This window comes from Rhodothermus profundi, from assembly GCF_900142415.1.
Lineage (GTDB): Bacteria > Bacteroidota > Rhodothermia > Rhodothermales > Rhodothermaceae > Rhodothermus > Rhodothermus profundi.
In genome coordinates this window covers 57,249-171,771 of record NZ_FRAU01000007.1, presented here as the reverse complement: position 1 = coordinate 171,771, position 114,523 = coordinate 57,249, and the positions used below count along the sequence as shown (strand labels likewise).

Annotated in this window: 99 protein-coding genes and 4 tRNA genes (2 of these 103 only partly in view); 67 read left to right on the top strand and 36 right to left on the bottom strand. The window is 59.4% G+C overall.

From position 1 onward, the window contains the following. The 4 genes from BUA15_RS10980 to nusB all read right to left on the bottom strand — a co-directional run. Positions 1–1,775, bottom strand: partial view of a T9SS type A sorting domain-containing protein gene (locus BUA15_RS10980; RefSeq protein WP_072716038.1) — the 5' portion only. 781 nt of this gene lie to the left of the window's left edge; 1,775 of the gene's 2,556 nt are visible here — the first part of the coding sequence; its start codon is at positions 1,773–1,775; the stop codon falls past the left edge of the window. Between the two features lie 123 nt (positions 1,776–1,898). Next, positions 1,899–2,873: a PD40 domain-containing protein gene (locus BUA15_RS10975; RefSeq protein WP_178139414.1), complete on the bottom strand. Its 975-nt coding sequence runs from the start codon at positions 2,871–2,873 to the stop codon at positions 1,899–1,901. Between the two features lie 334 nt (positions 2,874–3,207). Then, on the bottom strand, positions 3,208–3,864 hold the full coding sequence (locus tag BUA15_RS10970; RefSeq protein WP_072716036.1) for a metallophosphoesterase family protein: 657 nt from the start codon (positions 3,862–3,864) through the stop codon (positions 3,208–3,210). A 6-nt stretch (positions 3,865–3,870) separates the two neighbouring features. After that, positions 3,871–4,368 (bottom strand): transcription antitermination factor NusB, encoded by a 498-nt coding sequence (gene nusB / locus BUA15_RS10965; RefSeq protein ID WP_072716035.1) that lies wholly within the window; start codon positions 4,366–4,368, stop codon positions 3,871–3,873. Between the two features lie 161 nt (positions 4,369–4,529). Here nusB and BUA15_RS10960 point away from each other — a divergent pair, with 161 nt between their 5' ends. Next, entirely contained in the window at positions 4,530–6,917 is a 2,388-nt protein-coding gene (locus BUA15_RS10960; RefSeq protein ID WP_072716034.1) for a DNA internalization-related competence protein ComEC/Rec2, read from the top strand. On the opposite strand, the gene BUA15_RS10955 is transcribed toward BUA15_RS10960, so the two are convergent. Next, positions 6,911–7,750, bottom strand: a complete 840-nt coding sequence (locus BUA15_RS10955) for a universal stress protein (RefSeq protein ID WP_072716033.1) — start codon at positions 7,748–7,750, stop codon at positions 6,911–6,913. The two genes, BUA15_RS10960 and BUA15_RS10955, sit on opposite strands and share 7 nt — an antisense overlap. Positions 7,751–8,242: 492 nt before the next feature. After that, entirely contained in the window at positions 8,243–9,538 is a 1,296-nt protein-coding gene (locus tag BUA15_RS10950; RefSeq protein ID WP_072716032.1) for a glucose-6-phosphate isomerase, read from the bottom strand. 74 nt (positions 9,539–9,612) lie between these two features. Here BUA15_RS10950 and BUA15_RS10945 point away from each other — a divergent pair, with 74 nt between their 5' ends. From BUA15_RS10945 to BUA15_RS10935, 3 genes are read left to right on the top strand one after another with little or no spacing between them, the layout of a single operon-like run. Beyond that, complete coding sequence (locus tag BUA15_RS10945) at positions 9,613–10,836, top strand: molybdopterin molybdotransferase MoeA (protein WP_072716031.1); 1,224 nt, start codon at positions 9,613–9,615, stop codon at positions 10,834–10,836. 42 nt (positions 10,837–10,878) lie between these two features. Further along, the gene (locus BUA15_RS10940; protein ID WP_072716030.1) at positions 10,879–11,496 is read left to right on the top strand and encodes a hypothetical protein; all 618 of its coding nucleotides are present in this window, start codon (positions 10,879–10,881) and stop codon (positions 11,494–11,496) included. A 35-nt stretch (positions 11,497–11,531) separates the two neighbouring features. Beyond that, on the top strand, positions 11,532–12,182 hold the full coding sequence (locus BUA15_RS10935; protein ID WP_245772018.1) for an NUDIX hydrolase: 651 nt from the start codon (positions 11,532–11,534) through the stop codon (positions 12,180–12,182). An 8-nt stretch (positions 12,183–12,190) separates the two neighbouring features. On the opposite strand, the gene BUA15_RS10930 is transcribed toward BUA15_RS10935, so the two are convergent. Further along, complete coding sequence (locus tag BUA15_RS10930) at positions 12,191–13,774, bottom strand: amidohydrolase family protein (RefSeq protein ID WP_072716028.1); 1,584 nt, start codon at positions 13,772–13,774, stop codon at positions 12,191–12,193. Positions 13,775–13,861: 87 nt separating this feature from the next. On the opposite strand from BUA15_RS10930, the gene BUA15_RS10925 reads away from it, so the two are divergent. The 6 genes from BUA15_RS10925 to BUA15_RS10900 all read left to right on the top strand — a co-directional run bounded on the left by BUA15_RS10925 (position 13,862) and on the right by BUA15_RS10900 (position 19,975). Further along, complete coding sequence (locus tag BUA15_RS10925; protein ID WP_072716027.1) at positions 13,862–15,040, top strand: ribosomal protein uL16 3-hydroxylase; 1,179 nt, start codon at positions 13,862–13,864, stop codon at positions 15,038–15,040. A 2-nt stretch (positions 15,041–15,042) separates the two neighbouring features. Continuing rightward, complete coding sequence (locus BUA15_RS10920; RefSeq protein WP_072716026.1) at positions 15,043–15,594, top strand: NUDIX hydrolase; 552 nt, start codon at positions 15,043–15,045, stop codon at positions 15,592–15,594. Then, a complete protein-coding gene (locus BUA15_RS10915) occupies positions 15,591–16,409 on the top strand; it encodes an ion transporter (RefSeq protein ID WP_072716025.1) in 819 nt (272 codons plus the stop codon). Before BUA15_RS10920 ends, BUA15_RS10915 begins: the two co-directional genes overlap by 4 nt. Continuing rightward, positions 16,406–17,062, top strand: coding sequence for a uracil-DNA glycosylase (locus BUA15_RS10910; RefSeq protein WP_072716024.1), 657 nt, complete (start codon positions 16,406–16,408; stop codon positions 17,060–17,062). Before BUA15_RS10915 ends, BUA15_RS10910 begins: the two co-directional genes overlap by 4 nt. A gap of 80 nt (positions 17,063–17,142) precedes the next feature. Then, positions 17,143–18,651, top strand: a complete 1,509-nt coding sequence (locus BUA15_RS10905; RefSeq protein ID WP_072716056.1) for an MmgE/PrpD family protein — start codon at positions 17,143–17,145, stop codon at positions 18,649–18,651. A gap of 106 nt (positions 18,652–18,757) precedes the next feature. Next, positions 18,758–19,975 (top strand): hypothetical protein, encoded by a 1,218-nt coding sequence (locus BUA15_RS10900; protein ID WP_084660583.1) that lies wholly within the window; start codon positions 18,758–18,760, stop codon positions 19,973–19,975. A 292-nt stretch (positions 19,976–20,267) separates the two neighbouring features. Here the strand turns inward: BUA15_RS10900 and BUA15_RS10895 are convergent, their stop codons facing one another. Both BUA15_RS10895 and BUA15_RS10890 read right to left on the bottom strand, forming a co-directional pair. Then, positions 20,268–21,920 carry a DUF2357 domain-containing protein gene (locus BUA15_RS10895; RefSeq protein ID WP_072716023.1) on the bottom strand — a complete coding sequence of 551 codons (1,653 nt, stop codon included), beginning with the start codon at positions 21,918–21,920 and terminating at the stop codon, positions 20,268–20,270. 3 nt (positions 21,921–21,923) lie between these two features. Then, the gene (locus tag BUA15_RS10890; protein ID WP_072716022.1) at positions 21,924–23,633 is read right to left on the bottom strand and encodes an AAA family ATPase; all 1,710 of its coding nucleotides are present in this window, start codon (positions 23,631–23,633) and stop codon (positions 21,924–21,926) included. 94 nt (positions 23,634–23,727) lie between these two features. On the opposite strand from BUA15_RS10890, the gene uvrB reads away from it, so the two are divergent. The 7 genes from uvrB to BUA15_RS10855 all read left to right on the top strand — a co-directional run bounded on the left by uvrB (position 23,728) and on the right by BUA15_RS10855 (position 31,981). Then, positions 23,728–25,794, top strand: coding sequence for an excinuclease ABC subunit UvrB (gene uvrB / locus BUA15_RS10885; protein WP_423815758.1), 2,067 nt, complete (start codon positions 23,728–23,730; stop codon positions 25,792–25,794). Positions 25,795–25,856: 62 nt separating this feature from the next. Next, a complete protein-coding gene (locus BUA15_RS10880) occupies positions 25,857–26,411 on the top strand; it encodes an RNA polymerase sigma factor (RefSeq protein WP_072716020.1) in 555 nt (184 codons plus the stop codon). Continuing rightward, a complete protein-coding gene (locus tag BUA15_RS10875; RefSeq protein WP_072716019.1) occupies positions 26,408–27,352 on the top strand; it encodes a FecR family protein in 945 nt (314 codons plus the stop codon). Before BUA15_RS10880 ends, BUA15_RS10875 begins: the two co-directional genes overlap by 4 nt. Continuing rightward, positions 27,289–30,072: a carboxypeptidase regulatory-like domain-containing protein gene (locus tag BUA15_RS10870; RefSeq protein ID WP_245772016.1), complete on the top strand. Its 2,784-nt coding sequence runs from the start codon at positions 27,289–27,291 to the stop codon at positions 30,070–30,072. Before BUA15_RS10875 ends, BUA15_RS10870 begins: the two co-directional genes overlap by 64 nt. 88 nt (positions 30,073–30,160) lie before the next feature. After that, positions 30,161–30,631 carry a QcrA and Rieske domain-containing protein gene (locus BUA15_RS10865; protein ID WP_072716053.1) on the top strand — a complete coding sequence of 157 codons (471 nt, stop codon included), beginning with the start codon at positions 30,161–30,163 and terminating at the stop codon, positions 30,629–30,631. A gap of 7 nt (positions 30,632–30,638) precedes the next feature. Next, positions 30,639–31,355 (top strand): hypothetical protein, encoded by a 717-nt coding sequence (locus BUA15_RS10860; RefSeq protein ID WP_072716018.1) that lies wholly within the window; start codon positions 30,639–30,641, stop codon positions 31,353–31,355. Positions 31,356–31,366: 11 nt separating this feature from the next. Then, positions 31,367–31,981 carry a YceI family protein gene (locus BUA15_RS10855; protein ID WP_072716017.1) on the top strand — a complete coding sequence of 205 codons (615 nt, stop codon included), beginning with the start codon at positions 31,367–31,369 and terminating at the stop codon, positions 31,979–31,981. Between the two features lie 119 nt (positions 31,982–32,100). On the opposite strand, the gene BUA15_RS10850 is transcribed toward BUA15_RS10855, so the two are convergent. Beyond that, the gene (locus BUA15_RS10850; protein WP_072716016.1) at positions 32,101–33,423 is read right to left on the bottom strand and encodes an NAD(P)/FAD-dependent oxidoreductase; all 1,323 of its coding nucleotides are present in this window, start codon (positions 33,421–33,423) and stop codon (positions 32,101–32,103) included. Positions 33,424–33,560: 137 nt separating this feature from the next. Between BUA15_RS10850 and rnc the strand changes: the two genes are divergently transcribed. Beyond that, complete coding sequence (rnc, locus tag BUA15_RS10845) at positions 33,561–34,340, top strand: ribonuclease III (RefSeq protein ID WP_072716015.1); 780 nt, start codon at positions 33,561–33,563, stop codon at positions 34,338–34,340. A gap of 2 nt (positions 34,341–34,342) precedes the next feature. Here the strand turns inward: rnc and BUA15_RS10840 are convergent, their stop codons facing one another. After that, positions 34,343–35,566, bottom strand: a complete 1,224-nt coding sequence (locus tag BUA15_RS10840) for a damage-control phosphatase ARMT1 family protein (protein WP_072716014.1) — start codon at positions 35,564–35,566, stop codon at positions 34,343–34,345. 160 nt (positions 35,567–35,726) lie between these two features. Here BUA15_RS10840 and gcvP point away from each other — a divergent pair, with 160 nt between their 5' ends. Further along, positions 35,727–38,597 carry an aminomethyl-transferring glycine dehydrogenase gene (gene gcvP, locus BUA15_RS10835; RefSeq protein WP_072716013.1) on the top strand — a complete coding sequence of 957 codons (2,871 nt, stop codon included), beginning with the start codon at positions 35,727–35,729 and terminating at the stop codon, positions 38,595–38,597. A 7-nt stretch (positions 38,598–38,604) separates the two neighbouring features. Here gcvP and BUA15_RS10830 read toward each other — a convergent pair whose 3' ends face one another. From BUA15_RS10830 to BUA15_RS10820, 3 genes are all read right to left on the bottom strand, one after another. Further along, positions 38,605–39,531: a hydroxymethylglutaryl-CoA lyase gene (locus BUA15_RS10830; protein ID WP_072716012.1), complete on the bottom strand. Its 927-nt coding sequence runs from the start codon at positions 39,529–39,531 to the stop codon at positions 38,605–38,607. 103 nt (positions 39,532–39,634) lie between these two features. Further along, positions 39,635–39,889, bottom strand: coding sequence for a hypothetical protein (locus tag BUA15_RS10825; protein WP_072716011.1), 255 nt, complete (start codon positions 39,887–39,889; stop codon positions 39,635–39,637). A gap of 105 nt (positions 39,890–39,994) precedes the next feature. Beyond that, positions 39,995–41,542, bottom strand: a complete 1,548-nt coding sequence (locus BUA15_RS10820) for an aminotransferase class V-fold PLP-dependent enzyme (protein WP_072716010.1) — start codon at positions 41,540–41,542, stop codon at positions 39,995–39,997. A gap of 92 nt (positions 41,543–41,634) precedes the next feature. On the opposite strand from BUA15_RS10820, the gene BUA15_RS10815 reads away from it, so the two are divergent. Beyond that, positions 41,635–42,939 (top strand): sensor histidine kinase, encoded by a 1,305-nt coding sequence (locus BUA15_RS10815; RefSeq protein WP_072716009.1) that lies wholly within the window; start codon positions 41,635–41,637, stop codon positions 42,937–42,939. Between the two features lie 34 nt (positions 42,940–42,973). On the opposite strand, the gene rpoN is transcribed toward BUA15_RS10815, so the two are convergent. Further along, positions 42,974–44,509, bottom strand: a complete 1,536-nt coding sequence (rpoN, locus tag BUA15_RS10810) for an RNA polymerase factor sigma-54 (protein WP_072716008.1) — start codon at positions 44,507–44,509, stop codon at positions 42,974–42,976. After that, complete coding sequence (locus tag BUA15_RS10805; protein ID WP_245772015.1) at positions 44,503–45,162, bottom strand: DUF3109 family protein; 660 nt, start codon at positions 45,160–45,162, stop codon at positions 44,503–44,505. The genes rpoN and BUA15_RS10805 overlap by 7 nt, the downstream gene beginning before the upstream one ends. Positions 45,163–45,260: 98 nt before the next feature. Between BUA15_RS10805 and ruvB the strand changes: the two genes are divergently transcribed. Then, positions 45,261–46,283, top strand: coding sequence for a Holliday junction branch migration DNA helicase RuvB (gene ruvB / locus BUA15_RS10800; RefSeq protein ID WP_072716007.1), 1,023 nt, complete (start codon positions 45,261–45,263; stop codon positions 46,281–46,283). Here ruvB and BUA15_RS10795 read toward each other — a convergent pair. Then, entirely contained in the window at positions 46,280–46,702 is a 423-nt protein-coding gene (locus BUA15_RS10795) for a methylglyoxal synthase (protein WP_072716006.1), read from the bottom strand. The two genes, ruvB and BUA15_RS10795, sit on opposite strands and share 4 nt — an antisense overlap. 181 nt (positions 46,703–46,883) lie before the next feature. On the opposite strand from BUA15_RS10795, the gene fdxA reads away from it, so the two are divergent. The 3 genes from fdxA (at position 46,884) to BUA15_RS10780 (ending at position 49,237) form a co-directional block, all read left to right on the top strand. Continuing rightward, entirely contained in the window at positions 46,884–47,240 is a 357-nt protein-coding gene (fdxA, locus tag BUA15_RS10790) for a ferredoxin FdxA (protein ID WP_072716005.1), read from the top strand. 123 nt (positions 47,241–47,363) lie between these two features. Beyond that, entirely contained in the window at positions 47,364–47,918 is a 555-nt protein-coding gene (locus BUA15_RS10785) for a TRAP transporter small permease subunit (protein ID WP_072716004.1), read from the top strand. Continuing rightward, a complete protein-coding gene (locus BUA15_RS10780; protein WP_072716003.1) occupies positions 47,915–49,237 on the top strand; it encodes a TRAP transporter large permease in 1,323 nt (440 codons plus the stop codon). Before BUA15_RS10785 ends, BUA15_RS10780 begins: the two co-directional genes overlap by 4 nt. Here the strand turns inward: BUA15_RS10780 and BUA15_RS10775 are convergent. Genes BUA15_RS10775 through BUA15_RS10765 form a run of 3 tightly spaced genes read right to left on the bottom strand, consistent with a single transcriptional unit; the run spans position 49,218 to position 51,644 of the window. Further along, positions 49,218–49,892: an alpha/beta hydrolase gene (locus BUA15_RS10775; RefSeq protein WP_072716002.1), complete on the bottom strand. Its 675-nt coding sequence runs from the start codon at positions 49,890–49,892 to the stop codon at positions 49,218–49,220. The genes BUA15_RS10780 and BUA15_RS10775 overlap by 20 nt on opposite strands. A 54-nt stretch (positions 49,893–49,946) precedes the next feature. Further along, on the bottom strand, positions 49,947–50,516 hold the full coding sequence (locus tag BUA15_RS10770; protein ID WP_072716001.1) for an LOG family protein: 570 nt from the start codon (positions 50,514–50,516) through the stop codon (positions 49,947–49,949). A 3-nt stretch (positions 50,517–50,519) separates the two neighbouring features. Next, positions 50,520–51,644 carry a TRAP transporter substrate-binding protein gene (locus BUA15_RS10765; protein WP_072716000.1) on the bottom strand — a complete coding sequence of 375 codons (1,125 nt, stop codon included), beginning with the start codon at positions 51,642–51,644 and terminating at the stop codon, positions 50,520–50,522. Positions 51,645–51,835: 191 nt separating this feature from the next. Between BUA15_RS10765 and BUA15_RS10760 the strand changes: the two genes are divergently transcribed. Both BUA15_RS10760 and BUA15_RS10755 read left to right on the top strand, forming a co-directional pair. Further along, positions 51,836–52,219, top strand: a complete 384-nt coding sequence (locus BUA15_RS10760) for a BlaI/MecI/CopY family transcriptional regulator (RefSeq protein ID WP_072715999.1) — start codon at positions 51,836–51,838, stop codon at positions 52,217–52,219. Next, entirely contained in the window at positions 52,206–53,570 is a 1,365-nt protein-coding gene (locus BUA15_RS10755; RefSeq protein WP_072715998.1) for a M56 family metallopeptidase, read from the top strand. The genes BUA15_RS10760 and BUA15_RS10755 overlap by 14 nt, the downstream gene beginning before the upstream one ends. A gap of 94 nt (positions 53,571–53,664) precedes the next feature. On the opposite strand, the gene BUA15_RS10750 is transcribed toward BUA15_RS10755, so the two are convergent. After that, positions 53,665–54,381 (bottom strand): SDR family oxidoreductase, encoded by a 717-nt coding sequence (locus tag BUA15_RS10750; protein ID WP_072715997.1) that lies wholly within the window; start codon positions 54,379–54,381, stop codon positions 53,665–53,667. Positions 54,382–54,508: 127 nt separating this feature from the next. Between BUA15_RS10750 and BUA15_RS10745 the strand changes: the two genes are divergently transcribed. Further along, positions 54,509–55,288: a TrmH family RNA methyltransferase gene (locus tag BUA15_RS10745; protein ID WP_072716051.1), complete on the top strand. Its 780-nt coding sequence runs from the start codon at positions 54,509–54,511 to the stop codon at positions 55,286–55,288. A 204-nt stretch (positions 55,289–55,492) separates the two neighbouring features. Here BUA15_RS10745 and BUA15_RS10740 read toward each other — a convergent pair whose 3' ends face one another. Further along, positions 55,493–55,975: an OsmC family protein gene (locus BUA15_RS10740; RefSeq protein WP_072715996.1), complete on the bottom strand. Its 483-nt coding sequence runs from the start codon at positions 55,973–55,975 to the stop codon at positions 55,493–55,495. 187 nt (positions 55,976–56,162) lie between these two features. Between BUA15_RS10740 and BUA15_RS10735 the strand changes: the two genes are divergently transcribed. The 17 genes from BUA15_RS10735 to BUA15_RS10655 all read left to right on the top strand — a co-directional run bounded on the left by BUA15_RS10735 (position 56,163) and on the right by BUA15_RS10655 (position 71,173). Then, on the top strand, positions 56,163–56,483 hold the full coding sequence (locus BUA15_RS10735) for a hypothetical protein (RefSeq protein WP_072715995.1): 321 nt from the start codon (positions 56,163–56,165) through the stop codon (positions 56,481–56,483). Between the two features lie 54 nt (positions 56,484–56,537). Further along, complete coding sequence (locus BUA15_RS10730) at positions 56,538–58,211, top strand: Rqc2 family fibronectin-binding protein (RefSeq protein WP_072715994.1); 1,674 nt, start codon at positions 56,538–56,540, stop codon at positions 58,209–58,211. 82 nt (positions 58,212–58,293) lie between these two features. Further along, the gene (locus tag BUA15_RS10725; RefSeq protein WP_072715993.1) at positions 58,294–59,103 is read left to right on the top strand and encodes an undecaprenyl-diphosphate phosphatase; all 810 of its coding nucleotides are present in this window, start codon (positions 58,294–58,296) and stop codon (positions 59,101–59,103) included. Positions 59,104–59,162: 59 nt separating this feature from the next. After that, a complete protein-coding gene (locus BUA15_RS10720) occupies positions 59,163–59,975 on the top strand; it encodes an EcsC family protein (protein WP_072715992.1) in 813 nt (270 codons plus the stop codon). A 65-nt stretch (positions 59,976–60,040) separates the two neighbouring features. Continuing rightward, positions 60,041–61,345: a ribosome biogenesis GTPase Der gene (der, locus tag BUA15_RS10715; protein WP_072715991.1), complete on the top strand. Its 1,305-nt coding sequence runs from the start codon at positions 60,041–60,043 to the stop codon at positions 61,343–61,345. 74 nt (positions 61,346–61,419) lie between these two features. Beyond that, entirely contained in the window at positions 61,420–62,112 is a 693-nt protein-coding gene (locus BUA15_RS10710; protein WP_072715990.1) for a NuoI/complex I 23 kDa subunit family protein, read from the top strand. 1 nt (position 62,113) lies between these two features. After that, complete coding sequence (locus BUA15_RS10705) at positions 62,114–62,644, top strand: DinB family protein (RefSeq protein WP_072715989.1); 531 nt, start codon at positions 62,114–62,116, stop codon at positions 62,642–62,644. Positions 62,645–62,764: 120 nt separating this feature from the next. Next, entirely contained in the window at positions 62,765–63,817 is a 1,053-nt protein-coding gene (gene holA / locus BUA15_RS10700; protein WP_072715988.1) for a DNA polymerase III subunit delta, read from the top strand. Between the two features lie 36 nt (positions 63,818–63,853). Beyond that, on the top strand, positions 63,854–64,531 hold the full coding sequence (locus BUA15_RS10695; RefSeq protein ID WP_072715987.1) for an RNA polymerase sigma factor: 678 nt from the start codon (positions 63,854–63,856) through the stop codon (positions 64,529–64,531). 96 nt (positions 64,532–64,627) lie between these two features. After that, complete coding sequence (locus tag BUA15_RS10690; RefSeq protein ID WP_072715986.1) at positions 64,628–65,257, top strand: anti-sigma factor family protein; 630 nt, start codon at positions 64,628–64,630, stop codon at positions 65,255–65,257. Positions 65,258–65,302: 45 nt separating this feature from the next. Beyond that, positions 65,303–65,376, top strand: a tRNA-Val gene (locus BUA15_RS10685). A 107-nt stretch (positions 65,377–65,483) separates the two neighbouring features. Then, complete coding sequence (locus BUA15_RS10680) at positions 65,484–66,404, top strand: Rossmann-like and DUF2520 domain-containing protein (protein ID WP_072715985.1); 921 nt, start codon at positions 65,484–65,486, stop codon at positions 66,402–66,404. Between the two features lie 76 nt (positions 66,405–66,480). Next, a complete protein-coding gene (locus BUA15_RS10675) occupies positions 66,481–67,035 on the top strand; it encodes a hypothetical protein (protein ID WP_072715984.1) in 555 nt (184 codons plus the stop codon). Then, a complete protein-coding gene (locus tag BUA15_RS10670) occupies positions 67,010–67,408 on the top strand; it encodes a hypothetical protein (protein WP_084660582.1) in 399 nt (132 codons plus the stop codon). The genes BUA15_RS10675 and BUA15_RS10670 overlap by 26 nt, the downstream gene beginning before the upstream one ends. Beyond that, positions 67,405–68,187, top strand: coding sequence for a peptidylprolyl isomerase (locus BUA15_RS10665; RefSeq protein ID WP_072715982.1), 783 nt, complete (start codon positions 67,405–67,407; stop codon positions 68,185–68,187). The genes BUA15_RS10670 and BUA15_RS10665 overlap by 4 nt, the downstream gene beginning before the upstream one ends. Positions 68,188–68,308: 121 nt before the next feature. Then, positions 68,309–69,883 carry a lysine--tRNA ligase gene (lysS, locus tag BUA15_RS10660; RefSeq protein WP_072715981.1) on the top strand — a complete coding sequence of 525 codons (1,575 nt, stop codon included), beginning with the start codon at positions 68,309–68,311 and terminating at the stop codon, positions 69,881–69,883. A gap of 6 nt (positions 69,884–69,889) precedes the next feature. Further along, the gene (locus tag BUA15_RS10655; protein WP_072715980.1) at positions 69,890–71,173 is read left to right on the top strand and encodes an MFS transporter; all 1,284 of its coding nucleotides are present in this window, start codon (positions 69,890–69,892) and stop codon (positions 71,171–71,173) included. Here BUA15_RS10655 and queG read toward each other — a convergent pair. The 3 genes from queG to rpsT form a co-directional block, all read right to left on the bottom strand. After that, positions 71,158–72,138: a tRNA epoxyqueuosine(34) reductase QueG gene (queG, locus tag BUA15_RS10650; RefSeq protein WP_072715979.1), complete on the bottom strand. Its 981-nt coding sequence runs from the start codon at positions 72,136–72,138 to the stop codon at positions 71,158–71,160. The two genes, BUA15_RS10655 and queG, sit on opposite strands and share 16 nt — an antisense overlap. A 116-nt stretch (positions 72,139–72,254) precedes the next feature. Continuing rightward, positions 72,255–73,208 carry a PKD domain-containing protein gene (locus tag BUA15_RS10645; RefSeq protein WP_072715978.1) on the bottom strand — a complete coding sequence of 318 codons (954 nt, stop codon included), beginning with the start codon at positions 73,206–73,208 and terminating at the stop codon, positions 72,255–72,257. A 288-nt stretch (positions 73,209–73,496) separates the two neighbouring features. After that, positions 73,497–73,751 carry a 30S ribosomal protein S20 gene (gene rpsT / locus BUA15_RS10640; RefSeq protein WP_072715977.1) on the bottom strand — a complete coding sequence of 85 codons (255 nt, stop codon included), beginning with the start codon at positions 73,749–73,751 and terminating at the stop codon, positions 73,497–73,499. A gap of 124 nt (positions 73,752–73,875) precedes the next feature. Here rpsT and BUA15_RS10635 point away from each other — a divergent pair, with 124 nt between their 5' ends. The 12 genes from BUA15_RS10635 (at position 73,876) to BUA15_RS10575 (ending at position 85,017) form a co-directional block, all read left to right on the top strand. After that, positions 73,876–74,772, top strand: a complete 897-nt coding sequence (locus BUA15_RS10635) for a M23 family metallopeptidase (RefSeq protein ID WP_072715976.1) — start codon at positions 73,876–73,878, stop codon at positions 74,770–74,772. A gap of 41 nt (positions 74,773–74,813) precedes the next feature. Then, the gene (locus tag BUA15_RS10630; RefSeq protein ID WP_072715975.1) at positions 74,814–75,272 is read left to right on the top strand and encodes a bactofilin family protein; all 459 of its coding nucleotides are present in this window, start codon (positions 74,814–74,816) and stop codon (positions 75,270–75,272) included. Further along, positions 75,269–75,550 carry an AtpZ/AtpI family protein gene (locus tag BUA15_RS10625; protein ID WP_072715974.1) on the top strand — a complete coding sequence of 94 codons (282 nt, stop codon included), beginning with the start codon at positions 75,269–75,271 and terminating at the stop codon, positions 75,548–75,550. The genes BUA15_RS10630 and BUA15_RS10625 overlap by 4 nt, the downstream gene beginning before the upstream one ends. 114 nt (positions 75,551–75,664) lie before the next feature. Then, positions 75,665–75,964 (top strand): hypothetical protein, encoded by a 300-nt coding sequence (locus BUA15_RS10620; protein WP_072715973.1) that lies wholly within the window; start codon positions 75,665–75,667, stop codon positions 75,962–75,964. Next, a complete protein-coding gene (gene atpB, locus BUA15_RS10615) occupies positions 75,957–77,156 on the top strand; it encodes a F0F1 ATP synthase subunit A (protein WP_072715972.1) in 1,200 nt (399 codons plus the stop codon). The genes BUA15_RS10620 and atpB overlap by 8 nt, the downstream gene beginning before the upstream one ends. 58 nt (positions 77,157–77,214) lie before the next feature. Beyond that, complete coding sequence (atpE, locus tag BUA15_RS10610; protein ID WP_072715971.1) at positions 77,215–77,442, top strand: ATP synthase F0 subunit C; 228 nt, start codon at positions 77,215–77,217, stop codon at positions 77,440–77,442. Positions 77,443–77,550: 108 nt separating this feature from the next. Then, entirely contained in the window at positions 77,551–78,066 is a 516-nt protein-coding gene (gene atpF / locus BUA15_RS10605; protein ID WP_072715970.1) for a F0F1 ATP synthase subunit B, read from the top strand. A 6-nt stretch (positions 78,067–78,072) separates the two neighbouring features. Beyond that, positions 78,073–78,648 carry an ATP synthase F1 subunit delta gene (atpH, locus tag BUA15_RS10600; protein WP_072715969.1) on the top strand — a complete coding sequence of 192 codons (576 nt, stop codon included), beginning with the start codon at positions 78,073–78,075 and terminating at the stop codon, positions 78,646–78,648. Positions 78,649–78,663: 15 nt separating this feature from the next. After that, positions 78,664–80,271, top strand: a complete 1,608-nt coding sequence (gene atpA, locus BUA15_RS10595; protein ID WP_072715968.1) for a F0F1 ATP synthase subunit alpha — start codon at positions 78,664–78,666, stop codon at positions 80,269–80,271. Between the two features lie 14 nt (positions 80,272–80,285). Further along, positions 80,286–81,215, top strand: a complete 930-nt coding sequence (gene atpG, locus BUA15_RS10590) for an ATP synthase F1 subunit gamma (RefSeq protein WP_072715967.1) — start codon at positions 80,286–80,288, stop codon at positions 81,213–81,215. Between the two features lie 63 nt (positions 81,216–81,278). Then, positions 81,279–81,371 (top strand) — tRNA-Ser (locus BUA15_RS10585). A gap of 544 nt (positions 81,372–81,915) precedes the next feature. Next, the gene (locus BUA15_RS10575; protein WP_072715965.1) at positions 81,916–85,017 is read left to right on the top strand and encodes a UvrD-helicase domain-containing protein; all 3,102 of its coding nucleotides are present in this window, start codon (positions 81,916–81,918) and stop codon (positions 85,015–85,017) included. Between the two features lie 40 nt (positions 85,018–85,057). Here BUA15_RS10575 and BUA15_RS10570 read toward each other — a convergent pair whose 3' ends face one another. Genes BUA15_RS10570 through BUA15_RS10560 form a run of 3 tightly spaced genes read right to left on the bottom strand, consistent with a single transcriptional unit; the run spans position 85,058 to position 86,909 of the window. Further along, the gene (locus tag BUA15_RS10570; protein WP_072715964.1) at positions 85,058–85,759 is read right to left on the bottom strand and encodes a 7-carboxy-7-deazaguanine synthase QueE; all 702 of its coding nucleotides are present in this window, start codon (positions 85,757–85,759) and stop codon (positions 85,058–85,060) included. 3 nt (positions 85,760–85,762) lie between these two features. Beyond that, entirely contained in the window at positions 85,763–86,479 is a 717-nt protein-coding gene (gene queC / locus BUA15_RS10565; RefSeq protein ID WP_072716050.1) for a 7-cyano-7-deazaguanine synthase QueC, read from the bottom strand. Further along, the gene (locus BUA15_RS10560) at positions 86,439–86,909 is read right to left on the bottom strand and encodes a 6-pyruvoyl trahydropterin synthase family protein (protein WP_072715963.1); all 471 of its coding nucleotides are present in this window, start codon (positions 86,907–86,909) and stop codon (positions 86,439–86,441) included. The genes queC and BUA15_RS10560 overlap by 41 nt, the downstream gene beginning before the upstream one ends. A 137-nt stretch (positions 86,910–87,046) precedes the next feature. Between BUA15_RS10560 and queF the strand changes: the two genes are divergently transcribed. Next, positions 87,047–87,553, top strand: a complete 507-nt coding sequence (queF, locus tag BUA15_RS10555; protein ID WP_072715962.1) for a preQ(1) synthase — start codon at positions 87,047–87,049, stop codon at positions 87,551–87,553. Here queF and BUA15_RS10550 read toward each other — a convergent pair. The 3 genes from BUA15_RS10550 to ilvD are packed head-to-tail and all read right to left on the bottom strand — an operon-like array spanning position 87,550 to position 92,493. Then, positions 87,550–89,307, bottom strand: a complete 1,758-nt coding sequence (locus BUA15_RS10550; protein ID WP_072715961.1) for a dynamin family protein — start codon at positions 89,305–89,307, stop codon at positions 87,550–87,552. The genes queF and BUA15_RS10550 overlap by 4 nt on opposite strands. A gap of 56 nt (positions 89,308–89,363) precedes the next feature. Beyond that, entirely contained in the window at positions 89,364–90,740 is a 1,377-nt protein-coding gene (locus tag BUA15_RS10545) for an AAA family ATPase (protein WP_072715960.1), read from the bottom strand. A 37-nt stretch (positions 90,741–90,777) separates the two neighbouring features. Next, positions 90,778–92,493: a dihydroxy-acid dehydratase gene (gene ilvD / locus BUA15_RS10540; protein ID WP_072715959.1), complete on the bottom strand. Its 1,716-nt coding sequence runs from the start codon at positions 92,491–92,493 to the stop codon at positions 90,778–90,780. On the opposite strand from ilvD, the gene BUA15_RS10535 reads away from it, so the two are divergent. From BUA15_RS10535 to BUA15_RS13755, 5 genes are all read left to right on the top strand, one after another. Further along, positions 92,492–93,232, top strand: coding sequence for a DUF2459 domain-containing protein (locus tag BUA15_RS10535; RefSeq protein WP_245772014.1), 741 nt, complete (start codon positions 92,492–92,494; stop codon positions 93,230–93,232). The genes ilvD and BUA15_RS10535 overlap by 2 nt on opposite strands. 158 nt (positions 93,233–93,390) lie before the next feature. Next, positions 93,391–94,620 carry a 6-bladed beta-propeller gene (locus BUA15_RS10530; RefSeq protein ID WP_072715957.1) on the top strand — a complete coding sequence of 410 codons (1,230 nt, stop codon included), beginning with the start codon at positions 93,391–93,393 and terminating at the stop codon, positions 94,618–94,620. Continuing rightward, positions 94,617–95,789: a 6-bladed beta-propeller gene (locus BUA15_RS10525; RefSeq protein ID WP_072715956.1), complete on the top strand. Its 1,173-nt coding sequence runs from the start codon at positions 94,617–94,619 to the stop codon at positions 95,787–95,789. Before BUA15_RS10530 ends, BUA15_RS10525 begins: the two co-directional genes overlap by 4 nt. 7 nt (positions 95,790–95,796) lie before the next feature. Continuing rightward, complete coding sequence (locus BUA15_RS10520; RefSeq protein WP_072715955.1) at positions 95,797–96,147, top strand: hypothetical protein; 351 nt, start codon at positions 95,797–95,799, stop codon at positions 96,145–96,147. 2 nt (positions 96,148–96,149) lie between these two features. Further along, entirely contained in the window at positions 96,150–96,314 is a 165-nt protein-coding gene (locus tag BUA15_RS13755; RefSeq protein WP_178139413.1) for a hypothetical protein, read from the top strand. A 20-nt stretch (positions 96,315–96,334) separates the two neighbouring features. Here the strand turns inward: BUA15_RS13755 and BUA15_RS10515 are convergent, their stop codons facing one another. From BUA15_RS10515 to BUA15_RS10500, 4 genes are all read right to left on the bottom strand, one after another. Next, positions 96,335–98,773 carry a heavy metal translocating P-type ATPase gene (locus BUA15_RS10515; protein WP_072715954.1) on the bottom strand — a complete coding sequence of 813 codons (2,439 nt, stop codon included), beginning with the start codon at positions 98,771–98,773 and terminating at the stop codon, positions 96,335–96,337. A gap of 279 nt (positions 98,774–99,052) precedes the next feature. Further along, positions 99,053–99,136: transfer RNA gene (locus BUA15_RS10510), tRNA-Leu, on the bottom strand. Positions 99,137–99,143: 7 nt separating this feature from the next. Beyond that, positions 99,144–99,216, bottom strand: a tRNA-Lys gene (locus BUA15_RS10505). A gap of 131 nt (positions 99,217–99,347) precedes the next feature. Continuing rightward, positions 99,348–100,196 carry a DUF2726 domain-containing protein gene (locus BUA15_RS10500; protein WP_072715953.1) on the bottom strand — a complete coding sequence of 283 codons (849 nt, stop codon included), beginning with the start codon at positions 100,194–100,196 and terminating at the stop codon, positions 99,348–99,350. Positions 100,197–100,256: 60 nt separating this feature from the next. On the opposite strand from BUA15_RS10500, the gene BUA15_RS10495 reads away from it, so the two are divergent. Next, the gene (locus BUA15_RS10495) at positions 100,257–102,659 is read left to right on the top strand and encodes an alpha/beta fold hydrolase (RefSeq protein ID WP_072715952.1); all 2,403 of its coding nucleotides are present in this window, start codon (positions 100,257–100,259) and stop codon (positions 102,657–102,659) included. A 124-nt stretch (positions 102,660–102,783) separates the two neighbouring features. On the opposite strand, the gene BUA15_RS10490 is transcribed toward BUA15_RS10495, so the two are convergent. Then, the gene (locus tag BUA15_RS10490) at positions 102,784–106,146 is read right to left on the bottom strand and encodes a TonB-dependent receptor (RefSeq protein ID WP_072715951.1); all 3,363 of its coding nucleotides are present in this window, start codon (positions 106,144–106,146) and stop codon (positions 102,784–102,786) included. Positions 106,147–106,332: 186 nt separating this feature from the next. Here BUA15_RS10490 and BUA15_RS10485 point away from each other — a divergent pair, with 186 nt between their 5' ends. From BUA15_RS10485 to BUA15_RS10470, 4 genes are all read left to right on the top strand, one after another. Further along, positions 106,333–108,576 carry a hypothetical protein gene (locus BUA15_RS10485; RefSeq protein WP_072715950.1) on the top strand — a complete coding sequence of 748 codons (2,244 nt, stop codon included), beginning with the start codon at positions 106,333–106,335 and terminating at the stop codon, positions 108,574–108,576. Between the two features lie 31 nt (positions 108,577–108,607). Beyond that, positions 108,608–110,800 carry a T9SS type A sorting domain-containing protein gene (locus tag BUA15_RS10480; RefSeq protein WP_072715949.1) on the top strand — a complete coding sequence of 731 codons (2,193 nt, stop codon included), beginning with the start codon at positions 108,608–108,610 and terminating at the stop codon, positions 110,798–110,800. A gap of 68 nt (positions 110,801–110,868) precedes the next feature. Beyond that, positions 110,869–112,485 carry a hypothetical protein gene (locus BUA15_RS10475; protein ID WP_178139412.1) on the top strand — a complete coding sequence of 539 codons (1,617 nt, stop codon included), beginning with the start codon at positions 110,869–110,871 and terminating at the stop codon, positions 112,483–112,485. Then, positions 112,482–114,523 carry the 5' portion of a TonB-dependent receptor gene (locus BUA15_RS10470; protein WP_072715947.1) on the top strand. It continues 877 nt past the right edge of the window, so the window shows 2,042 of its 2,919 coding nt (coding positions 1–2,042); the start codon lies at positions 112,482–112,484; its stop codon lies off the right edge, out of view. Before BUA15_RS10475 ends, BUA15_RS10470 begins: the two co-directional genes overlap by 4 nt.

Here is a 114,523-nt window from a genome sequence, read left to right as displayed (position 1 = left end):
TTCCCATAGAACCGTCCGGGAGGATAGCTCTGAGGTTGCCAGGCAAGTTGAAGCTGGGTTCCGTTTTTCTGAATGGTCACATTGCGGACCTGAGCTGAATACATCGGTGTGCCCGGTATGCTGACAAGATTGTCCATCATAAAATCAAAGACTTGCTGTACAGAATTCTGAAGGCTATAAGGTAGACTTTGCTTGAACTGTAAATGATAGCTACTTACAGAAGTAGGCTTCCCCATACGCATTACTTCGAAAACACGCAATGCATAGCCGCTCACGTCATCATTGTCGCCGGGATCATAAAGATCTGCTTCAAAAATACTCCCATTATAACTGTCGTACAGATTCCACAGATAACAGGCAAAGGCGGCAATATCAGGTTTTCCATAATCCGCATAGCGAATTCCTCTATATCTATAAATATACCCATCTTTAATTCCTATTCTAAAAGATGATTCTTCAGTATTATCATCGTAACTTATCAGATTATCACCATACATTTTATTTACATAGTTTCGTACAACAAATGAGAAAAATATAGCCCAACCTTCTACAAGTTGTCTTGATGCATTATTAAAGTCACAATCTGTATTCCACATACGGTACATAACATAATGGCCGTATTCGTGGGTAGTTGTGGTGATCTCTGTTGCATAAGGATCTATTTCTATGTGTGGAGAATTATTATGACAGAATTGTCCGGCAGCTTCTATATCTTTCTTATAAACCCGGACGACAGGTAACTCAAAAGGGATATTATTGTTGTAAAAAGATTCCAAGAAGTTACGTGCCAACATCATATTACGAAGAATCGCACCATCCTGTGAGTTTACTTCGATATCGGCATTCGAAATGGAAATGCTGGTCCCCATGTTGCTGATGTCATATACCACGCCCTGAGACGGGCCAAAGAATACTTCGATACCGTTGCCGGCGTCAACGATCCAGGCGCCCTGCGTTACATACAGCGAGGCCGCCTGGTTGGAGGTACTGACCAGAATCAGCAGCTCATCATAACCGCTGAGGTCGCCACTGAAGCTGAAATTGAAGTGATACTGACCGTCTTCTTCGATAATATCATAGTGAACATGCTCGTATTCTCCCAGCACCGGATGATAGAGCATGTACGGATTGCTGCTGTTGCGGAACCAGAGCTCCACTTTGTTGCCAAAAAGACCTTCTGATCGGAGTGGAACTTCGTGCTGGTCCCAGAATTTTACCGTTCCATTCACTGAAACGGTGTAGTAAGCCTGGGTCTGCGGTGTGCTTTTTCGGGCCATGCCTTTCGTCGCCCAAACCCGTTTTCGTAGGGTGTCGCCCGGAGCGAAAATCTGATAGGTATCGGTCCCGCTGAATACCTCCAGGTGGGCGGAGGCGCTGGCGTTATAGCCTTCCGGTGGATCTTCAGCTTGAATGATCACCTCTACCATGGCGGCCCCGGCGCTCTCGACCCGCAGCGGATACGTCCGCACATAGGTTCTACCGGCTTCCAGGGAAAGCGGCTGCGTGCGGAATTTTTCTTCCGGTCGACGGCCGGGCGGAGCCAGATGCCCAGGATACCGGAGCATGATGATACCCGAGCCTTTCACATGGCTTCGAAAACGAACCTGGAGCGTTACCGTGGCGCCTTTCGTGGGTGTGCCCAGAATGCGCAGGTCGGTGACCTCCACGGCTGGCTTGAGCTTGGGCAAGCCCGAAGTGATTGCCTCCTGCTTTTGTGCAAGCGCGGAATAAACCAGCGCGCCACACAGTGCGAAGAGCATCGTGATCGTCTTCATGGCCAGAGAGGGTTTTGACGGTGAACGGAATAGAAGCCTTCAGAACGAATCCTTTTGTTCTTCGAAATGAGCACCGCCTTCAACTCGGCACATGTTCAAGGAGGAGCACTCGCACCCTGCATCTCAGTTAACGTTTTTGAGAATGTAGAGGGAATAATACCCAATAGCTCCTTCGGGGCAGAGGACGGGGGCGCTGCTGTAGACTATATGCCGACCATCCGGACTCCACCGGGGAAACAAATCCATCGACGCACACGCAAAGTACGTCGTCGTCTCCAGCACCCGCCGCTCCCCCGTCCGCATATCTATCACGCCTATCTCCGTCCAACCCGCACTCGTGTAGTCAAACACACCAAACGGATAGGTCCCGTAAAGAAGCTGACGACCGTCAGGACTGAATCGCAACCAGAGAAAATCGTAACTAAAACGCCACGAAAGCGTATCGGCCCGACCCGTCTGAAGATCAAACGCTATGATCTGAGGAGCACGCGGGTAGCCAATGGGATAGTGGTTCAGCGGAATCAGGAGGGTTTGACCGTCGGGACTGATGTCAAAGCCGTTGAAAATCTCCTTCGGACCCGCCGGCGACACGTACGCAAACAGCAGTGAATCCTTCAGCGTCTGCAAATCCAGCACGTAGTAGCCCGCCACCGGACCACTCGGGTTCCAGGGCAAACGACCATAACTGTAAAACACCACCCAACGATCAGAACCCGGCAGATACCGGGCACTGGAAACCGCCCAGGTGCTGTCACGCAACAACCGCCGCTGCCCCGTCGCTACCTCCAGCTCGTACAGCGGCCCCCAGTAACCCGGCCGAGGATACAGCGGCGTTTCTACGTACAAAAGCTTGCCTCCATCATCGCTCGCCTCAATAAAAATCGGAGCCGGAGTGCCGTTGGGAATCAGCGTGGTGTCGCGCAAGGCGTTTAGCTGCGCATCAAGCAAAACCCGATCCAGCGGCGGGGTGGCATAAAGAAGGTGCGGTTGCGGCCAGACACCCATGCGATAATACTCGCCCACCTTGACAATATTCGGGTTGAGCGCAGGAGGCGGAGGCTCCGAAGGGCTTCGGCAACTCAGCACTCCCAGCACCACGCCCACCAACGTCCACCAACCAGCACACCAAAAAGCGCAATCTGTTATTCGACACAGCATCTCGCCCGAAACGAACGTCACCGACGAACAGCAACAGGTAATGATGGGCTCGCTTCAAGCTTCGTTGCCTGAACAGCCAACCGTTGAATTAATAAATGAATTCTTAGCGGATGTCAAGAATAGACGAACGAAAGCCGGATATTGGCAGAATATTCACCTCCAAGATCCGAATCGTGCCGTCGATGCTTCGAACATGCTGCCCCACATCGTAGCTTCAGCGAATCCCTTTACAAAATCCGAGCACGGTTGTTCTGGTCGCTGCCCCGGGCCGCAATCAGATCAGGTCCTGACGGGGAATCGAAATGAACGTGCGTTCTGGAAGTCGAACGGCCGTCAGGCGTCCCAGGCCTGGATGCGGATAGACGCAGCCCGTGTCAATCGCAATCAGCTTATCTCGGTTGATCGGTTCAGGAACAGGCGTGTGTCCGCACACTACCGTTTTTTCCCAGGCAAAGCGGGGAGCGTTCAGATGTTCTCGTTCCCAGAGGAACAGTTCAGTATGGGCAAAGCGACGCAGATTTTCGGCGATAGACAGGTGGGGTTTTAGCCCCCCGTGGACAAAAAAGAAGTCCGGCGTCTCGTAGTAGAGAAGCGTTTCACGAATGAATATTTCATGAGCTTCTGGAATATGGATGCCGTCCTCCCGGTAGCTATTGAGCGTAGTCAGCCCCCCATTGATAAACCAGAGGTCAGCTTCTCCATGGTCAAGGTAGTTGAGCATCAGGGCTTCATGATTCCCTCGGAGGAAGATGCAGGGGATTTCCTCCCGAAGCTGCAGAAGACGTTCAATGACACCTCGAGCGTTAGGCCCCCGGTCGACATAGTCTCCGATAAAGATGAGCTGATCATCGCGCGTAGGCGCCAGGCGGTCAAGCAAGGCGTCCAGCGTACGGGCGCAACCATGAATGTCGCCAATGGCAATCAGTGCCATGATGGGCTATGACTTCGACGATTGCTGTTCGGCCAGGCGTTGCAGCAGCGTCTCCATACCGATCAGCCCACGCCCTGATTTTTTTAATCGTCCCTGCCGTTGCAGGTCCAGCACCACCGCGTCAAGCACTCCGTTAATAAATTGACCGCTCTTCTCTGTACTGTACTTCTTGGCCACTTCTATCGCCTCATTGATTGACACCTTGGGAGGAATATCTTCAAAAGCAAGCAACTCACAGATGGCCATGCGCAGCAAGAGCCGGTCGATTAAAGCAATGCGCGTCAGATCCCAGTTTTTTACATGATCAGCAATCAGACGATCAGCCTCTTCGCTACAGTTCAGCGTTCGCAGAAAAAGCTGGGTAGCGAAGCGAAGCGCTTCCCGATCATCCTTCAATACAGGCCGCAGCACGGTCTCTATCACGTGCTCAGCCGTATTATGCCCTACTTCATAGGCATACAGTGCTTGCAGCACCCGTTCCCGTACTTCCCTTCGGCTGTGCATCGTCCAGGTATCAAAGGACTTTCGCTTTGCGTTACTGGCGCTGGTCCAATTCGCAAGGGGCCAGAAGGTTCTGCGCTCCGCCGGGATTCACTGCATGTTTGTTCTCGGTTACATTTTCACAGGTTTCGGTGTCTTGCCATTCAGCAAACGCTCCTGCTCTCATGGCGTCCCTATCAACAGCTCCGCTTTTCTGGACAGCACTGGCCCTGATTGCCGGTATTCTACTGGCCGATTCCCAGCACGTACCCGCTACCGGATGGTTGGTAGCCGCAGGTGCTCTTATAACATTGGCCTCTGGAGCACTGTTGATGGCTCAAAAAAAGCAATGTTCAAATTTACTGTGGCTTGTTCCTCTGCTGCTGAGTGTAGTATTCACCGGAGCTGCCCGCTATCAACTCCAGCTACCCGTTGCGCCTTCTATTCCACTTGACACACTAGCAATTGTCCTGGGCGACGTACAACAAACACCGACGTCTACTTCGTACGGTCAACGCTTTCTTGTGCGCACGCGACAGGTGCTTATTGGCTCAGATACGCTAGCTGCCCGCTTCTTGCTGGACGTGCGCCTGGTGGCCGATAGCTTTCCTGCACCCGCATGTGGTCATCGCGTCCTACTGGGAGGCCGCCTTGAGCCGCTACGTGCCCCTCGCAATCCCGGACTGCCCGATCGAACCGCTCAGTGGCGGCGGCAGGGCATTGGGGCTCGGCTTACGATCGACGATGCCCGGCTCGTACAGGTGCTGGCCTCTGACCAATGCTACGCTGCACGCCTTGCCCAATTCCGCACCACCATCGCCCAGGTATTAAAGCAGCATATCCCTCTACCGGAGGCCCGACCCGTAGTGCAGGCACTGCTGCTAGGGGATCGTTCTGGTCTCTCACCGGAAGTGCGTGACCGGCTGGGTCGCGCCGGACTGGCTCACCTACTGGCCATTTCGGGCTTACACGTAATGCTGGTCGGCCTGGTACTCCATGGCCTCCTTCGGTCCTTACTCCTCCGCATAGGATTGGGATGGCGGGCCATGGAATGGACACGCACGCTTCTCACGCTGCTTGTCTTAAGTGGCTACGTACTGCTGGCTGGCATGCCTCCCTCTGCCGTTCGCGCTCTTGTGATGACCGGACTTCTTCTCGGCGCTACGCTCTGCCAGGCTCCCCCGCATTCCCTGAATGCGCTGGGAGCTGCAGCCTTGCTGCTACTGTTGCAGGATCCGATGCAGCTTTTTGAACCAGGCTTCCAACTTTCTTTCGCTGCCGTGGCCGGACTGCTGCTGGGCTGGGCTCCGCTGCAAGCGCGTCTGCCGCTTTTCTTTCGACGGCCAATCTCACGCTATCTGGTCGGGACAGCGCTGGTTACGTTGATTGCTACGCTGGCCACTGCTCCTTTTATGCTCTACCACTTTGGATATGTATCGCTGGCCGGTCTGTTATTAAACTTTCCCGGCATTCCGCTGGCAGCCGGTGCGCTAGCAGCCGGTCTGCTTACCGTGCTGAGCGCTCCAGTAAGCGCAACGCTGGCCCATCTCTTTGGCCATGCGGCTTCTCTGTGCGCCTCCTTATTGCTGCAACTTGGTAATCTGGGAGTTCGTGTGCTTCCGCCTGTTGTATGGCGCCTGCCTGATCCCCCGTGGTGGCTTCTTGCACTCCCACTTGCCCTGCTAGGTCTCCTGAGCACCTCTGCACGCCTGCGCCGCTGGTCTGGTCTAACACTGCTCGGATGTCTAACGGCCGGTCTCTGGCTTATTCCGAACTCCTCTTACCTGGACGTTCTCTTCTTCGACGTAGGACATGGCGACGCCATATTAATTCGAACGCCTGGCGGCCGACACCTGCTGATCGACACAGGGGGCCGCTACGCACAAGACGTAGCAGCGCGCTGGAGCATTTTGCCTTTCCTTCGGCGATACGGAATCCATCGACTCGACGCTATTGTGCTTACGCATCCGGATGCCGACCATGCTGGAGGTCTTCCGCTGCTGTTACGTCAGCTTAAAGTAGGTCGCGTGCTGGACAGCGGCACCACCGATTCTTCTGCGCTTTCGCGAGAAATTACGCATCTGCTTGATAGCCTGCGGCTTCCGCACCAATCTCTTCAGGCTGGCGATACGATTGATCTGGACCCGACCCTGTCGCTACAGGTACTGGCCCCTGCTCCGGGTTCAGATAACGACTCCGACAACGAACGCTCCGTCGTGCTCCGGATGGTCTTTGGCCAGACGCGCTGGCTATTTCTGGGCGATGCCGAACGCAAGCTGGAACACCAGCTTGTCCAGGCCTACGGCACATTGCTTCAGAGCGACGTAGTCAAAGTTGCTCATCACGGCTCGCAAACCAGCAGTATTCCTGAGCTGGTACGCCTTGTGGCCGCGCCTGACCGCTCTGCCTGGGCTGTAATTAGCAGCGGCTGGCGAGGCGTCAGCGGCCTGGTTCGAAAGCGATGGGAGCAGCAGGGTGCCCAACTCTGGCTCACCAGTCAGTCGGGCGCCCTGTGGCTCCGAAGCGATGGATACCGGATCTGGCCGGTTACCTGGCACGCATCGCGTCAGTGATATAGAAATAGCGGTACGATCGTTTTCTCAATGAGCGCCGATGTGGATGATCCAAATAGTAGCTTTTTCAGGCCAGTTGTTGCGTAGGCACCGGCTACGATCAGATCCGCCTGGATTTCCTGAGCAAACTGCACAATAGCCTCTTCGGGACTATTCCCTTTTCGCGCCGTCGTGGTTACTCGAAATCCATGCTCCTGCAGATATTCCTGCACCAGCGAAAGCATCAGTCGGGCCTCGGCGTCCTCTCCGTCATAGACGGTAAGCACTTCGACGCCTACGTCCGTCCCAAAAGGTCTAAGCTGAGCAAAACGCTGCATCGTACGCGCTGCGGTATCGCTTCCATCATAAGCGATCAGCACGCGCGAAATGGGCCGATATTCGGCTCCTACAATGAAGGCGGGCCCAACACTTTCTCGGACAACGCGCACAAGTGTTTTGGTTTTTTCCTCTGGATGGCTGTAGAAGAAGTGTGGCTCTTTGCCTACTACGAGCAGATCATGCACTTTCATATCTTCAAGGATACGTCGAAAGGGGACGCCCTCAGCTACCGTATTCCGGTGGCGCAGCCCTTCTTTTTCGGCCATATCATCAAACTCCTCAATCAGCCGGCGCGCTACGGCACGCGCCTCTTCCGTCATTTGCTCGCGCAGCTTTTCGGCATAGTACATGCTTCCAATACCACCGCCACGAGCGCTGGCTTCGATGTGGCCGGTATCTACAACAGCCAGACCGGTGACACTGGCGTTGTGCTGGCGAGCTAGCTCCGCGGCATACTGAACAGCAGTGCGGGTATCTGTGTCCGGGTCAAGAGCTACGAGAATGCGCCGAATCATGGGTACCTGAACAACTTGGGTTCCGGTTGTGAAGCTAAAGGTACGAGTTTTCCTGATGCTGCACAAACGGACCTGGCCGCTGGTGGACAAATCATCCACAACAGGTTTGTTTAAAAAAGGTCGTCGTTCTGGTTAGTAGAAGGCTGTGGAAATGTGGATTTCGTCGTTTTGCACAGCAAAAGTGGTCGATGTGGATAAAGAGCCAGGGTATTCCACCGGGTTATGCACAGGGAGCAGGTCGCAAAAGCATCATTTACGCTGAAAGAGCGGCTGGTTAGCGGGCCTCTATTCACGTTTCCACACCAATCCACAGATAATGATTAGAGTTCAGCTACTGGTTGTCCACAACTATCCACAATGTGGAAGACAGGGGGAAAGCTGGGGAGAAGCGACCGGGTTATCCACGAGCATTCACAGCGTGGATTTTTTCCTCGAAATATCCCCCGGGTTATCCCCCGTAATCCACAGGCAATCCACAAGGAGGAGAAAAAATCAGATTTTTCTCAGTAAACGGTACATTTCCCGCTTGTAAGCCTCTACACCCGGCTGGTCGAAGGGGTTGACGCCAAGCAGATAGCCGCTGACCGCTACGGCATGCATGAAGAAGTAAAGGCAGGCGCCAAGTGGGCCCGGCGCCAATCGATCCATCCATATTGTTGAGACCGGAATACCCCCATCGGTATGAGCCCGGCGTGTTCCTTCGTAGGCGTTATGATTGACGGTTTGCAGGGAGCGTCCACTCAGGTAGGCCAGGCCGTCCAGATCGTCGCCTGTGTCCGGAATGGTTAGCGGTTCGGGTTCGCGCGCTACCATGAGAAATGTTTCGATCAGGTGTCGACGGCCTTCTTGTACGTACTGTCCCAGGGAGTGCAGATCGGTTGTGTACTGGACCGTATCGGGATAGAGTCCTTTGCCTGCCTTGCCTTCACTTTCACCAAAGAGTTGTTGCCACCAGGCGCCAATGCCACGTAGGCGTGGTTCAAAGACCGCCAGTAGTTCCAACGCGTAGCCGCGTTCATGGAAGAGATAACGCAGGGCAGCATAGTCGAGGGCTGGATTGTCTTGATGGTTTTTCAGACGCTCGCACATTTCGACCGCGCCATAGAAAAGCGTGCGGATGTCGACGCCTGCTACTGCGATAGGCAGCAAGCCGACCGGTGTCAGCACCGAGAAGCGGCCTCCGACATCAGGGGGGATGGCATAGCGCCGGTAGCCGCAGATGCTTGCCATCTCACGCAGGCGTCCGCGGGCTGGATCGGTCGTAACGATTATGCGGCGAGCAACATCCGGGAAGCGCGCTTCCAGCCAGGGCCGCAGTATGCGGAAGGTCAGCATAGTCTCCAGTGTGGTCCCACTCTTGGAAATGACGTTAACGTATACCGACTTGTCTTCTAAATAGGCCAGCAACGCTTTCAAGTAGCCGCCGCTCAGGTGATGGCCCGCAAACAGCACTTCTGGAGCGAGGGGACGGCCAGTTTCGGTATCGACAGGCGGACGGAACAGAGGGGCCAGCGCTTCAATGACGGCTTGTGCTCCCAGGTAAGAGCCACCGATTCCCAGACATAAGAAAACGTCTGCCTGCTCTCGAATCTCGGAAGCTGTGGCGTCAATATCTTCCAGGAGAGCATCGTCTGGTTCTCGCAGCAGATCTCGCCAGCCAAGCATTTCGCTGCCCGGGCCGGTGCGTTCCAGCAGCATTCGGTGGGCTGCTTCTACCCGGGGGCGGAGTGCGTCCAAATCGTGCGCTTCAAGAAAAGAGAGTGCAGGGGAGAAATCGTAGCGGATCATGGGGTGCAGGGGGTGGCCTGTTGGTTGTATCTTGCAGGAAAAGATCTGATTTTTTCCAAATTCCCACCAAAAAAATGCGCGAATTTATCTCGGTCGAAGAGGCCCGAAGCCTGATTCTGGCGCAGGTCGGCCGGTTGCCGGTCGAACGCGTACCTTTGGCCGAGGCACTGGGACGCTGGCTGGCAGAAGCGATTGTCAGCCAGGACGACATTCCACCGTTTCCCAACGCAGCTATGGATGGCTATGCGGTGCGGCTGGCTGACGTGCACGCTGCACCTGTTTCGTTGCGCGTAGTTGCGGAGGTAGGAGCGGGGCAGTTGCCCCCGGAGGAAATTCCTGCCGGCGCGTGCATCCGGATCATGACGGGGGCCCCGGTTCCGAATTGGGCTGAGGCGGTAGTACCTGTAGAGTGGACAGAGGCCAGCGAAGATGGGACGGTGCGTATCCTTCAGGCGCCGACCGCAGGTGAAAATATTCGTCCTGCCGGGCAGGACGTGCAGGCCGGTGAGCGATTTTTTGAAGTAGGTCAGCGCATTACGCCCCCTGTGGTTGCCATGCTGGCTACGCTAGGTGTGGCTGAAGTGCCTGTGTTTCGCCGGCCTCGGGTAGCGATTGTGGCGACCGGCAGTGAGCTGATTGATCCCGGACAGTCCCTCTTGCCCGGACACATTCGAGATTCAGCCGGACCCGGCCTGGCAGCGCAGGCGCAATGGGTGGGTGCAGAGGTCGTGGTGCGCCAGCGCGTACCTGACGAACACAGTGCTTTAGAACAGGCGATCGAGCAGGCGCTGGAGGCAGATGTGCTGGTGTTTTCGGGAGGAGTTTCGGTAGGAGCGTACGATCTGGTTCGGCAGGTACTTGACGCTCGGGGCACGCAGTGGCTTTTCTGGAAGATCCGGCAGCGACCGGGCAAGCCCATGGCTTTTGGTCTGCTGGAGGGGAAGCCCGTCTTTGGCCTGCCCGGCAACCCGGTCTCGTCGGCGCTCTGCTTCGATCAGTATGTGGTGCCGGCACTTCGCCGCATGCAAGGGCAACAGGAGGTATTGCGGCCGCGATTTCCAGCGATTCTGGAAGCACCGACTCCCAAGAAGGCTGGCCTGCATTTCTTCACGCGAGGCATAGTCCGCGCCGGCGCAGACGGACGTCTGCACGTGCGCGATACGGGTCCTCAGGGATCTAACCTGTACCACTCGATGGTCCGGGCCAACTGCCTGATTCATTTACCGGAGGCGCTGGAAGAAGCACCGGCGGGCCTTGAAGTCCAGATTGAATGGCTGCCGTGGACGATAGGACCGTGACCTGGCGTTTGGGTTAAACCACTTACCAGACTTATTCTTGCCATGAACCGTACTGTTATCGCGTTGACAGGCCTGGCACTGTGGCTCTCTGGCTGCATTTCGCTGGGTGTATTTCAAGGGCCTGACGTGTTGCCTGAAGGAAGAACTGAGGTAGGAATGGGGATTTTGGGAGGAGGGACATTGAAAGAGGGAGAGGGAAGTCTGGGAGTATTCGAGCTATACGGACGCAAAGGAGTTGCTCCACGGCTCGAGGTGGGCGCGCGCACGACCGGATTTATTGCAGTAAAAGGGATAGTTATTGGAGCCCTCATGGTAGAAGGAAAGTATCAGCTAATTCCCACCCGGCCGCTTGTGGCTGTCGGTATGGGAGTTTCCTATTATGCCCTGGAGTTCAATAGTCGATCTTTTACCACGGTTGGTCTTTATCCGGCTGTCTGGATTGGCTCGCCTCGGCTGTTTGTGGGCACCCGAATGATTCTGGTGACCATGGGAACGACCGACTCGGACAAAGTGGGCACTGGATCCCTGCTGGGAATAACAATTGGAGGACGGCTGGGAGAGCAGTTAAGCATTCGGCCGGAACTTACGCTTTATGCTCCTCTTGATGGGGAGGAATCCCCGTTGATAATAGGTGGCCTGGGGCTTTCCTTTCGTCTGTAAGGAAAAGTAACGTGGAAAGTAAAGGCGCTCTGCTTTTGTCGGATACTGCTCCTCAGGTATTTGTCGTATGCCTGGCATCGGCCAGCCTACCCGAGGTGTTGCCAGAAGGCATTCGGCTCTGGGAGACCCCGGAGCAGGCTTCAGCATGCTGCCTGGACGGTCAGTTGTGGGTCATTGAGGTACCACCGGGAGCAGCCAGCTTTGACGGAGAAGGCTGGCGTTTGCGACAACCCTTACCGGCTTCAGCAATTCGCAACAGGACACCCTATCGGCCCCCGGTCACGGTGCCGGCTGCCGGTGGTGTTGTGCAGCGCAGAAGAGAGACGCCAGAAGTGCTCCTCATTCACCGGCGAGGATGCTGGGATTTGCCTAAAGGGAAGTGTGAGCCGGGAGAGACGCCCGAAGCCTGTGCGCTTCGAGAAGTGAGTGAGGAATTAGGCGTTACGCCTGTGACGCTGCGGCTCCGGGCACCGTTAGGGCGCACGGTGCATGCTTATCCCCTTGATGGATATTACGCGGTCAAGCCTACCTGGTGGTTCTTGATGGAAACCACGGCTGTGACGTTCACGCCACAAGAAACGGAAGCCATTCAGGAAGTTCGCTGGTTTCCGCTGGAGGAAGCGCTCCGTCGGGTAACCTATCCCACCCTCCAGGCATTGCTGGAGCGCCTGCGCAGCTACACCTGAGGTCCTGGTCAGGGATTCTGGGAGGTAGCTTCCTGGCGTTTGGCTTCCTCTACCATGCGGGCGACATCGGCCAGCAGTTGTTTGGCATCGTAGATGATTCCATCTTTGATTGTGTAGAGGATGCCTCGGGTGCGTTCTACTTCATTCCGTTCATTTACCCGAATCCAGCCGGTGCCATAGAGCACCTTGAAGTTTTCCAGCGGGTTTTCGGCCACAATGATCAGATCGGCCAGTTTGCCAGGCGCTACCTGTCCGATTTCCGGATTGCCCAGCGCTTCGGCGCCGTAGAGCGTGGCCGATCGGATCACTTCCAGGGGATGAAATCCGGCTTCTTGCAGCAGTTCTAATTCTCGGATGTAGCCAAAGCCATAGAGCTTAAAGATGAAGCCAGAGTCCGAACCCGTGACGACACGTCCCCCACGGTTTTTGTATTCATTCAGCCACTGCATCCACCGCTGATAGTTGCGTTTCCAGGCGATTTCATCAGCAGTCGTCCAGTAGAACCAGTAGGATCCATGAGCTTTACGGTTAGGCTGGAAGAATTTCCAGAGCGAGGGCAGCGTGTAGCGATCGTGCCATTCGGCGCGCATGGCCCGCATCAGATCGCGGCTGGCTTCATAGATGGTTAGCGTGGGGCAGAAGGTGAAATCCAGCCGCAGAAACTCCTCCATGACTTCTTTCCATTTCGGGCTTCCTGGCGGAGCGGCCTGGAGCCAGAGTCGGCCAGCCTGTCCAAAGCGGTGTTGTTCGTTCTGGTAGTTATAGTCTACCGGAAAGTCCTGTACGGTCCGGTCGACAAAGAGAGCTTCGGGCAGGCCGTACCAGTGTTCCAGGGTGGTGAGGCCCAGCCGGGCGGCGTCTAGCGCATCCATGCGGGCTACGCCCATCTGATCCAGATGAGCGGCGGTGCGCAGGCCCAGCTTGCGGGCTTCGTCAATGGTAGCAGCCATGATTTCGGGGGGCAGGGCGGGTAGCTTGAGCCCGTCTGCGCCTTGTTGTGCTACCTGACGTACCCAGGCCCGGGCTGCTTCAGGGGTGGTCAGAGGAGTTTTGGCACCCTGACCAAAGCGGACGTACGCGTAAATGCGCGGAGCGACAATGCGATTTTCCGCGCTGCGCCGCTTGTGTTCCAGCGTCCATGCTAGTCCATTACCGGAGCCTGGATCTCGAATGGTGGTAATGCCGTGGGCCATCCAGAGCTTGAATACGTACTCCGCCGGCGTGCCCTGCGCAACGCCTCCGATGTGCGCATGCAAGTCGATAAATCCGGGGAGTACATACATGCCGTGAGCATCCAGCTCGTAGGTGGCATTGCCGGGGCGCCGTTCTTCCTCGATAGGCACGCCCGGATAGCCCACCCGCACAATTTCTTTGATGCGGTTCTTTTCGATCACGATATCTACCGGGCCAATAGGTGGGGCGCCCGTGCCATCGATCAGGATGGCGCCCCGGATAATCAGCCGTTCAAATGGTCCCATGCCCTCATCCGGACGACGGTCCGGAGCAGGAGGGATGGAGCGGGGTTGCGCCAGCGAAAACGATGCGTTGCTTCCCAGCAAAATCAGGAGCAGACCGGTCAGGAAGCGTTTCATGGCATGAAGCTTTAAAGGTGAACCAGAAATTTTTCCCATGCGCTCTTATGTTAGATCTTTCAGGAATTTCATGCAAACGGGAAAGCTATGCGTTTACCGGAGACCTTGCTGGGTACGCTTTCACCGGCCCAGTTTCTGGCAGATTACTGGCAGAAGCGGCCGCTTCTGATTCGGCAGGGATTGCCCGGGTTTCGGTCGCCTATTACCCCTGAAGAGCTGGCTGGCCTGGCCTGTGAGGAGGGAGTAACGGCTCGGCTTATTCTGGAAAAAGGAGGGGCGCATCCCTGGGAGGTGCGCTACGGTCCTTTTGAGCCCAAAGATTTTGCTGCGTTGCCGCCTACGCACTGGACCTTGCTGGTGCAGGAGGTTGACCGACTGGTGCCGGAGGTGGCTGCTCTGCTTGAGACGGTGCGTTTCATTCCCAACTGGCGGCTGGATGACGTCATGGTCAGCTATGCGCCCGATGGGGGAACGGTTGGGGCGCATATCGACAATTATGACGTATTCCTGGTGCAGGCCTGGGGGCGTCGGCGCTGGCAGATCAACCATCAGCCGGTAGATCGGGAGGAGCTGGTACCAGGAGTGGAAGTGCGTTTGCTGGCGCACTTTGAACCGGATGCGGAATGGATCTTGGAGCCCGGCGACGTGCTCTATCTGCCGCCCCGCATTCCCCATTATGGCGTCGCACTGGGGGATTGCATGACCTTTTCCATAGGGTTTCGGGCGCCTGATCAGGCCGAGCTGGCCGAGGCGATGCCGCGCCTGACTGCGTGGCTGGACAGAGGACTCCGATATGCCGACCCTGGCTTAACGCCTGCTGTTGACCCGGGGGAAATCACGGCCGAGGTCATTGATCAGGTTCATACCTTACTACGGAAGTTGATCGACGATCGCGCTCGCCTGGCTCGGTGGTTTGGATGCATCATAACCGAACCCCGGCGTGGGCTGGTCCCGGAGCCTCCTGCACGACCTGTCTCGATCCAACAGATTCGTCGGCGTCTGCAACAGGGGGCAGCCTTGCGGCGCAACGCAATCCCCGAGCTGGCTTATGTGCGTCATGAAGATGGTTCGGCTACCCTGTTTGCTTCGGGTGAAGCGTATGAACTACCCCCTGAATTAGCCGAGGCAGCCCCGCTGCTGACCGGCTGTCAGCCGCTAACGGCCAGGACGCTTCAGCCCTGGCTGGAGCGGACAGACTTTCTGGAACTCTTGCAGACGCTTATCCATTCCGGCATCCTGTCGTTCCTACCAGCTCGGAGGCACTGAGTATGCCTGGTCCGTGGAAGCGTCTGCATCGCGAGGTTCTGGCTGATTACAAGGTGTTTCGCATCTGGCGTGAACAGGTGCAATTGCCTCGCGCTCGCCGTCCCTACGATTTCTACTTGCTGGAGGCTGTTGACTGGGTCAATGTGATTCCGATCACGCCAGAAGGCCAGATTGTCTTTGTGCGGCAGTACCGCTATGGTACCGAAGCCGTCTCTCTGGAGATTCCCGGAGGAGCAGTAGATCCAGAGGATGCTTCGCCGCTGGAAGCTGCCCGGCGCGAGTTGCGCGAAGAGACTGGCTATGCGGCCGAACGCTTTGTCTATCTGGGAGCCGTGGCCCCCAATCCCGCCATTCTGACCAACCGTTGCCATACATTTCTGGCCGAGAATGCTCGGCCGGTCGGTCCTCAGCAGCTTGACGATGCCGAAGAAATTGATGTCGTGCTGCTCAGTCCTTCGGAAATTCCGGAACGTATCCGGCGAGGCGAAATCGACCATGCGTTGGTGGTAGCCGCTTTCTACCTGTACGAACATCGAACGGGCGGACCGTCATGAGGCGGCCAGTGCGGCGACGCCATCCGTTGCGCGATCGGTTGCATGAAATCATCTTTGAGTCGGATACGCCGGCGGGCAAAGCGTTCGACGTGGCGCTGATCGCGCTCATTTTATTGAGCGTGATGGCGGTGATGCTGGAAAGCGTCGAGTCGGTACGTATGCGTTGGGGCACTGCCCTGCGGGCGGCAGAATGGATTTTCACGGTACTGTTCACCGTCGAGTACGGATTGCGCCTGTACTGTGTGGATCGGCCGCTTCGCTATGCGCGAAGTTTTTTCGGCATGGTAGATCTTCTGGCAGTGCTACCAACCTACCTGAGCGTATTACTACCTGGGGCGCAGTACCTCTTGGTCATTCGCCTGCTCCGCGTGTTGCGCGTCTTTCGCGTGTTGAAGCTGGTGGCCTACCTCAACGAAGCGTCGCTGCTCATGCAGGCGTTGCGAGCCAGCCGTCGCAAAATCACGGTATTTGTGTTTACGGTGCTCACGTTGGTGGTTATTCTAGGGTCGCTCATGTATCTGATTGAAGGGCCCGCGCATGGCTTCACCAGCATTCCTCGTAGCGTATACTGGGCTATTGTGACGCTTACCACCGTTGGCTATGGCGATATTGCCCCTAAGACCACCCTGGGGCAGGCACTGGCAGCAATTATCATGGTGATTGGCTATGGGATCATTGCCGTGCCAACCGGTATCGTGACGGTAGAGCTGTCGCGTGTAGAGCGACGCGTGTCCGGGCAGGCCTGTCCGGGATGCGGCGCCGAAGGACACGATCCGGACGCGAAATTTTGCAAATACTGTGGGAGTGCCTTATGAGAAAAAACTTGATTTCTCCGCTACGGACGATCTGGTCTGCATTTGAGGCGCGGCTGTTTTCGGCATCATCGACGGATCGCTTGTTCAATCCGTATCGCGATCGCCATCCTGAGCTGGACTGCCCTGACGCGCCAGCGATCCGGCGGCGCAACCTGTGGCGATATCTTGCTGCTTACGAGGCTCCTCCACCGGTCTTTCTGCTGGCCGAGGCGCCCGGACCCTGGGGATGTCGGTTTTCCGGGGTGCCGCTTACGAGCGAGGCTCAGTTGCTGGACCCGGCTTTTCCGCTGCATGGAGAAGCATCGGGCCAGGCCGGACGTCCTCATCGCGAATACAGCGCGCGCATCTACTGGCGCGTAATGCATCCCTACTTTCCGCGTTTTTTCACCTGGAGCGCGGTACCGCTTCATCCACATCGGCCAGGGAAACCCCTTTCGATTCGCACGCCTACGCAGCGTGAGGTGCGCGACTGGCTACCGCTGGTAGCTGCTATTGTCGAGGCCCTCTGTCCCAGACAAGTGATCGCAGTTGGACGCAAGGCGGAGTTTGCGTTGCACCTTTTGGGTGTTCCCTGCACGTACGTGCGTCATCCATCGCAGGGAGGTGCCCGCCAGTTTGAAGTGGGGGTGCGAGCTCTGCTGGAGGCCCTGTGAAGTGTTCGCCCGGTCGTAGCATTTTGCACGGGCAGATTTTAGTTTGATTCCTCATGCAGCAAAACAACCTGGGGGTGCTCATGCAGAAGCATATCGTTCGCGTTTATCCATCAAAGGAGCGTTTGCCACGCGAAGAGCAACTGGCGTGGAAACTGGCCCGGGTGGCAACCGACGAAGCGCCCATCGACGAGGAAGCGGCCGAAATGGTCATCAATCGAATAATCGACAACGCGGCCGTTGCAGTGGCTGCGCTGAACCGACAGCCGGTCGCTAACGCCCGCACGCAGGCGCTGGCGCATCCGAATCCCGGCGGGGCTACGCTGTTTGGCCTGCCCTCAACGCAACGCTTCAGTTGTGAGTGGGCTGCCTGGGCCAATGGCGTGGCCGTGCGCGAGCTGGATTTTCACGACACGTTCCTGGCCGCCGACTATTCGCATCCTGCCGACAATATTCCGCCCATTCTGGCAGTGGCTCAGCAGACAGGACGGCGGGGCGTCGACGTACTGCGGGGGATCCTGGCTGCCTACGAGGTGCACATCAGCCTGGTGAAAGCTATCTGTCTGCACAAGCACAAGAAAGACCATATCGCGCACCTGGCTCCGGCCGCCACGGTAGGGATCGGGGCGTTGCTGGGACTTCCCACCGAGGTCATCTATCAGGCCGTGCAGCAGGCAGTGCACGTTTCGTTTCAGACGCGCCAGTCGCGCAAAGGGGAAATTTCAAGCTGGAAGGCCTATGCGCCCGCTTTTGCAGGAAAGCAGGCGGTGGAGGCGATCGACCGGGCGATGCGCGGCGAGACGTCGCCTTCACCCATCTACGAGGGAGAAGACAGCGTGATCGCCTGGATGCTCGACGGCCCCGAAGCGGTCTATGAGGTCTGGCTGCCTGAACCGGGTGAACCGCGCCGTCAGATCCTGGAATCCTACACCAAAGAACATTCAGCCGAATACCAGGCGCAGGCGCTGATCGACCTGGCCTTCCGCATGCGAGAGAAGATTGACGACTTTGAGCAGATCAAAGAAATCGTTATCCACACCAGCCACCACACGCACTACGTGATCGGTTCCGGCTCGGGCGATCCGCAGAAATACGACCCAGAGGCCAGTCGAGAGACGCTCGACCACAGCATCATGTACATTTTTGCGGTGGCATTGCAGGACGGCACCTGGCATCATGAACGCAGCTATGCGCCGGAGCGGGCGCGGCGACCCGACACGGTGCGGCTCTGGCGAAAAATTCGGACCGTGGAAGATCCGGAGTGGACGGCCCGCTACCACCATCCGGACCCCTCCCAGAAGGCGTTTGGAGGCCGCGTGGAGATCCTCTTTAACGATGGCCGCACGCTGGTCGACGAGATTGCCGTGGCCAATGCGCATCCGAACGGCGCGCGGCCGTTCCGTCGCCCAGACTACATCCGGAAGTTTGACACGCTTACGGAGTCGATTATTGAACGGGCGGAGCGCGACCGTTTCCTGAGGCTGGTAGAACGCCTGCCCGAACTGACGCCCGAGGAAGTGCTGGACCTTAACGTGGTGGTACCTCGTACCTGGCTTACCCACGCTGAGCGCGACCACCGGGGAATTTTCTAAGCAGGGACGAGCCCCATTGACTGGGGCCCAGAAGGCTTCCGGGAATCTGGCTCAAACCCTGGCCGTCTCAAGCAAGAGGCGGCCAGATTTTTAAACCAGAGCACTTATGCGGCTGACAGATGTGCAGTGGGGGTGGTCCAGCGCCTGGTGGTTGCTGCTGGGGCTGGCTTTAGGAGGGCCCGCCCAGGCCCAGTTGGTACCCCTGTGGCCGCTGCCGGTGCCTGATACGTTGGTAAACAATGCCTTTGGAGCGGCTGTGGCGCTGGGACCAGACCGCGCGGTGGTTGGAGCTGGAGGGGTGCATGGATGCGGTCCTGCGTCGGGTGCGGTATACGTCTATCATCGCCAGGAGGAGACGTGGCGCCTGGAGGCTGTGCTACAGCCCGACGACTGTGCGCCTGGCCGCTACTTTGGTCGAGTCGTGGCGCTGGACAGTAACCGGATTTTAGTGGCCGCAGCCGGACAACCCTACCGCACAGAGCAGACTGATGCCGCCTATGTATTTGTGCGGCGGCCCAATGGCATGTGGCAGCAGGTAGCGCGTCTGACTGCACCCGACACACGCACAGGAGCCTTTGGGGCTGCTGTAGCTCTCGAAGGACTACGCGCTGTGGTCAGCACCTGGGGCGATCCAGATCGAAAACGGCCAGGCGCTGCTTATGTGTTTGTGCAGCATACCGACGAACGCTGGGAACTGGAAGCTACCCTGACCATCACCCGCCGCCCGCAGGACCCCTGGCCGGGCGGGGCCGTCGCTCTTTCCGGAAACACGGTGGCGTTGGCCGCGCCCTCGTATCGCTACGATCGTCCAAGTGCCGTGCTCCTGTTTGTCCGCCGTAACGGCCGCTGGCAGCACGATACCACGCTGACAGGAATCCGGGACTTCAATCCGGCGCTGGCTCTGGCCGGGGGCGAGCTGCTGGTGGGCGAGCGGCTGGGTGGGCGCCACAATGGCGGACGCGTCCGGCACTATCGCCGCCGGCCGGATGGACGCTGGGAGCTTATCGGGACCCTTGATCCCCCCCAACCCTACCCGAACGGCGGCTTCGGGGCCGTGCTGGCCTTTGACGGCCGCCGGGCACTTGTCTCGGGTTTCGATGAGCAGCTCGGGCTCGACTTCAACGTAGATCGGGTGGTGTACGTGTTCGTACGGACAGCCGACCGCTGGTGCTTCTGGCGCCGCATTGATCCCGGCGAAAAGGCCTTCGGCGCGGCGCTCAGCCTGCACGGCGATCGGGCCCTCGTTGGCGTACCCCGCGAATCCGCACCGGGCGCAGCCTACCTGATGCCGCTGGATGCCGCTCGGTGTGTAAACAGGCCTTAGATCTCCGGAAGCCGATGCAGGGGACCGGGCCGCTCCATGCAAGTGATTCGAATGGGGAAATACCGAGCGGCGTATCGTGTCCTGACGTCGCTACTGTTGGAGCGTTATCTGGAATGAACGGGAAAGATGTTCTGCAGAAACTGATCTGATGGGCTAATCGGGGAGGGCTGGTGGGGCAAAATCTCCGAAGCGCTTCGATGGGGTTGATTCCGGTGCCTGCGAGATCAGATATGGCCTCTCTGGATGCCTGGCAGGCGGCAGAGGTGTTGGATGGGGACAGAGGCGGGGCGCGCTATGCTGTAATTTTTTGCAGCCAGGCTTCCAGGTGTTCCGTAGCGCCAGGCAGGAGCGGAAGCGCACCGACGCCGTCTTCGGAGAGGGCGCGGGCCAGGCGGCTTTCGGCAAAACAGCCGGCTGGGCCGTCGCGGTACGGATAGAGGGCCAGCGCCTGGGCCACGGTGCCCCCATCGTGGCGGGTAAAGTAGGAGGAAAGCGCGTCGCGGTAGCGGTGCAGGTCGTTCAGGGCATCCATTGGTGGACCGGGCACGCCATAGCGGCGCACATAGGCTGGCGAAGCGTCGAGCCGGTACTTCGCGTCAAGCACATAATGCACAGGGGGGTGGCCGGGCCGAAAGCGGGATAGCAGCAGGTCGGGTTGCTGGGGGACAAGCAGGGAGCGGGCGCCCCAGCGCGGGTTATAGATCAGGCGGAGGCGGCTGCCATCCGGCAGAGCAAACCACAGGGGACGGCTGCAAATCGGACGCACCTGTAGCCCATCCTCCGAGAGGGTAAACAATCGAAATAAGGGAAGAGGGCACCGGCTCTGCCGACTCAGCAGTCGGACCAGCGTCAGGTAACACCAGTATTCGTAGAGCGTATGGATCTGTCCGACTTCAAATGCCAGCAGTCCGTTCAGGAGCGACAGCCGAAGCTGTAGCCATCGGAAGATTCGATAGGCCTGGCGATAGCCTTCGGCGCGGAGCAGGCGGGGCGTTGGAGGCGGCGGAAGAAGGGGAAGCGTAGCCGGAGGCAGCTGTTGCTGAAGGGCCTCCAGCCGAGCGGTCAGGTCGCGGAGGATCTGCCGGCGTGTCCGGGCGAGAGCATGCGAGCGGGTCAGGCGGTCGGTCAGTTGTTGCACCTGGCGAAGCGCCTGGTTGAGCTGCCAGGCAAGCCATCGATGTTCCGGCGTGTCGGTGGTCACGACGGCTCGCGCTGCTTGCTGGATGCGATGGGCCGGTCGTCCCGCCAGGCGAACTTCTGGTCCCTGGCCGCTGCCGGTCTGCACCGCCCGCCGCAGCGCGGCATCCGGATGGCAGATTGCCTCCAGCGGTTGCCATTGGCGGAGCCACTGCACCTCCGTCAGCGGCCGCTGCGCAATGCGCCGGAAAGCGCGTTCTAACGCACGGAGCGTCGCCGCAAGGCGCGCTATCCAGCCTGGCGGATGGTCCGGTGGTCCGGTGCGCAGCCGACCATGCTGCCAGACGCCCGACCCGAAGCGCAGCGCTGGCTCGACGGTCCACGTTTCCAGATCGGCCAGCATGGCTTCGTAGTCGGACCGATAGCTCAGGCGGGTGGGAAAGATTTCCAGTTCCAGCCGGAGGTGCGGGCGGCCATCGTGCCACACGATGAAGGCGGTGCGGCCCGCATAGGTGCCAAAATGCAGCGAGCCATGCCAGAGACGGCCCTGCTCAAGCGCATGGAGGTCACGCAGAAAGGAGGGGTTGGCATGGCGTAAGGTGACCGGGTTTCCGTCCCGGCTTTCCAGCAGCAACCGATAGCGCGTCTGCTCGGTGATGCCCGGCGCCTCTGTGCCGCAATGCAGCGCAGGCGGTGCGTTGGCGTCAAGCGTCTGCGCTTCAACGACCAGAGGAGGGCGGGGGAATTGCGGTCGCGGGCCCTCCCAGGTCAGGCGTATTCGGCTGGTTTCAATCGTGAAGTAGCGCATGGGTTATTCCCAGAACGAAGCAAAACCTTCACTCTCGAGCCGGAGCCACATGTGCGCCAGGCGGGCGGCCGTCATGGGAAAAGGGGCCTCCGGCCAGCGATCCGGGTAGTCGGCCGTAATCCACGTCTCAAGCAATGTTCGGAGCTCTTCGTCGCGGGTGGTCGGCACGCCAGTGGCGGCCCAGCCCAGCAGGGCGCGGAGCGCCCGGCGCAGGGCAGGGGAGCTGCCCTGCAGCCGGGGGAGCACCTTCATCCAGAGTGCCAGGTCCAGCGGATCGACCGGCTGACCTGTGCGCGTCCGGAACATTTCGGGCGTTTCCGCAGCGTGCAGCACAAAGAGGGCCACTTCGTCACGCGTGCGGTAGGCGATAGGAAAACCGGCGGGCCGGAGCCAGCGGTTGAGCGTCTGAAGCGTTTCCAGCACGCGCTGCAAAAGTTTTTGCTCGGCATCCGATACTGTTGGCAGCTCAGCCAGCCGTAACGCCCGAGGCAGCCAGGCCGTCACTGGCCAGAGAGTGGGTTCAGCGGAGGCGTCTGAGGAAGGGATTGCCTTCAGATCAATCTCGGTCAGTTCCAGCGTGAAGGCGCGATCAATCACCTTGCGGCTGAAGCCGTGCGTGGTTTCGTCCACGTTCACGGTACCCACCAGGGCAACGTTGGCCGGCCAGGCCACGCGCGCCCATCCCTGATCAGCCGGGGCAAGTGATAGTTGTAAAAGGGGTGCCGTGGTCCATCCCCCTTCGGGTAGGGGCTGTCGGTCTTCGATACGGCTGAGCGCTTCCGCCAGGTACTGCTCCGGACGCGCCAGGTTGAGTTCGTCCAGCACCCCAACAAAGAACCGTTCGCGCTGCTGCTGGGCCTCTCGCATGAGGCGCAGCAGCGGGCCCGGACGAAAGCGTCCCTGCAGATCCACATAGCCCAGCAGTTCGGTGCTGTCGGCCCAGTCAGGACGCACAGGGATGAGCCGGGCTATTCCACCGGTTGCTTCAGCCACCAGCACGGGGAGCTTTGACTTGCCCGTGCCGGTTGGGCCTGCCAGAATGACCAGGGGCTTGGTGCGCAGCGCCGTCACGTAGGCAGCAACGATCCAGGGGGCATAGATAAAGCCACGCTGCTCCAGGTAAGCAAAAAGTGTTTCAAGGGCGGCAGCCCGATCAAACGGTGTGGCCTGGTAACGGACGCGCTTTTCGCGAACGCCCGGTGTCAGGCGCTCGGCCTGCAGACGGCGCAGTTCCTCCAGCGCCGACATGGCGCGTTCCAGATCGGCTGCTCGCGCCCGAATGAGAAACTCCAGCACCTTTTCATCCACCCGCGGCAGGGGATGCAACACCTGCTGCACAACCGACCGAAAGTCAGCGTAGTGGCGCACCACTTCCAGCTTGTCGGCAAAGGCCTCAAAAGGAATCCAGGCTTCTTCAGAGAGTACTACCAGCGGTCGCACCCGCACCCGGTGCGGATAGGCCACGCCCGGTACAAGGGGCGTGTGGTCTTCAAACGGCTCGCCTGTAACTTCGAACAACCCCACCAGGACTTTGGAGCCCGAGAGGTAGGCAAAGATCCGATCGCCCGGGCGGAGGCGATGCAGTGCGGCCCGTCCTACTCGGTGCACGGCGAACGTGCTCGTCTGCAAAAAAGCAGGATAATGCTGGGGGGGAATAGCCCAGAGCCAGGCGTGTCCGTTGCGAACGCGGTATGTAGCGACTGCTTCGGCCATCGCGCGCAATATACACGCTGATCGGGCCGAAAACGCAACTTCTGGCAGAACTTCCGGTTCTTGAGAAAATGCAGTAAATCAAGAGGGTAAGATGATGGGCAGAGGCGAAGATCAAAAATTCAAGCTGGTTGCGCCGTTTGAGCCGACAGGCGACCAGCCCCGGGCAATTGCAGAGTTGACCGAAGGCATTCTGCGCGGAGACAAATACCAGACGTTGCTGGGCGCTACCGGTACGGGCAAGACGTTCACGCTGGCGCACGTCATCCAGAATGTGCAGCGGCCTACGCTGGTAATGAGTCCCAATAAGACGCTTGCGGCTCAGCTCTATGGGGAGTTCAAGCAGTTTTTCCCCCACAATGCCGTCGAGTTTTTCATCTCGTACTACGACTACTATCAGCCCGAGGCGTACATTCCAGCCACCGACACCTATATCGAGAAGGACCTGGCCATTAACGAACGCATTGATCGGTTGCGGTTGCGAGCAACCAGTGCCCTTGTTTCAGGCCGGCGTGATGTGATCGTCGTAGCGTCGGTCTCCTGCATTTACGGAATCGGCTCGCCCGATGAGTACCGGGAGCAGATTGTTCCCCTGCATGTCGGCCAGCAGATTGAGCGCAACGAGTTGCTGCGGCGGCTGGTCAACATTTACTACACGCGCAACGATGTGGACTTCAAACCGGGTACGTTCCGCGTGCGGGGAGATGTAGTAGATATCTTTCCAGCCTATGCCGAAGAAAGTGCCTTTCGGATTGAATTCTGGGGAGACGAGATTGATCGCATTGCCCGTCTGGATCCTATAACCGGTGAGCTGGGCGCTGAAGAGGCGGCAATTACCATTTATCCGGCGAAGATCTTTGTAACGCCGAGAGATCGACTGGAGCGAGCAATTGCGTCAATCGAAGAGGAGCTGCGCTGGCGGCTGGCGGTGCTACGGGCTGAAGGGAAGTTGCTGGAAGCTCAGCGGCTGGAGCAGCGCACCCGTTTCGACATCGAAATGCTGCGGGAGGTTGGCTATTGCTCGGGCATTGAGAACTATAGCCGGCACCTGTCGGGACGGGCGCCCGGGGAGCGGCCTTACTGCCTGTTCGACTATTTCCCGGAAGATTACCTCCTCATCATTGATGAGAGCCATGTCACAATTCCACAGGTGCGCGCCATGTACAACGGCGACCGTGCCCGTAAGCTGACGCTTGTCGAACATGGCTTTCGGCTACCTTCGGCGCTCGATAACCGGCCGTTGACCTTCGAGGAGTTTGAAGCGCTGCATCATCAGGTAATCTTTGTGAGTGCTACGCCAGGCGATTACGAGCTGGAAAAATGTGGCGGTGTAGTGGTCGAGCAGATCATCCGGCCCACCGGTATTCCGGATCCAGAGGTTGAGGTGCGGCCTACCAAAGGCCAGATCGATGATCTGCTGGAAGAGATCCGCCAGGTTGTCGCGCGAGGTGAGCGGGCGCTGGTAACCACGTTGACCAAGCGCATGGCGGAAGATCTGGCCGAGTACCTGGACCGCTTCGGCGTGCGCGTGCGCTACCTGCACTCCGAGATTGACGCGCTCGAGCGGGTGGACCTGCTGCGTGGCCTTCGACTCGGTGACTTTGACGTGCTCGTGGGCGTCAACCTGTTGCGCGAAGGACTCGACCTTCCGGAAGTGTCGCTGGTGGCCATTCTGGACGCCGACAAAGAAGGCTTTCTGCGTTCAGAGCGCTCGCTGATTCAGACGGCTGGTCGGGCAGCCCGCAACGCCAACGGAAAGATCCTGCTGTATGCCGATCGAATCACGGAGGCCATGCAGCGCATGATTGATGAAACGAATCGTCGCCGCGCCATTCAGCTCGAATACAACCGCAAGCACGGGATTAAGCCGCGCACCGTGTACAAGTCGCGCGAAGAAATTTTGCGGAGTACCATTGTGGCGGAGGAAAAGTATCGACCGCTGGTTGACTCGCCACGCTACGAAGCGCCCGGGAAACCACCGCTTGTGGTCGATCCGGTGTTGAAAGACCTGACGCCTGCTCAAAAGCGCGAACTGATCGAGCAGCTTCGGCGAGAAATGCTTGAAGCCGCCGAAAATCTGGAGTTCGAACGGGCGGCCGAGCTGCGCGACACCATTCTGGCGCTTGAACGTGAACTGGAAGTGCACCCGTCCCGGGCCGAGTAGGCACGACGCGCGTTTCGGGTACTGTAGAAAGCAGCAATGCCTACTGCATTCAGAGGTCTTCGGTGATCGACGACCTGCAGACGCTTTGCCAGCGGTTGCGTGCTTCGGACCGTACGGCACTGGAAGGGCTGTTCCGCCGCATGCGGGATCCGCTCCTGCGCTACGTCTGCGCCATTGTGGAGGATGCTACGGTGGCGCACGACCTGGTACAAGATGTATTTCTGGACTTATGGTTGCGGCGGACCTCGCTCGATCCGAAGCAGCCGTTGCGGCCCTATCTCTATCGCATGGCCCGCAATCGGGCGTTACGCTATTTGCGCGACGAGCGCCGCCGCGCTCGTAAGCGTGCCGAGCATCTGCCAAAAGGGCTTTCTGTCGAGTCGTTGTCGCCGGATGCTCACCTGGAGTCGAGGCAACTGGAAGACCTGCTGGCCCGCTGGCTGAACGAGTTGCCTGAACGTCAGCGGGAGGCCCTGGTGCTCAGCCGGTGGCATGGGTTAAGTCATCGAGAGATCGCTCAGGTAATGGGTATTTCCCCCCGTACCGTTAACAACCATATGTTGCGGGCGCTGGAGACGCTTCGCCGGCGACTTCAGGCGCTTGCGCTAATGCCATGAACGAACGTTCCGCACACCGATTGCCCCGGGAGCTGGAGGAAGCCCTGCAGGAACGAAGCCCGGAGGTGCGTCAGCAGATTCAGGCGCTCTGGGATCGGTTGGGCATGCTGGAACCGCCCGTTGAAAAGGCTCCTTCCACCAACGCGGCCTGGGAGGAACTGGCTGTCCAGCTAGCCCGAACGCCGCGTCCGGCCCGACCCGCTTATCGGCAGCGCCGTCCTCGATGGCCGGTAGCTGTGGGAATCTTGCTAGGGCTAATCGGTGCGTATGTGCTGTTCCGAGAGCGCACGCTGACCGTGCCGCCAGGTACGATCCAGACCATCTCGTTAGGCGACAGAGCTACCATTACCCTGCGCGCTGGCTCACGCCTGCAATATACCCTGGCTTTGCCCTGGATGCCGCCGCGTCAGGTTCGGTTAACAGGCGAAGCGCTGTTTGAGGTGGCGCCGGGAGATCCTCTGGCTGTGGAGACAGCGCAGGCGCGCATAGAAGTGCTGGGCACGCGCTTCAACGTGCGAGCCTGGCCAGAAACCCGTGAAACCCGTGTTACCCTGCTGGAAGGACGGGTGCGCGTGCGTCCAACCCGAACCCCGGTCCGCTCGCTGGTGCTTGAGACGCCAGGTCAGAGCGTGCGCATTCGAACAGAAACAGCACCTGTACCAGAACATCTGCCCCCTGAGCAGGTGCTGGCGTGGCAACATGGCGGGTTTGTGGTGATCGACGAGCCCGTAAGCGCTGTGCTGCGCGAGTTGGAACGGACGTTCAATCTCCGCATCGAAATAGCAGGTCCGCTGCCGCTTGACCGGCGCGTGACCGTCCTGTATCAGCAGCAGGCTCGCCCGCAAGCTATCCTTCAAGATCTTTGCCTGACCCTGCCATGCCACTACCGACGCATCAGTCGCGGGTTTGTTGTCGAGGCCGAGCCGGCGTCCGCGCGTTAGTGATTGCGGGAAGCCTGTTGTTCGGAAGCGCCGGGATAACGGTGGCGCAGGAGGGTGGGCGATTTACGCTGGTCGTTCGCGACGCACCCCTGCAAGCAGCACTTGAGACGCTGGCGCGCACGGCGCGCATTAACCTGGTTTATCCAACCGAGCTGGTCCGGGGTCAGACGGTTTCCTGCGCGCTCCGAGAGGCGCCGGTCGAACAACTGTTGCGCTGCCTGCTGGCTGGAACAGGCCTCGACTTTGTTCGCTCCTCATCAGGTGCTTATGTGATACTGGCAGCGCGAGAATTGCCTCCCCGACTGGGGCTGCTGACCGGACAGGTTGTTGACGGCACTACAGGCGCACCGCTGCCCTTCGCTCACGTGTTGCTGGCGGATGCAGGTACGGGCACCGTTACGAACGAAGCCGGTCTGTTCACCTTGAGCGGCTTGTTGGCCGGTCCGCACCGACTGGTCGTTTCCTATGTAGGGTATCGTCCCCGCGTGGACAGCGTCCGGATAGAGCCCGGTAGGCCGGTGCATGTGCGCATTGCGTTGGAACCTACGCTGCTGGAAGCTCCACCCATTGTAATTGATGGACTGACCCGCCGGCCGCTTTCGGCAGATCTGGGGCAAGAGGATCTGAATGCCGGTCAGCTCCAGCACGACGCAGCCGGCGATTTGCTACAAATGATCGGGCGCTTGCCGGGCATCCAGGTACCGCACCCCCTGGCCGAGCTGCACCTGCAGGGTGGCGATAGCGGCGAGCACCTGACATTGCTTGACGGTATGCCCGTGCGCAACCCTGTCAGCCTGGGACGTTATCTGAGCGCCTTCAGCCCGCTGGCTATTGGACGCTTAACAGTTCATCGAGCAGGCTATGGGGTGGCGCTGGGCAGTCAGCTAGCAGGGCTCATCGAGCTGGAGCATGACCTGAGCGTGCCGGGGCCGCTTGACCTCGGAGTTCGCGTTGATCCGCTGGCAGCTAATGCTCGAATTCGAGGGCGCTATCAAAACGCAGCGGCTCTGGTAGCTGTGCGCCGCAGCATCTGGGGACTTTATCAGGAGCCTGGCCTGCGCATGTTGCTCCGCCAGTGGAATTCAATGGATCCCTTTATGGCGGCTCGCTGGCTGGGAGAGGCCATCACCCGCGAAGGATTGCAGGCCTATCACTGGGAGCCCCGAGCCGCATTTTCCGATCTGCACGCGGCCGGCCGCATGCAGATCGATCCGTTTCAGACCCTGCATGTTACCCTTTATCAGGGAACAAACCGTCTGGAAGCGGACCAGCAGACCCGCTATGCGGCTGCGCACGCTGATTCGGCGCGGCTGATCCTGACGCAGGATACCTATCGCTGGCTCAACCAGGCATTTCGGTTCCGCTATGATCGATTGCTGGGTGCTCGCGCTCTGCTAAGCCTGGGGCTTCGAGGAAGCTGGCACGCGTCCACGTACCGGTATCGCGCGCGTGAGGGCTCAGCTCCGAGCGACGATCCGGTTGCCTGGGAAGCACTTGAGGTGCGATTGCGGGCAGCGCTGGACGACGCGCCCGGCACGTCTGAGCGCAACGCTATCCGAGAGCTGGCGCTGGCTACTACGCTGCACTACAGCCTGTCGTCGCGCTGGCAACTGGAAGGAGGCGTTCTGCTGGAGCAGGTGCAGGCTCATTTTCGGCTGGGCAACGTGTTGGTCGCGCCGTTTCGTCATCGCATCACAGTCTGGCAGCCTGCTGCTTATCTGACGGCTACGTGGAGGCTCAAAGAGAGCTTGAGCGTTGAGCCGGGCATACGGCTGACCTGGCTACCTGCGCGGGCAACGGTCTACGCCGAGCCGCGGCTCACCATGCGTCGAGACGCGCAGCTCGGTCCTTTCTCCGTGGCTATGCGGCTGTCCGGTGGGCTGTACCGCCAGTTCGTTAACCAGTTCGAACTGACCAGCGTTGGCGCTACAGCCATTGTGCCGTCGGTGCTTTTCTGGCTACCCTCCGATGGTACGGTTGCCCCTTCCTGGGCCTACCATCTAACCGGTGAGCTTTTGCTAACGCAGAAGGACGTCTGGCGCATAGACGCTGTCCTTTATCACAAAGGACAACCCCACCTGCTGATTGTCGATTATCCAGGACTGCTGGTCCGTCTCCCCGTCTCTCGTCCGAATTCCCGGGCTCTCCCCCTCAAGCAGCGTGCTTTTCTGCGACATACTCAGGGGATGGCACGGGGGCTGAGTCTGCGGCTTCGGTATCAGAGAACGCGTGAGCGAATCGCCCTGAGTTACAGCTACGACCGCACCTGGCGGGCTTATCCCGACAGCCGCGGGACGCTTCGGCGGCATCCTGCACCCTGGAACGAACCGCACCGTCTTCGCCTGGACTTCTCCTTCCACCTTCCAGCCAGCCTGATCTTCTCTGGAAGCTGGCAGGCCAGTTGGGGCCGGCGCTGGGCTTTTCGCCGCCTGTACTATGATTACCTGCGCTACACCGGGAGCCCACTCATTGGCGGCTACAACCTGGACCAGCCCGAACGGCATCGGTTGCCCGGTCGCTATCGGCTGGATCTGGGACTGTCGTGGCGCGGGCGGTTCCGCAGAGCTCTCTTTCAAGTGCAACTCTTAGTCCGCAATGTGCTTGATCGCCGAGAGGTGTATGATCGAAGCCTGATGATGGCAGACCCGGTTGCGCCAGAACCTATTGATCGCTATCTGCCCGGTCGTCAGTGGCTGCTGACCATGCAGGTAGGGTACTGAGACCGGTCGGTAGGCATTCAATCGCTGTCAGGTGCTGTTATAAAAACCAAAAAGAAGCAGGACAGGAATGGGACAAATGATGAGCGCCATGAAGCCTGAGAAGTGTTCGCGTCGAGAGTTTCTGCGATGGGCGGGCAGCCTGTCGCTGGGCACGGTGGTTTTTTCGCTGGTCGGCTGCGATACCGGAGGTATGGAGAGCGATCCAGACCGAGGCAATCCGCCTGGCGAAGAAACCGGCATCACCATCGAAGGCAACGTGGTCACGCTTGACCTGACCGGTTCGGTGGCCAGACGGGTGGCTGAGCCAGGCGGGTTTCTTCACATCGATGCCGCCGATATGCTCGTAGTGAATGTGAACGGTACGATTCGGGCTTTTTCAGCCATCTGTACCCACCAGGGCTGTGAGATTCGGGATTTTCAGAACAACCTGTTTACCTGCTGGTGCCACGGTTCTCAGTTTGACACCGACGGCCAGGTAGTGCGCGGGCCGGCCTCTTCGCCATTGCCGGAGTACACCGTGGAACGGAACGGGAATATCGTCCGCATTACAAAAAGGTAGAAGCGGCATGCGATATGGCTGGATCGTAATTCTCTGGATTGTGCCGGCGATTCGAGCGCAGCCGGTACTGCAGGCACCCGTTGGCCTGATGCAACAGGCTCCCGGGGCCTTCTTGGCCCGCGCGCAGCCTTCAGCGTTTGAGCAGCTTGTGCAGATGTCTTCCGGGCGCGTGGTTGCCCCAAGCCCTACCGACAGCCTGCCCGAAGGCATGCCGCTGAACACGCGGTTGCTCTGGGGGCGGAAAGGACTGCTTCGAATCCTGGGGCTGGCGCCGGCTACGCGGCGGCGGGAATTGGAGATTCGCCGAACGATGCTTCAGTGGCACCAACGATTAGCGCTGGTAACGTTTGCAGCGCTGACGACTCAGGTCATTCTGGGAGAAGTGCTGGCCAGTGATCGGGCGCGTTACTATCAGAAGCTGCAGCCGATCCATCAGCCCCTGGGATACGTAACCTTTGGGCTGTATCTGACTACCGCCAGCCTGTCGCTCGGGGCACCTCCGGCCCGCCGCTACACGCCCGGTTTTAGCTCAATCAAGCTACACCGAGCCCTGGCGCTGATCCATTTCACCGGCATGATGCTTCAACCCTGGCTGGGCCGGCGACTTCGGCTGGCACCCTCGCCAGCAAGCTACGAACGTCGGCTTCGCACCCATCGCTGGGTTGGGCGCCTTACGTTCGGGGCCTACACGGCCGCTTTTCTGGTCATTTTGCTTCCCTACTGACGACGGTCGATATGCGACGCCTGACGCTACTTCTGGGACTTGCAGGATGGCTGGCAGGAGGCGCGCAGCTAATCGCGCAGCCTGTCACCGTAATGGTCGACAGCACAGAAAGTGTGCTGCAGTACCACGGTCATCATCCGTTGCATGGATGGACGGGCACCAGTCGCCTGGTCTATGGCACGCTTCGGCTTGATCTGGATGATCCTGCTCGTTCGTCGATCACGATCCGCGTGCCGGTAGCCAGCTTCGATAGCGGAAACAGCAACCGCGACTCCAACATGCTTGATGCGGTCGAAGCGGATCGCTACCCGGACGTGCGCTTTAAGTCGACCGCCATATCCGTGCAGCGCTGGGAACGCACCGATGCGGGCTATGAAGGTGTCTGGACCGTGGGCGGCAACCTGACCTTTCATGGCCAGACACATCCGGTTACTATTCCGGTTACGGTACGGATCGAAGGCAACCGCTTCGAGGCGACCGGCACGTTTTCGATTGCCCTGTCTCAATTCAAGGTGCGACGACCTAAACTCCTCCTCTGGTCCATCCGCGACACAATTGATCTTGAAGGGACAATCCGGGCCACATTGCCCGACAGCGCTGTGAGTCAACGCGGAGCGCTTCATTGAATAGGCAGCTCCGAGCTGTAACGCGAAGCAGCAGCCCTTGAGGAGGGGCGTTAGAAATAGCGGAGCCAGAGGTAGCCTGGGGCTGCGGGTGTCTTCCCGGGAGGATCTGCCGGTAAAGACTAAGACGTGTCATGCTCTGGGTTTTCCAGTTCTGCATATTTAATTTCCGGCAGCTCGTTGACAGAGATGGGCTGGATGTGGAAAATGAGCCGGGCACTTCGGTCGTAGGTGAAGTAGTTCCAGGCCCAGTTGATAAGCACTTGCAGTCGGTTGCGGAAGCCAATAAGCTGCACCAGGTGCAGCGCCAGCCAGGCAAACCAGGCTAGCGGACCCGTCAGGCGCACGCCGCCTTTCAGCTCAGCTACAGCCGCGTGGCGGCCAATCGTAGCCATGCTACCACGATGGCGATAGCGAAACGGTTCGGTCTCCTGGCCACGCAACAGGCGTTGGATTTGCCGGGCTACATGCCGGGCGCCCTGAATGGCTACCGGTGCCATCTGGGGATGCAGGCGACCCGTTTCGTCGCGGCTGGCGGCCAGATCGCCGATGACAAATACGTTGGGACGGCACGGTACCCGCAGGTCGGCAGCTACTTCAATGCGGCCGCCGCGCGTCTGCGGTAGACCCAGCCGGTCGGCCAGCGGACAGGCACGCACGCCCGCAGCCCAGATGACCGTACGGGTGGGGATGCGCTCGCCGCTCTGCAGATAAACGGCTTCCGGGGTAACGCGAGCGACCGGATCACCCAGGTGCAGCTCAACTCCACGCTGACGAAGCTGCTGACGAGCGTATTGCTGCAGGCGCTCGTCGTAAGGAGCCAGCACGGTATCAAGCGCCTCGACCAGCAGTACGCGCGCCCGGTTCATTGGAAGATGGGGATAGTCTTTGCGGAAGACCAGCTCAAACCATTCTACCAGCGCGCCGGCCATCTCAACGCCTGTCGGGCCACCCCCCACCACCACAATATTGAGCAATCCCTCTCGGATGCGCTCGGGATGGCGGTCGGCTTCCTCAAACTGTCGGATAATGTGGCTGCGCAGCGCAATAGCGTCCTCCAACGTTTTGAGCGGAAACGTGCATTCCGCAGCTCCTTCGATCCCGAAGTAGTTAGTAACAGCACCGGCGGCCAGCACCAGATAGTCAAACGCTATGCGGTCGCCGTCGTCCAACAGTACGGCTGACGCGTTCCAGTCAACCCCGACCACCGTCCCCATCACGAACCGGACGCTGCGACGTTTCTGGAAAATGCCCCGAACTGCATGGGCAATTTCTTCGGGTTCCAGACCTGCGGTAGCCACCTGATACAACAGGGGCTGAAACGTGTGGTAGTTCTGGCGATCGATCAGCACGACCTCGACGGGCGCGCGGCGCAGCGCGCGGGCCAGCGTCAGCCCCCCAAAACCTGCGCCCACAATCACAACCCGTGGACGGTCCTGAGCCATAAGCCGCCCTGTGTTTTTTTAGGGAAAGACTCTTAAGCAAAAGCTTACCGACCTGGAAGTTTCACGATGAAACAAAGCATTGTCGGATCTTTTCCAGCCCTCACGTATCTTTGAAAAGAGTCCTGAAACCGGCCGACATGTACGGGTTGCTGCATCGATTGCAACGCTGGTTGCGAGGTCCGGAAGAAGAGCCACCAGCCACAACAGAAACGCTGGAAGTGGTGCAGCGTCTAACCAAGCTTCCCGTCCGAAACGCTGCACTTTACGAGCAGGCGCTAACGCACCGCAGCCTGCTACGCGGACGCCCTGACAGCCACCTGCATTCCAATGAGCGGTTGGAGTTTCTGGGAGATGCTGTCCTGGGGTTCATCGTAGCAGCTTACCTGTACGAGCACTTTCCGGACCGAAACGAAGGCTTTCTGACCCGGCTCCGAGCCAAACTGGTTAACCGCGAAGCCCTGGCGCAGGCAGCCCGTCGCCTAAAGCTGGGCACCTATGTGCGGCTCAGCGAAAACATGGAACGTGTGGGAGGACGGGAGAACGATTCTATTCTGTCGGATGCATTTGAAGCATTGGTCGGCGCCCTGTATCTGGATCTGGGACTGGAGGCCACCCGGGCCTTTGTGGAGCGGGTGCTGCTGGAACCGCTTGATCTGGAAGCGCTGGCCCGGCGACCAGACAACTACAAAAGCCTGTTGCTGGAGTTTGCGCAGGCGCGGGGTTGGCCGCAACCTCGCTACCGGGTAGTGGCCGAGGAAGGTCCCAGTCATGCCCGCACATTTACCGTAGAGGCCTGGATTGGTAACCGGCGGCTGGGAAGGGGCACGGCGGGCAGTAAAAAGCAGGCAGAGCAACAGGCTGCCCGTGAAGCGCTTGCTCGATTGCAGGCAGCCGAGACCCTGGAAGGCGGCGCCTGACCTCACGGCGAAACCGGTCGCGGAGGACAATAGAACTGAATAACCCCCCAGTGGCCGTTTGTCAACCATTCCGGATCCCGGGAGGCAACTTCGCCGATACGTGTTTCCTCTAGGCCTACGACGACTTCGGCTTTGAGCGTGCGAAGCACCAGCAACGGAGCAGGGAAGTAGCTGACCACCTCGGCAAAAGGGGTCGTAAACGGCCAGTGGGCATCGTCCACCAGGCGACGATAGTTGGCGTCGCCTTTGGCAATGACCAGATCGGACCGGGCTAGCTCAGCGTGAGGCAAAGCCGGGAACGCTCGCATAGGTAGCGGACAATTCCAGATAAAGCTATCCGTCAGTTGCAGGTGGCCAGCAGCAATGTGGGAGCGCAGTCGCTTGGCCAGCAGACGCGGCGCAGAATCCGAAGCATTGGCCAGACGGCTGAGCAGTTCTAGCACGTCCGCAATCAGCGCATCCGAGACAAACGTTGGGTGGGCCTTCAGGTGCAAAACAACCGTGTGGGCGTAGCCAGCCGCTAGCAGTCCGTCAATGAGCACCAGATCACACAGTAGCTCAAAACCAGCATTGTCTGCCAACAGATCAACGCGGGCTGGTGCTATTGCCTCAAGGTGAGCATGGGCTGCTTCGGTTTCGTTAACCAGAAGATGGGCCGTTTCTCGGGTAGTGCCCAGGTGGCGGGGAGCTTTGTCCGCCGACCACATGCTCAGGTCGATCTGGTTGCCCCAGAGCGACGTCAGCAATAGCAGCGGTAAATGGGCGCGGGCTTGCTCCGGACAGGTGGCACGCTCATTAGCTGCGCGGGCAAGCATTGCAACGGCCTCTGCCGAGGGATCCAGCGCTGCCGTCTTTTGCTTCCGGAATGGGTCGAGCAGATGGGTCGGTCCTGGCTGAAAGTAGCCCGTCGCCTCAAGTATGCGGCGGTAGAGATAATGCTCGGCGAACAGCCAGGGCGCTGAAGCCCAGGTTTCGCCCAGGTAAGGGGCGATCCATTCGTTCCAGAGGCGCAGGTCGGGCGCGCCCGGGTCCTGAAGCGGACGGATTGGTCCATCCGGCAGCTCATCGTGCAGCGCCCGGAGTCGTTTGTTGATGGACGCTGGAAAATCATTCACCTGAATCGTCTGAGCCACAATGCGCGGCCAGCGCTCCCGAACCGTGCGCTCGGCAAATGAGCCTGGATCGGTCCCTCGAAGGGGAGGCGGAACGCAAAGCGGTTGTTCCATCGCAGCCGTTTGAAGCAGGGGCACTCAGGCGTATTCTTTACCCAGCGCCTTTCAATCTGGTGCCAGCGCTCCGTCTAAAGAATCCGCCAATCCTGAACTTAACAGGGAAATTGAGCATTTATGAGCCGCGGGATTTTACAAAAAAACGCGGGCAGTCATCATGGCCATCGATTTAGCGCTGACCGATCGATTTGAAGACCGGCACATCGGCCCTTCGTCGGCAGACATTCAGGAAATGCTCCAGACGCTGGGCCTCTCGTCGCTGGAAGAGCTGGTGGCGCAGACAATACCCGAGGCGATTCGTACCAGGCAACCGCTGGCGCTTCCGCCCGCCCGCAGCGAGGCTGAGCTGCTGGCACGACTGCAAGAACTGGCGGCGAAAAATGCGTCATACCGTTCTTTTATCGGCATGGGATATTACGACACGATTACGCCGCCGGTGATTCAGCGGAATGTGCTGGAAAATCCGGCCTGGTATACGGCCTACACGCCCTATCAGGCAGAGATTGCACAGGGTCGATTGGAAGCGCTTTTAAACTTCCAGACCATGGTCATTGATCTGACCGGACTGGAGCTGGCCAACGCCTCGCTGCTTGACGAAGCGACAGCCGCTGCCGAGGCCATGATGATGCTGCACCGCCTCGCACGAGACCCGAAGCGGAACACGTTCTTCATTTCAGAAGCCTGCCATCCGCAGACAATCGCTGTGGTTGAGACGCGTGCGGAGCCGCTGGGCATTCGGATCGTGGTGGGAGACCACCGCACGTTCGAGCCGGGACCCGAGCTGTTTGGCGCCCTGGTGCAGTATCCGGCCACTGACGGCGCTATCTATGACTACCGAGATTTCTGCGAACGCATCCACGCAGCAGGCGCTTATGTGGTGGTCGCAGCCGACCTGCTGAGCCTGACGCTGCTGGTTCCCCCGGGCGAGTTTGGCGCCGATGTGGCCGTAGGCAGCACGCAACGGTTCGGAATTCCGATGGGCTACGGAGGGCCGCATGCCGCCTATTTTGCTACGCGAGAGGCGTTTAAACGTCAGGTGCCCGGACGGATCATTGGCGTCTCGCGCGATGCCGATGGCAGCCCGGCCCTCCGCATGGCCCTGCAAACGCGGGAGCAGCATATCCGCCGGGAGAAGGCTACGTCGAACATCTGCACCGCACAGGTGCTGCTAGCGGTCATGGCCGGTTTCTATGCGGTCTATCATGGGCCGGAGGGCCTGCGCCGCATCGCCGAGCGGATTCACAACCTGACGCGCGTGCTGGCCGCCGGGCTGGAACGACTGGGATACCGACTGCGCCACCAGCACTTCTTCGACACCCTGCGCGTCGAAACCACCTCGGAGGAGGCAGCCCGTCTTCAGGAAGCCGCACTGGCCCGGCGCATCAACCTGCGCTACTATGAAGACGGCACGGTTGGCCTGTCGCTTGATGAGGCGACGACCGCTGAGGAATTGGAAACGCTGCTGGACATCTTTGCGCTCGGGCGGCCGCGAACGTTCTCTGTTGCCGAACTGGCCGCTGAGCTGACGCCAGGCTATCAGGGTCCGCTCGCCCGCACCTCGCCATATCTGACGCACCCGGTCTTTCATCGCTACCACTCTGAAACAGAACTGATGCGCTACATGCACCGGTTGGCCAGCCGGGATCTCTCGCTTGTGCACAGCATGATCCCGCTGGGCTCCTGTACGATGAAGCTGAACGCGGCTGTTGAGCTTATGCCGTTGAGCTGGCCGGCTTTTATGCGGGTGCATCCGTTCGCACCGCCCGAGCAGGTCAAAGGCTATCAGGAGCTCCTGAACGAGCTCGAAACCTGGCTTAAAGAGATTACAGGCTTTGCGGCCGTTACTTTCCAGCCCAACTCGGGCGCTGCTGGCGAGTACACCGGCTTGCTCATGATCCGAGCCTATCATCGAAGCCGGGGCGAAGGGCACCGCAACGTCTGTCTGATTCCTGCGTCGGCTCATGGCACCAATCCTGCCAGTGCCGTGATGGCCGGGATGAAGGTGGTTGTGGTGCAGTGCGACGAAAATGGGAATATTGACCTGGAGGATTTACGCGCCAAGGCCGAAGCGCATCGCGACCAACTGGCGGCACTTATGGTAACGTACCCCTCCACGCACGGCGTCTTTGAGCCGCACATCCGAGAAGTCTGCGACATTGTGCATGCGTGTGGGGGGCTGGTGTACCTGGACGGGGCCAACATGAACGCGCAGGTAGGTCTGTGCCGCCCTGCCGAGTATGGGGCCGATGTGTGCCATCTAAACCTGCACAAGACGTTTGCGATCCCGCACGGTGGAGGCGGTCCGGGCGCCGGACCCGTTTGCGTGGCCGAGCACCTGAAACCGTTCCTGCCCGGTCATCCCGTGGTACCAACAGGCGGAACGCAAGCGATTGGGCCGGTGGCGGCAGCTCCCTACGGTAGCGCCAGTATTCTGCTGATTTCCTGGGCCTACATTGCACTGATGGGGGGCGAAGGCCTGCGGCGCGCTTCCGAAGTGGCGATCTTGAACGCTAACTATCTGGCTCATCGCCTTGAGGCAGGGTACAAGATCCTTTACCGGGGGCCGAATGGCCGCGTAGCCCATGAGTTCATCGTGGATCTGCGGCCTTATCGACGACAGGGGGTTACCGAGATCGACGTAGCCAAGCGGTTGATGGACTATGGCTTTCATGCGCCAACAGTCTCGTTTCCGGTGGTGGGGACCATGATGATTGAGCCCACCGAGAGTGAGTCGAAGGAGGAGCTGGACCGCTTCTGTGAGGCGCTGCTCTCCATCCGGGAAGAAATTGAAGAGGTGCTGCAGGGCCAGGCCGATCCGGAACGCAACGTGCTCAAGCAAGCGCCGCATACGGCCACCATGGTCGCCTCAGATCACTGGGATATGCCGTATTCTCGCGAAAAAGCAGCATTTCCTGCGCCGTGGACGCGCACGCACAAGTTCTGGCCTGCTGTCCGGCGAGTAGATGAGGCTTTCGGCGACCGAAACCTGGTATGCGCCTGTCCGCCCCTGGAAGCTTACGCGGTCTGAACCGGGGTCAGGAGCAGGCAGAGGAGGAGAGGGTGCGCTGACGCGCCAGCAGGCGCGTCTGGCGGCCTGGTAGCTCTTTCCCCAGCAAGGCTTCCAGGTCGAGGGCCAGTTCGGCTACCTTGCGGTAGTCGATCCCCGTGCGCACGCCCATCGCTTCAAGCATGTAGACGGTGTCTTCGGTAGCAATGTTGCCCGTGGCGCCCGGAATGAACGGACAGCCACCCAGACCACCCAGGGAGGTGTCGAAGCGCGTAACGCCGCATTGCAGGGCGGCCAGTACGTTAGCCAGCCCCATGCCGCGCGTGTCGTGCAAGTGCAGCACCAGCGGTGTGTCGCCGATCTCTTCTTGTACGGCCTGCACGTACTCCTGAATTTGCACCGGGTGCGCCATGCCTGTTGTGTCGGCCAGCGAGAACGACTCAAGTCCCAGATCCACAAACCGCCGGGCCAGCTCACGGATGCGTTCCAGCGGCGTGTCGCCAGGTGTTCGGTAGCCAAATACGGTTTGCAGACCAAGCTGCGGTTGCATGTCATAGTGGTGAGCCAGGCGAATCATGGTTTCTGCCTGCCGCACGGCTTCGGCCACGCTCATGTTTGCGTTGGCCTGGCTGTGCTCCTCATGGGTAGCAATGGACAGATCTACATACCGCAGTCCGGCCGCGTGCGCGCGCTCGACCCCTTTAACGTTCAGGGCCAGACCGGAAAAGATGACATCGTCCCGCTCGGGCAGACGGCGGCATACTTCTTCAGCGTCGGCCATCTGGGGCACCCATCTGGGATGTACAAAGGAGGTTACCTGAATACGCCGCACGCCTGCTTCAATGAGCTGCCGAATAAGGGCGACTTTACGTTCGGTAGGAATGAACGTCGATTCGTACTGGAGGCCGTCTCGCGGACCTACTTCGCAGATGACAGCGCGTTGAGGCAGTTGCATCGGGGTAGCCCGGTTTTTCCTGGAGGGCGATCATTCGTCAAAAATAATAAAGCCGAACCCTGCGACAGGGTTCGGCGGAAAAATAGACCTTCTCGCGGAAAATCTATACAGCCATGCGCGCGGTCGCAAGCAATTCCCGGAACTCTTTCATGCGGGGGATTCGCAGTTCTGCTTTGCGCTCCTGAAGCAAGTCGCTGAAGAAGGTGGCCAGAGCTTCCCGTTCTTCAGGGGTAGTCGAACGAGCGTCCAGCAGGCGCGAGAGCTGCTTCCACTGGGTTTCGGCAATGCGGCCGCTCAGGTAGTAGGCAAACAGGCGGACCAGCGCCGAACCGGTAGGACGATGGGTTGTCGTGCGCATGGCTCGTAGCAGGTTGGATTTTCGAGGATGCTTTTCATAAAGTCTGAACAAAATCTGAGCCAAAAATGCACAGTTTGCTTGCTTAATGCCGATGTCTATCAGGGCCTACGGTTGGGTGTCGGTAGCGGTTGCACCGTTACGGAAGTCGTTGATGATTTGCTGAACGGCTTCTTGCAGAGAGAACACCGTCTCGGGACGGAAGCGAAAGCGTCGGTGGCGCCAGTCGCCGCGGCTGCCGGGTACGGGTTCGTACTGTTGCCGGTAGAAATGGGGGCGTTGGACCAGGTCGGTGAGCGCTTCAGCGACCGCATCGATGTCCTCGGTGGTGTTGTAGAGGCCCAGCGAGATGCGCACCATGCCGGGTTGCGCGCGGGGCGCGCAGGTATCAAGGCAACTGTCGGGGGCGCGTCCTTCGGCATCGGCAATACCGAGGAGCTGGCGCACGAACGGCTGGGCGCAGAAGCATTCGTTTCGTACGGCGATGCCGAAGTAGTCGTTCAGGGCAGCCGTAACCAGTCCGTGAGGCAGGTCATACAGGTTAAAGGTAATGACGCCAATTCGCTCGGCGACTTCCAACCGGTGAGAACCGTAAAGGTGCAGGCGGGGGATTCGACTCAATCGGTCGAGCGCATACTGGGTCAGCCGTCGCTCTTCTTCGGCGATCAGATCCATGCCAATCTGCTGCAGCAGTTGAAGCGTGGCGCCGAGTGCAATCGCGCCGGGCAGGTTAGGCGTGCCGGCCTCTTCGCGCTCCGGTAAGTGGGGAAGAATTTCGTAGCGCGTGGTATCCACAAAGGACACGATGCCGCCCCCTACTTCTTCGGGCTCCTGTCCTTGAAACAGCTCCTTGCGCGCCACCAGCACGCCCGGACTGCCCGGGGTGTAGATTTTGTGGCCGCTGAGCACAACGACATCAAGAGCAGCCGCTGGCTCACCCGGATCAACAGCCAGGGGTAGGTGCGCCGCCGATTGGGCAGCATCGACCACGATATAGGCGCCGACGGCGTGGGCCATGCGGGCGATTTCGTGGACCGGGTTGACTATGCCGGTCACATTTGAAGCGGCTGTAATGGCTACATAGTTCAGTCGATCGGCGTAGCGGGCGATGGCTTCCTGAAGTTGGCTCATGTCCACTTTGCCGGCCTCACCGTCCGGGTCTTTCTCGATGGGGACGTGAACGACGCGGCCGACATGTTTGCGGTGAGGCAGGTCATTGGCGTGGTGTTCCATAATGGTGGTGATCACCACATCGCGCTCTGGGCGGCGGCGGGCCAGCACGCGGGCAATGCGGTTAAGGCAGGCGGTTACGCCATAGCCGCAGAAGATGGCCGTGTAGCGATGGTCGGCCTGCAGGAAGTCGAGCACGGCCTGATGGGCTTCGGCATAGAGGGCCGTCATAATGCGGGCGCCAAAATGTAGCTGGGAGTGCGTGTTTGCATAATGTTGCAACGCCTGGTAGGCGATGCGGGCAGGAGGCTCCCAGAGCAGGTTGGAGGCCGCACTGTCGAGGTAGATTCGGCGAGCCTGGCGGCCGTCGGCCAGTTGATAGGGGGTATGCAGGCCGAGAAATTGGAATCGAAGCGCCTCCAGTAATGCCCTGCGTTCGATTGTCTCCTGCGGGATCGTTGCCGCAAAAGTGCTTGACCTCGGCATGGGATTATCTTTATAGTTACCTGTACAACCAGTCGATACTGGTTAGCATACGGTATATCCTGCATCCGACGCAAGCGCGTTATTCCTTCTAGATGCTGCCCCACAGCGAGGCCGAAACAACTGTGGTCCGTGGCGAGCCACCCGAGTGGCTGCTGCGCACTTATCGAGCGTTAGGGTGGTTAGCGTTCTTCATGGCCGTTAGCTTCTGGTTTGTGCATCGCGTGACCGATCCAGAAGCGTGGGATCCCCTGTGGCTACGGGTACTGGTGGGCAGCACGGCGCTGGGAGCAGTTTTGCTTTCCTATCGCGTAGCCTGGGTTCGGAAGAACCTTGCGCTGATTGCCTGCGGACTGAGCTGGATCATTTTGCTCTGGTTCGGCGCGCTGGCACTGGCCAATCGGTTAACGCCCAACTATGTGGTAGGCTATCTCTTTGTCTATGCAGGAGCGGGCATTGTCTATGGGCTGGGACTGCGACGGCCGGAGCCGTTAGGCATCTACCTGGCTTTTGGCACCCTGCTCATTGCCCTGGGTAGCCTCTGGGAAGAGGACCCTGAGATATCGCCGGTGATTGTGGCAACAGCATCGGCCGGAATCGGAATCGCTATTTATCTGGTACTGCGCACGTTGTTGCAGCAACAGCAGACCCTGGAAGAGGCCCGTCAGCGCGCCGAGGCAGCCTTGCAATTTCGCAACACCCTGCTCGCCAACATGCATCATGAGCTGCGCACGCCGCTGGCAGGCATTCTGGGAGCTGCGCAGATTTTGAACGACGAGGTGCCCAGAGATCTGCGTGAGTTCGTGCAGATTATAGAGCATAGCGGGCGACGGCTCCTTCATCTGCTGACCAACCTGGTGCTGCTGGCGCGCATGGAGGCCGATAAGCTTCAGCTCAAGCCGGGCCTCGTCGATTTGCGAGAGGTGATGCATCCTATCCTGCAGCAATTGCAGGAAGATGCTGAAGAGAAAGGGCTGACCATTACCTGTTCCTGTCCGGAAAAACCCATTTACGTCTATGCCGATCCAGAAGCGCTAAATACGGTGTTTTACAATATTGTGGAGAATGCGATCAAGTTTACCCGAGAAGGTGGGGTGCATGTGGCGCTTCGAGAGCAGGGAGATCGGTTGTTTGTGGACGTGCAGGACTCAGGACCCGGGATCGATCCAGCAGTGCTGGAGCGGATGTTTCGAGCGTTTGAACAGGGCTCAACCGGATTGAATCGAACGCATGAAGGAGCGGGACTGGGGCTGACGGTCGCGCAGCGACTGCTTCATCTGCTTGGTGGTACGCTGACTGTTAGGAGTCAGGTGGGAGAGGGCAGCACCTTCACCGTGGGGCTGCGCCGCGCCCAGATGGAGGTGCGCATGCTGCACTCCGGGCAGCACACGGGCGACTGAACACTTTGCTAACGGCGCACGTGAGCGCGTGAAACTACTTCCTGTCGTCGAGCACAATCTCGCGCCGCAGGCGCGCCACCGGAATGCCCAGTTGCTCCCGATACTTGGTCACGGTGCGGCGCGCAATCTTGAAGCCTTGCTTGGCCAGCAGTTCAGCGATCTTTTGATCCGAAAGCGGATTGCGCTTGTCTTCCTGAGCAATCATGCGTTGAATGAGCGCTTTCACCTCTTTGTTGGAGACTTCTTCGCCGCTTTCGGTTGCCAGCCCTTCTGAGAAGAAGTACTTCAGTTCGTAGACGCCAAAGTCTGTCTGGACATACTTGCCGTTGACAACCCGGCTGACTGTAGAGATGTCCATGCCGATGCGATCGGCTACGTCTTTCAGAATCATAGGTTTGAGGTGTCCTTCGCCATACTTGAAGAAGTCTTCCTGCAGCTCGACGATCGCTTTCATTACCTTAAGCATGGTCTGGCGCCGCTGGTTGATTGAGTTGATAAACCAGCGAGCAGACTCCAGCTTATTTTTGAGAAAGGCGCGCGTTTTGTCGTCCAGTCCGTTGGTGCGCTTGCCTTTTTTCTTTTCGGCCGCCATTTGCTCAAGCATCTGACGGTAGCGGCGAGAGATGCGCAGTTGCGGAGCGTTGCGGCTGTTGAGCGTGATAATGAATTCGCCGTCTTGATAGGTAACGGTAAAGTCCGGGACGATGTAGTTCTGCTGCGGGGTCAGGTCGCCTTCGCCCGGTTTGGGGTTAAGATGCTGAATCAGGTCGTAGGCTTGTTTCAATTCAACTTCTGAGATGCCCAGCTTGCGCTGCAGCGCTTCGAAGTGTTTCATGGTGAAGTCTTTAAACGCCTCTCGGAGCATGCGGAGCGCGACGTCCCGTCCGGGCGTATTTTCTGGCAGCGCTTCAAGCTGAACGATCAGGCATTCGCGGAGGTCACGGGCGGCAATACCGACGGGGTCGAGTCGCTGAATCTGTTTGAGCACGCGTTCGACATCCGCCTCGGTTACACTGACGCCATGGCTGAACATCAAATCGTCCACGATCGACTCGAGCGGACGTCGCAGGTAGCCATCTTCGTCAATAGAACCGATGATCTGTTCGGCAATGAGGCGTTCGGTTTCGTTCAGGTCGAGCAAGACGAGCTGTTCGCGCAGGTGTTCGATCATGGAAGGGTGAGCTGGCAGCGGCAATTCGCGCCGCTCTTCGTCTTCGTCACTGCGGTCTACGCGTGCTTTGTAGCCGTAGAGGTCATCGACATTGTTAAAGAGCTCTTCCCAGTCGATTTCCTCTTCAAAGTCGGTGGATGCCTCTTCCTCCGGGGGTTCTTCGGAGGTCGTTGATTCTGAGGGAGCCTCTGTTTCTGCTGGCTCTGCGGCTTCATTGAGCGGTTCTTCGAGAGGCGTTTCCTCTTCTTCGGGACCTTCTTCTAACAGCGGGTTGGATTCCAGCTCGGCCTTGATGCGTTGCTCCAGGGCCAGCGTAGGAAGCTGCAGGAGTTTGATGTACTGGATTTGCTGCGGCGAGAGTTTCTGCTGCAGCTTCTGTTCCTGTTTGAGTTTTAGCATGGCTCCTTCCCGTCAGATTGCGGCGCCAGTCCCGACTGGCAGCGCTCCATCCATAGAGTCCGTAAGCGATCGTACCACGCGCGGCCGTAGCGTCGCACCAGGGGGGCTTCCAGAAAGTCTATCAGCGCGATACCGCAGCGGGTGCCGTGCGCGCGGGCTGCGTCGCACAGCGGAATTTTTTCGTAATGAAGAATTTCCAAGCCATGGCGGCGTTCCACGCGCAGCGGATACAGGTGACAGGAGATCGGTTTGGGAAAGTCTATGTGCCCCTGAACATAGGCTTGCTGAATGGCGCAGCGCACGATACCCGCCGGGTCGTAAACGGCAAAGACGCAGGCTCCGTCTGCCGTGCATCGAACCGCGTAGCGGTCGGCGCCAACTTTTTCCCAGGGACCTCGTTCATCGATCAGTCTCTGTGCTTCTGGACGCAACGCTGGCCGCAGCGCCGGCACGAGCGCCTCAAGCACAAAGCGTTCTCCAGGTTCTAAAGGAGCGCCTGATTCCCCTTGCACGCAGCAGGCGCCCTGGCACACCTGGAGTTGACAGGCGAAAGACGCCTGCAGGACGCTTTCGGAAACGAGTATGTGGTCAACCGCAAACATAATGCCTGTAACGTAGGACGCGGCGCACGCATTGTCAACGATGCACCGCATGTGGGTTGTTATTTTTGCGGTAAACCATGGTGGGTGTCAGACTGTTGACACTGTCTGGTATATCTTGAAGGAGAACGTAAGCCGCGAGAGGGCCGACGATGCGTGACTCTGGTCTACTCCGTCCGTTGCCGCAGCACGCCGAAGAAGATTATGAAAAGGCGCTGCGTCCTCGTCGCCTTGAAGAATTTATCGGCCAACCAAAGATAAAAGATAACCTGCGCGTGTTCATTACCGCCGCGTTGCAGCGAGGGGAGACGCTGGATCACGTGCTGCTTTCCGGTCCGCCAGGCCTGGGCAAAACCACACTTGCCTACATCATCGCTGAAGAAATGGGCGCTCGCATTCGCACGACAAGCGGACCGGTGCTGGAAAAACCGGCTGACATTGCGGGCCTGCTCACCAATCTCAATGAAGGCGATGTGCTTTTTATTGACGAGATTCACCGGCTCAGTCCAGTGGTCGAGGAGTATCTCTACTCGGCCATGGAGGATTACCGGATTGATATCCTGATCGACAGTGGACCTAATGCGCGAAGCGTCAAGCTTCGGTTGCCTCCCTTTACGCTCATTGGTGCTACTACCCGCAAAGGGCTGCTAACCGCGCCGCTACGGGCCCGCTTTGGCATAGAGTTTCGCTACGATTACTACCACACAGAGGATCTGCAGCAGATCGTGCTGCGTTCGGCGCGCATTCTGGGCGTTGCCATAGACGAAGAGGGGGCCTACGAAATTGCTCGCCGGAGTCGCGGAACGCCGCGCATTGCCAACCGTCTGCTGCGCCGAACGCGTGATTTTGCTGAAGTGAAGGGGGACGGTCGCATCACGCGAGAGGTGGCCCGCATGGCTCTGGAGGCGCTTGATGTAGATGAGGCGGGTCTGGACGAAATGGACGTGCGTTTGCTGCGTACGCTGATTGAAAAGTTCGGGGGAGGCCCCACTGGCCTGAACACGCTGGCCGTAGCGGTCGGCGAAGATCCGGGGACCCTGGAGGAAGTCTACGAGCCGTACTTGATTCAGGAAGGATTTCTGGAGCGCACGCCTCGGGGCCGCGTGGCGACCGCTCGGGCCTACCAGCACTTTGGCCTGGTCCCTCCGGCTCGCACGGGAAGCCTGTTCGATTAGGCGCCAGACGTCTCGTCCGTTGTATCCGCCTCGACGCTTTGCAGCGCCTGGCTCGTCAGGATATAATGGGCGGTGGCCGGGTTGGTTGCCAGGGGAACGTTGTGCACGTTACAGGCGCGCATGAGCGTCTGAATATCCGGATCGTGCGGATGTTTGTCGAGCGGGTCTACAAAGAAAAACACGGCATGAATGTCACCCGTTACTACCTGGGCAGCAATCTGCACGTCACCTCCCAGGGGCCCCGACAGAAAACGCCGAACGCGCAGACCCACCTTTTCTTCTAACAATTTGCCGGTCGTCCCTGTACCGACCAGTTCAAAGCGGGCCAGCAGCTCGCGATGCTGCATGGCAAAGGCTACCATGTCGGCTTTTTTGCCGTCGTGCGCAATGAGCGCTATCGTGCGAATGGTTTCTTTCATGATTCGTCTCTGACTGCGTGGCTCTGGATTCAATTAAACAAAATTCCGAGCGCATTGCCAGTCGAGCGCACCGCTTCAGGGAACCCGCAGGTCGAAAAAAGCGTGGTTCGGAGACAAAAAATTTTCTGGCCACCGTATATTTCTGGCAAACGCCTCGAACCCTAATCGAACACAGGGTATCATGCCATACGTTGTCTGCGAGCCCTGCATCAATTGCAAGTACACGGATTGCGTCGAAGTCTGCCCGGTCGATTGCTTTTACGAAGGGCCCAATTTCCTGGCGATCCATCCAGACGAGTGCATCGACTGCAACGCCTGCGTGCCGACCTGTCCGGTTGAAGCGATTTATCCGGATGATGAAGTGCCAGAGGAGTGGCAGCACTACATTGAGTGGAATCGGTACCTGGCCGAGCAGTGGAAGGAAATGGGCTATAACATCACAGAAAAGAAAGGACCGCTGCCCGACGCCGAGGAGTGGCGCAGCCGTCCCAAATCGGAAAAAGACATTCTGACCTGGGAAGCGCCTGCGCAGCAGTAAGTCTCCGGCTGTTAAACACCAGGCCCCTGCCATTGCGCAGGGGCTTTTTTGCGTTGCTACCTTGTAAATCTGGCGAAAATCCGTTATGCTTGGGGCGGGAAAACGGACGATCGGCCCGGGTCCATGGAACGCTGGCTGAAACTGGCGCGAGCTATTGACCGGCTCAATCTATGGGTAGGCCGGCTGGTCTACTGGCTCGTGCTGTTTATGGTACTGGTGGGCGCCTACAACGCGGTGGTGCGCTATCTGGATCGCTACACCGGGATCGGCCTGAGTTCGAATTTTTATATTGAACTCCAGTGGTATCTATTCAGTCTGGTATTCTTGTTGGGAGCAGCCTATACGTTACAGCGGGACGCGCACGTGCGCGTGGACGTGTTTTATGGCCGCCTTGCCCCCCGGGCGCGCGCCTGGATTAATCTGCTAGGCACCGTACTGTTTCTTCTGCCTTTCTGTGGACTGGTGCTGTGGGTATCATGGGGATGGGTGGTCAATTCCTGGGTGGTGCGGGAAGTGTCGCCGGACCCCGGAGGGCTCCCCCGCTATCCGCTGAAGGCGATGCTGCCGGTCGCCTTCGTATTGCTGGCGCTGCAAGGCGTCTCTATGCTGATCCACCAGGTCGCACGGCTGCGCAAGCTAGAAACGGAAACTCGTCAGGACGTTCTCGGAAAGGTATGAGCGGCGACTGGCTGGCTCCCCTGATGTTTCTTACAGCCCTGGTGCTCATCTTTTCGGGCTATCCGGTGGCTTTTGCACTGGGCGGCACGGCGCTGATCTTTGCCGGAATCGGCGTAGCGCTGGGCTATTTTGACTGGAGCTTGCTTTTTGCGCTGCCCGATCGGGCTTTTGGGATTATGTCGAACTATGTGCTCCTGGCTGTGCCGTTTTTCATCTTTATGGGCACGGTGCTGGAGCGGTCCCGACTGGCCGAAGATCTGTTGCAGACCATCGGGATGCTCTTTGGACCCCTCCGAGGGGGGCTAGCGCTGGCTGTCGTGTTTGTCGGCACGCTGCTGGCGGCCGCTACGGGAGTCGTAGGAGCCTCGGTGGTGGCGATGGGGATGATTTCGCTGCCGGTTATGCTCCGCTACGGCTACTCGAAAGAGCTGGCCGCCGGCGTCATTACAGCGTCGGGCACGTTAGGCCAGATTATCCCGCCGAGTGTTGTGCTGGTCGTGCTGGCCGATCAGCTCGGCGTGTCGGTGGGCGACCTGTTTCTCGGAGCGCTCGTGCCCGGACTGGTGCTGGCAGGGCTTTACGCGCTCTATGCAGCAGGGGTCGCTCTCTTTAAGCCTAGAGCGGCCCCGGCTTTGCCACGTGCAGTCCGAAATATTCCAGGACGCGAGCTGGTCCGCCGCGTTATGCTGGTGATGCTTCCACCGCTGGTGCTCATCCTCGTTGTACTGGGAAGCATTTTTGCCGGAATTGCTACGCCCACCGAGGCAGGAGCACTGGGCGCGGTCGGAGCAATTGTGCTGGCGCTGCTGAACCGCCGGCTTTCGTTTGAGGCGTTGCGGGCGTCGATGGATGAAACCGCTCGCCTGACCACAATGGTTGTCTTTCTGCTGATCGGCTCTACAGCGTTCTCGCTGGTCTTTTACGGACTCTACGGCGACGTCTGGATCGAAGAGCTCCTGACCAATCTACCGGGCGGTATCATCGGTTTTCTCATCGTTGCTAATCTGGCCATTTTTGTGCTGGGCTTCTTTATTGACTTTTTCGAAATTGCCTTCATTATTCTGCCGCTGCTGGTGCCGGCTGCCCGGGCGCTGGGCATTGATCTGGTCTGGTTTGGCGTCATGGTAGGTATGAACCTGCAAACATCGTTTTTGACACCGCCCTTCGGGTTTGCCCTCTTCTATTTGCGAGGGGTAGCGCCGCCTGAATTAACCACCACTCAGATCTATCGGGGCGCTGTACCGTTTATCTTAATCCAACTGATCGGTCTGCTGCTGATTATCCTCTTTCCTGAAATGGTTAACTGGGCGGTGCGCTAGCGGGCTGTTCTAGGAGCTGGCGCAAAAGCGGCCGGTGAATACGATGACCACCGTTGAACCGGTACACGGTAGGCCGCAAACCAAGACGCTGCAGACGTTGCAGCAGCTGTTGCTGGCGTGCTGCATCAAGAAGCGGATCGTGGGTGCCCCAGACCAGTTCAGGAGGGGGCAGGCGGCGGCCAGCTTCGTGCGGCAGATCTTCCGGCACATCACCTGCCCATAGGATCAACCGCTGCGCTCGGGCGCGTCCAAGGGCAAGCCAGCGACAGGCCGTAGCTGCTCCCTGCGAAAAGCCCAGCACGTGTAACGTAGGGGAGCCTGGCAGGTGCATTTGCAGGTGGTTGTAAAGCGCGTCTAAGTAAGCAACGTAGTCGGCGATTTCTGCAAGACGGTCTTCCCGGGTCATCCAGGAAGCACCTACCCGGCCTGAAAATCCCTCCAGGTAAAAGCGAGACAGGGCTTCCGGGGCCACAAACAGGCGCGTCTCGTCGTGAACCAGCGAGCGAAAGGGCTCCAGAAAAGAGCTGGCAAGCTGGCCGTAGCCGTGCAGCACGAACCAGAGCTCCCGAAGCGCTGGTCCTGGACGGCCCAGCGTGTAGTACCGGGCCGTGCGCGTAACCGATAGATGGTGCACTTCTGGAGTCTCCCAGGTCATAGGCACGTATCGCTGAAGGAATGCAAGCTGCGCGTAGCGTAATTCCGGCCCGGGTTAGCCTGTGGAGAAGTCGGCTGATGAGGAAAGTGATCGCTCCAGCAGGGCGAAAGCTTCGTCGAGCGCTGAGGCAACCGTAAACGGCCAGCGCGCTGGCACGAAATGCTGACGGCGGAGATGAGCGAAAAATTGAAGCAGCAGATCAAAGAAGCCGTCATAGTTCAGCAGTACAATGGGCTTGTGGTGATAACCGAGCTGGCGCAGCGTGAGCACTTCCATAAACTCCTCAAGCGTTCCAAAGCCTCCCGGCAGCACCAAGAACGCATCCGCCCGGGTGAACATGATGGCCTTGCGTTCCTGGAGCGTTTGCGTGACGATCAGCGCATCAGCCAGCTCGTACGCGATGCCTTCCCGCTCCTGCAATGCTTCAGGAATAACGCCCACAACACGGCCGCCGTGGCGGTGGACACTTCGGGCCAACGCTCCCATTAAGCCCACATCGCCCCCACCATAAATCAGCTCGTAGCCGGCCTGCGCCAGCCGCACGCCCACCTGCTCGGCCAGTTGTAGATAGCGTGCGGCTACCCGCTGACTGGCAGCACAGTAGACGCAGATGCGGTGAGGCATAGCTCAGACGTTTAAGAAGGAAGAAAGCGGAAAGGCAAATTGAGCATACGCTAGTTCCGTTGTGCCAAACCAGCGGTAGCTCTGCGCCCGCCATTTGCGATAGGCTTCGTAGATCTTACGGTAAAGCGGATCCCGTTCCTGGGCAAGTAGCTCTTCGGCAATGCGGGCCGCTTCTCGAAGCACGTCGTCCGGAAAACGTCGAAGCTGCACGCCGGCCTGTAGCAAGCGTTGCAAGGCTGCCGGGTTGCGAGCATCATAACGGGCAACCATGGTCTGGCTGGCTTCCAGGGCGGCCGTCCAGAGCACTTCACGATAAAACGCGGGAAGCTGCTCCCAGGCGCGACGATTCACATAGAAAGTCAGCGCGGGTCCGGGTTCCCACCAGCCCGGATAATAGTAGTAGGGAGCAATCTGATAAAAGCCCAGCTTTTCGTCATCATAGGGACCGGCCCACTCGGCCGCATCAATGGCACCACGCTCCAGAGCCGGGTAAATCTCGCCACCAGCCAGCACCTGTACCGTCACGCCCATTTCGCTCATCACGCGACCACCCATGCCCGGAATGCGCATCTTGAGGCCGCGCAGGTCACGCAGGCTGTTGATTTCTCGGCGGAACCAGCCCCCCATCTGGGCGCCGGTGTTGCCACCGGGCAAGTTCACAATGTTGAATTCGGCAAACAGCTCGCGCAGCAACTCCAGACCACCTCCTTCGAGCAGCCAGGCATTGTACTGGCGAGACGTCAGGCCGAAGGGAACTGTGCTGTCAAAAGCCAGCGCCGGATGCTTGCCGATAAAGTAGTAGCTAGCCGTATGGCCAATAGGGACCGTACCATTCTGCACTGCGTCGAGCACCTGAAGTCCGGGCACCAGTTCACCTGCAGGGTAAGCGCGGATCTCAAAACGGCCGTCCGTCAGCGCCCGGACGCGTTCGGCCAGCACCTCAGCAGCTCCGTAGATCGTGTCGAGCCCTCGCGGAAAGCTCGAAGCCAGCCGCCAGCGCAGGCGCGGCAGCGTCTGAACTGCAGGCGCTCCGCCCCCCTCACGCGCCTGCTGGTTACCGCATCCTGCCAGCACAGCCGTAGCTGCGGCTCCTAGGGCAGCTTTCTTCAGAAAATGCCGACGTTCCATAGCTCTAGTGTGCTATTCCCACGGCGCTTTTGCCTGCCCAAAAATACGGACGGAACGGCCAGAAAAGCGAATCTGGATGCACGCGTTTTACCGGACATCCAGCAAACAACCGCCAGAAGGGCTTGACTTTTTACGATCTTTTTAATACTATTAAAAACGTAGATTCGATCAACCAACCTTAGCTCTGACCGATGCGTCGCGCGCTGGTGCCTTTTGGCGAAACGGAAATGGAAATTTTGCAGGTTGTCTGGGAGTTGGGCGAAGCTTCAGTGGCCGACGTGCACGCCCGTCTGGGAGGGGATCGTGCCTATACGACAGTGATGACGGTGATGCGAAATCTGGCCGAAAAGGGATATCTGACGTTCCGCAAGCAAGGCCGCATGTATGTGTATCGGCCGGCGGTGCCTCCCGAAGAGTTCAAGTCGGCCCTGCTGAAGCGGCTGGTGGATAAGGTCTTCGGCTCCCCGCTTGCGCTGGTGCAAACCCTGGTGCGCCAGGAATCCCTTAGCCCGGACGAGCTGAGTGAGCTGCAACGTCTGATCGAAAAGCTGGAGAACTCCGATGATGCGGCTTGAGCTCTGGTGGATGGAAGGCGCGTGGCTACTGCTGCTCTGGACCGTGCCCGCGCTATTGTTGTTGCTGAGCGCCTGGCGTATCCTGCGGCGTTGGCCAGAGGCAGCTTATGCGTTGCTGCAGGCCGGCTTTTACGCATTGCCGCTGGGATTGCTGGCTTATGGGCTGCGACTGGTGTGGCTTCCGGAGGGGGCGCTCTGGCAGGCTGAGCCGCCTGCAGCGCTGGCATGGATTAGCGCGCAGGTGGTGCAAGGAGTGGGTGGCGTTGGGGAATCGCAAGGGCTTGCCGGGATAGGCTGGGCATTAGGAAGCATATGGATTGGCGGCGTGGTACTTCGGCTGGTGGCTCTTGGAGGGCGATGGGTGCGGCTTCGGCGCTACCTGCGTGCGTGTCGAATGGCACCGCCTGCATTGCAGGCCGAGGTAGCGGAGATAGCCAGACGGTTGGGCATTCGTCGGACCGTGCGATTGTTGGTGGGAGGCCGCGTTCCCTTCTCACTAGGAGGGGGGCGGCCGACGGTGGTCGTGCCCGAGCTGGCCCTGGCCGATCCGCGTGCGCGGCAGCCCATTCTCTGGCATGAGCTGGTGCACCTGCGACGGCGCGACTTCCTGGCGCACCTGTTTGAAGAGGGGATGCTGACGCTGTTCTGGTTTCATCCCTTGCTATGGGGCTACCGCTATCATCTGGCGCTACTTCGGGAAGTGCTGTGCGACCGGGCCGTGCTGGCACAACGGATTGCTTCGCCTGCTGGCTATGCCCGGTTGCTGCTGGACGTACTGTTGCAGGCGCAACGAGCTCCCCATCTGGGGCTGTCTTTGCTGAAACGTTCCACCCTTAAAACCCGCATGGAGGTTATGATGCAGCATACTCCTTCATTGGCGCCGCGCGTTTTGCGGCTTCTGCTGGTAGGCGCATTGCTGGGACTGACCGGCCTGATGGCCTGTTCGGAGATGCCAAACACGCCCATGCAGCCCGAACAGGAGCAGCTTCCGGCGCTCAGTAAACAGGCCGGTGAGGCAGAAGAAGGGGTATTTGTTGTAGTGGAGGAAATGCCGAGGCTTATTGGAGGGTTTAACAGGCTGGTCGAATGCCTGCGCTACCCCGAGGAAGCGAAAGCAGCCGGGGTAGAAGGCCGGGTGATTATTCGCTTTGTAGTAGACGAGCAGGGCAACGTAGCCAACCCGAAGGTGCTTAAAGGAGTAGGCGCCGGTCTGGATGAAGAGGCACTGCGCTGCGTCCGCCAGCTCAAGTTTACGCCGGGGCGACAGCAGGGACGTCCGGTGCCGGTCCGCATGACCCTTCCGGTTGTTTTCCGCCTGGATGACGCGGATTCAGAGCAGGCACAAAACTAACCGAAAAGCCTTCTAGGTCCCGCGGAAAGGAGAGGGATCGGGAAACCCGATCCCTCTCCTTTCCGCGGCGACCGGACTCTCGGGCCGGGATTGTTCAGCGCGGGCGCAGCGGCCGGATTACTACTTCGGAGATCAGGTAGTTGTCATCGGTCTCCAGGACGTGCAGAATGGTCTGGGCCACCTGTTCCGGAGTGAGGGGGCGGTCGGCGCCACGCATGCCGGCCACTTCGAAAAACTCCGTGGCGACAGAGCCTGGATAGACGCAAGTCACTTTGATGCCATGTTCACGTAGCTCTTTCATGATGGCTTCGCTAAAGCCCCGCACGCCAAACTTGGTAGCGTTGTAGGCACTTAACTGGGGGGTGCCGATCAGGCCAGCCACGGAGGCGATGTTGATGATGTGTCCGCCGAAGCCCGTCTCGGCATTTTGCTTTTTCATCTGAGGTACGGCGGCCCGGGTGCACAGAAAGACTCCGCGCAGGTTCGTATTCATCTGCACGTCCCAGTCGTCCAGTGAGAGCGCGTCGACGGGGCCCATCTTTCCCAGACCCGCATTGTTGATGAGAATGTCCAGGCGGCCTGCTTCGCGGATGATGCGCTGAAAGGCTGCTTCCACGTCGTTGGGGCGGGTCACGTCGCAGGCGATGGGGTGAAAACGAGCGCCCAGCTCGTCACGTAGCGCGTTCAGGCGTTCAACGCGCCGGGCCAGACCATACACATGCGTGCCTTTCTGCACCAGCGCTATCGCAAAGGCTCGGCCCAGCCCACTGCTGGCGCCGGTCACGACGGCTACTTTATCCCGAAGCTCCATAATACGTTTTCCGTTTGTTTTTGAGGATGGGCGGCCTTAATCTACGGCGCACGCGGAAAGGGGTGTCCGCTGCCTTTACGGAAAAGCGGCCCCCCTGATGCTCGTAACGCATTTTTTACGGAGGGCGATGCTGCACACCCCAACGGAACGGTTGCAACAGGAATTGACGCGCGTATTTCAGGTGGCAGCCCAGCAGGGACATCTGACCAATCCACAGGCGCTGGCCGCGCATTTTCAAAAGCAGACGCCCGACCTGATTGTCGAGTGGCTGCGGCCGTACGTGACCGCGCGTCGCCAGCAGCGGATTGAGCAGGTGCTTGAAGGGCGTACCTATACGGTCGTACCGGTTATCGAAGGACTGGCCAACACCGGCAACATCAGTGCGGTTATGCGTTCGGCCGAAGCGCTGGGCTATCAGGGTTTCGGTATCATCAAAGGAAATGTTCAGAAGTACAAGACCTCTGAGCGCACCAGCCAGGGCGCCGATAAGTGGCTGGACGTGTGGACGTGGCCGACGGCTGCGGAGGCGGTGCCCGCCTTGAAGGCAGCCGGCTATCGTGTTGTCGCTACCACGCTGGACGCAGCAGCCCCCATTGACACGTTCGACTTTACGGTACCAACAGCTCTGGTTTTCGGAAATGAAGTGGAAGGCGTCTCAAAAACATTACTGGCGCAGGCGGATGCGCGGTGCGTAATTCCAATTGTGGGATTCACGCAAAGCTTTAACATTTCTGTAGCGGCCGCTATTGCGCTCTACCACGCGCAGCGTGATCGGCTGGCGCGTCAAGGGCGACATGGAGACCTTTCGCCCGCATGGAAAGCGACGCTTCGGGCAGTGTTCTACCTGCGCAGCGTACAAAAAGCGGGCGTGTTACTCTGGGAACGCCTGCAGCGTGAGGGGGGCTAAGCGCCTGCTGACGGGAAGTGGTACGCTCTCGCTGGCAGGAAACACTGCTTCGCAAGTTCGGGCGATGTAGCTCCGGCCGGCGGACAGGCGCTAATTGCCCCGATCTGGAACCTGGGGGAGGTCGGTTTTTCTGATTCGCAGACCTCAGCCAGGACGGCATCGACTTTGGCGGGGATCAGTGCCCGGGCTTCGTAGGCATAAAGGTCAGCCTGAGGCGGCAGATGTCTCGTCCGTCTTGTGCGGGAAAGAGACAACTGCCTGCCGCTGGTTCGTTTCCGGGTCTTCAATCCAGACCTCGTAAGTAATCGGAACGGTAGGCCGCAGCATTGCGGTAATGGAGCAGTACTTTTCCTGAGAGAGCTGGACGGCTCGGGCGATCTGTTCTGGTTTGAGGGCTCGTCCGATCACCCGATAGGTCAGGTGGATATGCGTGAACACGCGCGGGTGGGTCTCGGCGCGATCTGCCTGCACTTCTACCTGGAGATCAACAAAAGGCGCGCGCATTTTCTGAAGAATGGAAACCACATCCATGGCCGAACAGCTCATAAGCGCGAGGAGCACCATTTCCATCGGGCTGGTGGCGCCGGAAGGACGCTCGCCGTGCGATGCGTCGAACACAGTCCAGTGGCCGGATCCGGCCTGTCCGATAAAGGTCAACCCTTCAACGTACTTGACGCGGCCGTGCATGGCATTCGTTCTGGCTGGTCAGTGTTGCGCCTGCAAAATCGACATTTTGGCAGTGCCGTGCAACGTCTGAAGCGGTTTTGCCTGAGCAGCGTCGGAAAGAACATAAAAAAAGATTACCGCCAGCTTCACAGACGGCCAGAAAGGGCGATATTTCGGACAGCTGTCGCGCATGGTTAAAACGAAAGACATGGGGCGTTGGCTTAAAGAAGCACTGCTGGATATAGTCGTTACGGGTGTCATTGTACTGGCCGCGATCCCTGCGTTGCCGTGGGCGCGCTGGATCGTGCTTGTCTACACCCCGTTTATGCTGCTGCTCAAGGTGGGGGCATTGCTGGCAGCGCCGCATCTCCCGCGCACGCGGCGCAGCGCGCCTGAAGCGCTATTTCACGTGCTTTATGGAATCAACGTGCTGGTGCTGCTGGTGGGGCGCTGGTGGTGGATGGCGCTGGCATGGGCGTTGATCTGGGGGCTTTCGGTGGCGGTCGTACATCGTCAGCAGCGGCGATAGGATCTCGCTGCCTGCTCAGCCGTTCACGCGGCCGGGTCGTCTGCTGCGCGGCATATGCTGCATACCTACTACACGTTACGGGCACTGGCTGACGAATGGCGTCGCGAGCTGGCAGGAAGTCTGCTGGCCGACGCCTTCTCACAGGAACGGGATGAGCTGGTGCTGGCATTCGCTCGGCCGCAGGCGGCCTGGATGGTGCGTATCTCGACCGGATCGTTTCGGTACCTGTTTCGTGCGGAGGGATATAGCCGGGCGCGCCGTAACGTCGCCACGTTGTTTAAGGAGGCGCTGGGCCGGACGCTTCGCAACGTGCGGGTCGCTGAGCGGGACCGGGTGCTGTTTTTTGAGCTGGACGATGGCACCCGGTTTCAGTGCTGGCTGTACGGTCCGCATCCTAACGTGCTCTGGGTAGGTTCCGACGGACAGGTGCAGGCGGCTTTTCAGCAGTGCGAAGCCTGGCAGGGACAGCCAGCGCCAACGCCGCGTCCTGCCCCGGAGGTAGCGACGTTCGAGGCGTTTCGGGCACGATGGCGCTCTGATCGAAAAACCCTGGTACAGGCGGTCGCCTCAGCTTTTCCCTTGTTTGAGACATTACTGGCACAAGAGACGATCTACCGGGCCGGTGTGACGGTGCAGGCGCCGGCCGAGTGTAGCGAAGCCGAGCTGAGGCGTTTGTATGAGGCGGGGCGTGCCCTGGAGGCTGAGTTAATGCATCCGGCGCCCCGGCTTTACGAGGCCGATCGGTGGACCGTGCATTTTGCGCTGATGCCGCTGAAACATCTGGCGCATCTGCCCTGCAGGTCGTTCGATTCCGTCGATGCAGCCGTGCGGGCGGCGGTCCGTCGGGCGTTGGCTGCGCGCGCCTTTCAAGCAGCGTATGAGCCGCTTCGGCAGGCGTTAGAGACAGCAGTAGCACGTGCGCGTCAAGAGCAGCGTGCCCTTGAGGCGGCGTTGGCTCGGCCAGATCAAGCGGCGCAGTACGAGCAGTGGGGACACCTGCTCATGGCGCAGGCTCATCAGGTGCCTGCCGGGGCAAAAGTAGTGGAGCTACCTGACTGGTTTAACAGCGGAGCCTCCGTGCGCATCCCGCTGGATCCTACGCGGTCGGCCGTGGAAAACGCACAGGCTTATTACGAACGAGCCCGACAGGCACGCCAGGAACGCGACGCACTGCACCAGCGGCTGGAAGCAGTTCGGCAACGGCTCCCGAAGCTGGAGGCGCTGCGAGCTGAGCTGGAGCATCTCGACACGATGGCAGCTCTGCGAGCGTTTCGCCAACGCCACGCCGATGAGCTGGCCCGGCTGGGACTTGGGCGGGTCGGGCGAAAGTCGTCCGAGGGCATTCCGGCATTCCGACGCGTGCCGCTGGGCCAGGGCTTTGAAGCCTGGATTGGGCGAAATGCTCGGGAGAATGAGGAGTTGACCTTTCGCTATGCCCGCAAATACGATCTGTGGCTGCATGCGCGGGGCGTGGCCGGTTCGCACGTGATTCTGCGGGTGCCCGGTCGTAATCGCGTGCCCGATCGAAAGGTGCTGGAACGGGCGGCCTCGCTGGCGGCCTATTTCAGCAAGGCGCGGGGGAGCAGCGTGGTACCCGTAGTGGTGGTGCCGCGGAAATACGTCCGCAAGCCGCGAGGAGCTGCGCCGGGCACTGTAGTCTTTGAACGGGAGGAGGTGCTGCTGGTGGAGCCGCAACCGCCTGAGGCGGTGCAGGCAGAAAATTTTTAGAGAAGGAGTAGGCGACTGGCAGGATCGATCAGTAGCCCGTAAGTTAGGCCGTTCAGGCCCAAGAATTGTCCAGAAAGCAACCATGTCGTGGTGGGAAGCCCTGATTCTCGGTCTTTTGCAAGGACTGACGGAGTTTTTGCCGGTATCCTCTTCAGGCCATCTGGTGCTCGGGCAGTATGTGCTGGGGTTGAATCCGGGCGGTGTAACCTTTGAAGTGTTTGTGCACTTTGGCACCGTGCTGAGCATTCTCACCGTCTACTGGCGTCGGGTAGGGGCCATCATAAGCGCGGTAGGAGAGGCGTTGCCACGTCCGAGCCATTGGCGCGCTCGCTACCAGGAGCACGATCCCTTTCGGATAGCCGTCTGGATTCTGATCACCCTGATTCCTACCGGACTGGTCTATGTACTGCTGGGAGACTGGATTGAGCAGACGTTCGAGCATCCACGGTTTGCGGCCGGCATGTTGTTGGTAACGGGCGTGCTGCTGGTGCTGACGCGGTTGCGGCAGCATCCGAGTGGCGATCTGTCGCCGCTTAAGGCATTTGTGGTAGGGATCGCTCAGTCGGCTGCGATGCTGCCGGGCATTTCGCGGTCGGGTTCTACCATCTGTGCAGCGATTTATCAGAACGTGCGCCCAGAGCGTGCGGCAGATTTTTCGTTTCTGATGCTTCTGCCGGTTGTGCTGGGCGCGACCCTGTTGAAAGGGATAGAACTGCTTCGCACGCCCGAGGCGGCCGACGTGCTGCCGCTGGTCATTGGGACCGTAACGGCTTATGCGTCCGGGGTGGTCGCCATTAAGGTGTTGCTGCAAGTTGTGCGCCGGGGGCAATTGGTATATTTCGCCTATTACTGTTTTCTGGTGGGAGGGCTCGGGCTCTGGTTGATTCGCTGAGCGCAACTCCGACGTCTCATTGTACGTACAGCGATCCCAGATCAACGTGCTGCTGTTTTATGCCCCTGACCTACGAGGAAACGGTCCGCCGAGAAATCGAACGCTGGGTACGCTCGGGTGGGCCGCTCTGGCAAGAGGCCTTCGACCGGGCGATGCGTCCGGTGGACTGGCTGGTCGAGCGGGTGACGCCAGCTGCCTGGCGGAAGCAGCTTGATGCTGCAGTGGCCCGCTTTCTGGAAACGCTGCATGATGTGGCCAGTTGGACCTACAACGAGCAGTACGTGCTGGAGGCGCTTCGTCAGCAGGGGGTGGTTGTGGATCAGCTTGAGGCGTTGCGCACGGAACCGCTGGAGCGACTCGACCCGGTCGCGCGAAGCTTTTTCGGTCAGCATGCCGTGCTGGCTGCGCTTGAGGGAGCGGGGGCAGGCCTGGGCGGCTTTACGTTAGCAGCAGCCGACGTGCCCCTTCTCTTTGGTATTAACCTGCGGCTAATTCAGCAGATCGGAGCCGTATATGGCTTTCGTGTGCAGGATCCGGTTTATCGACCCCTGGTGATCGCCATCTTCAATGCAGCAGCAGCCGGAACGGCCGAGGCCCGCCAGGCCGCCTGGCGAGAGGTGAGCGTGGCCGCGGCGTTGCTGGCCCGTGGCGCTTCGTATCAGGGGCGCACGCGCGACTTCGTGCGTGCGCAAAACCGGCATCTGCCTCGCGAACTGATCAAAAACCTGGCCCGTCGCAAGCTAGGACAGCTCATTCCGCTGGCCGGTCTGGCCGTGGGCGCGGGCATCAACTACGTCTTTACGCGCGAGACCGGGCAGGCAGCCTACATGCTCTTCCGCGCGCTGCACCTCGAACACCGGGAGCGCCGGTAACAACGGGAACGAAATGGCCGGCTGCGGGCTTCTACGCGCCGGATAAAACCTGGTGGAGCGGAACCATGGCGCTGGTTGCCATTGTGGGGCGGCCGAACGTTGGTAAGTCCACCTTCTTCAACCGGCTGACCCGCTCGCATGAAGCCATTACGCACGATCAGCCCGGCGTGACGCGCGATCGCGTCTACGGCACGGCCGAATGGAATGGCGTGCGCTTTTCTGTGGTAGATACCGGGGGGTACGTCCCCCATTCGTCGGATATCTTCGAGCAGGCGATTCGCGAGCAGGTGCAAATAGCGATTGAGGAGGCCGACGCGATCCTGTTCATGGTCGATGTGACCACCGGAGTGACCGATCTGGACGATGCGCTGGCCGAACTGCTCCGGCGTACGGAAAAGCCCGTTTTCGTGGTGGCCAACAAGGCCGATAACGACGAACGTACCTGGGAGGCCAGCACCTTCTACCAGCTTGGTCTGTCCGAAGTCTATCCGATCAGCGCGTTGAGCGGACGCGGGACGGGCGAGCTGCTTGACGCGTTGGTGCAGCAGTTGCCCGTGCGCGATGGGACAGTGGAAACGGACGAGCGCCCGCGGCTGGCTATCGTCGGCCGTCCCAACGTGGGGAAATCATCGCTTACCAATGCACTGCTTGGCCAGGAGCGCTCAATTGTGACCGACATCAGCGGCACCACGCGCGACGCGGTCCATTCGGTCCTTAAATACTACGGTCGAGAAATCGTGCTGGTCGATACAGCCGGATTGCGTCGTCGCTCTCGCATTCGGGAAAACATTGAATTTTATGCAACGCTGCGCACGGAGCGGGCTCTTCGTGAATGCGACGTGGCCATTACCTTGATTGATGCCACCGAAGGGTTGACGGCCCAGGACATTCGCATCTTGCGCCAGGCTGAGGAGCTGCGTAAAGGAATGGTGCTGGTGGTAAACAAGTGGGACCTGGTCGAAAAAGATGCCAACACCATGAAAGAATGGGAGGAGGCCATTCGCTATCGGCTTCCGACCTGGACGCACGTTCCCCTGCTGTTTATTTCGGCCAGGACGCGCCAGCGCATTCACCGCGTGCTCGAAGAAGCGTTGCGCGTGTACGAGAACAGGCGGCAGCGCATCGCGACCAGCCGGCTTAATGAAGTGCTGCAGGAAGCCATTCGCCAGCAGCATCCGCCCACTTACCGGGGACGCCCGGTAAAAATCAAGTACGTGACCCAGGTTGAAACGGCCCCGCCGGTGTTTGCCTTTTTCTGCAATTATCCAGAGGGTATCAAGGAGCCGTACCGGCGCTACCTGGAAAAGCAGATCCGCGGGGCTTTTGGGTTCGAGGGCGTGCCGTTGACCCTTGTGTTTCGCCAAAAGTGAGCAGCGACGAACCCTGACGGCCTACTTCGACGTTTACCGCCCGGTGTGTGGAACGAAACCAAGGTGCACAACCCATGCCTGGCAAACCGGCCAACCTGGCCTCCCCCAACGAGCGTAGGCTGAATTTCTGGGAGCGGCTCTATCTGCCGGCCGTTGTGAAAGGCCTGGCCTATACCTGGCGGAAGATGCGGTCGCCGCTCTACACGTTTCAGTATCCGGACGAGCAGTGGTATCCGCCCGACAGCTACCGGGGCCGGCCTGTGCTGGTAGAAGAAAACGGGCGGCCGCGTTGCGTGGCCTGTGGGTTGTGCGCTCGGGCATGTCCGCCGCTGGCTATTTCTATGCAGGCGCGGGAAGTGGAGGACCCCAAGGAGCGAGAGCCGGCCTGGTTTGAGATCAACATGCTGCGCTGCATCTACTGCGGCTACTGCGAGGAAGTATGCCCGGAAGAGGCGATCGTTATGTCGAAAGAATATGACCTGACGTTTCAGAGCCGGGACGAAGCCATCTTTGGGCTGGAAAAGCTTCTGGTGCCGGCGGAGCGTCTGAAAGATCGACTGGAGTGGCTCCGGCAGTATAAAAATCCCCAGCATGGACAGCACTGGGAGTTTCGGAAAGAGAACAACCTGCATAGCTTGAAGGATCGGCCGTTCTTGAAGTGGCTGCTGGAAGAAGAAGGGATGGAAGCACTGGAGCGCACCCATCTGCGGCCAGAGGCGCCTGTGGCAGCCGAGCGGTCGTGGGGGGGCGTGCGGGCAGCGGAATAAGATGGCTGGCAGGCAGTCGCAAGATGCAGCAGCCCTGCGGGCTGCGTTGATCGAGCAACTGGCACACCTGCTGCGAGAAGTCGAGGCGTTGCAGCAGGTTATTGATATAGTACCGGAGCCTTTGCAGACGGCGCGTCCGCTGCCGGAAGAGCCTTCAGTGCGGGAGACGTATGGCATGCTCGTAGCGGCTGACGAACGCGTATTTCTGCCCGCCGTGCAGGCTTTCCTGACCGGACAGGCCAGGGAGCTGGAGCTGCCAGACGATGACGCGCTGCGAACAGTTGAGAACTGGAACACCTATCCATTGCCTGCAATTCTGAAGCGACTACAGCAGGTGCGTCGGGAGCTGGTTGCCCTGTTGCAGCAAGCACCGTCCGAAGCATGGGATCGTACGGCGTCGTGTGAGGAGGAAACCTGGGATCTCTATCAGTACGCTTATTTTATCATACAGCACGACACGGAGCTGCTGCGGGCACTGGCGTATCGGTTACATGCGGCCTATCTGCCGGGTAAGCCCCGTCCTGTTGCGTGAATGCAACAACGCTGCAATTTCGAGAGCCCCTTGTAGTCAGGGGGTTGTTTTTCTACCTTACTTAAAAGTGTGAATGCACGGTCAATGTAATGAAGCACACGTGGGGATCCCCATAGGGTGATGGGACAGCAGCCGGGTGGACAGTCGTTTGAGCAACTGGAGGTGGCTTTTCAGCACGGCAACTTCGCGCCGCTTTACTTTCTTTACGGCGAGGAGACGTTTTTAATGGACACGCTCCAGCAGCTCCTGGTTGAGCGGGCGTTGCCGCCAGAACTTCGGGCGTTCAACCTGGATGTGGTGTACGGCGACGAAGCGGAGGCGCGCGCTGTGCTGGCGTTGTGTCAGAGTCTGCCGGTTATGGCCCCGCGTCGGGTGATAGTCGTTCGCAACTTCGACAGTCTGCGCGAAAATCGGTTGTTTGCCGACTATGCAGCGCGGCCCAATCCGCAGGCCGTTGTTTTACTAATCTGTTCGGGCCGCCCCAACTTGAACGCCCAGCCCTACCGGGCACTGCGCCAGCATGCCGTCTGGGCCGAGCTGCGGCCGTTGCGTCCGGCTCAGGTGCCTGGCTGGCTCGCTCGCTATGCTGCGCGTGAGGGTTATCAGCTTGAGCCGGAGGCGTTGCAACGGTTGGCTGAGTATGTAGGGACCGACCTGCAAACCGGGGTGCAGGAGCTGCGCAAGCTGTTTGCCTATGCAGGAACGCGAAAGACGTTAACGCTGGATGACATTGTTACCGTCAGTGGTCAGACGCGGAGCTACAATATTTTCGAACTGCAACGCGCAGTGGGAGAAGGGCGTTATTCAGACGCAGTCTACATAATGGAACAATTGTTGCGGCATGCGTCAAATCCGCGGAGTGAGGCGCTCCGCATTGTGTCGTTTCTGACAACTTTTTTTACAAAGCTCTGGAAGCTGACACTTTGCCAGGGCCAGCGCCTGTCGAACCAGGCGCTGGCTGGACGGATCGGGGTACCGGTGTACTTTCTGCAGGAGTATTTGCAGAGCAGTCGCCGGTATGGACGCGAGGCAATCCGGCGCGTGCTTGCGGCGCTTCTGGCAGCCGACGTGGCCCTGAAGCGCGGGAGCAACCTCGATCCGCGTCTGGTGCTGCACCTGCTGTTGCGGCAGGTGCAGGCGGCCTGCCGGGCGCCGCTCCAGCAGGCGGCTTGAACGTTACGTAGAAAACCAACCCTATATGGATTGGCGATGCACATTCAACAGAAACAGCGGGTGGTGTTGCGCAGGGAGGCGCTGCACCGGTTGCCTTCCGAGGAGAATAAGGCGCGCTATGAGGAACTCCAGCGACTGAGCGACGAGGACCTCATGGCGCTGTTCCAGGCAGGGACGGTGGAGGCCTTCGACATTCTGGTAAGCCGGTACAAGGACCCGCTAGCTAACTACCTGTACCGGTTTCTGGGAGATCCGAAGGAGGTCGAAGACCTCCTGCAGGAGACCTTTATGCGCGTATATCGCAACCGACACTCCTACCGTCGGATTGCAAAGTTTTCGACGTGGCTCTATACGATTGCGGGTAACCTGGCGCGCTCTGAATATCGAAAGCGTAAGCGGCGCCGTCTCTACTCGCTGCAGTCCGTAAACCGCGACGAAGAAGAGTACGAAGTGGAGATCCCGGACGAGACGTTCGCCCCGGACCGGCACACGGAAAGTACCATCCAGGATCGCTACATTCAGGAAGCGCTCAAGCAAATCCCGGAGGAATTCCGGGAGGTGGTAGTGCTCCGCGACGTGCAACAGCTCTCGTATGAGGAGATTGCGGAGATCACCGGGCTGCCTATGGGCACGGTTAAAAGCCGGATTAACCGGGGGCGGACGAAGCTTCAGGCCTTGCTCAAGGATGTTTATCCAATCCCTGAGGAATCTTAAGGGTGGGCGTTGTCGTAAGTGCAGGGCCGGCAGGAACCTTCCTGCCGGCCCTTTGGCGTAAAAGTAGGGGTGTAAACCTGCAGCGTCTGGTAGCCTATGCGTGAGGATTACCACGATCCCGACTCATCGCGGCCGGAACACGACTGTCCATTCAGTGATCTGGACGAACTGTTGTGTGAGTACGTGGACGGAACCATGGATCCGGCCGTGCGGCAGGTATTTGAGGAATACCTGCGTACCAATCCGACGCTGGCGCGCCACGTAGAATGTCTGTGCCGGACGCGGCAGTTGCTCTGCCAGCATGGTGCCTGTAAACTTCGGGCACCGGAAGGTTTTCAGGCACGTCTTCGGCAACGGCTGGCTTATGAGATGATGCGCGAACAACGATCCCTTGAATATCTGAGCCTGCCGTTGCGAAGTGCTACGATGTTGGCCTCAGCCGTAGCGCTGGTGGTTATTCTGGGAATGTGCACTGGCGTGCTGCTCTATATGGAGCAAGAAGCGCGTTCCCCCCATGCCGTCGTGCAGACGGCCCAGCCCGAACCAGCTCCGGCCGTTACGCTTGAAACGCTTACGCCGGTAAGCACCGAACGCCGAACGCTTCCAGGGGCGTACCAGCCAGCCTGGACGCTGTCGGCTGCCTGGAACCGAAAAGACCGTGCGCCGATTCACTATGACACGCTCCAGACCATGCGCTTCGTGCAAAGAAGCCATGGAGCACCTTGACAGGCGCCGGTTGTGCGTTGTACTATAGAAAGCCTCAGGCGCGTTGGGCCCTTAGCTCAGCGGTTTAGAGCGCTCGCCTCACACGCGAGAGGTCAGTGGTTCGAATCCACTAGGGCCCACAAAAAACCCGTTGCCCGCCGGCAACGGGTTTTTGTGTGAGTAGTTGCACCGGCCCCTCGGCGTCCCTACCTTTCTCAGCAGGACAGAAGCGTACGTCAACCCGACTATGGCAGCTCATCGACCGGTTTTGGCCATCGTGGGAGCCGGGGCTGTTGGGCGGGCGCTGGGCAGGGCGCTTCGGGCGGCTGGCTACTCGATTGCTGCGGTGCTCAGCCGAAGTCAGGAGGCTGCTCGTGCGCTGGCTGCGCAGGTGGCAGCGCCGGTAGCTTCGGGCGCACTTGAAGATCTGCCCGGAGAGGTGCGTCTGGTATTCTGCTGTGTTCCAGACGACGTATTGCCCGGCCTGGCCGAACAGCTTGCCCTGGTTCCGCACGACTGGCCGCATACGGTGGTAGCGCACACGTCAGGTGCTCTGCCCGCCCAGGTGCTGGCACCCGTCGGGCGTCGCGGTGCCGCCCTGTTAAGCTTTCATCCAGTCCAGTCCTTTCCCCGACAGGGGGCCGTCCCTTCGCTTGCAGGGATCGCTATTGGCCTGGAAGGTGATCCCCAGGCTGTTGCGCTGGGGCGTGAAGTCGCACAGGCGCTGGGAGCTCGGCCGGTTGAGCTTTCGGCAGAGACCAAACCCCGCTATCATCTGGCGGCTACGCTGGCTTCTAACGGCCTGGGGGCGCTCATGGCCGTTGCGGGCGAAGTGCTTGCCAGCATTGGACTTTCTCGGCCCGAAGCACATGCCCTGCTGCTGCCCCTGGTAGAAGGTACGCTGCACAATCTGAAACAATTGTTGCCTGAAGAAGCGCTGACCGGACCGGCGGTGCGAGGGGATCTCTTTCCCATTAGCCAGCACCTGCAGGCGCTTCGGCAACACCTGCCGCATCTGTTACCTGTTTACGCCGCATTAACTACCGAGATGATTCGGGTAGGGGTGCGCAGTGGTCGACTGGCGCCCTCGCAGGCCACCGCTATACTGGAGCGGCTGCAGGAAGCGCTTGATTCGATGCAGGATATGCCGCCGGAGCGTCTGGCATAGTCGCAGACTGGAACATCCCTTGCCATGCATAGTTGGGCGCCGTCAGATGCTGTGATCGAGCGGGTGTTGTCTGGACATGCGTGTTAGACGCCGTCGCGTTGCGGCTTTACGAAAAAATTGGATGCAGACAGCCAGTGCGCAAGCTCCTGAGGTTGCTACCATTGAGCGCTCGGAATTGGGACAACTGGAGACCTTGCTAAAGGGGGAGGCAGCGGCTACGCTGGCCTTTCAGTCGGTGCTGGCCACCTTGCTGCCTATGCTTGAGCGCGTGCTCCAGCGGGAGCAGCAGGCGACAGAAGCTGCCCTTTCGCTGGCCCAACGGGAGACGCTCCAGGAAATGACCGACGCCCTGGTGGCCGTCATTCAGATGCTGCGTGGGGCGCTGAATGAGCGGGGGCAACAGGTGCTGCGGTATGAGCGTCCTGTCAAAGCCGGCCCGCCTGAGCGGTCCTGGTGGTTTGCGCTCTCTGAGGCGTTGGAGGCCGTAGAAGACGCGTTGCAGCGCATTCCTTCGCTGGTTCGGGCACAACCGCGGGGCAGTCTGGCGCGTCGGGTAGGCGCGCTGCTGCTTCGCCTTTTGCGACAGCATCAACGCCACCTGCTCCATGAGGCGCGCGAGTGGATCGAATGAAATGCCGGATCCTATTGGTCAATGGCTCCGCGCAGCCGATCCGGACCTGGAAGAGCGGTGGAAGCAGCTCCTGGCCCATCTGGAGACGCTGCTGGGAAGGATGCCAGCCAGCATTGAGCAGGTGCTCTTTCTGATCGGCGTTCAGGAACGAGGACGTGGCTACGAACCAGGGCTGTCCCGGGAGCAAAAGCAGGATCTGATCATGGAGGGTGCTCGGTGTGCTTTTGCTGCCATCGGACTCTACCGACGCACTGCAGCCGATCCGACCCGCTGGGAACCCACCCTTTCGCCCTGGCCCGAACTGTCGCGAGAAGACCAGGAAAAGCTGCTGCGCATTGCCATTCTGGAATATTTTAAACCGTTACTGCCATGAAGAGGCAAATGCTCATGGGGATTGTGCCGGTGCTGCTCTTTGCCGCCTGCCAACGTCCTCCTTCCTCCCAACCCTCCCCTGCCGATAGCCTGGCCCAGACGCTCGATACCCTGGCCCTTCCGGCTACGAACTACTATGCCATTTACACGCCGCTGGGACGCATGGTGGTGCGGCTTTACGATGAAACGCCACAGCATCGGGATAATTTTAAACGGCTGGTAGCAGCCAGTTTTTATGACAGCACAACGTTCCATCGCGTAATAGAGGGCTTTGTCATTCAGGGTGGGGATCCGAACTCAAAGGATGCCGATCCATCGAACGATGGGACCGGTGGGCCCGGCTATACGATTCCCGCTGAGATTCGGCCGGGCTTATTTCATAAGCGAGGGGCTCTGGCAGCGGCCCGCCAGGGCGACGAAGTAAATCCAGAGCGTCGCTCCAGTGGCAGCCAGTTTTATCTGGTGGTCGGTCGCACGTTCGATTCCGCTACGCTGGACGAAATTGAAGCTTATCTGCGGGAGCAGATTCCGGACCCTCACTTTGCTTTTCCTGATTCAATTCGGCGGCTTTACCAGACGGTAGGGGGAGCTCCGTTTCTGGATGGTCTCTACACGGTCTTCGGGGAACTGGTTGAGGGGTTTGAGGTCCTGGATGCTATCGCGCGACTGCCCACGCCACGCCGTACAGGACAGCAGGCGCCGCCTGCCCAGTTGGATCGACCATTGCAGCCGGTACCGATGACCATTCGCCCGCTTGAGAACTATTCACCGGGTTCCTGAAACCCGCCTTGCCGGCACAGGGTACCACCCTTGGGTAAAGCTTTTTAAGACGTAGCTCGCCGGGCTGCGTCTTTTGTTTTGTTTTTGAAGCAAGCTGTCGGATCGTAAGCGTGTCCGCACCATGAAGCGTGTCCTGACCGAACAAGAACGGGAGCGACGTCGAGCGCGCCAGCAGCTTGAGGCCATTGGAATCAATCCGTACCCCTATCGCTGGGAAGTTACGGCCCATGCGGCCGAGATCCTGCAGAACTTTGAGGATGCGCGGCATCAACCCCGCGAAGACGGGCCTGCTCCGGAGCCCTACACCGTGTCGATTGCGGGGCGCATTATGACGCGGCGAATCATGGGCAAGGCCGCGTTTTTTGATTTGCAGGATGAAACTGGCCGCATTCAGGTATACGTTCGGCGCCAGGACCTTCCGGAGGGCTTCTACGACCAGGTCTTTAAGAAACTGCTGGACATTGGCGACCTGGTGGGAGTGGAAGGGTATGTGTTTCGCACGCGGATGGGAGAGATTACGGTCCACGCCCAACGGTTAGAGCTGCTGGCCAAAGCGCTGCGTCCGTTGCCTGTGGTCAAGGAACAGGATGGGAAGGTGTACAACGAGGTAACGGACAAAGAATTTCGCTATCGGCAGCGATACGTGGATCTGATCATTAATCCCGATGTGCGGGAGGTTTTTCGCAAGCGGGCGCGGATGATAACCACGATCCGGCGGTTTCTGGACGAGCGAGGTTACCTGGAGGTGGAAACGCCTATCCTGCAACCCCTCTATGGAGGAGCTTCGGCCCGTCCTTTCACGACCTATCATAACGCGCTCGACATGCCTCTCTACCTGCGGATAGCCGACGAGCTGTACCTGAAGCGGCTGATTGTGGGCGGCTACGAAGGCGTCTATGAGATTGGTAAAGACTTTCGCAATGAAGGGCTCAGCCGCTTCCACAATCCAGAATTCACGATGCTCGAGCTGTACGTAGCGTACAAAGACTATTACTGGATGATGGACTTTGTCGAAGAACTGCTCGAGCATGTCGCTATTGAAGTGACCGGATCGCCGGAAGTGCAGTGGGGCGCGCACACGATTTCGTTTCGTCGTCCCTGGCCGCGCATCCCGATGTTTGAAGCTATTAAAGAGCGGACGGGGTATGACCTTTACGGCAAGTCGCGCGATGAGCTGGCGGAGATCGCTCAAAAGCTAGGGCTGGAGATAGATGAGACGATGGGCAGTGGCAAAATAATCGACGAGATTTTCGGCGAATTTGTCGAACCCCATTTAATCCAGCCGACCTTTATCATTGACTATCCCATTGAGCTGAGCCCGCTGGCCAAGCGGCATCGAGAAAAACCTGGCCTTGTCGAACGCTTTGAAGTGATCGTCGGTGGAAAAGAACTCTGCAATGCCTTCAGTGAGTTGAATGATCCAGACGATCAGCGGGCGCGTTTTGAGGAGCAGGCTCGGCTGCGGGCGGCGGGAGATGAGGAAGCCATGCAGATTGACGAAGACTTTCTGCGGGCGTTAGAGTACGGCATGCCGCCAACAGCCGGGTTAGGGATTGGAATCGACCGACTGGCCATGATTTTGACCAATCAGCCTTCGATTCGGGATGTAATCCTGTTTCCGCTGTTGCGGCCTGAGCAGCCGGCCGTGCCCGCCGGTTCTGGTACAACGGATCAGGCGGAGGCCTCTAAGCCCTGACGCCTTATGGAAGCGGCTCCGTCTCGGCCGGTCGGGCGCGCGGACGCTTCGCCGACGGGCTATGTGGCGCTGGTACGTGAGAACGTGCACTTTCGCCGGCTGTGGCTGGGCAATCTCATCTCGCTACTGGGCGACTGGTTCAACACGATCGCGCTGTACACGCTGGTTTCGGAGCTGACGGGCTCGCCATTTGCCCTGGGGGGTGTTTTTCTGACCAAGCTGCTTCCCTGGGCGCTGGCCTCGCCGCTGGCCGGTCTCCTGGTGGACCGGTTCAACCGGCGGCGACTCATGATCGGGGCCGATCTGGTGCGGGCAGTCATCGTACTGGGCTTTTTGCTGATCGACGAACCCGGTGAGGTATACCTGGTCTATGTGCTGACCACGCTGCAAGTAATTGTAACGGCAGTCTTTCAGCCGGCCAAAAGCGCGTCGATTCCAAATATCGTACGACCAGAAGCGCTGCTGACCGCTAACGCGCTCATGTCGGCTACCTGGTCGGTTATGTTGGCCCTGGGAGCCGCCTCGGGCGGGTTGGTGACAGCGTGGCTGGGGACGGCTCCTGTCTTTGTGATAGATAGTCTGACATACCTGATCTCGGCCTTTTTCATCTACCGAACGGTCATTCCCCAGCAGACAGCCCCTGCCGCAGGCCGGTTGCTTCAGACGGCCGGCCGCGAACTGCTGGACGGTTGGCGCTACCTCACCTCCCATCCGGGCGTGGGGCGCATTGCGCTGGCTAAAAGTGCCTGGGCGCTTGCCGGTGGTGGACTTGTGTATATGCTGGCACTGATTGGCGAGGCCATTGAGCCGACGGCTCAGGCCGCCGGCATTGGCTGGCTGTTTGCAGCGCGAGGACTGGGAACAGGGATCGGACCTGTACTGGCACGAGCAATTTTTCAGGATGTGCGGCGCTGGCCGGCTGTGCTGGGCTGGAGCATTCTGCTCAGTGGGCTCTGCTATGGAGTGGTAGGCCTTCAGGCATGGACCTATGCGATCGCACCGGCGGTGCTGCTGGCGCATGCGGCCAGCGGAGCCAACTGGGTGCTGGCCAGCGTGTTGCTGCAACAGCGAACAGAGGATGCTTTTCGAGGACGCGTGTTTGCTGCAGAGTGGCTGGGCGTGCTGTTCGCAGAAAGCTGCTCTATTCTGGCAGCCAGCATGCTGTTGGAGTGGCAGGTGCTTTCGCTTCGGGAAGCGGTACTGGCGTTTGCGCTAGTGCAGGGCGTGATCGGACTGGCATGGCTGGCTGTGATTGTGCCGCGCGAGCGGCGCGCTTACTCAGAAGTGTGAAGCATGGTGCGGCGCACGTTTTGCAGCGCGATCCGCACGTTTCGCTTAAATCCTTCAAATTTGGCCCGCTTGACCGCACTTTTGCGGAATTTCTGTCGAAATGCTTCCAGGTCCAGCTCTTCCCAGCGGTCCAGCGGCGTGTCGGGCAGGCCGGGCCGCGGCAGAAAGCGTGGTTCGTTGGTAGCATATTTGAACTTATTCCAGGGACAGACGTCCTGGCAGATATCGCATCCAAAAATCCAGTTGCCCATTTTTTCCTGAAGCTCCGGCGGAATGTCGTCGCCGCGGTGTTCAATCGTCAGGTACGAGATGCAGCGGCGGGCATCAAGCACGTAGGGCTGAACCAGTGCGCCGGTTGGACAGGCGTCGAGGCAGCGCGTGCAAGAGCCGCAGTAGTCTGGAATGGGGCCATCGGGGGGCAGCGGGACGTCTACAATCAGTTCGCCGATGAAGAAAAAGGATCCCATGCGCCGGTTAATCAGGTTCGTGTTTTTGCCGATCCAGCCCAGGCCACTGCGGCGAGCCCATGCTTTGTCCATAACCGGGGCAGAGTCTACAAAAGCGCGGCCGTGCACCTCGCCTACCTGCGCCTCAAGCCAGGCAAAGAGCTGGTAGAGCTTTTCTTTGAGCACTTCGTGGTAGTCGTCGCCCCAGGCATAGCGACTGATCTTACCGGTTTCCGGTGACGGATCAGGGGAGAGGGGCTGGTAATAGTTGTGCAGGACCGAGATGACGGAGCGGGCTCCTTCGACCAGTTTAGTGGGATCAATACGTTTGTCAAAATGGCGTTCCATCCAGTGCATGGTTCCGTGGAAGCCGGCTTTCAGCCAGGCTTCCAGACGGCGCGCTTCTTCGTCGAGCACCTCGGCTTTCGAGATGCCACAGGCATCGAAGCCGAGGCGCCGCGCTTCGGCCTTTAGCGCTCGGGCCAGACGCTCCTGGGCATGTTGATCGAATCCGGGCATGGGGAGCCTTGGGCCTGCTATGGTAAAGACAACGGACGCAGCCAGCCAGAGATCCAATAAAAAGTGGGCTCTCCGGAAAGGAGAGCCCACGATAATTTTTCGAGCGGGGTGTGGCATTACATGCCGCCCTGCATCGGAATGGTGTCGGCGCGGCGGTACTGCGCCAGCCCTTCCTTTTTGCTCGTGATGCCGGTAACCCGGCCTTTGCCTTCTACGACCAGCCGGCTTGCCGGAATGCCATTGCTGGTGTAGAACTGCTCCACGGCGCGGGCGCGGTCGGTCGAAAGCTGCTGCGGGTTCCGTTCGCCTGGCGCCGCCCAGCCTTCAATGCGCACCGACAGGTTCGGGCAGTCCTGCAGAATCTGCAGATTTTCCTGCAGCGCTTCACGGGCGGCATCGTTGAGCACGCTTGAGTTCCGGTCAAAGAAGACCGGATTCATTTCGGCCACGTCGGCGCAGTATTCTGCTTCGTAGGGTTTGACCGTGAGGGTGAGCGTGCGCGAGTCGGAGCCGGCTTCGTTCGACACGTTCAGCGTGACTGTGTAAGTGCCTGGCTGATTGTAGGTGTGCGTGGGGCTGGCGCCCGACCCTGTGCTTCCATCGCCAAAGTTCCATTGATAGGTGATGGGCTGATCGCCGCGCACGTTGGCGCTAAAGCGCACGGCCGTCCGCGTGTCAGGCTGCATGGGATCAGCCGTAATGGAGATAATTTCAGCGGGTACGGGCGGGCGGTAGACGACCACCGAGGTGGAACCGGTACTGGTCGATTTGCCTCCGCGATTGGAGGCAGTGACGGTCACGGTATAGGTCCCAGGTTCCGTGAAGGCATGCGTGACCGGGTTGCCGGCACCTGTGCTCCCGTCACCGAAGTCCCAGCTAAACTCAACAGGCGGCTTGGCGTCTTCGTTGATGGTGGCTGTAAAGGTGCCGCTCTGGTTAACCTGGAGGCTGTCGGGCCCTTCGACGCCCAGCACTTCCACCGGAGTTGAGCGGCAGCCCGTCAGTCCCAGAATGGTCAGGGCCGCCAGTGCCGTCAGCAGCAGGTAGCGTTGAGGCTTCATCTTGCTCATGGCTGTTTAAACGTTAGGAGGTTGGCGGACTCGCTTGTGACACTATTTCAGTTTTCAATTTAAAAAAACAGGTAGAAATTGAACACACCTGTCGTCCTCCCTGTAAGAAAATTTGTTGATCTTGCGCTACAGAGAAGCCATTTCTGTCAGGTGCCGTCGTGCAGGCAATAGCATACGCAAAATGCTGCCCCGAGTAAAGTGACCGATTTGTAATTTTAAGCGTAATGTTTGTAAAAAAAGCCTGCCTAAACAGACAGGCTTTTTCTGAGGCCCTGCAGATGGGTTATGTTAGGCCAGTTGGTTCACGTACTTTTCCAGCTTGCGCTTGTAGTTTGCGGCTTTGTTTTTGTGTATAATGCCCTTAACCACGAGACGATCCAGCAGGCTTTTGGTCTGGTTGAGTAGAGGCAGGGCTTCGTCGCGCGACCGGGCTGCCCGTACTTTTTTAATCATGGTGCGCATCCAGCTCCGGTAGTATCGATTGCGAGCCCGCCGCTTGGCATTCTGACGGATGCGCTTGATTGCCGACTTATGGTGTGCCATGAGTCTTCGGTCAGGTTCAATAGCGGGACTGTTGCAGGAAAATCAATCCGGTTGCAAGCGCGATAAAACGGCCTAGCTTTTGGTTTGTTGCAGGCAGGTTTCGAAAAAACCTAAAACCTGAATCATGTGGGCTTTCTTGCGGAAGTTATTGGGGCACTGGGATGAGGAGGTCGTGGTGCTTGTTGTAGAGGATGCCTATGCCGGCACGCCTGCCCCTTTCACGCTGCGTCCTGTGCACTTGCTGGCATTGCTGGGCGGCAGCGCCGTGCTGCTGGCCGTTTTGCTCGTGGCGCTGGTGCTTCTGACGCCGCTTCGGGAGTTGTTTCCGGGGGTGGCGACAGAGGAGATGCGGCAGCGGGCGCGGCTGAGTAGTTTGCGAGTAGCGGCGCTGGAGGATTCGCTGGCCGTGCAGCAGCAGTACATTGCGCGTTTGCGCCAGCTCATTCTGGGAGAGATCGTGCCGTCCGAGGAAGGGCGGGTGAGGCAGGAGTCGCCCGGTGAAACCGGAGTCATGTTGCCTGAAGCCACCCCTGTTTCAGAAAACTGGCAGGAGCATCAGCCCCCGGCGCTTCCCGTGATGGAACTGATTGCTCCGGCCACGCAGCGCGTGCAGCCCGCTGTGCTGCGCAGCGATCCGCTGTTGCAATTGCAGTTTCCCGTGTTGCCACCCGTAGCGGGCTTTATGACCCGGGGGTTTGATGCGCGGAGCGGGCACTATGGCATTGATCTCGCGGTGGAAGCGGGCACGGTGGTACGGTCCATTGGGAGCGGTTACGTGATTTTTGCCGATTGGACGCAGGCGGGAGGTTTTGTCATTATTGTGCAGCATGCCGATGGCTACGTTTCGCTCTACAAGCACAATCAGCGCTTGCTCAAACAGGTAGGGGATCGAGTTCGGGACCGGGAAGCTATTGCATTGAGCGGCAATACGGGCGAGATTACCACCGGTCCCCACCTGCACTTTGAGCTCTGGCGTCATGGACTGGCACAGGATCCGTTGAACTATTTTGTTATCCGGTAGACATCATGGCTCTCTTCAAAGGTAAAGCGAAGGAGGCAAACATGAGCCGCGCAACAGGAACGACGGCTCCCAACCAGTTGAATCTGGTGGGGGAAGGCACGGTTTTCGAAGGCACGCTTCGGACGCCTCACGACATCCGCATCAGTGGTCGGGTAATTGGTACCCTGCACGTGCAGGGAAAAGCCATTATCGCGGCAGAAGGTATTCTTGAAGGGGAGCTGTATGCCAGCAGCGCCGACATTGCCGGGCGGGTGCAGGGCGATCTGGTTATTGAGGAGACGTTGCTGCTCAAGGAAACGGCGCAGGTAGAAGGGCGCATTCAGACCGGACGCCTGGTGGTAGAGGCCGGTGCGGTTTTCGACGGCGAGTGCCGCATGGGGAAGGTTGACCGGGTTATTGAGACAAAAGCAACGCCTCCTACGGACAAGAAGGCGGCTGCGCCTGTCCGAGAAGCTGCCCGGGCGAAGAAAGCGGACGCCGAGCCGGCCGCTGGAACATGAAGGCGCGAAAAAAGTCCACCGGCGTCGGTGCTTCCATGCAAGAAGCGCTTCGGGCCCTGGGGCCTTATCTGGGACTGGGGCTTCAGTTGGCGTTGGGCATGGCGTTTTTTGTGCTGGGCGGATACGTGTTGGATCGCTGGTTGAGGACGTTGCCCTGGCTTACTCTGGTAGGTGCTGTGCTGGGGCTGGTGGCCGTTGTGGCCAAGCTCTGGCAGGTCAATGTACGGTTGCAACAGCAGAGGCGGCGGCGCCCGCGCGATACGTCTCACGGAAAATAAAACCGCTATTTATTCAGAATTCATTGCGTTGGGGCCAACAGGCGGGGTCTTTCGTTTTAGTTTTTGCGTTCCAGGCGCGCGTCGATCATCCCGGGTTATCGGCCGGGCGTCAGCATGGAAGACATCTGGATCAGTCTGATGGTGGGAGTGGGATTGGGGGGAGGATACACCGGCGTTGGACTCTGGGGCGTTCGCAGGGCGTGGCATTGGTCCATGTCGCGCTTTGTGCGGTGGGTCATTGGAGGCATGCTGGTGCGAATGATCGGCGCTCTGGTGGTGCTGGCTGTGTGCATCAAGGTGCTGGCGTTGCACACGGCAGCCCTAGTAGGGGGATTTGGCGGTGTGTTTGTGCTGGGATTGGTTCTGGAAATCTGGAGCTGGCATCGAACGGCTTTGCAACAAACGCATGGGTAACCGCACGCGCTTTTCGCACAGCAGATGGTACCGCACCGGGCTGTGGCTCGTAATTGCCTGGTGGAGTTTAGGGCCGCGGCCGCTCCTGGCTGCTGAAGGAGGTGAGGACAGTGCGCATATCAGTGAAGTGCTCATTCACCACACGGCCGATGGCTACTACGTAGCGCTGGAGCCTGTCGTTACGATTGAGCTTCCTCGGCTTTTTCTGGTGCGCACCGCCGAAGGATCGTGGGGACTGGACGTTTTTGGCAGCACGGCCTCGGCCTTGCGTTCTGGGCGCTACGTTGCCGACTATGAGGGGCATCGTTATGCATCGCCTGCTGAACTGGAAGAACTGATCGCTGCGCATCAACATCTCTACGCTAAGCTCTCCCCTCGGGAGGGAGAGTTGGTGCTGGATCTGTCCATCACGCGCCATTACGTCTTTGGACTGATCGCTGCTTTGCTGGTGCTGGCCTTTTTCATTCCGGTAGCGCGGCGCTATCGGCAGGGTATTGGCCGCACCACAGCTCCCCGAGGCCTCTGGCAAAATCTGGCGGAGGTGTTTATTGTCTTTGTGCGGGATGAAATTGCTCGCCCCAACATCGGAAAGAAGGCTGACCGATTTTTGCCATATCTGCTGACAGCTTTCTTTTTCATCCTGTTCAGCAATCTGCTCGGACTGGTGCCTAATCTGGGCGCAGCTACCTCTAATCTGGCGGTAACTGGAGTGCTGGCCCTGTTTACCTTTGTGATTGGCACCATTTACGCCTCCAAGGATCACTGGAAGCACATTTTCTGGCCGCCGGGCGTGCCGGTCTTTGTGAAGCCCATCCTGATACCCGTAGAGCTGATGGGGCTCTTTACGCGGCATGCGGCGCTGGCCATTCGTTTGTTTGCGAATATGTCGGCCGGTACGCTGGTGATTTTGAGCTTGATCGGGTTGATATTTATGATCAACGCGTTTTTCGGAGCGTTGGCTGCCTGGTTGACGGTGCTCCCCAGCGTGCTGCTGACCCTGTTTATCTCGGTAATTAAGCTCCTGGTAGCTTTTATTCAGGCATACGTCTTTACCCTGCTGTCGGCGTTGTTTATTGGCATGTCGGTAGCGGAGCATGAGCATGATCATGAGGCTCATGAACCGGAAGAGGAGCCGGCAACGGCCTCGGTGGTGCATGCCGTGCCGACAGCAGCGCAATCTACTGGTACATGACCGTAATCAACCCCTGTATTGTTAAACCCTTAAGTAAAAACAAAATACACAAAGCGCTATGGAACCAACTGCTCTGGCATTCCTTGCCGCCGGTATTGGGGCGGGTATTGTGGCCATTGGAGCTGGCGTGGGCATCGGGCGACTGGCTGCTTCGGCCATGGAGGGCTCGGCCCGCCAGCCTGAAGCCTCCGGGGATATCCGGACCTCGATGATTATTGCGGCTGCCCTGATCGAGGGAGTGGCGCTGTTCGGTCTGGTGATCTGCATCCTGCTGGCCCTCAAGTAAGGGGTTCGACAGGGGAGCCTTTTTCGGGCTGCCCCTGGAGAGGCAACGGAGCATTGCCTCTCCAGGGGTATGACTTGCGTGCCTGTGGGATAAAGATTTCAGGGAGACATGTATTGGATTCTGGCAGCCAATCTGGTTTCAGTAGAACCAGGCCTGATTGTCTGGAAGAGCCTGACGTTTTTGCTGCTGCTCTTCCTGCTCTATAAGTTTGCGTGGAAGCCGATCCTGCAAGCGTTGCAGGAACGGGAGGAAAGCATTGATGCGTCTCTGCGGCGGGCAGAGCGCGCGCTGGCAGAGGCCCGGCAGATTCAGGCAGAAAATGAGCGGATTCGTCGGGAAGCGGAGCAGGAAGCGCAGCGCATATTGCGTGAGGCGCGCGAAGAGGCCGAGCGGCTGCGACAGGAACAGTTGCAGCAGACCCGTGAGCAGATTCAGCAAATGCAGGCGCAGGCTCGGGCCGAGATTGAACGCGAGAAGCAAGGAGCGCTTGACGAGTTGCGGGCCGTGGTCGCCGACCTGGCCATTCAGGCCGCCGAAAAGATCCTGCGGGAAAGTCTGGATGCCGAGCGGCAGCGGCGTCTGGTGGCGCGCTTCCTGGAGTCGCTTCCGGCCAACAAAAACTGAAGCGTCATGCAGGGAATCAGCCATCCGGTAGCCCGACGATATGCCCGGGCCCTGTTTGAGGAAGCACGGGCGCGCGGCCAGGCGGAAGCAATCGACGCCGATGTGGCCGTCCTGCACGAAAGCTTCACCACCTCGCGAGAGCTGGCCCGGGTGTTTGAAAGTCCTGTGATTCCACGGGAGAAGAAAAAAAAGATTATTGAGACGCTTTTTGCCGGGCGCCTGCAGCCGCTGACAGTCCGCTTTTTAGAGCTGCTGGTAGAAAAAGAGCGCGAGTCGCTGCTGCCGGCTGTTGTAGCCGCTTACCGGGCATTGCAGGACGAGGAACAGGGGATTATAGAAGCGCAGGTGCGGACCGCTTTTCCTCTGGACGAAGCCGGTGCGCAACCCCTGGTCGCCAAGCTGGAGCGGCTGACCGGAAAAAAGATTCGGCTGCGGTTGCAGCAGGATCCTTCTTTGATTGGCGGCGTGGTGGTTCGGGTAGGTGATACGGTCTATGACGGCAGCGTGCGTCAGCAACTGACAGCGCTCCGGGAACGCCTGCGGCGCAGCGTAACGTTGGGGAATGGCAGCAACCAATCGTGAGAACTCTATAGAGCCATGGCAACGGCAATTCGACCGGACGAAATTACAGAGGTGCTCCGACGGGAGTTGGGCGGCTTTGAGGCAGAAGCCGACGTGTATGAGGTGGGCACCGTATTGCAGGTGGGCGACGGCATCGCCCGCATTTATGGACTGCGCGGCGTCGGTGCCGGCGAGCTGATTGAGTTTCCGCGAAGCGGAGTCACGGGTATGGCGCTCAACCTAGAAGAGGATAACGTGGGCGTCGTGCTGTTCGGAGAGGTGGACCTGGTCAAAGAAGGCGATGAAGCGCGTCGGACGCGCCGCGTGGCTTCGATCCTGGTCTCTGAAGAGATGCTGGGCCGCGTGATTGACCCCCTGGGGAATCCTCTTGACGGGAAAGGGCCGATCGGAGGGGAGAAATACGAAATGCCCCTCGAACGCAAAGCGCCGGGGGTCATTTATCGCGAACCCGTACGGGAGCCCCTGCAGACGGGGATCAAAGCGATCGACTCGATGATTCCGATCGGTCGCGGCCAGCGTGAGCTGATCATTGGCGACCGCCAGACCGGTAAAACGGCTATTCTGGTCGATACCATTATCAATCAGAAATACACCCACCAGACAGACAAGCCGGTTTACTGCATTTATGTGGCCGTTGGCCAGAAGGCCTCGACCGTGGCGCAGGTTGTGCGGGCGCTTGAGGAGCACGGGGCGATGGAATACACGGTTGTGATAAATGCTCCGGCTTCAGCACCGGCGCCCATGCAGTTTATCGCGCCGTTTGCAGGAGCCTGCATTGGCGAATTCTTCCGGGATACGGGACGCCACGCGCTGGTCGTCTATGACGACCTCTCGAAGCAGGCTGTGGCTTATCGCGAAGTATCGCTGCTGCTGCGGCGTCCGCCCGGACGCGAAGCCTATCCGGGTGACATCTTCTACCTGCACAGCCGTCTGCTGGAACGGGCCGCCAAAATCATCAGCAACGATGAAGTGGCCCGCCAGATGAACAACCTGCCGCCTTCCATCAAACACCTGGTCAAGGGAGGAGGCTCGCTGACGGCGCTGCCCGTGATTGAGACGCAGGCGGGCGACGTGTCGGCCTACATTCCCACAAACGTGATCTCTATTACGGACGGCCAGATCTACCTGGAGTCCAACCTGTTCAATGCGGGCATTCGACCGGCCATTAACGTGGGAATCTCGGTAAGCCGCGTGGGCGGCAGCGCTCAGATTAAGGCGATGAAAAAGGTGGCCGGTACGCTCCGCATTGAGCTGGCGCAGTATCGTGAGCTGGAGGCTTTCGCCAAGTTCGGTTCGGACCTTGACCCGGCCACGCAGCGGCAACTCCGGCGCGGCGAGCGGCTCGTCGAAGTGCTCAAGCAGGGCCAGTATCAGCCCATGCCGGTCGAAGAGCAGATTGCAATCATCTACGTGGCCACGCAGGGATTGCTCGATCGGCTGCCCGTCGAGAAGGTGCGGCCCTTCGAACGGGAATTCCTGGAACGGCTGCGCCTGCGCCACGCCGATCAGTTGAAGGCGCTGGCTGAGACGGGGAACCTGACCGATGAGCTGGCTGAAATCTTCCGCAAAGAGGCGGAAACGCTCATCGAAGTGTACCTGAGCGGAGAAACGCAACCGGCCTGAGCAGCGCGCACGCCATGGCAAGTCTTCGGGACATTCGCAACCGGATTAACTCGGTTAAAAGCACGCAGCAGGTCACGCGCGCTATGAAGATGGTAGCGGCGGCCAAGCTGCGTCGAGCGCAGGAGCGGATCTTTCAGACGCGCCCCTACGCCTTCCAGTTGGCCGAGGTAATCAGCCACCTGCAGGGACACGTCGATCCCAGCACCCACCCGTTGTTTCAGCCCCGTGCCGAGCGACAGGCCGCCCTGCTGGTGGTCGTAACGGCCGATCGAGGACTGGCAGGGGCCTTTAATGCAAACATTATCAAGCTCACCGAGCAAACCATTGCGCAGGAGTTCGCCGCGCTCCAGCAGGCCGGGCGGCTTTACCTCTACTGCGTGGGACGGAAAGGCTACGACTACTTCCGCCGCCGCGACTACCAGATTGTGGCAAGCCGGCAAGGCTTTTTTGACCGGCTCACGTTCGAGGTAGCCCGCCAGATTTCCGAGGAGATCGTTGGTGGCTATCTGGAAAGACGGTGGGACGAGGTGCGCATCGTGTACAATGAATTCCGAAACACGATTGCGCAGAACCGAATCGTGGAGCCGTTTCTACCCATTCCGCCCGAGCGATTCCTGACGCCGATTATGGAGCGGGAGCTGGGCCGGCGGCCCCAGCTCAAGCCAGGCTATCAGGTGGATTACATTTTTGAGCCAAGCCCTCAGGAAATCCTGGAGGCGCTTGTGCCTCGTTACCTGAACTATCAGATCTGGCGCATTCTGCTGGAGTCGTACGCGTCGGAGCAGGGAGCGCGCATGGTGGCCATGGATAACGCCACCACCAACGCCGAAGAACTGCTGCGCCAGCTTCGGCTCAAGTACAACCGGGCCCGCCAGGATGCCATCACGAAGGAAATCCTGGAGATCACCAGCGGAGCTGAAGCTTTGGCAAAGGGCGGCGGTTGACATTGCAAAATCGGGCCGGGAACGTTATTTTTCGGTAGTCGTACAGCACGACTGCGCTGACACGGAGAGGTGGGTGAGCGGTCGAAACCGGCGGTTTGCTAAACCGCTGTACCGCCAAAAGCGGTACCGAGGGTTCGAATCCCTCCCTCTCCGCCATTGTTCTGTAAGAGAGCCGGTAGAGATCTACCGGCTCTCTTTTTTTGAGCAGCTTAACCCTTGAACTGGGATGTTCGTGATGGAGCTACTACCCGATGGCGCATGTATCAGAATGAGTGAATCAGATAAGTTTTTGATCCATGCAATCGGGGCATCAATTAATGTATTAGCAGTCCATCTTGTCTGGTTTGTAAAATGAAAGTATTTATCTTTTCTGGCGAAAAAATCGATAAGGAGGCTGAGGGAATCGCAGTTTGTGTGCATTATTACGTTCAGGGTTCATCCAATAAGAAGCCATACAATTGCATGGAACTGGAGCATCAAATGACGAAAAGAGAAGAAATAAAGCGTACAACTGTTTTGAAAATAGAGAATCATGGTTACATGTTTTGAGGGATAAATAGTCAACGTGGTAACTATATCTTGATTTTAAGAAGGCAGGCTCTCTTGCGAATGCGAGAGTCTGCCTTCTTTTATTTTGTACTGGCATCAAGCAGGTGCGCCGCTTAATTTAGGGCCAGATGCTTAACCGACCGCTGTGGCTATGCCGTTTCTGGCCGATCTGCACGTGCACTCAAAATATTCCCGGGCAACTAGCCGCGACCTTGATCTGGAGCATCTGGCCCTCTGGGCCTACCGGAAAGGCATCGCCGTGGTGGCCACCGGCGACTTTACCCATCCCGCCTGGATGGCCGAAATCCGCGAAAAGCTTGTGCCCGCTGAACCCGGCCTGTTTCGCCTGCGCGACGACCTGGATCGCGAAGCGCGCCGCCAGGCCGGCGTGCCGGTGACCTTCCCCGTTCGCTTCATGCTGGAGGTAGAAATCTCCACCATCTATAAGAAAGGAGAGCGCGTCCGAAAGGTACACCACCTTATCTATGTGCCTGACCTGGAAAAAGCGGAGCGGCTGCGGGAGGCGCTCGGACGCATCGGCAACCTGGCCGCGGACGGCCGGCCAATCCTTGGACTCGACTCGCGGGATCTGCTCGAGATCACGCTGGAAGCAGGTGAAGGCTGTTACCTGGTGCCCGCGCATATCTGGACGCCCTGGTTTTCGGTGCTGGGCTCGAAATCGGGCTTCAATTCCATTGAAGAATGCTACGGGGACCTGGCCGACCACATTTTTGCCGTCGAGACCGGATTGTCATCCGATCCGCCCATGAACTGGCGGCTCTCGGCGCTGGATCGCTATACGCTGGTGTCCAATTCGGATGCGCACTCGCCTGCCAAGCTGGGACGCGAAGCCTGTTTGTTTGATACGGCGCTGGACTATTTTGCGATCAAGCAGGCGCTGGAGACCGGGCAGGGCTATGGCGGAACGGTTGAGTTCTTCCCGGAGGAAGGGAAGTACCACCTGGACGGTCATCGGGCCTGTGGGGTACGCCTGGAGCCAGCCGAAACGCGGGCGCTGGGCGGCCGCTGTCCGGTCTGTGGCCGGTCCCTGACGGTCGGGGTGCTGCATCGCGTCGAAGAGCTGGCCGACCGTCCTGAAGGGACGCCTCCGGCGCGGCCTATGGCGTTCGAAAGCCTGATCCCCCTGGTAGAGGTGCTCGCAGAGATCGAAAACAAAGGGGCGGGCACAAAGGCGGTGCAGCAGCGCTATGAGCGGTTGCTTCGAACGTTCGGGCCGGAGCTGACCATTTTGCGCGAGGTTCCGCTTGAGGACTTGCAGCGCCGAGCGGGATCCCTGCTGGCCGAAGCCGTCCGGCGCATGCGGGCTGGCGAGGTCATTCGGGAAGCTGGCTACGATGGGGCCTATGGCGTCATTCGCCTGTTTACCGATGCGGAACGGGCGCAGGGCCAGGCTGTTGGTCTGCTGTTCGACCTGCCAGCGCCGGCGTCTCGGCAGCCAGAACGACCGAAGGTGGCGGAGCCGGTGCTCCCTTCAACCCCACCCAAGAGCAAGCCGACTTCGCCGTCTGTCCAGACAACGCCGACCAATGGGACCGGTGGACTGCTGATTGGCCTGGACGACGAGCAGCGCGCTGCAGCGACGCACACGGAGGGACCCGTGCTGGTGGTGGCCGGGCCTGGCACGGGTAAAACACGCACGCTTACCTATCGACTGGCCTATCTGGTACGCGAAAAAGGCGTCGATCCTGCACAATGTCTGGCCGTCACGTTCACGCGCCGGGCTGCCGATGAAATGCGCGGGCGCCTTAGCACCCTGCTGGGCAAAGCGGCCGAAAGCGTTACCGTAACCACCTTCCACGGGCTCGGACTGGAGCTGCTGCAAACGTACGGCGACCGACTGGGACTGCCGCAGCCCCTTCGCGTGGCGACCGAAGCCGAACAACGTGCCGCGCTCGAAGCCCAGGGCCTTTCGGCGACGCAGGCGCAGCGTATGCTGGCCCGTCTTTCCTACCGAAAACGTACAGGTCAGCCCGGCGACGAACGCCTGGAGCAGGTACTGGAGGGCTACGATCGCACCCTGCGCGAAATTGGCTGCGTGGACTATGATGATCTGATTCGATTGTCCGTCCAACTGCTGGAGAACCATCCGGACGTAGCAGCCGCCTGCCGCGCACGCTTTCGGTGGATTGCTGTGGATGAATTTCAGGACGTGGACGCTAACCAGTACCGGTTGCTTCGACTGCTGGCGCCGGAAACCGATGCGCGGCTGTTTGTTATCGGCGATCCCGATCAGGCGATCTACAGCTTCCGAGGAGGGGATGTGCACTGCTTCCTCCGGTTTGCTGACGATTATCCCGCTACGCAACGCGTGGTGCTCCGCCGAAATTATCGTTCTTCGCAGACAATCCTGGAGGCAGCCGCCCGTATGATGGCGCACGCGTCGCTTGTGCCTGATCGAGAGCTGGTGGCGGTGCGGCCCGGCGGTGCGCCTGTCGAAGTGGTTACCTGCCCGAGCGAGCGATCGGAGGCCATTTTCGTGGCGGAAACGATTGAACGGCTTATCGGAGGCACCTCGTTCTATGCGCTCGATAGCGCCCGGGCCGACGGCGAGGACCGCACGTACACTTTTGGAGATGTGGCCGTGCTGTACCGTACCGAAGCGCAGGCTGCCGAGTTGCAGGAAGTGCTAGGGCAGGCTGGCATTCCGTACCAGAAGCGGAGCCATCGGCTGTTGGCAGAACTGCCGGAAGTGGAGGCCTTGTTGGCTTATCTGGCCGAACACCCGGAAGGGACGCTAACGGAACGGTTGGCGCAGTGGGCCGCTTCAACCGCGCTTGAGCGGCAGGAGTTGTTGGGGGTGCTCCGCTCGCTGGCAGATCAGTGTGGGGATAACCTGGAGACCTTTCGCAACGAACTGACGCTTCGCAGTGAAGCCGATCTCTGGGATGCCCGAGCCGAGGGGGTGGCGCTGCTGACGCTGCACGCAGCCAAGGGACTGGAATTTCGCATTGTGTTTATTGTAGGATGCGAAGAAGGATTGTTGCCGCTGACCTACGACGGCCGCGTCGATCCGGCGCACGAAGCCGAGGAGCGGCGACTGTTTTTTGTGGGCATGACCCGAGCGCAGGAGCAGCTTTTTCTGACGCATGCGCAGCGTCGCCGTTGGATGGGACGCATGCGCACTCCCCGGCCTTCCCGATTTCTGGCTGATCTGCCGATGCACGTGGTCCGACAGAAAACTCACGCAGTACGTCGTGCTGCGGTAGGCGGGCGCCAGCTCGAATTGTTCTAATGCGACTGGTCAGGCGATAAGAAACGGGCGACGCAAGCGCTTAGTCTACTCCGAGCACTTTGTGGATCTGGACAGAGACGCGCCATTCAGGATGGGCGAGGGCCAGCTCGACGGCGCAGCGCTGCGCTTCGGCCAGGCGAGGGCCGTCTTCCGGCTGAAGCCAGAGCAACGGAATGCGACGGCCTCCCACGCGATGCGGGCGTGCCCGACGGGCGAAGCGGGCGTATTGTTCTGGACGGTAGTCGGGCACGATCAGCTTTAACTCATCAAAGTATTCCAGCGCAAGTCGGTCTTCGGGCAATTTGGGGCTGCACACAATCCAGTCAGGGGCTACGAGTTGTCCTGTTTCGGGATCGGTGCAGGCCTGGCGCAGGCTAACCGTTCCGTTTGTCTCAATGGCCACAAAGTAGCCGGCTGCCTGCAATGCGTGCATCAGGGAGGCATCCAGTTGGAGCAAAGGTTCCCCACCGGTCAGCACGCAGAAGCGGATCGGTCCGCCAACTTCCTGGAGGGCTGCTACCAGTTCGTCGGCGGTGTACGGGCGGCTTCCCGCTTTACGGAAGTCTGTGTCGCACCAGCGGGGGCAGTCGGCGCCGGTGCGTTGAGCGTCGCGTTCTCGGTCGCGTTCCTGTCCTGACCACAGGTTGCAGCCTACAAAGCGCACAAAGACGGCCGGGCGTCCGGCAAAAAAGCCTTCGCCCTGAAGGGTCTTCCAGATTGCTTTGACGCGGTAGGTAGGCATGGGTCAATCGAGCCAGCCGCGTGCTTTAGCTTCCTCATAGCCGCGAGCCCGGAGGATTGAAGCCGGGTTGTCGAGGCGGCCATAGCCCCACTCGTGGCGCTCGGAGCGGTTGCCGTGGTAGTCGGTGTGAGTCAGCTCAATGATCACGTCCAGAATACCCAGTTCACGAGCCAGGCGCCAGGTTTCAGCTTTGGTCAGGTGCATGAGGGGCGTGTGGATGCGGAGGGTTGTGTCGAGTGCGAGCGAAAGTGCCTTTTCCATGGCGTCGATAAAAGCGCGGCGGCAGTCGGGATAACCTGAATAGTCGGTCTGGCACATACCCCCGACCAGGTCATGAATGCCACGTGTGAAGCCGTAACTGGCTGCCAGCGTCAGGAACAGGGCGTTACGGCCGGGCACGAACGAAGCAGGCAGGTGAGGGGCCAGCGGATGGGCTGCCGAGACGTCCTGATCGTGCTCAGTCAGGGCGCTGCCGCGCAACAGGCCGCGCAGGTCCAGTACGGTGAATGGAACCCCGGCCTGCTCTGCAATTTTCTGGGCTTGCTGCAGCTCAATGGCGTGCCGCTGACCGTAGTGGAAGCCAATAGCTTCGACGCGGGAGAAGTAGTGAAGGGCCCAGTAGAGGCAGGTGGTGGAGTCCTGCCCGCCTGAGAGCAATACCAGGGCCGTGTCGCCCTGCTCAGTGGGTTTCAGCGTGGGTAGCAGGTTGGGGACGGACATCGGACACCAGTGCACATTCGGTTTCTGCAAACGACGTTTCGGTTTCGGCCAGACGCACCCATAGCCGCCGGACACCTCGCGCCCGCAGCCACTCGCCGGCTTCACGGATCAGATAGTCGGCCACATAGGTGCAGAGGTTCTCAGCGGTTGAGTCAAAAGGTAGGACGACGTAGCGTGATCCCAGCACGTCTAAAGCTTCCTGAAGGGCTGTGTCGTCCGAGGCTACCAGGGTAGCATGATCCCAGCTTTCTATCAGCGGATTAAGCAGGCGTTTTAGATCCTGGAAGTCCACCAGGATGCCTCGGGCATCGGGCGTGCCTTCAAGCCCGACGGTCAGCCGGTACGAATGACCATGCAAGTGGCGACAGGCGCCCGGATGCCAGGGGAGTCGGTGCGCGGCCTCAAACCGAAACTGCTTGGCAATTTTCATGGGACGCTCCACTTTTTTAAGCACTTGCACGCCATACAACGCACGACGGCGCCGGGGGTGTCGGCTCCGGGAAAATTTGAACCATTGGTGTACCGGGGCGTTTGGCAGCGAGGTGGGTCAAGCAACCAACCGCGGCAATGACCGAGCAAGAACGTCAGCGGCTGGCCGAAAAACTGGCGGCGCTTCGCGAAGAAGCCCTGGCGCACACCGAACAGGCGCTGACCTACATGGCACGCTTTGGCATTCGGCCAGAAGGACGCATTCAGCCATTTTTGCCGCCGGAGTCTCGCCAGCAACATATTGACCGGCTCCCTTATGAGCACAGGGTGCGCCAGGTCGTCGTCTATGAAACTGAGCCCGGCGAGTTTTCAGCGGTCTGTCCTTTTTCGGGATTACCGGACTATGGCGTGCTGCGCATTGAGTACGTGCCCGGTAGCTGGATTCTGGAACTCAAAAGTCTCAAGTACTACCTGGTATCCTGGCGGAATATTGGAGCAGCTCAGGAAGATCTAACGGCGATCATTTATCAGGACTTGATGCGTCATCTGGAGGATCCGGAGTACCTGCGGGTAACCACAGTGTACAACGTGCGGGGAGGTATTCGAACAACCTGTACGATTGATAGTCGTGAGCAGGGCCGTTAACCGACCGGTACGGCTTTTTCAATGGCAGTGCGCAGGCGGCGGTATTCGCGCTCAAGGGCCTGCAACTCTTCTTCGATTTCGCCTACCAGTTGCTGCTCGCGGTGCACGAATTTCTGGTAAGGGGCGAGCGTGGCCGACAGGCGTTCGAGCAGGCGATCCACTTCGCGCGTGAGTTGCTGCTCAAGCGCGGTGCGCAGTTCCGTGCGGAGCTGTTCCAGACGGTCGCAAAACTCGCGCAGCGCTCGGCGCTTCTGTAGCGGGAGTACGACGAAGCCGACCACTGCCAGGGCGCCGGCCGCTACCAGACCGCCCGTTACGTCCAGACCGGCCGCGGTGATCAGCATGGTAACCAGCGCGCCCAGCCCGGCCAGGGCTTCGGTCCCCAGGAAGAGAGCAACCGCGTCGCGCGTATTTTCCAGGATGCGGCGGGCCTCCTCCCGTAGGTCGTACGTTTCAAGCTGGCGAGTCGCCTGGCGGACCACGGCTTCAAAAAGCTGGCGGCGGTCGTACAGAAGCTCAGCCTGGACCTGCGGAGAACGGCGCCGCACGACCTGCTCGACGCGCTCGGTGAATTCATTTAACGTCTGGTTCCAGAGCTGCAGGCCCTGCTGAAGCAGCCGATCGACGGCTTCGGCCAGGATCGCTTCGAGCTGGTGGTCCAGGTCACGAACCACCTGGCGGGCAAACTCCTCCTTGAAGCGGTCCCGGTCGCGCAGAAGGCCCAGCCGACCGATGCGGATGGTATCTCGCAGGAACTGCAGGCCACGCCGCTCGACCTGGAGCAGTTGGTTGTCGATTTCGGAGAGGTAAGGGCGCACTGTTGCTATCAGTTCGGCCCGTACTTCTTGCAGCCGGGCTTCCAGACGTTCCAGATTGGCGCGGTCCTGTTCCAGCAGGCGACGGCGCTCCGTCAGGTGAGCGCGCAGGCGCTCAAGCAGGCGTTCGGTAACGTCAAGCGGAGCGGTCAGTTTGAGCCGAAGGCGTTCGGGACCGGCCAGGCGCTTCACCAGAAATTGCTCGAAGGCATCAAAGCCGCTGGTCTTCCAGCACTGGTCACGCTGCGCCGGGTCGTCGGTCGTGCGGGCTTTGAAGGCACGGGCTGCGCTGATCGGAAAAATTTCTGGTTCAAAGCCCATAAGCTCCTGGCATCCTGTCCGGATGTGGGCAAGCACCTGTTCCAGATCGGTTTCGCTCTGGGCCAGATCCGCCTTATTCAGGACAAAGACCAGACGCTTTCCCCAGGTGTCGCGAATGTAGGAGAGGAACTGCCGTTCACTTTCGGCCAGCGGGCGGTCGAACGAGGTCACGAACAGGACCAGATCGGCACGTGGGATGAAATGCTCCGTTAGTTCCTGATGGCGCCGGATGATAGAATTGGTTCCGGGCGTATCTACCAGCACCAGGTGGCGCAGCCGTTCCGAGGGATGATAGCGCTCCACCAGGTATTCCGAGCGGGGACGTTCCATAGGTGTTTCGCCATGGCGCAGCAGAGTGATCTTCGCAGTGGTCGGGATGGGACCTTCTTCGAGCAGTTTTTCGCCAAAAAGCGCGTTGAGCACGGTCGATTTGCCCGCGTTGAATTCGCCCACAACGACTACGACGAACAGCGCGTCAAGCGCTTCGATGACCTCGGAGAGTCGCTCGCGCAGCGACTCGTCGGCGCCGGTTCGGGCCAGCACACCGTGCAGGCGGGCCAGCAAATTGCGCTCGGCCTCAAGCAGCGCTTCGTGTTCGGCCGTCAGGAGGGCGTCCATGGGTAGAGAGGATGGTAGCCGGGACAGATAAGGTACAAAAAAGTCCGTAACTTGCGCTACGGGTTGTTGTCGTCCGGCAGGTAGCGTTGGAGTCGCTTTTTCAGGTTTTCGGCCAGATCACGTTGGCGCCAGCTTGCCAGGCGTTGGGCAATGACGCGTTCATAGCCCTGATTGGAGGGCTCATAGAAGTAGATGCCCTGCATGTGGTCGGGCAGATATTGCTGAGGGACGTAGTGTTCGCGGTAGGCGTGCGGATACCGGTAGCCCTGTCCGTGGCCGAGGCCCTGGCGGTCACGGCTGGCATCTTTCAGATGGGAGGGGACTTCGCCGGATTGTTCGCGCTCCACATAGGACAGGGCGTTAAAGTAAGCCATGGTGGAATTGCTTTTGGGCGCGGTAGCCAGATACAGGCAGCATTCGGCCAGCAGGAACTGACCTTCCGGCATGCCCACATACTCGAAGGCCTGTGCAGCGGCTGCCGCCACCTGCAGGGCCTGAGGGTCGGCCAGGCCAATGTCTTCGGCAGCGAAGATGAGCATGCGGCGTAGGATAAAGCGCGGATCTTCGCCCGCGTAGATCATGCGCGCGAGCCAGTAGAGGGCGGCGTCGGGATCGGAGCCGCGCAGGCTTTTGATGAATGCGCTGATCGTGTCGAAGTGGGCCTCGCCCTCTTTGTCGTAGAGCACGGCGCGGCGTTGGATGGAGTCTTCGGCAACCTGAAGGGTGATGTGAATGCGGCCGTTAGCGTCTGGTGGGGTGGTCTCGACGGCCAGTTCCAGGGCATTAAGCAGGGAGCGAGCGTCGCCATTGGCCACATTGATCAGATGATTAAGCGCTTCCGGATCAAGAATCACGTTTCGGCCGCCGTAACCCCGTTCCGGGTCGGTGAGCGCCTGCTCAGCGATGCGGCGCAGGTGTTCAGGGGTTAGAGGCTTGAGCTCAAAGACTCGGGAGCGACTTACCAGCGGTTTAATGACCTCGAAGTAGGGATTCTCAGTGGTGGCTCCGATGAAGATGACCGTGCCACTTTCGACGTGCGGGAGCAGGGCATCCTGCTGGGCTTTGTTGAAGCGATGGACTTCGTCGATGAACAGGATGGTGCGTTGCTGATGGAGCCGCAACCGCTCCTGAGCTGCTTCGATGGCGCTGCGGATGTCTCTGACCCCGGCCAGCACCGCATTGAGGGCTGTGAAGTGCGCCTGCGTGGTGCGGGCGATGATGCGGGCCAGCGTCGTTTTGCCGGTGCCTGGAGGACCGTAAAAGATCAGCGACGAGAGGCGGTCGGCTTCGATGGCGCGGCGCAGCAGCTTGCCCGGTCCCAGGATATGCTCCTGGCCCACGAATTCGTCCAGCGTGCGAGGCCGCATGCGCTCGGCCAGGGGCGCCTGAGAGGCCAGAAATTGTTCCGCTGCCTGTTGAAAAAGGTCCGCCATCCCGTTCCCCACGCAGGTCTTCCCACGGGAACCCGTTTTAGCTTGGGGGAGATCCCGCGGGTGCAGGTTCGCCGGTTGGCGCGTCGGTGATGCAGCCGTGCGAGGCGTCCTGTACGGTCTGCACGTAGCGGTAGAGAACGCCCCGGCTGACCTTCAGGGGGGGCGGAGACCAGGTCGCTCGCCGCCGGGCCAGCTCTTCCTCGGAGACGTCCACCTGGATGAGACCGGCTTCGGCATCGATGGTGATGCGGTCACCATCACGAATCAGCGCAATCGGTCCCCCTTCCTGGGCTTCGGGCACGACGTGGCCAATAATGAAGCCGTGGCTGCCGCCGCTGAAGCGGCCATCGGTGATGAGCGCGACATCCTGGCCCAGACCGGCTCCCATCAGCGCCGAGGTGGGCGTGAGCATTTCCGGCATGCCCGGGCCGCCCCGGGGACCTTCGTAGCGAATAACAATCACATCGCCGCGCTGAATGCGCCCTGCTTCCAGGCCTGCCAGCATGTCTTCTTCGGAGTCGAACACGCGGGCAGGGCCGCTGAAGCGCAGGCCTTCTTTGCCGGTGATCTTGGCGACGCAGCCTCCCGGAGCCAGATTCCCATAGAGGATATAGATGTGCGCGCTAGGTTTCAGCGGGTTGTCCCAGGGGCGAATGATGTCCTGATCATCGGGCAGATCGGGCACCTCGGCCAGGTTTTCTGCAAGCGTCTTGCCTGTTACAGTGAGCGCCTCCCCATGCAGTGCCCCATGCTTGAGCAGCAGCTTCATGACGGCTGGGACCCCGCCGATGCGGCACAGGTCTTCCATAACATAGCGGCCGCTGGGCTTCATATCGGCCAGCAGGGGCACGCGCCGGGCAATGCGCTGAAAGTCGTCGAGGCTGAGCGGCACGTCGAACGCATGCGCGATCGCCAGCAGGTGCAGCACGGCATTGGTGGAGCCGCCTAGCGCCATTACCACGGTAATGGCGTTTTCAAGGGAGGCGCGCGTGACAATGTCGCGCGGTTTGAGATCCTGTTCTAACAGTTGACGCATGACCTGGCCGGCGCGGCGGCATTCTGCGCGCTTGCGAGGATCTTCGGCCGGGAGGCTTGAGCTGAAGGGGAGAGCCAGGCCCATGGCTTCGATAGCGGCGGCCATCGTGTTGGCCGTGTACATGCCGCCACAGGCCCCCGGGCCCGGACAGGCGTGGCGGATAATGGCGCGGCGCTGCTCGTCGGAAATCTTACCGGCCAGGTATTCGCCATAGCTCTGGAAGGCGCTGACGACGTCAAGCTTCTGGCCGTTCAGGCAGCCGGGTCGAATGGTGCCGCCATAAATCATCAGCGCGGGACGGTTCAGGCGTCCCATCGCGATTACGCAGCCGGGCATGTTTTTGTCGCAGCCGGGCAGGGCGATCAGGCCATCGTACCACTGGGCGGCCATGACCGTCTCGATCGAGTCGGCGATCAGATCGCGAGAGGGAAGGCTGTAGGACATGCCCTCGGTACCCATCGAAATGCCATCGGAGACCCCGATTGTGTTGAAGCGAAAGCCAATCAGGCCAGCTTCCTGCACGCCGGCTTTGACCTCGGCAGCCAACTCCAGCAGGTGCATGTTGCAGGGATTCCCTTCGAACCACACCGAGGCAATGCCGATCTGGGGCTTGTCCAGGTCTTCTTCCTGCAGCCCGGTGGCCAGCAACATGGCCTGCGAGGCACCCTGCGACCGGGGCTGCGTAATGCGGCGGCTGTAGCGGTTGAGCGGCGGCATGGCGGAACCTGACGTTAGGTTGCGCGGACAAATAGCAACGGCTGCACACCCCGGCCCTGAAGAAGGGTTCCCACCCGATGAACCACAAATGATGCAAAAGCGCTTCCTTAGCATTGGTTTAGCCCTGCTGCTGGCGGGCCAGGCGCTGGCGCAGGAGCGACGCTTTACCATTTACCTGATCCATCATGGCTGGCATGCCGGTATAGCCTTCTGCCAGGCCGATCTGGAGGGAACCGACTGGCCTGAGGAGGTGCGGTTTCCCGCGCGGCGCTATGTGGAAGTGGGCTGGGGAGAGGCAGGCTACTATCCCGACCCCGATCCAGGAGCAGGAGATGCCCTGCGGGCTGCGCTCTGGCCTACTGCTGCCGTGCTGCATGTGGTGGCGTTTGACCATCCTCCGGCGCGCATCTTTTCGGGACCTGTGCGGCAGGTGGAGCTGGACAGCATGGCGTTTCGCAAGCTGGTAGCTTTTGTCGCGGGCTATTTCAAACGGGACGCCCAGGGAAAACTGCAGCCTGTTGCGCCTGCGCTGTATGGACAGGAAGGACAGTTTTACGCTGCCAGAGGACGCTATCACCTGCTGAACAACAGCAACCGATGGGTAGCCCGGGCGCTGCGCACCGCGGGTTTGCCGGTATGGCCTGCGCGCGTGCTAACGATCAAGGATCTGTGGGCCCAGATCGAACCGCTGAGTTCAATGGCAGAGAAAGCAGCCGCCTGTCCATTACCGATGCCGTGAGTGGCGAGCAGACCGATGTCTGAAACCAGGGGATTATACGGGAGCGCTGCATTGGAACGGTTGAATGAAGTTCGCACGCATACATGTTCAGGCTCTTCTTGACAGAGAATCGAATGGTACATACACTTTACTTTTACCAGAGGGCAGAAGGTTAACCGGTGATTGCGAAATGGTTGAATAGGGCAGCCGGAGGTCTGCTGCTAGGGGTCAGTCTGTTTGGAGGGGGTGGCTGCAGAGGGAGCCTGCCTGAAGCAGGACAGGGAGCACACTGGCATCCGGATCCGGCCCGTTTGCCGCCCCTGGAAGCGTTTGACTGGATTGCTACTCCGCAGGACAGCGATTCGGTCTTGCAGGCATGGGCTGCGCGGTTGCAGCAAGCCCATCTGAAATGGGAGGTGGGGACATGGATTGCGGAGGATCGCTATCGTATGTTTGGCAAGATATGGGATGTGGTGATTGATGGCACAGGACGGGTAGTGGTGCTGGACTTCGAGAACCAGGAGGTGCGCATCTATGACCAAGATGGGCGCTTTGTAACGCTGGTAGGCCGCCAGGGCGAAGGGCCTGGCGAGTATATCCAGGCAGGACATCTACTGGTGGGCGTAAACGACACCCTGTACGTCTACGACTATTCACGCGCTCTGTTTGTGGTGTACCGCCGCCAGGGATCCGGGTATGAATTTGTGCGCCTTCTGGATCTGCCAGTGGGCGCCTCTTTCTTAAACGACGGCTGCCTCCATGCAAACGGTCATCTGATCACGCAGCAGACCTCGCGCCTTCGAGAAGATCCGCTCTTTTTTGAAATCGATCTGTCCCCTACGGTTGTCAGGAGCTTCGGAAGACATCGACATTATGCCACTCGTGAGCAGGAAGGGTTTCTGCATAGTGAAATCTACCGAGCCTTTGTGGCCTGTGGCGAAGGGGTGGTCGCTTCCTATCTTTTCTTTCCGATTGTGGACTACTTTGTAGAGGATCAGCGATATAGCTTTTTCTTAGATGGAATATATCTACAGCCTTTTCTTCTAATCGACAATCGAATCGCTGAGTATTATAGGACCGATTCCTTTATTGAGGAATATGCATACACGGGGCAGGTGGATGATCTGATCGAGCCGGTTCTGCTAGAGGAGGACCTCTTGTTTTATACTTTCATTCGCTATGAAAGCGAAAGGGGACGTCTGATAAAAAAGTATCCGATGGCGTACTTGCTAGACCTGCGTCGTCGAAAGGCGATGCGGTTAAATCTGGAAACCTATCCTTTTGCCACCCTGGTGGCCGTGCGCGATTCTGTGCTGATTAGATTTCGCTGGGATCTGTTCCAGCAGGAAATCCCGCATATTGCCTATTACGTGTTGCCTGCGCAACCCCCGCGAAAGAGGGTTTCATGAGACAGCTGGCTACAGGACTGATGCTGATAGTAGGCCTGGTTGGCTGCCGTCCTTCGGCGCCGACCGAGGCACTCTACCCGATGCTGGATCGACTGCAGGGGCCGTTTGATTTTGTCCTCTCGTTGGAGGCAACGCGCCCGGCCTCTCCGGAGAACGGGGCCGTTGTGGAAGCGCTGGCGAAGGCAACCGTGCACCAGATGATCGGCGCTGCCGAGGGACAGGGACCGGAATACTTTCTGGGGCGGGTTGTTTACGCCACGTTCGATCCGAAAGGTCGGCTGGTGGTCGTCGATTGGGACAATGGAGAAGTGCGCTTCTTCGACCGCGCGGGCCGCTTTTTGTTTAAGGTGGGGCGAAAAGGGCTGGGGCCGGGAGAGTTTGACCAGCCTATCTATGTGGCGTTTGACAGCCGCGGCTGGTTGTACGTAATGGAGGAAGGACGCCCCCGTTTGCACCGCTATCGGCCGGAAGGGACGGGGTTTGTGCTGGACCAGACGTATAACCTGGGGCCCCAGTTGCAGGCTAGCCCGCTTGGATGGTGTCTGTTGGAGGATACCCTGTACGTGTACACCCAATCGGCCCAGTGGGAGAAGCAGCCGCTGTTTCGGGTATTGACGCTGGAGGGTAGGCCTGTGCGCTCCTTTGGCAGGCAGGACGTCTATTCGCCTGAGGCGCTTCCGGAGGGGTTCGGGGCTCTTATGCTGGAGGCCCAGTTGTACTGTGATCCATATGGTCCCGGGCTATTGCTGGTCTACCGAAATCTTCCGGTAGCGGTCTACTATAGCACGGATGGAACCCGGCGGTGGCGGGTGCGGATCGGCGAGGCGCCTCTGCTGGCCTACCGCCTTGTAGAGGGAGGTCGGTTGCAGCCGACGCTGCGCGACCGGGGGTATGTGCTGCGGAATGTCTGGCCCCTGCCGGACGGCAGGGTGCTCTTCCACCTGGTATATCAGGAACGTCGGTCTCGGCAACCGCTGGCCGCCAGGACGATCGCTTCCTATGCCTTCTGGCTGGATCCGGCACGGCAGCAGTGGTACGGTCAGGAAGTAACTTTTCCCTTTTTCCGTCTCTACACGTGGCAGGGAGCCTATGGGCTGGGGATCAGTCCAGCGTCCGAGCTCCCCCATGTTGCGGTGTTTCGTTTGCCAGAACCGATAAGTGGTTCGTAATGGGGCGATGCGAGCAGGTTTGCTCGTGCTCAGTGGCGTTTTGCTTGGGATTTCGGTGCCTCTCTATTATCAGCAGCTTCGCCCTGATCCCTGGCGGCTGCTCTGGTCCGGTGAAGAGCGGCAGGCGCTTCTGCTGGTATATATCGGTTCGCCTACCTGCGGCCCCTCGAATGATCCCGCGTTGCCTGCGTTGCTGGCAGCCATGCGCCGTCATCTTGAACGCGTGGCGGTGGAGCGGGGCATCGCCTTTCGCATGGTGGGGGTTGCTATTAGCCGCGACATTCGGCGTGGACTCCAGCATCTGGAAAAGATGGGAGCTTTCCATGAGGTGGCGGTGGGGGCCGCTGGCAGAATTTAGCCGTGCGATATGTGCAGGAGATCGCTCCAGGGCTGCAGGCGACCCCGCAGGTTGTGCTACTGATGCGGGAAGCTGATACCTACCACATGCTGCTTCGATGGGTAGGGGTAGCCAGGATGCAACGATGGGTGCGGGCCGGTATGCCCCTGCCCTATGGAGAAAGCTGAGCCTCTTGATGGGGCTGCGTTCACGTCGGAGCAGGCTGAGGGTAGGAGAAAGCCAGCAGGCGGAGCGCGTTAAACACAACGACCAGGGTAGACCCTTCGTGAAACATAACCGCCACCCCCAGTTGAAGTCCCAGCAAGGCAGCGGGAATCAAGAAAGCGACCATGCCGAGGCTAATCCACAGGTTTTGTTTGATGATACGGCGGGTTTGCAGGCTGAGGGCCCGAGCGAAGGGAAGTCCCTGCAGCGAATTAGCCATCAGGGCAATGTCAGCGGTTTCGAGGGCCAGATCAGAGCCAGCAGCACCCATGGCGATGCCCACGTCGGCCTGCGCCAGGGCAGGGGCGTCGTTGATGCCATCCCCAACCATTGCCACGGGAGGGGTTTCCGTTCGAAGTTGCCGAATGGCGGCTACCTTGTCTTCTGGGAGCAGGTTACCGCGCGCCTCGTCAAGGCCTATCTGATGGGCAATTGCCTGAGCTACGCGGTGGTTATCTCCCGAGATCAGGAGTATCCGTCGAATGCCCAGCCGGTGGAGCTCCTGCATGACCGCGGCAGCTTCAGGGCGCGGCTCATCTCGTAAGGCGACAATGCCCAGAAAGCAGGAGCCTCGGCGGATCAGCATGGTCGTTTTCCCTTCCTGCTCTAGGGCCTGCATGCGCTGCTGCAGGGGTTGTGGGACCGGGATCTGTTCGCGTTCGAACAGCCGTAAGTTGCCAATGTAGACGGGGTCTCCCTGGAGGCGCGCGCGGATGCCGTGGCCCGGGATCGTTTCCATATCGACAGGATCGGGCAGGCTGGTAAAAGAAGCCGTACGCTCGATATGCTGCACGACCGCTTCGGCCAGCGGATGATCCGACAGGCGTTCGACGGCGAGCAGGGTTTCCAGCAGGGTGTTACGAGAGGCACCTGGAGCAAGCCATATGTCGGTTACCTGTGGCTGTCCCCGGGTAAGGGTGCCGGTTTTGTCAAAGGCCATGGTGCGCACCAGGGCCAGCGTTTCTAGAGGAGCGCCTCCTTTGATCAGGACGCCCCGCTGGGCAGCGCGGGCCAGGCCGCTTAGAATGGCGCTGGGAGTTGAGATGGCGAGGGCGCAGGGGCTGGCAGCCACCAGCACCGCCATGGCTCGATAGAAAGCAGTTTCAAAGGGCCATCCGAGCAGCAGCGTTCCTCCGAATAGCACCAGTAGGTCGAAGAGCAACACGGCCGGTACGAAGAATCGCTCGAAGCGCTCGGTAAAGCGCTGGGTAGGAGACTTGCGTGCTTCGGCCTCCATGACCAGTTGGACCAGCCGAGAGATGGTGGAATCTTTGCTTTCCCGGGCGACCAGAAGGGTCAGGGTGCCATTACCGTTAAGGGTGCCTGCAAAGACCCGGTAAGTATCTGAAAGGCGTTCCCATTGCAAGAGGGCGTCCTGGGCCTGTGGATGCGGCATTTTGTCGACCGGGATGCTTTCGCCCGTAACAGGGGCCTGGTTGACGCTGCTCTGACCTTCGATCACAATACCGTCCACTGGGATGCGTTCACCCGGGCGTACTACGACGATATCGCCGGTCTGCAGGGATTCGACAGGGACCTCTTGCAGCGTGCCATTTGTTTTGCGCAGGGCGGTGCGCGGCATCAGTTCGCCGAGCGAGCGGATGGCGCGTTGCGCGCGCCCCATGGCATAATGTTCGAGCGCGTGTCCGAGGCTGAACAGAAACAGCAGAAAGGCCCCTTCGGCCCAGTGCCCCAGCAATGCAGCGCCGACTGCTGCCGCTACCATCAAAAAGTCAATGTTTAGCTGGCGTTGCTTCAGACTTTCCCAGGTTTCTCGCAGGGTATAGTATCCCCCGAAGAAGTAGGCAAGCAGATAGCCCAGCCGGGGCACGAGTGCCGGAACATTCAACCACGTTTCGGCAACCCAACTACTTCCTAAGAAGAAGCCGCAGAGCAGCGCGTAGATCAATTCGGTGCGTTCGCCAAAGATGCCGGCGTGGACATGCTTTTCTTCTTCAGCGGCTGGTGGGGGAAAGGCCGGCAGAATGGTAAGCCCGAGTTGTTCTACCAGCGTGCGGACAGCCTCTTCTTGCCAGCGCCGGCGGTCATATTCGATGCGCACCACGCCGGCTGCGCTTACCTGGGCATCCAGGATCCCTTCCTCACGTAGGAGACGACGCTCCAGCCGCCGGGCATGACGTACGCTCCGGATGCCTGAGACCGGAAGGACCAGGTGACCGTATTGCTCGGTAAGGGCGGCCCCTTCCTGGCGCACCCAGCGTTCGATTTCGTCCAGGCTCACCTGTTCTGGATCGTAATGGACGCACAGGCAGGCTGGCGTGCCGTTGCGGGGAGGAACGACATGGACGCGCTCAATGCCCTGCCGGGTGGCCAGCGAGGCTTGCAGGCGTTCAACGCAGGGATCCCGCTCATCCGGAATGTCGGGAAGGATGACGGGCAGCTCTACGCGCACGCGGGTCATAAGGCGCAGCTTATCTTGACGTTCTTGAGTTTTATGCGCACAGGGTAAGACATACCAGAATAAGGGGCAAGATTATTTTGACTTGTTGCAAATTTTTAAATCCCATCTTACTGGCTGGTTTTGCAGTCTGAACGATGGCAACAAAGAGGCTGGGGCGCTGGAGAGGCTACGCGGTCACCCGTTTGACACAAGAGCTTTACAACGGCAGACCTGCACGAGCTTGAAAAAAACAAAAAGCCCCGCCACCACAGCGGGGCTTCTGGTAAAAGTCTGTGAAAGTGCCCGGGACTGGACTCGAACCAGCACGCCCTTGCGGGCACCGCCCCCTCAAGACGGCGCGTCTACCAATTCCGCCACCCGGGCAGCAACGTGACCCCGGCAGGATTCGAACCTGCGGCCCCCTGATTAAAAGTCAGGTGCTCTACCAACTGAGCTACGGGGTCTGCCGCTAGAGGTATGCCAAGTTACAGCAAACCTCTCCTTCCAGGCAAGAGCGCTAAACGCCTAAGGCCGGGAAAAGGATTCGTGCTCGGCGGAACAAGGAGGCAATTAGGAAAAAATGCAAATGCCGCATCTACGATGCCGAGGACTGCTTTTGTTGGAAAAGGCGACGCAGGAGCATTACAAATGCATCGCGCTCTACTGCGGCTGAAGGGGGACGGATGCGGTAGAGCGGAAGGCCTGCCTGTTGCAGCACGCGTGCTTTGAGCACATCTCGCCTGCGACGAGCCGGTTCAGCGTGCAAAGGACTGTCCAGCTCAAAACAGTAACGGGGGCGGTAGGCGTCGTTGGGATCGAACACGACACAGTCGACCAGGGCGCGCAGTACGTAGCGGCGTTCTGAGGCGTTCAGCAGGTCAGCCATGCGTTCATAGTCAATGAGGCACGAGAGGGCTACGTTAGGGTAGACCAGATAGGTTGGAAATACGTCACGAACAGCCTGAAAGAATACAAATTCCTGCTCAGAGCGAAACAGCGAAGGAGGGGTAGCGGGTTGGGTGGGCATATGCTGTTGCACAGCGAAACCGTTCCAGTCTTCCCAGGCGACGCTGGAGGCAGGCGTTTCGAGCAGCCGAGCGCACTCGGGATGCGTTGGGCACCAGCGGGCGTAGCGTCGGGCCACCTCGGGGCGATTGGCATGCCGGCGCACCAGTTCAGCGACGAGGTCCGCAAAGACTGCCTCCGGGAGCGGGTAGAGCCGGCCGGTGTGCAGCAGAAAAAGTTGTTCCAATACCGCCTGGCTGAGCTCAGGCAAACGGGGATGCAGCTCCTGGATAAGCAGCGCAGCCGCATGGCGCCATAGCGGATCGATAGCAAGCAGGGTGCGGTGTCGGTAAAGCAGGTCAAGCGCCGGTGTCCAGGCCTGTTCCTGCACGTACCGGTAGAGCGTTTCGACATCGACCGCCTTCGCAGGCGTCTTCATGTTTTGCGCCAAAAACGTATCTTGCCCGTACGGTAACCGACCACCAGCCGGATCACTCCCATGAAACGTCTGACGGCCGGATGGATCCTGCTCCTGCTGAGCCCTGCTGTCTGGGCGCAGCCGCAGCTCACGGTCGAGAAGATCATGCAGGATCCAAAGACCTGGATTGGTGACTGGCCCGATAATCCATTCTGGTCTGAAGATGGCCAGTTTCTGTATTTCTGGTGGAATCCCAAAGGCCAGTTCCCTTCTGACTCGCTCTTCAAGGTATCCCGTAACGGGGGAACCCCTGAAAAGGTCTCACCAGAAGAACGCCGCAGCCTGCCGCCCGCTTTTGACGGCTGGCATCATGGCACGTGGGTGTATGACGCGGACTTTCGGCGCAAGGTGTTCGTGCGAGACGGGGATCTGTACCTTTATGATCGCAGGGAACGCCGGCTCACGCGCCTGACCCGAACGCCTGCTCGGGAGCAGAGTCCGCGCTTTACGCCTGATGGACAGGCCATCGTATTTGTCAAAGAAAATAATCTGTTTCAACTGGATCTGCGTACAGGGGCGCTTACGCAGCTAACCGACCTGCGCCGTGGCAGCAAGCCACGGGAGCGCAAGCCAGATGCGCAGGATGCGTTCCTGAAAGCGCAGCAGCGCGCTCTCTTCGAAGTGATCCGAAAGCGAGAGGCGTTGCGGGAAGCGCGCCAGAAGGCGCTGGAGCAGGATCGTAACGCCGAGAATCCCCCGCCCACCTTTTATTACGGGAATAAACGGGTGGAGCAACTGCAGCTTGATCCCACCGGTCGTTTTGTTACGTTTGCGCTGACTACGTCTCCGCCGCAGGATAAAATGACGGCTGTCATGGATTATGTGACAGACTCAGGATACGCGCGGGAGCTACCGGCGCGGCCCAAGGTAGGCGTGCCACCTGGTAGTTTTGAGCTATACGTGCAGGACCTGGTGCGCGATACGACCTACCAGATTGACCTGCATCAGGTACCCGGCGCCTATGACGTGCCCGAATACCTGCGAGCGCAGGGTGTCGAGCCCGACTCGCAAAAGACCAGGCGCTTTCTATATGCCTACGGACCGTACTGGAGTGGAGACGGCCGGTATGCTGTGCTGGAAATTCGGGCACGTGACAACAAGGATCGATGGATCGTCCGGCTGGACCCGGAAACCGGACGGCTGACCGTGCTGGATCGACAGCATGACGAGGCCTGGATTGCCGGGCCGGGCATCTCCTGGTTCGGGGGGCGGAGCACCATGGGCTGGCTACCGGATAACCGCCATTTCTACTTCCAGAGCGAACGCACCGGCTACAGCCACCTGTACGTAGTGGACGTCGAAACCGGCCAGATCCGACAGCTTACCGAGGGCGAATTTGAGGTGTTCAACCCGTTCATTTCCCGCGATGGGCGATACTGGTATTTTACCAGTAGTGAAGGCTCCCCGTTTGAACGCCATTTCTACCGGATGCCCATTGAGGGCGGACCGCGCCAGCGCCTCACGACGCTGACGGGGCGCAACGACGTGGTGCTGAGCCCCGATGAGCAGGTTATGGGCATCCGCTATTCCTACAGCAACCGGCCTCCCGAGATTTATCTGCAACCCCTGCGGTGGGGCCGTCCGGCCGAACCGCAGCGCATCACGCATTCGCCCACGGAGGAATGGCTGGCCTATCCATGGCGCGACCCGGAAATCCGGTTCATCGAAGCATCAGATGGGGCCCGGGTGCCGGCGCGCGTCTATGAACCGGATTCCCTGAACGGAGCCGCCGTTTTCTTTGTGCACGGCGCAGGGTACCTGCAGAACGTGCACCGCTGGTGGAGCAGTTATTTCCGCGAGTACATGTTCCATAACCTGCTGGCCGACCGAGGTTACCTGGTACTGGATCTTGACTACCGGGGCTCGGCCGGCTATGGCCGCGACTGGCGCACAGCCATCTACCGTCACATGGGCGGCCGGGATCTGCAGGACTACGTGGACGCTTCGCGTTACGTGCAAAAGCACTACGGCATTCCGCCTGAGCGGGTCTTTATCTATGGCGGTTCCTATGGAGGCTTCCTCACGCTCATGGCCCTCTTTACGGAAGGCGAGCATTTCGGTGGGGGGGCAGCGCTCCGAGCGGTAACTGACTGGGCGCACTACAACCACCCCTATACTTCAAACATTCTGAATACGCCCGAGACCGACTCCATTGCATTTGTGCGCTCGTCACCCATTTACCATGCGGAAGGGCTGGAAGACCCGTTGCTTATGTGCCATGGGCTGGTGGATACGAACGTGCAGCCCCAGGACATTTTCCGCCTGGTGCAGCGGCTGATTGAACTGGGCAAAGAAGACTGGGAGCTGGCCGTCTACCCCGTCGAAGGGCACGGCTTTCGGGAGCCGTCGAGCTGGACCGACGAATACCGGCGCATTCTGAAGCTCATTGAGGAGACGATAGGACCCAACCGGTGCCCCCGTTGACGTCTGACCGTTCGTAGAAGTTCGGCGCCAACCCTACCGCTGGGCGCGGTCGAAGTTGATCAGGGACACCCAAAAAGAAAGCCCCGCCACTGGCGGGGCTTTCTGCTTGCGAGTGCTGGCCAAGTCAGAAGGTATACCGCAGGCCTAACTGCATCTGCCAGCGGGAGCTATAGGTGCCAAAGTCTTTGACCAGTCGATCGAAGATATCCTGCTTGCTCTTGATATCCAGCAATCGGAAGGTGTAGACTGGCGTAAGGTCCCCGTTTTCAGGATCCCGGAATTCTTCGAACTGCACCACGGCATACTGGAAGGGGCGGTTATACCGAATGCCCCATTCGGCGCCAAAGAGCTCGCCCAGCAGGTTGGTAAAGTTGAAGATGTCCAGGGTGAGTTCCACCTTGTGGCGGCGTCCGCCGATGTTGGTAAAGACCTCCTGGGCGATCTTCAGGTCGAGTACAGATTCAAAGGGCGTGCGGTCGCCGTTTCGTTCGGCATACTTGCCGCGGCGTTTGCGCAGGTAGGGGTTGCCTTCGATAAAGGCCTCCAGGGCTGCGGCCTGTTCTTCGGGCGTGATGGTGCGGCCGCCGCTGGTGTAGGGCTTGAAGACCAGCTCGTTAGCGTTCCGCGGTACATAGAACAGGGCAACGTCCCGCGACTCTGGACCTTCGCCGATCATGTAGCGGCTTCGGCCGATGGTATAGGAAAACGGCCGGCCGGATTCTCCCGTGTAGAACAGCGTAATGGTGGTGGCCAGCCGGTTAAAGAAAGTGCGCCGGTAGGTCAGTTGCCCCAGGATACGGTGGCCAATGGAGAAGTCAGAGCGGGCCAGGCCGATGTTGTTGGCGCCGCGGACATGTTCGTTATAGCGCCAGAGCGACACGATCTGGGAGGAGGTGCCGTCGTTAACAGCGAACGCATCGCCATAGGTGTAAGACAGGCTGGCATAGAGCGTGCGCCCGAATTCTTTCTGGAGCTGAATGGTAAAGTCGTAAGTGTATCCCTTGGATGTGTTGGTGGCCAGCATGATGGACGAGTAGCGGCTGTCAATCAGACTGGCCCGGCGGTCGACGCGGCCGCGCCGGTCGAAGCCGTAGGCGTAGATCGGGCGGTTGTCCGGGCCGGAGAGTTGGGCGTTCTGGGGCTTCAGGTTGATGTTTTTGACCAGAATATTGTTGAGCGTCTTGGTAAACTGCCCTTCGATGGTGGCAATGATGCCGTAAGGCAGCTCATAGTCCAGGCCCAGACTGGTGCGGAAGACCCGTGGGTAGCGGAAATTCCGGGCGAAGATCTCCAGCCGGCCGCTGGGTATCAGGGCATCGGGTGAGATGCCAAAGTCCACCGGACTGAGGGCGTTGCGAGGGTCGGGGCGGAACTCAACCGGGCCGCCTCGGAAGATGAAGCCCGTGTTGACCCCGTTGTTGAGGAACATGCCGCCCGGCCAGACGAAGGGTACGCGGCCCAGGAAGATGCCAGCTCCACCGCGAAGCTGGGCACGCCGGCCATTGGAAGACAGGTCGTAGTTAAACCCGATGCGGGGGGAAATGTACAGCAGGGCTCGTGGGGTCTGGCCAGGCCGGGCGCCTTCCAGGTCGTAGTACTGCGAGACGGCCGGGATTGTGGTGTCAAACACGTCCGGCGCATACCGCGGCCGCGTTGTGATTTTCGGGATATCGAACCGCAGGCCCGCCGTAACGCGCAGCCGGTCGTTTACCTGGTACTCATCCTGTACGTAGAAGCCGATCTGGAAGGCCTTAAAGGCACCGATGTTGTCGGCTTCGTCCCCGATGTCGCTGCCCACCAGCGAGAATCCCCGCTGGAAAAAGGCACTGGCCGGTTCTACGTCAAGTCCATATGCCTGACAGGTGGGCGTAACGACCTGACCGTCGCGAGCGCTGGCAGCGCAGACAGATTGCAGAAAGTCGTCGACGCTGTCGTAAAAGTACCAGCCAAAGTTGAAGGGAATAAAGAGGTTCGCGATGTTGTAGTATTCAAAATGGGCTCCCAGGGTGAACGTGTGGCGGCCTTTGAACCAGTTAAAGTTGTTCGTGATGGTGAAGATGTCCTGGTTGAGCATGTTGGCGGTTGAGAACGGTTCGGGGCCCAGCAGAATATCGCCCTGCCCGTCCTCAATATTGACTGTGGGAAACGGCTGACGGTCGATGTCGCGGTCGTCCCGGACCCGGGTGTAGCCCACAATCAGCTTATTGGCATAGGAGGTGCCCAGCACGCTGTTGAGTTCGACCGTGGTAAAGAGCGTGCGGTTGGGGAACACCTCGGTGCGGTCCAGGAAGACGATCTGGAAGGGACCACTGTCGAATTCGTCACGGTTGTCCGAGGCCGAATAGCTCAGACGGGCGCTCAGCTTGTGTTGCGGATTGATGTTCCAGTCCAGGCGCACGAGCAACTTATTGTCGTCGAGCGTAGCTGCCTTGGTGCCGTACGTTCCCGGGTCATATCCCAGTTCTTCGCGGAGCACCGTGCGGATTTCATCCAACCGGTGAGCCGATTCCCCGAGGTATTCACCGGGCACGTAGGGTTGCGGCGTCTCGGAGCGAAGCAGCTCGGCATTGACGAAAAAGAACAGCTTATTGCGCAGGATGGGACCGCCCAGTCGGAATCCGTAGCGCTGATTGATAAAGTCAGGCAGCCGCTCGCGGCGCTGGCCCGGCAGGGGTTTGGGAGTCAGGCCTGCCAGCATTTCGTTGCGCAGGAAATAGTAGACGGAGCCCTCATACCGGTTGGTGCCACTGCGGGTTACTGCATTGATGGCGCCACCGGTGAACCCACTCTGCGTCACGTCATAGGGAGAGATGTTGATCTGGAACTGCTCGATGGCGTCCAGACTGATGGGCGTAGCGCCGGTCTGCCCGCCGTTGGTGCCCTGCGCCGACAGACCAAACACGTCGTTGTTTACGGCGCCGTCGATAAAGATAGCGTTATAGCGGTTGTTCTGGCCGGCAATAGAAATGGCCGGACCGTCATCGTCGTCGTTTTCGACATATGCTTGCGGCACCAGCCGCACAAAGTCGGCCAGATCGCGTCCGACGGTAGGCGCTGTATTGATGCGGGTTTCGTCCAGGTTGACTCCCACGCCTGTTCGCGTGGCGTCAAACACACCGGCAGCGGCCACAACCTCCACGGCTTCCAGTTCCGCCACCTGAGGTTCCAGCCGCACGTTCAGCACGAAGGTTTCACCCAGTCGTAGCATAATGTTTTCGCGCACGTACGGCTGGTAGCCCACAAAAGTGATGCGTACCTGGTAGGGGCCGCCCACGCGCATGTTGGGGATGAAAAAGACCCCATCTACATTGGTGGCGGTGCCATACTGGGTGCCCGAGGGCATGTGGGTGGCTACTACGTTGGCTCCTGGTAGCGGCTCGCCCTGCTCGTCGCGCACCACGCCCCGCAGGGCAGATGTGGTTACTCCCTGCCCGTATGCGACTCCAGCCACCAAAAAGAGCAATCCAAGCAAAAGATAGCGTCGCATGATCGCCTTGCAGGTAGGTGAACGAAAGTTCAATTCCGCCAATAAATTAAGGTACGCTCTCTGAAGCCGGCAATGAAGTCTTGGGGTATTCTAACCAGCAGACGACTTGTATTCTTGAGGCCTACCGTGTATACTTGTCCTAATAAGTAGGGGATAAAGCCAAGACGCGCAAGGTTTTTAGCGAGTATGAGGGGTGTGCAGCTAGCCCGGTGGTGTTTACAGTTTGGTTTAGGAGTGCTGGGCGGATTTCTGGTGGGATTCGGAGGAGGGATGGGAGAGGTTGCGCGCGCGCAGGGGTTTGAGGAGGCGGTGGTGAATATTGGCAATGTGGGGCTGACCATTACGAATGCGGGGTTTGTGGGGCGAGCCAATGTGCGTAACAATCCGGCCGGCCCGCCTTCGTTCGAGTATCCGCTCGACTCGGGTGTTGAGCATCTGTTTGAGGCAGGGCTCTGGATCGGGGCAATCCGGAGCGACGGCATTATTACGGTACGTACCGGGGCCGTCACTGCAGCAGGTGGCTATCGACCCGGCGCGGCAGGGTATGAGCTGGCCCCCCTTGAGCCGATTATTGAGCGCTCCACGCTCCCTACCTCGCCGGTTTTTACGCGCGCGGCCGTTAGTCATCAGGACTTTTTAACGGCATATACCGACACAGCCCGTTTCCTGCCGGGTACCCTTATCCCGATGCCGGATCCGGCCGGTCAGCTCGGCGCCAAAATTATCCAGACCAGCTACGCCTGGAATTTTCCCTTTACCGAAAGCTTTGTTATTATTAACTTTGACATTATCAATATCAGCGATCAGCCCTGGGACAGCGTCTACGTAGGGCTTTATCATGATCTTGTGGTGCGTAATGTGAACACGACGCAGGACCAGGGAAGCGCTTTCTTCAACAAAAATGGGGTCGGGTTTATCGACAGCCTGCATGCTACCTATGCCTTCAATGCGGGAGGAACGGAGGAGTCGATCAATACCTATGGGGCTATTGCGTTTCTGGGAGCTGAGTGGCGGGATCCTCGCACGGGGCAGTACCGCTTTTTCCATCCGAACGTGGCGGAGGAGTATGTGCGGGATGGCTACACGCCGCCTATCGTGAATCCTCGCTGGTGGCTGTTTAGCGGAGGAACCGACGAACGCTCGCGGCCAGGCGACGACCGCACGCGCTACCAGCGCATGGGCACGCCCTATCCCAATCCGGCTGACTATCCAGGATGCCAGGGCGTGCAGGATCTGGCCTGTCAGGATCCGGATTATCTGGAAGCGCTTCGTACATGGCGGGAAGAGCTGCGGACCGCCGGCCAGCGCTCCCAGGGCAACTGGATCGGCCTGACGCCTATCGGGCCCTTCCGGCGCGTGCTACCGGGCGACACGCTGCGCGTGACGTTTGCCTTTGTCGGGGCGCTCAAACCCGAAGCCTATCAGGGACTGGCCGGACGGCCCGTCGACAACGCGGAAAGCCGCAGGCTGCTGCGCAAGAACTTGTTCTGGGCCCGCCGAACCTATGCTGGCGAAGACCTGAACTATAACGGACGCCTGGATCCGGGCGAAGATGTCAACGGCAACGGCCGGCTCGATCGCTACCTCATCCCTGAACCACCCCCACCCCCGCGCGTGCGCGTCGAATTTACCACCGACACCGATCCGGAGACCGGCCGCACGCGCACCGGCGTGGTGCTCTACTGGGACCGAAGCGCTGAGGCCGCTGTCGATCCGGTAACCGGACGACGAGACTTCGAAGGCTATCGCATCTATCGTACAAATCCCGGTGATGATCTGCAGGGCAATCTGCTGGATCGCGCCGTCCTGATTGCGCAGTATGACAAACCCGGAAATCGAACCGGCTTCAACAATGGCTTTGCCGCTATTCGACTCTCAGAGCCCGTTACGTTCCCAGACGATACGACGCAGTACTGGTATCGCTTCGAAATGCCGGATCTCAAAGCGGGCTGGCAATACCTGTTTATCGTGACTGCCTTCGACGAAGGAGATCCAGACGCCGGTCTGGAACCTCTCGAATCGTCGCGAACCGCTGGTGCCGTCCGGGTCTTTCCGGGGACGATTCCTACCCGGCGTGGACCCGTGGGCGTCTATCCCAATCCCTATCGGGCTGGAGCGGCCTGGGATGGCGGAACGAGCCGAACGCGCAAGCTCTACTTCTACAACCTGCCCCCCCGATGCGAAATCCGCATCTATACGCTGGCCGGCGAGATTGTCAAAACGCTCTACCACGACGCCGCCACCTACCGCGGAGATATCCGATGGTTCAATGACTTCAGCGGTCCCGGCCGCCAGTTCAGTGGAGGCGAGCATGCCTGGGATCTGCTTTCTGAGAATGGTCTGGAGCTAGCAGCCGGCCTCTATCTCTTTACCGTAAAGGACCTGGAGACCGGTGAAATCCAGCGTGGAAAGTTTGTGATCCTTAAATAACCCCCTAACCACCACCAAAACCCCGACTGCCATGCAACGCATTGCTACATTCATGCTGCTGATGCTGGGCATCGGGCTGATGCTGCCAGCTCGTGCTCAAATCAAAGACGTAACCGTGCGGGAGATTAACCAGATTCACCCCGACAGTCTGGCCCTGCTCAAGCAGTTAGGCGCCAACCTTGATATCAGCCGCATTCAAAGCTTGATTCGCTCGCCACTGACCGGCGATACAGTACGGTTCACAGGCGTGGTCATGAGCGACCCGCTTAACTCGGGGCTGGCCAGTCTAAACCAGGATAATGTGCCTTCGCGCCTGCATGTGTTCGTGCGCGACACGGCTGCCATCTCCCAGGGCAAAGATGGCATGACCATCCAGATTGTGGACGGCTCCTACGAAACGACAGGGCTGAAGAACCTGACCAAAGGGGACGTGGCCACCTTCACGGCGGTGGTGACCTACTTTGGCCATACGATTCAGTTGACGCCTATCAGCATTGAGTTCAAAGGGCACTACACTACGCTGGGGTTGCCCGACAGCCTGCTCGATCCGGTGGTGGTTACTACAGCCGATTTGAATATGAACATGGCCACCGGCAAAGTGCAGGTGAACTGGGATAATTTCGCCCGGCTGAATAACCAGTACGTCCGAATCGAAAGCGCTACCATCCTGCGCAGCACGCTGGCGGACCAGGGACGGCCCAACTGGCTATTTTCGAGCGACAACGGTCAGACTTTTGTGCAGGCGGACGACATCTCACTGCGCTTCCGGAACGACCGTGCTGGCTATCCCGCCGAATACAACCGCCGGGATCCCGGCGATCCGTTCCGGCCACCACCGCCCGGGGCGCTGATCAACGTGCAGGGCTTTGTGGTCTTCCGGGGTACGTTCGAAGCGTTTGATCTGGGAGCGGTTCCGCCCGGTGCCATGCTGAAACTGGCACCTTTTGAAGATACCGACCTGGAAGTGCTTGAGTCGCCACCAGCCATTTCCGACGTCAGCCGTCCTACCTTTGTCCCGGGCAATGCACCGGTAACCGTTACCTTTAATGTGACGCCTGACCCGAACCGACAGCTTGCAAAAGTAGAGCTGCACTACTATACCAGTTCGCAACCCGACACCCAGATCGTCCAGGCTGCTCCGGCCGCTGCGAAGACAGGACAGGGCACGCTGGCGCTTTATCAGGCCGACATTCCGGCAGCGCCAGATGGAGATTTTGTGGTCTATTGGATAGAGGCGGAGGACAATACAGGGGCGCGCGTGCGCTCAGACGATCAGTACTACCGCGTCCTCTACAATGGAATCACGCAGGTAGCTCACGTCCAGGAAACGCCTACCGGTGGGCCGGGAGGCAGTCCGTTTGTCGGGGTTACGACGGACATGAACCTGAACGTTGTCGTGCAAAGTCAGCCGGCTATTTCGGGGATGGTAGCCGTGCAGGACGATGCGAATCTGGGACCGTGGTCGGGGATTCTGCTGAACCTGCCCTCGACGGTCCGGGATACGCTGCAGCGGGGTGACCGGCTGCACATCACCCGGGCCCATATCCGGGAGCGGTTCGGGGTAACCGAGCTGGACAGTGTGGTCTTTACGAAAACAAGCACGGGTGATTTTCTGGGCTACAAGCTAATGACCACAAACGATCTGGTCGATCCAGCCATAGCCGAAGCGCATGAAGGAATGCTTGTGCGCTTTGAGAACGTTACCATTATTAATCCGGATGAAGGCTATGGAGAGTGGTCTTTTTCCTCAGATGGAACCGCAGAAAACAAGGTAAAGGCCGACGACCGCTCGGCAGCTATTCCCAGAGACTTTGCGGCAAGCACCTTTCAGGCTGGCGACCAGCTCGCGTTCATCCAGGGGATCTGGTGGTACTCGTTCGGCGAGTACAAGCTCGTGCCCGAAGATCCGGCCACGGATATTGGCACCATCACGGATGTAGATCCGGGCGAGGCGCTACCGGCCACCTTTGCGCTGGCACCGAACTATCCCAACCCCTTTGCCGACGTTACCACGCTGCGTTACACGCTGCCCCAGACCGGACCCGTCCGGCTGGAGGTGTTTGACCTGCTGGGCCGCCGGGTGGCCGTAGTGGTCGACGGCGTGCAGCCAGCCGGCATGCATGAGGTGAAGCTAGACGGCCGGCATCTGTCGAACGGGCTTTATGTGGTGCGCCTGACCACAGAGGCGGGTACGGCGACGCGCATGATCGTCCGTATGAAGTAATGGGTTGGCCGGGTGGGCAGCGGCTCTTAGAGCCGCTGCCCACCCGACAGATTATGGTGCAGGAGGCCGTGACGTCCCTTTTGCGAACACTGGTAGTGAGTATCCTGCTCGGCGGGGTGATGACCGGTTGCGATGCCGGATTTACCGGAGAGCCGCTGCCCAACCTGCCCCCCGAGACCTACCTGAGCGTGCGCGACAGCTCCCTCGTCGATAACCTGGCAGACGAAGAGCGGCTTGTTAGCACGGTCTACGTATCCTGGACGGGCGACGATCCAGATGGCTATGTAGCGGCCTACGAATTCCGCTATTATGATGCGGCTGCCGTGCCAACCGAGGCCTTGTGGGTCCGAACGGTCCGCAACGATTCGCTCATTCTGTTGCCCATTCCGCCGGGCCGCGCTACGGCTAACGTGGTGTTCGAAGTGCGGGCTATCGATAACGAAGGGCTGGCCGATCCTACCCCTGCGCGTACGGTTTTCCCGATTCGCAATTCTCCGCCGGAGATCCGCCTGATCAGTTTTGAACTGCCGCCTGACACTACGTTTCCGATCTTTTCCTTTAGCTGGCAGGCCGAAGATCCAGACGGAGCTGTCAATCTGGCGCGCATTGAAGTCAGCTTCAACGATTCAACGCAGTTCGTGGCCCTGCCGCCCGACGTCGATTTTGTAACCTTTGTGGCGAACGTTGACCGGGACAATCCCACGCAGACCGAAGCGACGGCCCGGGTCTATACGGGCCGCGCCTTCCGGTCGACAACTATCGAAGTGCCGGGGCTTCGGCTGGATGCCGAAAATACTTTCTACGTACGGGCTGTTGACCTGGCTGATACAAGCAGCGCACTGGCCCGGTATACCTGGTTTGTCAAAAAACCCCGGAGCCGGGTGCTGCTGGTCAACGATTACCGAAAGGCTACCGGGACCGTTGTAATGGCCTATCATCGGGCAATTTTGCGCGACTTTCTGCCGCCCGGAATGCCCATTGATGAGTGGGATCTGTCGCAGCCGTACGTGACCGGATCAGCCGGCAATACGCCCCGTTCGGACGCGTTGCCACCGGTGCCTGATCCAACACTGCGCCAGACGCTGGCGCTCTGGGACTACATCTACTGGGTATCAACGGCGACGGTCAATAGCATTGTAGGTAACAATCTGCCGTACGCGGCGGCAGTAATGGATCTGTTCTTCGAGCAGGGCGGGCGCATCCTGGTGCATAGCCCCGTAACCCAGCCGCGTGATCCTGCAGCAAACCTGGGCAATCCGGCTATCTTACTGTTGCCGCTCAGCGACCTGCTTGTACTGCCCGACACAGTGCGACGGTTGGAGCTGGCCAGTGGAGCTGCTATTACGCCGGTAAATACTCCTCCAGGCGTATCAACCGTACTGCCTCCGCTGCAAAGCAATCGGTTTTTTATCAACGAGCTGCCCTACTTTGCAGAAGGTGCAACAATCGTTCCCCTGTATGAAGCCGACTATCAGTATCTAAGTCGCAGAGGCCGTCGTGGGCGCTGGCCCCATCCCCGTACCGTTGCATCCATCAGTGCCGATGCTCGCGTAGCCCTTTTTGGGCTGCCGCTGGTGAACGAGCTCACGGGAGAGCCGGTGCTGATCGGAGCCGACGGCGATCCAGATGCTGGCCGCCAGGCCATTATGTTGTTGCTGCGGAGCCTTGGTTTCCCAGAGCGATGAATCGGAGCGTTTCAGGATTCAGGACAGCTTTGCTGTTGCTTGTCGTCTGGGCAAGCAGCATGGAGCTGGCCCGGGCGCAGGGTAGCATTGCGGGTACTGTGCGTGACGAGTATGGCGAGCCGCTGCCCGGTGTGAACGTGATCGTAGTGGGCACTGCGTTCGGCGCAGCCACGGATCTGGAAGGACGTTTTCGAATTGACGGGCTGCGCCCCGGCGAATACTCGGTGCGCGTCTCCTATGTGGGCTTCGAGACAAAGCTCTTTACCGGTGTGCGCGTGCGAGATGGGGAGACGACCATGCTGGACATCACGCTGCGGGAACAGGTCGTAGTGGGTGAGGAAGTGGTTATCGTGGGAGAGCGCCCTCTGGTAGATGTCGAGCAATCATCGAGTGCTTATATCGTTTCGCGCGAGCAGATCGAAGCCGCGCCATTGCGTTCCGTCCAGGAAGTAGTAGGCCAGCAAGCCGGTGTGTTGCAGGACCCGACCGGTCTGTACATTCGCGGAGGCCGCGCCTATGAGACAGGCTATTACGTGGATGGCGTCTCAGCCCGTGATCCACTGGCTGGCACCGGCTTCGGGCTCGATCTGGGCACAAATGCCTTCCAGGAGGTGGAGGTCATCACAGGCGGACTGGATGCCCGCTACGGCGATGTCACCTCGGGCGTCGTCTCCATTCGAACCCGCGAAGGGGGCGAGCGCCTTTCCGGGAGCTTCACGCACAAGCGAGACAACTTTGGCCGGCTAAACGAAAACTGGGATAGTAATTTCCGCGAAGATATCTACGAGCTAACGCTAGGCGGACCGCTCGGCACCAGTCGGCTGCGCTTTTTTGTCGCCGGCCAGGTTCAACTTTCCGATGGGTTTACCCGCCAGGTGTCAGATCCGGACTCTATCCGTTCCTCTCTGGTCAAGTGGAACTTCCTGCTGCCGCGCACAGGCAACCGCTGGAACGGCTTTTTGAAGCTGACCTACACGCCCTGGCCCGGACTGAAATTGCAGGCTGCCTATCAACGCTCGCTGACCGTCAACCAGAACACGCGCATGTTGCAGGTAACAGGCAACGAAGCGGTGGTAGCCCCGGGCTTTCAGTATGCTTTTATCCTGCAGCCGGAAAATGCTAACACGTTTGCGCATGACAATGTGTTGGCCTATGTGAAGGCCTCGCATGTAATCAACGAACGCTCCTTTTACGAAATCCAGGTCAGCCGCCTCTTTACGCGGCTGCGGGCCGATGCAAACGGACGCCGCTGGCGGCCCCGCGCCGTCACCACCGAGCTGGATCCGCGAAGCATCGTTACCTATCCGGCCACCATCTTTGTGGACGAAAATGGCCAGCCCTTCGACCCGAATGCCCTGTTCGTTCTGCCCGGCCCCGGACTCTTCAACAACGGCGGCATCGCTACGCGCTTCCACGACCACTTTGCCGAAGAGTGGACGCTACTGGCTACCTACACCCTGTTCTCGACAGATCGCAACCGGCGGCTGAATGCCGGCCTGGAGCTAAAATTCAACGACTACCAGTGGATCGACATCATTCGACCCTGGGTGGGAGCACCCATTGGCTCGGAAGAAGCTGAGGCTACCGGACGTCTGGGCGAGAGCGCCGACATCTGGCGCGTCAAACCACGCCGGGGCGCCCTCTTTACCACAGGCCAGGTGCGCTACCGAGGCCTCATCCTGAACGCCGGGCTCCGGCTCGAATGGTGGTCGCCCGGCCGGTACGTAGACCGGCTCGTTGACGACCCGCGCGCTCCTATCCTGGAAACGGTACGCCAGGCCTACAAGGAGGATACCGTACCGTTCTTTGGACTCCGCACCAAGTTTTTCCTGCTGCCTCGCCTGCGCGTGTCGTTCCCCATTCGCGAAAACCAGGTGCTCTTTTTTAACTACGGACGCTCAACCCGACTGCCCCATCCCACTTTTGTCTATGCGGGCCTGGACCCGTTCTACCAGGACCGTTCGTTCTTTGCCGATCTGGGCAATCCAAATCTAAACCCAGAGGTAGATATCTCCTACGAACTGGGCCTCCGCTACCA

Bases quoted from the DNA above. Each gene is read 5' to 3' on its own strand.
- rnc (WP_072716015.1), top strand. From the start codon at position 33,561: ATGTACGGGTTGCTGCATCGATTGCAACGCTGGTTGCGAGGTCCGGAA.
- BUA15_RS10895 (WP_072716023.1), bottom strand. From the start codon at position 21,920: ATGCGCTACTTCACGATTGAAACCAGCCGAATACGCCTGACCTGGGAG.
- der (WP_072715991.1), top strand. From the start codon at position 60,041: ATGGCGCTGGTTGCCATTGTGGGGCGGCCGAACGTTGGTAAGTCCACC.
- BUA15_RS10830 (WP_072716012.1), bottom strand. From the start codon at position 39,531: ATGCAACTGCCTCAACGCGCTGTCATCTGCGAAGTAGGTCCGCGAGAC.
- atpH (WP_072715969.1), top strand. From the start codon at position 78,073: ATGCAGGGAATCAGCCATCCGGTAGCCCGACGATATGCCCGGGCCCTG.
- rpsT (WP_072715977.1), bottom strand. From the start codon at position 73,751: ATGGCACACCATAAGTCGGCAATCAAGCGCATCCGTCAGAATGCCAAG.
- BUA15_RS10725 (WP_072715993.1), top strand. From the start codon at position 58,294: ATGTCGTGGTGGGAAGCCCTGATTCTCGGTCTTTTGCAAGGACTGACG.
- BUA15_RS10780 (WP_072716003.1), top strand. From the start codon at position 47,915: ATGAGCGGCGACTGGCTGGCTCCCCTGATGTTTCTTACAGCCCTGGTG.
- BUA15_RS10625 (WP_072715974.1), top strand. From the start codon at position 75,269: ATGAAGGCGCGAAAAAAGTCCACCGGCGTCGGTGCTTCCATGCAAGAA.
- BUA15_RS10910 (WP_072716024.1), top strand. From the start codon at position 16,406: ATGAGAAAAAACTTGATTTCTCCGCTACGGACGATCTGGTCTGCATTT.
- atpG (WP_072715967.1), top strand. From the start codon at position 80,286: ATGGCAAGTCTTCGGGACATTCGCAACCGGATTAACTCGGTTAAAAGC.
- BUA15_RS10545 (WP_072715960.1), bottom strand. From the start codon at position 90,740: ATGGCGGACCTTTTTCAACAGGCAGCGGAACAATTTCTGGCCTCTCAG.
- BUA15_RS10570 (WP_072715964.1), bottom strand. From the start codon at position 85,759: ATGCCTACCTACCGCGTCAAAGCAATCTGGAAGACCCTTCAGGGCGAA.
- BUA15_RS10750 (WP_072715997.1), bottom strand. From the start codon at position 54,381: ATGGAGCTTCGGGATAAAGTAGCCGTCGTGACCGGCGCCAGCAGTGGG.
- ruvB (WP_072716007.1), top strand. From the start codon at position 45,261: ATGCGTGACTCTGGTCTACTCCGTCCGTTGCCGCAGCACGCCGAAGAA.
- BUA15_RS10815 (WP_072716009.1), top strand. From the start codon at position 41,635: ATGCTGCCCCACAGCGAGGCCGAAACAACTGTGGTCCGTGGCGAGCCA.
- BUA15_RS10765 (WP_072716000.1), bottom strand. From the start codon at position 51,644: ATGGAACGTCGGCATTTTCTGAAGAAAGCTGCCCTAGGAGCCGCAGCT.
- rpoN (WP_072716008.1), bottom strand. From the start codon at position 44,509: ATGCTAAAACTCAAACAGGAACAGAAGCTGCAGCAGAAACTCTCGCCG.
- atpE (WP_072715971.1), top strand. From the start codon at position 77,215: ATGGAACCAACTGCTCTGGCATTCCTTGCCGCCGGTATTGGGGCGGGT.
- BUA15_RS10710 (WP_072715990.1), top strand. From the start codon at position 61,420: ATGCCTGGCAAACCGGCCAACCTGGCCTCCCCCAACGAGCGTAGGCTG.
- BUA15_RS10635 (WP_072715976.1), top strand. From the start codon at position 73,876: ATGTGGGCTTTCTTGCGGAAGTTATTGGGGCACTGGGATGAGGAGGTC.
- BUA15_RS10630 (WP_072715975.1), top strand. From the start codon at position 74,814: ATGAGCCGCGCAACAGGAACGACGGCTCCCAACCAGTTGAATCTGGTG.
- queC (WP_072716050.1), bottom strand. From the start codon at position 86,479: ATGTCCGTCCCCAACCTGCTACCCACGCTGAAACCCACTGAGCAGGGC.
- BUA15_RS10855 (WP_072716017.1), top strand. From the start codon at position 31,367: ATGCGACGCCTGACGCTACTTCTGGGACTTGCAGGATGGCTGGCAGGA.
- BUA15_RS10945 (WP_072716031.1), top strand. From the start codon at position 9,613: ATGCGCGAATTTATCTCGGTCGAAGAGGCCCGAAGCCTGATTCTGGCG.
- atpA (WP_072715968.1), top strand. From the start codon at position 78,664: ATGGCAACGGCAATTCGACCGGACGAAATTACAGAGGTGCTCCGACGG.
- BUA15_RS10695 (WP_072715987.1), top strand. From the start codon at position 63,854: ATGCACATTCAACAGAAACAGCGGGTGGTGTTGCGCAGGGAGGCGCTG.
- BUA15_RS10825 (WP_072716011.1), bottom strand. From the start codon at position 39,889: ATGCGCACGACAACCCATCGTCCTACCGGTTCGGCGCTGGTCCGCCTG.
- BUA15_RS10760 (WP_072715999.1), top strand. From the start codon at position 51,836: ATGCGTCGCGCGCTGGTGCCTTTTGGCGAAACGGAAATGGAAATTTTG.
- BUA15_RS10870 (WP_245772016.1), top strand. From the start codon at position 27,289: ATGCCACTACCGACGCATCAGTCGCGGGTTTGTTGTCGAGGCCGAGCC.
- BUA15_RS10670 (WP_084660582.1), top strand. From the start codon at position 67,010: ATGAGGCGCGCGAGTGGATCGAATGAAATGCCGGATCCTATTGGTCAA.
- BUA15_RS10495 (WP_072715952.1), top strand. From the start codon at position 100,257: ATGAAACGTCTGACGGCCGGATGGATCCTGCTCCTGCTGAGCCCTGCT.
- BUA15_RS10940 (WP_072716030.1), top strand. From the start codon at position 10,879: ATGAACCGTACTGTTATCGCGTTGACAGGCCTGGCACTGTGGCTCTCT.
- BUA15_RS10535 (WP_245772014.1), top strand. From the start codon at position 92,492: ATGGCGGAACCTGACGTTAGGTTGCGCGGACAAATAGCAACGGCTGCA.
- BUA15_RS10560 (WP_072715963.1), bottom strand. From the start codon at position 86,909: ATGAAAATTGCCAAGCAGTTTCGGTTTGAGGCCGCGCACCGACTCCCC.
- BUA15_RS10915 (WP_072716025.1), top strand. From the start codon at position 15,591: ATGAGGCGGCCAGTGCGGCGACGCCATCCGTTGCGCGATCGGTTGCAT.
- BUA15_RS10500 (WP_072715953.1), bottom strand. From the start codon at position 100,196: ATGAAGACGCCTGCGAAGGCGGTCGATGTCGAAACGCTCTACCGGTAC.
- BUA15_RS10735 (WP_072715995.1), top strand. From the start codon at position 56,163: ATGGGGCGTTGGCTTAAAGAAGCACTGCTGGATATAGTCGTTACGGGT.
- BUA15_RS10620 (WP_072715973.1), top strand. From the start codon at position 75,665: ATGGAAGACATCTGGATCAGTCTGATGGTGGGAGTGGGATTGGGGGGA.
- lysS (WP_072715981.1), top strand. From the start codon at position 68,309: ATGAAGCGTGTCCTGACCGAACAAGAACGGGAGCGACGTCGAGCGCGC.
- BUA15_RS10525 (WP_072715956.1), top strand. From the start codon at position 94,617: ATGAGACAGCTGGCTACAGGACTGATGCTGATAGTAGGCCTGGTTGGC.
- BUA15_RS10485 (WP_072715950.1), top strand. From the start codon at position 106,333: ATGAGGGGTGTGCAGCTAGCCCGGTGGTGTTTACAGTTTGGTTTAGGA.
- BUA15_RS10745 (WP_072716051.1), top strand. From the start codon at position 54,509: ATGCTGCACACCCCAACGGAACGGTTGCAACAGGAATTGACGCGCGTA.
- BUA15_RS10675 (WP_072715984.1), top strand. From the start codon at position 66,481: ATGCGTGTTAGACGCCGTCGCGTTGCGGCTTTACGAAAAAATTGGATG.
- BUA15_RS10970 (WP_072716036.1), bottom strand. From the start codon at position 3,864: ATGGCACTGATTGCCATTGGCGACATTCATGGTTGCGCCCGTACGCTG.
- BUA15_RS10730 (WP_072715994.1), top strand. From the start codon at position 56,538: ATGCTGCATACCTACTACACGTTACGGGCACTGGCTGACGAATGGCGT.
- BUA15_RS10785 (WP_072716004.1), top strand. From the start codon at position 47,364: ATGGAACGCTGGCTGAAACTGGCGCGAGCTATTGACCGGCTCAATCTA.
- BUA15_RS10775 (WP_072716002.1), bottom strand. From the start codon at position 49,892: ATGACCTGGGAGACTCCAGAAGTGCACCATCTATCGGTTACGCGCACG.
- atpB (WP_072715972.1), top strand. From the start codon at position 75,957: ATGGGTAACCGCACGCGCTTTTCGCACAGCAGATGGTACCGCACCGGG.
- BUA15_RS10890 (WP_072716022.1), bottom strand. From the start codon at position 23,633: ATGGCCGAAGCAGTCGCTACATACCGCGTTCGCAACGGACACGCCTGG.
- BUA15_RS10925 (WP_072716027.1), top strand. From the start codon at position 13,862: ATGCGTTTACCGGAGACCTTGCTGGGTACGCTTTCACCGGCCCAGTTT.
- queG (WP_072715979.1), bottom strand. From the start codon at position 72,138: ATGCCCGGATTCGATCAACATGCCCAGGAGCGTCTGGCCCGAGCGCTA.
- fdxA (WP_072716005.1), top strand. From the start codon at position 46,884: ATGCCATACGTTGTCTGCGAGCCCTGCATCAATTGCAAGTACACGGAT.
- BUA15_RS10740 (WP_072715996.1), bottom strand. From the start codon at position 55,975: ATGCACGGCCGCGTCAAGTACGTTGAAGGGTTGACCTTTATCGGACAG.
- BUA15_RS10690 (WP_072715986.1), top strand. From the start codon at position 64,628: ATGCGTGAGGATTACCACGATCCCGACTCATCGCGGCCGGAACACGAC.
- BUA15_RS10665 (WP_072715982.1), top strand. From the start codon at position 67,405: ATGAAGAGGCAAATGCTCATGGGGATTGTGCCGGTGCTGCTCTTTGCC.
- BUA15_RS10520 (WP_072715955.1), top strand. From the start codon at position 95,797: ATGCGAGCAGGTTTGCTCGTGCTCAGTGGCGTTTTGCTTGGGATTTCG.
- atpF (WP_072715970.1), top strand. From the start codon at position 77,551: ATGTATTGGATTCTGGCAGCCAATCTGGTTTCAGTAGAACCAGGCCTG.
- queF (WP_072715962.1), top strand. From the start codon at position 87,047: ATGACCGAGCAAGAACGTCAGCGGCTGGCCGAAAAACTGGCGGCGCTT.
- BUA15_RS10550 (WP_072715961.1), bottom strand. From the start codon at position 89,307: ATGGACGCCCTCCTGACGGCCGAACACGAAGCGCTGCTTGAGGCCGAG.
- BUA15_RS10720 (WP_072715992.1), top strand. From the start codon at position 59,163: ATGCCCCTGACCTACGAGGAAACGGTCCGCCGAGAAATCGAACGCTGG.
- gcvP (WP_072716013.1), top strand. From the start codon at position 35,727: ATGGCCATCGATTTAGCGCTGACCGATCGATTTGAAGACCGGCACATC.
- BUA15_RS10840 (WP_072716014.1), bottom strand. From the start codon at position 35,566: ATGGAACAACCGCTTTGCGTTCCGCCTCCCCTTCGAGGGACCGATCCA.
- BUA15_RS10705 (WP_072715989.1), top strand. From the start codon at position 62,114: ATGGCTGGCAGGCAGTCGCAAGATGCAGCAGCCCTGCGGGCTGCGTTG.
- BUA15_RS10860 (WP_072716018.1), top strand. From the start codon at position 30,639: ATGCGATATGGCTGGATCGTAATTCTCTGGATTGTGCCGGCGATTCGA.
- BUA15_RS10820 (WP_072716010.1), bottom strand. From the start codon at position 41,542: ATGCCGAGGTCAAGCACTTTTGCGGCAACGATCCCGCAGGAGACAATC.
- BUA15_RS10955 (WP_072716033.1), bottom strand. From the start codon at position 7,750: ATGATTCGGCGCATTCTCGTAGCTCTTGACCCGGACACAGATACCCGC.
- BUA15_RS10755 (WP_072715998.1), top strand. From the start codon at position 52,206: ATGATGCGGCTTGAGCTCTGGTGGATGGAAGGCGCGTGGCTACTGCTG.
- nusB (WP_072716035.1), bottom strand. From the start codon at position 4,368: ATGCACAGCCGAAGGGAAGTACGGGAACGGGTGCTGCAAGCACTGTAT.
- BUA15_RS10875 (WP_072716019.1), top strand. From the start codon at position 26,408: ATGAACGAACGTTCCGCACACCGATTGCCCCGGGAGCTGGAGGAAGCC.
- BUA15_RS10680 (WP_072715985.1), top strand. From the start codon at position 65,484: ATGGCAGCTCATCGACCGGTTTTGGCCATCGTGGGAGCCGGGGCTGTT.
- BUA15_RS10575 (WP_072715965.1), top strand. From the start codon at position 81,916: ATGCCGTTTCTGGCCGATCTGCACGTGCACTCAAAATATTCCCGGGCA.
- BUA15_RS10515 (WP_072715954.1), bottom strand. From the start codon at position 98,773: ATGACCCGCGTGCGCGTAGAGCTGCCCGTCATCCTTCCCGACATTCCG.
- ilvD (WP_072715959.1), bottom strand. From the start codon at position 92,493: ATGCCGCCGCTCAACCGCTACAGCCGCCGCATTACGCAGCCCCGGTCG.
- BUA15_RS10960 (WP_072716034.1), top strand. From the start codon at position 4,530: ATGGCGTCCCTATCAACAGCTCCGCTTTTCTGGACAGCACTGGCCCTG.
- uvrB (WP_423815758.1), top strand. From the start codon at position 23,728: ATGGGCAGAGGCGAAGATCAAAAATTCAAGCTGGTTGCGCCGTTTGAG.
- BUA15_RS10900 (WP_084660583.1), top strand. From the start codon at position 18,758: ATGCGGCTGACAGATGTGCAGTGGGGGTGGTCCAGCGCCTGGTGGTTG.
- BUA15_RS10480 (WP_072715949.1), top strand. From the start codon at position 108,608: ATGCAACGCATTGCTACATTCATGCTGCTGATGCTGGGCATCGGGCTG.
- BUA15_RS10850 (WP_072716016.1), bottom strand. From the start codon at position 33,423: ATGGCTCAGGACCGTCCACGGGTTGTGATTGTGGGCGCAGGTTTTGGG.
- BUA15_RS10805 (WP_245772015.1), bottom strand. From the start codon at position 45,162: ATGCGGTGCATCGTTGACAATGCGTGCGCCGCGTCCTACGTTACAGGC.
- BUA15_RS10655 (WP_072715980.1), top strand. From the start codon at position 69,890: ATGGAAGCGGCTCCGTCTCGGCCGGTCGGGCGCGCGGACGCTTCGCCG.
- BUA15_RS10770 (WP_072716001.1), bottom strand. From the start codon at position 50,516: ATGCCTCACCGCATCTGCGTCTACTGTGCTGCCAGTCAGCGGGTAGCC.
- BUA15_RS10930 (WP_072716028.1), bottom strand. From the start codon at position 13,774: ATGAAACGCTTCCTGACCGGTCTGCTCCTGATTTTGCTGGGAAGCAAC.
- BUA15_RS10865 (WP_072716053.1), top strand. From the start codon at position 30,161: ATGAAGCCTGAGAAGTGTTCGCGTCGAGAGTTTCTGCGATGGGCGGGC.
- BUA15_RS10795 (WP_072716006.1), bottom strand. From the start codon at position 46,702: ATGAAAGAAACCATTCGCACGATAGCGCTCATTGCGCACGACGGCAAA.
- BUA15_RS10950 (WP_072716032.1), bottom strand. From the start codon at position 9,538: ATGATCCGCTACGATTTCTCCCCTGCACTCTCTTTTCTTGAAGCGCAC.
- holA (WP_072715988.1), top strand. From the start codon at position 62,765: ATGGGACAGCAGCCGGGTGGACAGTCGTTTGAGCAACTGGAGGTGGCT.
- BUA15_RS10920 (WP_072716026.1), top strand. From the start codon at position 15,043: ATGCCTGGTCCGTGGAAGCGTCTGCATCGCGAGGTTCTGGCTGATTAC.
- BUA15_RS10645 (WP_072715978.1), bottom strand. From the start codon at position 73,208: ATGAGCAAGATGAAGCCTCAACGCTACCTGCTGCTGACGGCACTGGCG.
- BUA15_RS10905 (WP_072716056.1), top strand. From the start codon at position 17,143: ATGCAGAAGCATATCGTTCGCGTTTATCCATCAAAGGAGCGTTTGCCA.
- BUA15_RS10490 (WP_072715951.1), bottom strand. From the start codon at position 106,146: ATGCGACGCTATCTTTTGCTTGGATTGCTCTTTTTGGTGGCTGGAGTC.